The organism is Streptomyces sp. NPDC049879, from assembly GCF_044461265.1.
In the GTDB taxonomy this organism is placed as follows: domain Bacteria; phylum Actinomycetota; class Actinomycetes; order Streptomycetales; family Streptomycetaceae; genus Streptomyces.
Genome location: NZ_JBITKT010000001.1, coordinates 901,563 through 1,012,846 on the forward strand (window position 1 = coordinate 901,563; position 111,284 = coordinate 1,012,846).

Genomic DNA, 111,284 nt, shown 5'->3' on the forward strand with positions numbered 1-111,284 from the left:
CGCACCGTGTGCCGTCCGTGCCGGATCCCGGGCCGGGCCGGTCGTCGACCGGCAGTTCCCCGCGCTCGCGGCCGTGGCGTCCAGGAGGCCGGGGCCCCGTCCCGGGACAGCCTGGATCCCGCGTGGGGCGGACAGAGGCCCGTCCTGCCCCGGCGAGGACGCGGGGCCGGACGGGGCGGGCTCAGTCCCGGGCGTCCGCCTTCGCGGCCGGCTCGGGCTCGCCCTCCGCAGCCTCCGCCGCCTCCGCCTTCCTCGACGCCGCCAGGCTGGTGAGCGTCGTGACGACCAGCACACCGCAGATGACGCCCAGCGAGACCGGGATGGATATCTCCGGGACGTGCAGGTCCGTCGTCTCGTGGAGGCCGTGCAGGACCAGCTTCACGCCGATGAAGCCGAGGATGACCGACAGGCCGTACGACAGGTGGACCAGCTTCTTCAGCAGCCCGGCGATGAGGAAGTACAGCTGCCGCAGGCCCATCAGCGCGAAGGCGTTCGCCGTGAAGACGATGTACGGGTCCTGGGTCAGGCCGAAGATTGCCGGGATCGAGTCCACCGCGAAGAGGACGTCCGTGAGGCCGATCGCCAGCATGACGATCAGCATCGGCGTCGCCAGCCGCCTGCCGTTCTCGCGGATGAACAGCCTGGTGCCGTGCCAGGTGTCGGTGGAGGGCAGCCGTCGCTGGACGGCCTTCATCATGCGGCCCTCCTCCCAGTCCTCGTCGTCCTCGTCGGCCCGCGCCTCCTGGATGAGCTTCCAGGCGGTCCAGATGAGGAAGGCGCCGAAGAGGAAGAAGACCCAGGCGAAGGCGCTGATCGCGGCGGCGCCGACGGCGATGAAGCCGGCGCGCAGCACGAGCGCGATCAGCACGCCGATCATCAGCACGCGCTGCTGGTAGATCGTCGGGACCGCGAACTTCGCCATGATCAGCACGAAGACGAAGAGGTTGTCGACGCTGAGGGACTTCTCGGTGACATAGCCCGCGAAGAACTCCCCGGAGGCCTGCCCGTTCCCCCAGAGCGCCAGACCCGTGCCGAAGAGCACGGCGAGGACGACCCAGACGACCGTCCAGGTGCCCGCCTCCTTGAGCGAGACTTCATGCGGCTTGCGCCCGCCTATGAAGAAGTCGGCCGCGATGAGCGCGCACAGCCCGACGACCGTGAGCGTCCATACGGTGAGGGAGACGTCCAACCCGGATTCCTCTCTGTGATTCTGTGAGGTGCGACAGCAACGGTATGAGGATGACCAAAGGCAGGTAAAGGCGCGGTAAAAGCGGCTCGCGTCGGCGGTGCGGCGGGTGGAGAACCGCAGGTCACGGCCCGGGAAACGGCCCCAGGGCAGGCGTGGCCGCGCGTGTCAGCGGGGCGCGCCCGTGGTCAGCCAGGCGCAGAGGTCGCCGGTCAGCAGGGTGCCGTCCTCCGCGATGCCGGGGCCGAGCGCGCCCAGGCCGAGCAGGTACACCGACGAACGGTCGCGGCCGTGGTACCGCATCAGCAGCCCGGCGCCGCCGCTGTCGTCGCCCACCAGGGTCCAGCCGGGGGCGTACGCGGCGACCTCGTACGTCGCGTTGCGCTCGGCGATGTCGTGCGGCCCGTAGACCGTCACGCCGTCCGGCAGCGCCAGCCCCGGCGTCGTGCGCCACAGGCGGGCCACCGCCGGGTTCGGGCCGTCGCGCAGTCCGGCCGCCAGGGCGGCGCGCACCGCGACGAAGCCCGCGAACGACTCCGCGTACGGGTACAGGCCGCCGTCGAACGGGTCCCGCCGCAGCACGGCGCGCTCACCCCCGGGCGAAGCGCCGCCGAAGAGGAACGCGTCCCCGCCGTCCGGCTCGGCCGCGAAGCGCAGCAGCCCGCCCTCCTCCCGCCGCCACGGGACGGTGACGGACTCGGCCGTGTCCGCGTGCGGCGGCGGCGCGACGACCGCCACCTCCGCGCCCAGGACCGTCCCCCGGCCCGAGCCGTACGTCCGCAGCCACCAGCGGTACGAGCGCGGCAGCGCGCCCACCACGGCCTCGGCAGCGCGTACGTCCTCCTCCGGCGCCCCGCGCGCGGGGCGTCCGGCGGGCGTGAGCGCGTCGAGCAGTTCGCGGAGCCGGCCGAGGTCCGGGATCACGCGCGGCCCCGCACGAGGCGCCGCGCCACGGCGTGGGACCCCGCCACCGCCCCCGCCGCCAGCGCGAGGCCCGCCACCGCGTCCCGCGCCCGTACGGGCGGCGCCCCCGCCGCCCGCAGCCGCGCCCGCGCCCACAGCGACCAGGGCACCACCAGCGCGGCCGACGTCGCCGCCCCAGGCGTCCACGCACGCACCGCCGCCGCCTGCGCGAGGTGCACCACCCCGTGCAGGCCGAAGCCGTCGACCGCCGCCCGGTACACCGCCGAACGGCCGCCCGTCCGCCGCCCCTCCCGGGCCACCGCGGCGACCAGCAGGCCCATCAGCCCCACGGCGGCCGCGAACTCCCGCTCGTCGACGGACGACAGCGCCCGCCAGACCCGTTCCGGCACCCAGGGGAGATCGTCGCGCAGCGCGGGCAGCCGCTCGGCCGTCCACCGCCCCACGCGGGCCAGCTCCTCCGCGTCGTGCAGCGCCCAGACGGCCAGGAGGCCCCAGCCGGGCGGGCGTGTCACGACTCGTCGACGACGAGCAGGACGCCGCCGTCCGCGGCGGGTTCGACGCGGACCCGTTCCAGCGTGGCCGCGCAGGCGGTGGGCCGGTGCTCCACCGCGCGGGGCCCGATGCCCAGCACGCGCATCCCCGCCGCACGGCCCGCCGCGATGCCCGCGCCCGAGTCCTCCAGGACGACGCAGTCGGCCGCGTCCACGCCCAGTTCGGCGGCGCCCTTGAGGAAGCCCTCCGGGTCCGGCTTGCTCGCGCTGACCGACTCGGCGGTGATCCGCACGGGCGGCAGCGGCAGTCCGGCGGCGTTCATGCGCGCGGTGGCCAGGGGCAGGTCGGCCGAGGTGACGAGGGCCTGCGGTACGCCCGCGGCGCGGACCGCCGCGAGGAACGCCGCCGCGCCCGGCACGGGCACGACGCCGTCGAGGTCCGCCGTCTCGCGGGCGAGGAGGGCGCGGCTGTCGGCGAGGTTCAGCTCCATGGGGCGGTCGGGCAGGAGCGCGGCCATGGTCGCCCACGCCTGCCGCCCGTGGACGACGGGGAGCAGGTCGGCCGGGTCCACGCCGTGCTCGGCGGCCCAGGCGGTCCACACGCGGTGCACGACGGCGTCGGAGTCCACCAGGGTGCCGTCCATGTCCAGCAGGAGCGCGCGGGCGTGCAGGCGGGCGGTGCGCATGGCGGGCCGGCTCCAGACGGGGGCGGGGTACGGGGGTGGGGGAGGAGAGCCAGTGGCCCCGCCCGTATCTGGTCGGGGAAGCGGGCGGAACCACTTTGTTTTTGTACGGTACAAAACGCGGGGCCGGTTTGGCCAGCCCCCGGGACCGTCTTCCGGGAGCGTTCACCGCGCGTTCAGGCCCGGCGGGGCGTCAGTCCCCCTGGCGGACGACCCGTTCGACGGCCTCTCGCAGCGGGGCGTGGTCGATCTCGTCGCGCTCCGCCCTCTCCCGGTCGCCGTGCTCGATGTACTCGGGGTGCTCCTCGGCGATGCGGCGGATGTTGGCCTCGGCCCGCTCCCGCAGGTGGGGGAGGACGTTCTCGTCGGTGGCGGCGTCCACCAGGGCCGCGGCGCCCTCGCTGCGGTACCACTGCTGCCGGAAGAACCGTTCGGCGTTCTCCTCGTCGGCCAGGTATCCGGCGGCGCCGTCCTTGTTGCGCGCCGCCACGGTGAGGAGCGTGTCGGACCCGGGGGAGTGCCGGCCCATGGCCGGCTCGTACTCCGTGAGGACGTTGTTCTGGTTGACCGCCGCTTTCGCGAGGATCTGCGAAGTGCGGTCGCCCGGCGGGACGGTGGCCTCGTCGAGCAGCAGGGCTATCCGCTCCATGACCGGGAACCGCTCCGCCGTCCGCGAGTTGACACCGATGCCCCACCGGGCGGCGTCCAGGCTCTGCATGTACCGCTGCACCCACTGGTCCGGATCGCTGTCGTCCCGGCGGCCTCCGGAGGGCAGCTCGCCGAGACCGCTCAGCCGCGGGTCCATGAGCACCATGAACGCGTCCGCCAGCAGCTTCACCGGCTTCTCGCGTTCGGTCTGCTCCTCGTCCCCGGCGTCCCCGGCCTCCTTGGCGTCCTTGGCGTCCTTGGCGGCCTCGGCGAAGGCGAGCATGGTCTCCTGCCCGAGGCCCGAGACGAACCAGTGGAGGTAGTCCACATCCTGCGGGGTGAGGCGCTCGCCCCCCTGCACTTTCGCCATGAGCCCGGCGACACCGTGCAGGTACGTCATCATCAGCTCCGTGTCGTCGCTCTCGGCGCGGAGTGCTTCAGCGGCGGCGAAACGCGCCATGTCGGGGGTGTTCCAGAGGCCGAGCGGGCCGTCCATGACCGGGAAGCCCAGCGAGACCAGCTCCGCGCCGTAGTCGATGAGAGTCGCGCGGTAGTTCCCCTCGACCTCCGCCATCCTGCCGAGGGTGCTGAGCGCCTCGTGCTTCGCCTGCGTGAGCCATACCTTGAGGACGAAGTCGGTGTACGCCTGGGGCGGTTCCGTGGCGCTCGCCGGCACCACCCACGAACGGTGCCGGTAACTGATCCTGCGGACCGCGCCGTTCGGGCTCGCGCCCGCCCCCTGGTCGAGGAAGTCCGCGTCACTGGCGCTGTACGTCTCGCCGCTCTCCGTCCACTTCCACCAGTCGGCCTGCGCGGTGGCGGAGAACTCCGCGATCGTCACGTCGAGGGAGTCGCACGCCTTCTTCAGCTTGTGCTCGGTGTCCTTGGCCGCTGTGAGGGAGTGCTGGATCAGGCGTGCCACGGTCGCCAGCTCCTCGCCGTCGCCCTGGGTGCCCCGCGACGTCTCCTCGCCCCGCTGCTCCCCGTCCACGAGCGGCGCGCCGTCGGCCAGGCCCGCCTCGACCGCCAGCCTGTCGGCACGCCCGGCGAGATCGCCCGCCGACCTGGCCTCCTCGGCGGCCCACCGGTAGACCGTGGTCAGCATCTCCAGGTGCTCGTAGTCGACTTCACGGCGGAAGCGGCTGTGGACCAGCCACGGGGACGCCCGTGCGTCCGGGTCGAGATCCGGGTCCGGCCGGCGGTACTGCTCCCTGATCGCCGTCTCCAGATCCTCACGGAGTGCCTGCTCCACCTTCTCCTGTGTGATCTCGACATCGAACACGCCCATGGTCCAGCCCTTCGCGCCCGGGAACGGAAGACCCGCCGCAGCGCTGTCGGGCCCGCCCGGATCGTAGGCCGGAAAACGGCTCGTCAACAGAAGACTTGAGCGAGTTTTGGAGCGGCTGCCCCGCCGTGGCGAGTTCCCCGCAGCGAAGCGGCGCGGTCGGCGCGGCGGGGTGTCAGCTCTCGCGTTCCCGCTCCCAGCGGGCCTCGTGGCCGCGTTCGGCGCTCAGCTGCACGACGAGGTCGCGCAGGTCGCGCGGGCGGTCGGGGCCCCACCAGTCGCCGAGCAGCGCGGCCAGTTCGTCCTCGCGCGCGCGGGCGAGCCGCGCCGCCACCGCGCGGCCGCGTTCCGTCGTGATCAGGAACACCCCGTCGCGCCACGTGAGATGGCGCTCCTCCAGCTGCCTGGCCGCCTCCGACACCGCGTGCAGCGACAGCGACGCGCGCTGCGCCAGGTACTCGGGGTGCACCCAGCCGTGCTCGTCCACGCGCAGCAGCAGCCAGGCCGCGGCGGGCAGCAGGTCCTCGCCCGCGCGCGCCGCGACGCGCCCGTACAGGTCGCGCCGTCCCGCCCTGCTGCCCAGCAGCGACAGGGCGCGCGCGCACTCGTCCCGCGACGAGCGCGCCACCGGGTTCGGCGGCAGCGTCTCGCCCGCGTCGGGCGCCTGCACGCTGCCGCGCAGCGGCTCCTCCCGCAGCATCCAGGCCAGTACGTGCGCGACGAGCAGCACCGGCACCGCGTACAGGAACACGTCGGTGATCGCGTCGGAGTAGGACGTCAGCACGCGCGACCGCACGCCGCCGGGCAGCCGGGCCACGCCCTGCTGGTCGTGCGCGAGCGACTCGGGCGTCACCCCGTCCGGCAGGCGCACGCCGCGCAGCGAGTCCGCCAGGTTGCTGGTGAGGTGGTTGGTGAAGATCGTGCCGAAGATGGCGACGCCGAACGCCGAGCCGATCGAGCGGAAGAACGTGACGCCCGACGTGGCGACGCCCAACTGCCGGTAGGGCACCGCGTTCTGCACCGCCAGCACGATGACCTGGAGCACCAGCCCGATGCCCATGCCGAAGACGGCGAAGTAGACGCTCATCTCCAGGTCCCCGCTGTGCCGGTCGAGGGTGTGCATCAGCAGCATGCCGACGGCGGTGACGGCCGTGCCGACCACCGGGTAGATCTTCCAGCGGCCGAAGTGGCTGATCAGCTGCCCGGAGACCGTCGAGGTCAGCAGCAGCCCGAAGACGAGCGGCAGCAGGTGGACGCCGGAGAGCGTCGGCGACACACCTCGCACGACCTGGAGGAAGGTCGGCAGGTAGGTGAACGCCCCGAACATCGCCCAGCCGATGACGAACCCGATCAGGCAGCACAGGACGAACGTCCGCACCGCCGCCAGCTCCGGCGGCAGCACCGGCTCCTCCGCCCGCCGCTCCACCGCCGTGAACGCGACCAGGCACACCGCCCCGAGGATCGACACGGCCGCGACCTGCCACGACCCCCAGTCCCACGTCGAGCCGCCCAGCGACGTCACCACCACCAGGCAGGACGCGACGGCGGCGATCAGGAACGTGCCCGCGTAGTCGATGACATGGCGGCGCGGCGGCACCGGGATGTGCAGGAACGCGGCGATGACGCCGAGCGCCACCACCCCCACCGGCAGGTTGACGTAGAACACCCAGCGCCAGCTCAGGTTGTCCACGAACAGGCCGCCGAGCAGCGGCCCCAGCACGCTCGTCGCCCCGAACGCCGCCCCGAACAGGCCCTGGTACCTGCCCCGGTCGCGCGGCGGCACGAGGTCGCCGACGATCGCCATCGACAGCACGATCAGCCCGCCGCCGCCGAGGCCCTGGAGGAAGCGGAAGCCGATCAGCTCCGCCATGTTCTGCGCCTGCCCGCACAGCGCGGAGCCGGCGAGGAAGATGACGATCGCCGTCTGGAACAGCCTCTTGCGCCCGTACTGGTCGCCCAGCTTGCCCCACAGCGGCGTCCCGGCCGTCGCGGCGAGCAGGTAGGCCGTGACGACCCAGGAGAGGTGGTCGAGGCCGCCGAGGTCGCTGACGATCGTCGGCAGCGCGGTGGCCACGATCGTCTGGTCCAGCGCGGCCAGGAACAGGCCGAGGAGCAGCGCGCCGAGCGACAGGTAGAGGGACCCGCGCGAGGGCGTCCCCGCGCCGGGCGCTGCGTCCGCGCGGGCGTCGCCGCGCGCCCGTTCCGCGCCGGGGGAGGGGTCCGTACGGGCGGCGGGGTCCGCGCCGGGGGACGGCTCCATGGTCCCGCCTCCTCGTGTTCGACACGCCGGTCGTTCGTTCGCTTGCCTTGCTGCAAGTCTGTCCGCATTTGCCCGCTTCGGCTTCTCGGGCGACACCATCCCCTCACCCGATGGGGTGGTGCATAATCGCTGCCATCACAAGGGGACGGGGACGGGAGGCGCCGGTGACCGACCAGCCCGACTGCCTGATCTGCGGGCGACCGGCGTCAGCCTCAGGGGACCCGTCCTGCGACTGCCTCACGCACTCGCTGTCGCGCCGCGTGGACCCTCCGCTGCACGGCCCCGACCCGGCGGACGTCGCCCGCTTCCCCCTCGAACCGCCGCCCAGGTCACACGCGATGGGCGTGCCGCAGCCGCCCGTGCCGCGCCCCACCGTGCGGCCCGCGCCCGACTTCGAACAGGTCGCCCACCTCGCCCCCGCCCGCACCCCCGGGACCCACCGCAAGCCGCGCCAGCGCACGCGCATGGCCACCGCGGCGGGCGGCGCCGTCGCGGCCGTCGTCGGCACGACGGCGCTCGCCGCGTCGTTCCTCGGCGGACAGGGCCGTTCGGACGAGGCGCTGCGCCGGGACGCCGACGGCCCGGCGCTGGAGATGCCGGACATCGACGTGTCCGAGACGCCCGTGATCCCCGCCCCCCGCGACCCCACGCGTACGCCGGGGCACGACGACGCGACCCGCGACGGCGACGGCTCGGCCGAGCACACCGTCCCCCCGCCGCGCGACGGCCACGGCGGGCGGCACCCGTACGTCCCCGAGCCGCACCACCCCGCGCAGCCCCCGCCACCGGCCGCCTCCGAGGACCCGCCGACGCCCGGCACGCCGGGGGACTCCGACTCGCCCGAGCCACCCGAGGGGCCGACGCAGCCGGAGAGCCCGAAGCCCACCGACCCGACCGATCCCGGCGACCCCACCGACCCCGGGGAGCCGACCGACCCGACCGACCCCACCGATCCGGGAGAGCCCACCGACCCCGGGGACCCCACCGACCCGACCGATCCCACCGACCCGGAGACCCCGCCGGTCCTCCAGCTCGGCGACGAGGGCTCCGAGGTCGTCGAACTCCAGCTCCGGCTGCTCCAGCTCGGCTGGGTCTACAACGGCGCGACGGACGGGGTCTTCGACGAGGCGACCCGCGCCGCCGTCGCCCGCTTCCAGAGCGCGTACGGCGTCGCGGACGACCCGCAGGGCGTCTACGGCACCGCCACCCGGGCCGTCCTGGAGGCGAACACCACGGTCTGACCCCGGCCGCCCCCGTCAGCCTTCCGACGCCTCGAAGCGCGCCGGTACGTCGAACGCCGCCCGCCGCGTCGCCCTGCGCACCGCCCGCAGCACCGTCCCGCCGCACACCGCGACCAGCCCCGCCGTCAGCAGCGCGCGCGGCACGTCCCAGCCGAGCGACGTCGTCAGCACGTACGCCACGTAGCGCCGCAGGTTCTCGTGCGCCGGATCACCCGGCACGAACGAGACACCCGTGGACAGGCCCGCCAGGTACGGCCAGCCCTGCAGGTTGATCACCAGCCCGTAGCCGAGCGACGAGACCGCCCCGTACGCCGCGAGCAGCGCCACCTCGGCGCGCCCCCGCAGCCGTTCCCCGCCGGGCAGCAGCCCCGCGCCCATGGCCACCCAGCCCATCGCGAGCATCTGGAACGGCAGCCACGGCCCCACGCCGCCCGTCAGCAGCGCCGAGGCGAACATCGCCACCGACCCCACCACGAAGCCGAACCCCGGGCCCAGCGCCCGCCCCGCCACCACCATCAGGAAGAACATCGGCTGCAGCCCCGCCGCCCCCGCCCCCAGCGGGCGCAGCGCCGCCCCACCGGCCGCCAGGACGCCCAGCATCGCCACCGCCTTGGCGCCGAGCCCCGTGTCCGCGATCGTCGCCGCGACCACCCCGAGCAGGAGCGGCAGCAGCAGGGCGAACAGCCAGGGCGCGTCCGCCGAGTGCGCGAGCCCCGAGCCGGGGTCCGCCAGCAGCGGCCAGCCGAACGCCACCACCCCGACCGCCGACACCAGCGCGAGCGCCGCCGCCGAACGCGGCCCGAGCCCGACGACGGCGACCCGCCGCGTCACGGCGCGCCCTCCCGCCCCAGCGCCCCCGCGACCTGCCCCACCGTCAGCCAGGGTCCTGGCGCCAGCACCTTCGCCACCTGCGGCGCGAAGGACGGCGACCCCACCACGACCTCGGGCGTCGGCCCGTCCGCGACGACCTCGCCCTCCGCGAGCACCACCACGCGGTGCGCGACGTCCGCCGCAAGCTCCACGTCGTGCGTCGCGAGGACCACGCAGTGCCCCTGGGCCGCCAGCTCCCGCAGGACGGCCGCCAGACGCTCCTTCGCCGCGTAGTCGAGGCCCCGCGTGGGCTCGTCGAGCAGCAGCACGGGCGGCGCGGCGGTCAGCACGACGGCGAGCGCCAGCACCAGCCGCTGCCCTTCCGACAGGTCCCGTGGGTGCGCGTCCTCCCGTACGTCCGGCAGCAGGCGCGTCACCAGTGCGCGGCACGTACCCGGCGCCGCTCCCGCGTCCGCGTCGGCCGCCGCGCACTCGCCGCCGACTGTCTCCGCGAACAGCAGGTCGCGCGGGTCCTGCGGGACCAGCCCCGCGTGCCGCAGCAGTTCCGCGGGCTTCGCGCGGTGCGGCACGACGCCCCCCGCGAGCGTCACGGACCCGGCGGCCGGCGCGTGCATCCCGACCAGCGTGCGCAGCAGAGTCGATTTCCCCGCCCCGTTGCGCCCCATCAGCGCGACTGTCTCGCCAGGCCCCACCGCGAGCCGTACGCCCCGCAGCACCTCCGCCCGCCCGCGCCGCACCGCCAGGCCGCGCACGTCGAGCAACGGCGCCTGCCCGGCGCCGGGTTCCCGTACGGGCGCGGGCCGCAGCCCGTCCAGCCGCTCCCGCAGCGCCCCGGCGCGCCGCCGCGCGTCCCGCACGGACAGCGGCGGCGGCTCCCACCCCGCGAGCCTGCCCAGCGCGACCACCGGCGGCCGGACGGGTGAACGCGCCAGCACCGCCGCCGGGTCGCCCAGCACGGGCGCCCCGCCCGGTGCGGGCAGCAGCAGCACCCGGTCCGCGTACTGCACGACGCGCTCCAGCCGGTGCTCCGCCATCAGCACGGTCGTCCCCAGGTCGTGCACGAGCCGCTGGAGCACGGCCAGCACCTCCTCGGCCGCCGCCGGGTCGAGCGCCGACGTCGGCTCGTCCAGTACGAGCACGCGCGGATGCGGCGTCAGCACCGAGCCGATCGCCACCCGCTGCTGCTGCCCGCCCGACAGGGTCGCCAGCGGCCGGTCGCGCAGGTCGGCGAGGCCCAGCAGGTCGAGCGTCTCCTCCACGCGCCGCCGCATGACGTCGGGCGCCATGCCGAGCGACTCCATGCCGTACGCCAGCTCGTCCTCGACCGTGTCCGTCACGAAGTGCGCCAGCGGGTCCTGCCCGACCGTGCCCACCACGTCCGCCAGGTCCCGTGGCGGATGCGTACGCGTGTCACGCCCGGCGACGGTCACCCGGCCGCGCAGTGTGCCGCCCGTGAAGTGCGGCACCAGGCCGCAGACCGCGTTCAGCAGGGTCGATTTCCCCACCCCGGAAGGCCCTACCAGCAGGCACAGTTCGCCCTCCTCCACCGTCAGGTCCACGCCCGCCAGCGCAGGGGCCGTCCCCTCCGCGTACGTCACCGACACGTCCTCGAAGCGGATCACCGGCCCGTCACCCCCACCGCCGGGCGCGGCGCCACCAGCGCGGGCAGCAGCCCCACCAGCACGCCCACGGCGGGCAGCACGGGCAGGCGCGGCGCCGTCAGCGGCACCGCCGGGGGGTTCAGCGCCGCCGCGTCCGCACCCGCCGCGTACGCCATCACCGCCGCGACCACCGCGCCGGAGCCCGCCACCAGCCACGCCCGCACGCCCCACCGGTCCGGCCGGTAGCGCGTACGGACCGTCCGTCGCCCGCCCAGCAGCAGCCCGCCCAGCGCCGCCGCCACGCCCGCGACCAGCAGCGGCAGCCCGTACACCGCGCCCTCCGCCGCCAGCAGCCCGTAACTGCCCGCGCAGACCCCGACGAGCCCGCCCAGCGTCAGCGCCCCCGTCGCACGCCGCACAGCGGGCGGCACATCGGCGGTCCGCCCGTAACCCCGCGCGTCCATCGCGGCGGCCAGCGCCACCGACCGCTCCAGCGCACCCTCCAGCACAGGACGCGCCACCTCCAGGAACGAACGCGCCCCCCGGTCCCGCCGCCCCCGCAGCCGCCGCGCCGCCCGCATCCGCAGCACATCCGTCACCAGCTGCGGCGCGAACGTCATCGCCACCACCACGGCCACCCCGATCTCGTACAGCGCCCCCGGCAGGGACTTCAGCAGCCGCGCCGGGTTCGCCAGCGCGTTGGCCGCGCCCAGGCAGACCAGCAGCGTCGCCAGACGCAGCCCGTCCAGCGCCGCGAACACCACGCCCTCCGCCATCACCCGCCCGCCGATCCGCACCCCGGCCGCCCAGTCGGGCAGCGGCACCTCGGGCAGCGTCACCAGCAGCGTCGTCCCGCCGATCGGCGAGCCGAGCGCGACCGCGAAGACGACCCGCAGCACGACGACGAACGCGCCGAGCGCCAGGTAGAAGCCGAACGCGCGGGCCCACGGCGCGTCCGTCCTGCGCGCCGCCACCACGTACCCCGCCACCGCCACGAGCAGGGCCAGCAGCAGCGGGTTCGTCGTCCGCGACGCGGCCGTGGCCAGGCCGAGGGCCCACAGCCACCAGGCGCCCGCGTGCAGCGCGTTGGCGCGGGTCGCCAGCGGCGCGCGGAGGACGGCGGACACCGCCGTCAGTCCCCCCGGCGGCGGCCGTGCACCAGCGCGGCGGCCACCAGGACGGCGACGGCGGCGATGCCCGCGACGACACCGACGGCGGTGGACGTGCCCTCGCCGCCGTCCCCGCTGTCCCCGCCGTCACCGGCGCCGTCCCGCGCCTCCCCGCCGGACGACCCCTCTCCCTCGGACGACACCGCCTCGCCGCAGCCGTGCTCCGGATAGCCCGCGATGCCGCACAGCAGCGCCCCCGCGTCGTACCGCAGCGGCTCGGCCACCGACGCCAGCGCCTCCGCGGCGGTGGCGCCCTCCGGCAGGTCCGCGCACGCCGTCAGCGGCTCCGGCGGCTCCTCGCCCGCCGGGGCGTCCTCCGGCGTGCCGTAGTCCACGACGACCGCGACGTGCCCGGCCGGGTCCTCCGTGCCGCAGACGGCCGCGAAGTCCGCGTCGGCGCGCGGCGTGGCCTGCCCCCCGGCCTCGGTGCTCACGGCGAAGCGGAAGCCGATCACCCCGCCCGCCCCGGGCCGCGCCGTGCCCGGCCCCTCGTCCGCGTACGTCCAGTCGCCGCCGTCCCCGGCCTCCCAGAACGACCAGTAGCGGTACGCCGTGTCGTCGGCCGACGCCGCCCCCACCACCGGCCACAGCACGGTCGCGGCGGCGGCGAGCGCGACACCCAGCGCCCGTATGCCCGTACCGCGCACCTACTCGGCCTTCCGCGCCCGGCGGCGGGTCAGCAGCACGCCGATCACGATCCCGATCACCAGGCCCACCCCGACGACCACCCACACCACGGCCCCAGGCGAGCCGCCGTCGTCCCCGTCGCCCGCCGCGTCCGCCGCGCCCTCGTCGGGGGCGGGGCCGAGGCGGTCGAGCGCGGCCACCAGGTCGGTGCCGCCGAAGTCGGTCGCCGAGGTGTCCGTCGCGTGCGCCGCGAGGATCAGCATGCCGAGCGCCGCCGGGCTCGCCGTCACGTCGGGCCAGGCGCCCGCGTTCTCCCGCAGCCAGCCGAGCGGGGCCTGCGCGGCGTCGCGGTGGCCGCCCGCCGCGAGGGCCAGGACGGTCTTGGCGGTGCTGCCGTAGTCGGGCTGCTCGTCGTCGGCGGAGCCGGGGAGCGTGGTGACGAGGTGCTGCTCGTTCGCCCCCAGCAGGGCCTGGAGCTGCGCGCCGCCCGCCGACGCGGCCGTCACGTGCGCGGGCACGGGCGGTGCGTCCTCCGACGCGCCGTCCGAGGGCATGCCCGGGTCGGTACGGTCGCCCGGCGCCTCGCCCGGCGTGTCACCGCCCGGCTCCTCCGTACCGTCGCCGTCCTCGCCCCCGTCGCCCTCCTCGGGCGTGTCGCCGTCCGATGGCTCCCCGGACGGCGAGCCCGCCGTGCCGCACTCGGTCGCCTCCAGCGGCGCCGCCTCCTCCGTGCCCGGATCGACGAGCAGCCCGCTGCCGTACAGCGCCAGCACCGCGTCGGCGGTCGCCGGGCCGTTGCCCGTCAGATCGCCTGTCTCCTCGTCCGGCTGCCAGGCGAACGCGCCGCGCTGGTCCTCCGCCGCGCCGCAGCCGAGCTGGAGCGCCGTCAGCGCGTCCCAGGGCGAACGGTCGTCGCGCGTCACCTCGGCCGGGTCGCGCCCTGCGGCGGTGAACGCGCCGACGATCACCGCCGTCGAGTTCGCGTCGGTCGCGCCGCCCGGCGCGTAGCCCCAGCCGCCGTCCTCGTTCTGCACACCGGCGAGCCACGTCAGCGCCGCGTCCACCGCCTCGCCGTGGCCGCCGAGCGCGGCGAGGGCCTGCGCGGCGAGCGCCGTCGCGTTCGAGTCGGCGCCCGTCACGTCCTCGCACGGCTCCGCCGGATTCGCCCGGTACGCGAGGAACGAGCCGTCCCCGCACTGCTGTCCCGCCAGCCACGTCACGGCCTCCTCGGCCGGGGTGTACCCGACGGAGTGCTGCGCCAGCAGCGCCACCGACTGCCGCCACACGCCGTCCATCTGCGGGTCGCCGCTGCCGAAGAGCCCCTCGGGCAGCCGGTCGGCGGCCGCCGCCGTCCCCGGCGTCAGCGCGGAGGCGGCCAGCAGCGCCGCGCTCCCTGCCAGGGCGGCGGCTGCGCGGCGCAGCCTGTGCGACCGGGACGCCGGGCGCTGGTTCGCGGGTGTGGACACGCGGAAGCCTTTCACTGTGCCGGCGACCGGCACGGCTCACCTCCGGGGCGCGGACCGTGCCGCGCGGCGGGGCACCGGGCACAGCGCCGTACTCCTCGACGGGCCGGCCACCGTTCCCGGCGGCCTGGGGTGCCAGTGCTGCCCGCGCCGGGCGTCCCGGCTCGCGGACGGCGCCGCCCTCGCGGAGCCGTCACGCACACGGTTGCGGGTCAGCGCCGGATTCCCACCGGCTTCTCCCATTCGCGGGCGACTGCGCCCCTCACTCTATCGGCCGCTTCCCCCGCCCCCGCCCGCGGCTGCTGCTGCCCGTCCACTCACCCGCCGTCCGGGTCCCGCATGACGCTGTCCGGCAGCCCGTGCAGCCGGAAGACGGCGACGCGCTGTTCCTCGACCGTCACCACCTGGTCGGCCCGCGCCGGAGCGAAGATGTCCACGGTCTCCTCGTCCACCCGTCCCGCACCCGGCACGAACGTGTACACGCGCCGTCCCCCCGACATCCCGTTCAGCAGCCCGGACGGAGTGACGTCCGGGCTGCCGCCGCAGTGGTGTGGCGCGTGGTGGGAATCACCTTGATCGGGCGGGGGCATCGTGGGGGTGTGCAGGCTATGTTGATACCCGCGAGTAGCCGCGTCCGCGCGGTTCAGGAGGAGAGAGCGATCCCTGGGAGTGGCCGGGCGTGACCCATCAGTCTGGTGAGGACCGCCCCCTCCGGGTCGCACTGCTCAGCTACAAGGGGAACCCGTTCTCCGGCGGACAGGGTGTCTACGTCCGTCACCTCTCCCGTGAACTGGCCGCGCTGGGCCACCGTGTCGAGGTCATCGGCGCCCAGCCGTACCCCGTGCTCGACCCCGGGGTGACGCTGCGCGCGCTGCCGAGTCTCGACCTCTACCGGGAGCCCGACCCGTTCCGCACGCCGAAGCGCGACGAGTACCGCGACTGGATCGACGTCCTCGAAGTCGCGACGATGTGGACCGGCGGCTTCCCCGAGCCCCGCACGTTCGCCCTCCGTGCCCGGCGCGAACTCCTCGCGCGGCGCGCCGAGTTCGACGTCGTCCACGACAACCAGACGCTCGCGTACGGCCTGTTGGGCGGCGCCCGCAGGGCCGGGCTGCCGCTGGTCACCACCATCCACCACCCCATCACGGTGGACCGCCGCCTCGAACTCGCCGCCGCCGACACGTTCAAACGCCGCTACTCCCTGCGCCGCTGGTACGGCTTCACGCACATGCAGAAGCGCGTCGCCCGCCGCCTGCCGTCCGTCCTCACCGTCTCCGGCGCGTCCAGGCGCGAGATCATCGAGGACTTCGCCGTCCCCCCGGAACGGCTGCACGTCGTCCCCATCGGCGCCGACACCCGCGTCTTCCACCCCGACCCCGCCGTCCCCCGCGTCCCCGGCAGGATCGTCACCACGTCCAGCGCCGACGTGCCGCTCAAGGGCCTCGTGCACCTGGTCGAGGCCCTCGCCAAGCTCCGCACCGAGCACCCGGACGCGCACCTCGTCGTCGTCGGCAGGCGCCCCGCGTCCGGCGCCGTCGCGGACGCGCTGGACCGCTTCGGCCTCGGTAACGCCGTCGAGTTCGTCACCGGCATCGGCGACGGCGAACTGGCCGATCTCGTACGCGGCGCGCAGGTCGCCTGCGTCCCGTCCCTCTACGAGGGCTTCTGCCTCCCCGCCGCCGAGGCGATGGCAGCCGGCACGCCCCTGGTCGCCACGACCGGCGGCGCCATCCCCGAGGTCGCCGGCCCCGACGGCGAGACCTGCCTCGCCGTCCCGCCAGGCGACGCCGGGGCACTCGCCGCCGCCCTGGCGCGGATGCTGGACGACGCGGACCTGCGCGCCCGCCTCGCCGCCGCGGGCCGCGCACGCGTCCTGCGCCGCTTCACCTGGCGGCAGGCCGCGATCGGCACCGCGGAGCACTACCGGGCGGCACTGGCACAGCAGCGCCGCCGCCCCTGACGATCCGGCCACGACGATCCGGCCGCACGGCCGGTGAAGGGACGCCCGACACATGCTGACGGTGGACTTCTCCCGCTTCCCGATCGCCCCAGGCGACCGGGTGCTCGACCTCGGCTGCGGCCAGGGACGGCACGCGTTCGAGTGCTACCGGCGCGGCGCCCGCGTCGTCGCGCTCGACCGCAACGGCGACGACGTCCGCCACACCGCGGGCTGGCTCGCCGCCATGCGCGACGCGGGGGAGGCCCCGGCCGGAGCCACCGCCGCCGCGGTCGAGGGCGACGCGCTCGCGCTGCCGTTCCCCGACGACAGCTTCGACGCGCTGGTGGTCTCCGAGATCATGGAGCACGTCCCGGACGACAAGGGCCTGCTCGCCGAGGCCGTCCGCGTCCTGCGCCCCGGCGGCCGGATCGCCGTCACCGTGCCGCGCTACGGGCCGGAACGCGTCTGCTGGGCCCTGTCCGACGCGTACCACCAGGTCGAGGGCGGCCACATCCGCATCTACCGCGCCGGTGAACTCCTCGCGCGCATCCGCGAGTCGGGCCTGCGCCCGTACGGCAGCCACCACGCGCACGCGCTGCACTCGCCGTACTGGTGGCTCAAGTGCGCGCTCGGCGTGGACAACGACAAGGCGCTGCCGGTGCGCGCTTACCACAAGCTGCTGGTCTGGGACATCATGAAACGGCCGCTCGCCACCCGCGTCGCCGAGCGCGCCCTCGACCCGCTGCTCGGCAAGAGTTTCGTCGTCTACGCCACCAAACCCCACACGCCCCGCGCCCCGCACGCCCCGCACACCGTGACCGCGCAGGAGCGGCACGGGTGACCGCCCCCGGCCACCGCGAACGCCCCGCGCTCCCCGGCGTCCTCACCGCCGACGAGGCCGCCACCACCGCCGCCGCCATAGCCGCCGAGCAGCGCACCGACGGCGCCATACCGTGGTTCCGCGGCCACCACCTCGACCCGTGGGACCACGTCGAGGCCGCCATGGCCCTCGACACCGCGGGCGAACACGACCGCGCCGAGGCCGCGTACGACTGGCTCGCCCGCCACCAGAACGCCGACGGCTCCTGGTACGCCGCCTACTTCGACGGCGACCACACCCGCCCCACCGACCTGGGCGCCGAGAGCAACTTCTGCGCCTACCCGGCCGTCGGCGTCCTCCACCACTACCTCACCACGGGCGACGAGGCGTTCCGCCGCCGCATGTGGCCCATGGTCGTGGCGGCCGTCGAGTTCGTCCTCGGCCTCCAGCAGCCGGGCGGACAGCTGGGCTGGCGGCGCGAGGCGGACGGCACGCCCGTCGCGGACGCGCTCGTCACCGGCTCCGCGTCCTGCTACCACGCCCTGCGCTGCGCCCTCGCGCTCGCCGACCGCGAGAGGAGCCCGCAGCCCGACTGGGAGCTGGCGGCGGGCCGCCTCGGGCACGCGCTGCGCGGCCACCCCGAGCGTTTCCTCGACAAGTCCCGCTACTCCATGGACTGGTACTACCCGATCCTCAGCGGGGCCGTACGCGGCAGCGCCGCCCGCGCGCGGCTCGCCGCCGACTGGGACGCGTTCGTCGTGCCGGGCCTCGGCGTACGCTGCGTCCGGCCCAACCCGTGGATCACCGGCGGCGAGAGCGCCGAACTGGCCCTCACCCTCTGGACGATGGGCCTGACCCCGCGCGCCGTCGACATCCTGCGCGGCCTCGCGCGCCTCCGCGCGGACAACGGGCTCTACTGGACGGGGTACGTCTTCGAGGACGACGCTATCTGGCCCGCCGAACTCACCACCTGGACCGCCGGATCGATCCTGCTGGCCGCCGCCGCCCTCACCGGCGACTCCGCCACCCGCGCCGTCTTCACCCCCGACCAGCTCCCGCCGGGGCTCGACACCGGCTGCTGCTCCCTGTGACGGCCGCGCCGCGAGAGGCGTGCCACACTGCGCCGATGAGCACTTCCGCATCCGTCTACGACCCGAAGGCCGATCTGCAGCGCTACCTGGACATCGCCCGCGACGTCCTGCTGTGGAAGCTCGACGGCCTGTCCGAGTACGACATCCGCCGCCCGCTGACCCCGACCGGCACGAACCTGCTCGGCCTGGTCAAGCACGTCGCGGGCGTCGAGATCGGCTACTTCGGCGACGTCTTCTCCCGGCCGTTCGGCGAGTCGTTCCCCTGGCTCGCCGAGGACGCCGAGCCGAACGCCGACCTGTGGGCGACCCCGGACGAGTCGCGCGCCGACATCACCGGCCTCTACGCGCGGGTGCGGGCGCACTCGGACGCGACGATCGCCGCCCTCCCGCTGGACGCCGCGGGCCGCGTCCCGTGGTGGCCTGAGGACCGCGCCGTGCTCACGCTGCACCGCGTCCTCGTCCACGTCACGACCGAGATCCACCGGCACGCGGGCCACGCCGACATCGTCCGCGAACTGATCGACGGCGCCGCCGGACTGCGGCCCGACGTCGACAACCTGCCGGACGGCGGCGCCGACTGGTGGACCGCGCACCACGACCGCGTGGAACGGGCCGCCCGCCAGGCGCCGGACGGCCGCTGACACGCCGGAGCGGCGGCGGCCAGAAGGCCGCCGCCGCTCCGATTCCGCTGTGCGCGCCGTCAGCCGCGCTGGATGCCGGACGTGTCCTGCAGGACGCCACGGCGGCCGTCCTGCGTCTGCGCGACGAGGGACTGCCCCCGCTGCTCGACGGCCAGGTACCAGGTGCCGGGCGCCAGTTCGGCGATCGGCGTCGGCGACCCGTCCTCGCCGTACAGCGGCCTGGCGGCCGGGACGGCGAACCAGAACGGCTGGAAGTCCGAGGGACCGCCGGTCGCGGGCGCGACCTGCGTGGCCTGGTACGGGGCCGGCTGGCCGCCCGCCGCCGGGTAGCCGTAGCCGCTCTGCTGGCCGCCGAACGGCGGCTGCTGGCCGTAACCGGCGGGCTTGGGCGCACCGGCCAGCGGCGCCTGGAGACCCGGCACGACCGGCGTCATGACGGCGACCGCCGCCAGCGCCAGCGAGGCCAGCAGGCCGATGATCAGGCCGACACCGACATCGAAGCCGAAACCGCCGCCCAGCGACCACACGGCCGCCCACGCGGAGGTCACCGTCAGCGCGATGCCCCACTGGTCGAGCCGCAGCCCGCCGAGCTGGCGCTCACGGTTCGGCAGGAAACGCGAGCCGACGATCGCGGCCGCGCCCAGGATGCCCGCCAGGAAGACCGAGGGGAGGACGGGGAAGATGTCCGCCTCCCACGCGTTCGTACCTTCCGAGCCGTACTCGCTGTCAAACGAGTAGGTGTCGAGAAAAGAGGCGATGAAGAGCAGGACCGCTGCTCCGATCACTACTGCGTCGCCTCGGGAGAGCGAGCGGTTGTTCACGTCTGATCCTTTGCCGTTCTCGTCGTCATGGTCAGGTCGAAAAGGTGCGCCCATCGTACGGACGCCGCCCGCGCGGGGACCGGCGGACGGAGGCGACTGTTTCCGACACGACACGCTTGTGATGAGGTCGTGACCCGCCCCGGCACGGCTCGCCGCACAGGTCAGACCCCCTGCCCCGTACGCCGCAGCACACGCAGTGAACGGCGGCCGCGCAGCGCCGTGAAGGCACCGCTGCGCGCCGCGCGCCGCCACACACGGTACGGCGGCTGCCCGCCGTCCGCCGGGTCGGGGAACACGTCGTGGATCACCAGCAGCCCGCCCTCGGCGAGCTTCGGCACCCACCCCTCGTAGTCCGCGGTGGCGTGCTCGTCCGTGTGCCCGCCGTCGATGAACACCAGGCCGAACCGCCCGCCCAGCGCCGCCGCGGCAGCGCCGGAACGCCCCACGACCGCGATCACGTACGGTTCGAGACCCGCCTCGGCGACCGTGCGGCGGAACAGCGGCAGGGTGTCGAGCCGCCCCGGGTCCGCCGCGTCGAGCAGCGACGGATCGTGGTACGCCTCGCCCGGCTGCTGCTCCTCGCTGCCCCGGTGGTGATCCACGGTGACGGCCACCGTCCCCGCACGCCGCGCCGCGTCCGCGAGCAGCAGCGTGGACCGGCCGCAGTAACTGCCGATCTCCAGCAGGGGCAGACCCAGCCGCGCGGCGTCGCGGGCCGCCGCGTACAGCGCCCGGCCCTCGTCGGGCGGCATGAAGCCCTTCGCCGCCCCGAAGGCCGCGAACACGCCCGCGTCCTCAGCCACACATCCCCCTGCGGTCCCCGTCGTACTCCCACATGCTGCCCTACGCGGGGCCGGCGGGGGGCACGGGGGTCGTGTACCGGTCAGGCGGCTCACGCCCGGGGCGTCAGGGCGTGGCGAGCGGGGCCTGCTGGAGGGGCACGGGCTTGGTGATCTGCGGCGAGGCCTCCTCGTACGGGGCGTACGCGAGGGGCCGGTACTCCGGGGGCGCCTGTTCTTGGGGCGCGGGTTCCTGCAACGCGTAATCCTGGCCCACGTACTCCTGGGACGCGTGTTCCTGGGACACGTTGTGCTGCGGTGCCGCATCCTGCGGTCCTGGCTCCTGCAGTCCTGGCTCCTGCAGCGCTGGCTCCTGCGGCGCGAACTCCCGCCCGCCGTCCTGCCCCACCTGCTGCTGCGGGACGTCCTTTGCGCCCGCCTCCGCCCCCCGCGGTTCCCCGGCTGGCGCCGCCACCACCGCGTCCTCCGCGCCCCACCCGTACACGTCCCCCACCCCGTGTTCCCGCCGCGTGCCCGGCACCGAAAGCCGCGCCAGCCCACACGGCGTCTGCCCCGTACTGAACGGCAGCAGCAGCTCGCCCTCCACTGTCCACCGCCCCGTGCCCGTCAACCACCCCTCGGGCGCCGCCAGGTGCCGCAACTCCCGCTCACCCGGCCGCCACACCGCCACCCAATCCCCCTCCGCCGCCGCCACCCGCAGCGCCACCCCGCAGTCCTCCGGCACCAGCACCTGCCCCGGCTGCGCGGCGAACGGCGTCATCCGCACCCCGTCCTCCCGCAGCGCCTCGGGGAAACGCACCGGCCGGTGACTCCCCAGCACCGCCCACCCGATCCGGTCCCCGCCCGGCGCGTCCGACCGCACCAGCAGCAGCCCGCTGTCCGGATCGGCCAGCAGCAGCCGGTCGTTGCTCTCCTCGGCGATCCGCAGCAGTTCGGAGGGCCCGCCCCCGCGCTCCACGTCCACGGTCACCGCCCGCGTACGCCCGCGCCCGTCCGTATGGTCGAGCGCCAGCAGCCGCCCCTGCCGGTCGAGCCACGCGCCGCCCGAGCACGGCCCCGGCAGCACCGTCACCAGCTCAGGGCCGAACGCCCCGCCGCACACCAGCCACAGCGCCGTCCCCGACAGGCCGGTCGCCGCGTCCCTGGCGCGCGGCGCCAGCGCGTACACCCGCGTCCCGTCCGGCGCGGGCGGCAGCAGCGTCAGCCGCTCGCACTCCACCGCGCCCAGCGGCAGTTCACCCGTCTCCGGGCCCGACGGGTAGAGCAGCGAGAAGTGGCACTTCCCGTCCGCGCGCCGCCCGATCAGCACCCGCCCGTCCGCCAGCGGCACGAGCGCGCTGTCCGGGTCCTCCGGCTGCGTGCCCGGCAGCCTGACGGCGTACGGCTCGGGCCCGTCGAGCGTCCAGCGCTCCGGGCACCACCCGCCGTCCCCGCCCGTGAGCCTCGCGGCGTACGAGCCGTCTGCCGCGATCACCAGAGGCGCGGGCCGCCACCCCGGCGGGGCCGTGACCGTCATCGGACTCTCCTGCTTCCTGTGCTTCCCCGCCGGTTCGTGGAGGTTCCTGGAGGTTCCGGCGGGACAAGTGGGACCAGAGGGGGGTACCTCCACCGAGGACGCTAGATTTCGGGCCACCGGCCGAACAACTCTGCCGGTCCTCCTTCACACGGAAGGGTGACAGTTGGTCGAACAGCATGATCAACTGGACACTCTGTGCTTCTCGTCCCCTCCCGCAGATACCCCGGCGTTCCGTCCACCCGCCACCATCCCGCCCACACCGGGACGACCCGGTACGGAACGCCCTCCCCCGCCCCGCACGTTCCCCCCGATCAGGTTCCCCGGCCGGGCGTGTCCCCGGGACGGGTAGCCTGGGCCCGTGCCCGTACTCTCCGACGTGACCGCCGCGCTCGACGGCCTGTGGCCCCGCGAACTGGCCGAGGGCTGGGACGCCGTCGGACCCGTCTGCGGCGACCCGGACGCCGAGGTGACGCGCGTCCTGTTCGCCCTCGACCCGGTGCAGGAGATCGCCGACGAGGCCATCGCGCTCGGCGCCGACCTCCTCGTCACCCACCACCCGCTCTACCTGCGCGGCACCACCACCGTCGCCGCCGACACCGCCAAGGGCCGCGTCGTCCACACCCTGATCCGCAACGGCGTCGCCCTCCACACCGCCCACACCAACGCCGACCGCGCCGACCCCGGCGTCTCCGACGCCCTCGCCGCCGCCCTCGGCCTCCGCGTCACAGGACCCCTCGTCCCCGACCCCGCCGACCCCACCGGGCGACGCGGCCTCGGACGCCTCTGCGAGCCCGACCGCCCCCTCGACCTGGCGTCGTTCAGCGCACTCGCCGCCGAACGCCTCCCCGCCACCGTCCAGGGCGTCCGCGCCACCGGACCCGCCGACCTGCCCCTGCGCACCATCGCCGTCTGCGGCGGCTCGGGCGACAGCCTCTTCGACGCCGTACGCGCCGCAGGCGCCGACGCCTACCTCACCGCCGACCTGCGCCACCACCCGGCGTCCGAGGCCCGCGAACACTCCCCGCTCGTCCTCGTGGACGCCGCCCACTGGGCCACCGAATCCCCCTGGTGCGTCCAGGCCGCCGCCCAACTGGACGCCGTGTCCGAACGGGCCGGCTGGGGCCTGCGCACCCACGTGTCCCAGCGCGTCACCGACCCCTGGGCCCTCCACCGGCCGTCACCCACCACAGCCGTCCCGTGACGCACCGCCCCATATCCCCACCGCCACCCGCCGCCGGCACAGACCGAGCAGTCCCCAGCAGAGGAGCCCCCAACTGAACGCCGCGCCCGCCGATCAGATCCGGCTGCTGGACGTCCAGGACCTGGACGTCCGGCTGACCCAGCTCGCCCACCGCCGCGCCCACCTGCCCGAGCACGCCGAGATCAAGGCCGTCGAGACCGACCTCGCCCAGCTCCGCGCGCTGCTCGTCGCCGCGAAGACGGAGGAGAGCGACACCCTCCGCGAGCAGACCAAGGCCGAGCAGGACGTCGACCAGGTACGCCAGCGCTCCGCCCGCGACCAGCAGCGGCTCGACTCCGGCCTCGTCACCAACCCGAAGGACCTCTCCGGCCTCCAGAGCGAGATCGCGTCGCTCGCCCGCCGCCAGGACGACCTGGAGAACGTCGTCCTGGAGATCATGGAGCGCCTGGAGACCCTCCAGGCCCGCGTCGTCGAGTTCACCGCCCGCGTCGAGGACCGGGAGCGTACGGCCGCCGAGGCCGTCGAGCGCCGCGACAAGGCCACGGCCGAGATCGACGCGGAGGCCGACACCGTGCGCGCCGACCGCGAACGCCTCGCCGCCTCCGTCCCCGCCGACCTCCTCAAGCTCTACGACAGGCTCCGCGAGCAGCAGGGCGGCGTCGGCGCCGCACGCCTCTTCCAGCGCCGCTGCGAGGGCTGCCGCCTCGAACTCAACATCACCGAGGTGAACGAGGTGCGCGCCGCCCCCGCCGACACCGTCGTCCGCTGCGAGAACTGCGGCCGCATCCTGGTGCGCACCTCCGAGTCCGGCCTGTGAGCGGCGCGGCGCCCGGCGGGCGCAGGCTCGTCGTCGAGGCGGACGGCGGCTCCCGGGGCAACCCGGGCCCGGCCGGCTACGGCGCGGTCGTCCTCGACGGCGTCACCGGCGAAGTCCTCGCCGAGACCGCCGAGTACCTCGGCACGTGCACCAACAACGTGGCCGAGTACCGGGGCCTCATCGCCGGGCTCCGCGCCGCCCACGCCCTCGCGCCCGACGCGGCGGTGCACGTCCGCATGGACTCCAAGCTTGTCGTCGAGCAGATGTCGGGCCGCTGGAAGATCAAGCACCCCGACATGCGGCCCCTCGCCATGGAGGCGCGCGGCGTCTTCCCGGCCGGGGCGGTCACGTACGAGTGGATGCCGCGCGAGCGCAACAAGCACGCCGACCGGCTCGCCAACGAGGCGATGGACGCGGGCGCGCGCGGCGAGACGTGGCGCCCGCCGGCCGACGCGCCCGCCCGTACGCCCGACCTGGCCGACCCGGAACCGCTCCCCGAGACGCCCACCGTCGGCTGGGGCGGCAGCGACGCCCCCGCCACCACGCTCCTGCTGCTGCGGCACGGCGAGACGGCGCTGACGCCGGAGAAGCGGTTCTCCGGCAGCGGCGGCGCCGACCCCGAACTCTCGGAGACGGGCCTGCGGCAGGCCGAGGCGGCAGCGGCGGCGATCGCGGCCGCCGGGGGAGTGGCGGGCATCGTCAGCTCACCCCTGGCCCGCTGCCGCCGCACGGCCGAGGCCGTCGCGGTACGGCTGGGCCTGGAGGTCCGCTTCGACGAGGGCCTGCGCGAGACGGACTTCGGCGCCTGGGAGGGCCTGACGTTCGCCGAGGCGGGGGAGCGGTACCCCGACGACCAGCAGGCATGGCTCCGCGACCCCGGCGGCGACACGGGCCCGACAGGCGGCGAGACATTCACCGCCGTCGCACGCCGGGCGGCGGTGTCCCGCGACAAGGCCATCGCACGCCACGCAGGCCGGACGGTGCTGGTCGTCAGCCACGTGACACCGATCAAGTCACTCCTCTGCATGGCACTCGGCGCACCTCCCTCGGCAATGTTCCGCCTGGAACTGTCCCCCGCAGGCTTGTCCGAAATTGCCTACTGGCCAGACGGCGGCACAAGCATCCGCCGAGTCAACGACACATCACACCTAAACACCTGACCCCCACCAAACACGCCACAAAACGCCCCAACTGCCCACCTCGCCAGGCGTTGGTATCTCCCTCGTAGGGGCGATGAGGACCCGCGCGCATCGGCACCTGGGACCGCTCGACGTTCGAGGTTGGTACCCCTCGTAGGGGCGATGAGGACACCGCCTCACGCATCTCCTTGCGCTCCGGGACGACCGGTTGGTACCCCTCGTAGGGGCGATGAGGACGACCACGGTCCTGACGGCCTCCGGTTCACGCGCGATGTTGGTACCCCTCGTAGGGGCGATGAGGACATGATCTGGTAGCGCGCCAGCAGCTTCCGGGACACCGCGTTGGTACCCCTCGTAGGGGCGATGAGGACCCGCGCCGAACGGCTCGCCGAACTGCTCGCCGCGCAGTTGGTACCCCTCGTAGGGGCGATGAGGACCCCATCGTGAAGATGCAGGTCGGCGTCGGTGGTGTCGTGCCGTGGTGAGGGTGTTTTGCAGTGGACCGGCGGTTGTGTTGGTGAGGCCGGGGTGTCGCTGAAATCTCGGCCTGCGTGCCGGGCAACGCTGCTGGCTCCCCTCGTTCGGCGTCGTGACCCCGCTGCAAGACCCTACGCGCCCGGACGGCGCGGGGCGCCTCGATCTCCCTGTGTGCGTCCTGCTGCGGCGCTCCGCCGCCCCCCAGGGCCGCGCGTTCCCCCTCCGGACGCGCGGCCCCGGCGGCGCGGGCGCGGGTGAGTCCCCCGTCCCCGCCGCCCCCGGTCACCCCGACCCGGGGAGCAACGCCGCTCACTACCCCCGACGGGACAGCGCGCCGGAATGTCAGGCCGCGCACCGCCTGACATTCCCCCACCCCACCTCGTCGGACCGGTGACATACACCGACGACGCTGGGAGAGCCCCCGATGAACGTGTTCCTGTGGACCGTGCAGGCGGTGCTGGCCGCCGTGTTCGCCCTGTCCGGGCTGCTGAAGCTGGTCCTCCCCATCGACCGGCTGGCCGCGCAGCTCCCCGTCGTCCGCGACTACACGCCGCGCACCATGCGGCTCATCGGCCTCGCCGAACTGCTCGGCGCCATCGGCCTGATCGTCCCCGCCGCCACCGGCATCGCCCCTGCCCTCACCCCCGCCGCCGCGACCGGGCTGGCCGTCCTGATGCTCCTGGCTGCCCGCGCGCACCTGCGCCGCAGTGAGTCGCAGGCACTGCCCGGGAACGCCGTGCTGTTCCTGCTCGCCGCGCTCGTCGCCTGGGCCCGCTTCGGCCCGTACGCCTGGTGACGGGCGGCCGGGGACCGTTAACGCGTTGCGGCGGTCCGTGCCCCGCCGCCAGACTCCCGGCATGCTGAAGCCCATGTCCGAGACCTCACGCGACGTGTCCGCCCTCTTCGCCAGCGGGCGGCTCGTCGCGATCCCCCGCCGTACCGCCCGCCGCGAACAACTGCTGAACCACCTCGCCGAGACCCTCTTCGAGCCCGGCCGCGACTACTCCGAGCGCGAGGTCAACGACACGATCGCCACCGTCCACGACGACACCGCCGCCCTGCGCCGCTACCTGGTCGACGCGGGCCTGCTCGCCCGCAGCCCGGACGGCACGGTCTACCGCCGCGTCACAGCTCCGTGACCACCACGTCCAGCTTCCCGGGCCCCGGCGCCTCCACCACGTAACCGAGGTCCCGCAGCGCGCCCGTCAGCGCGGCCGCCGACCTCGGCAGGGCGCCGGCCGTGAGCAGGTCGCGCAGCAGGCGGCCCTTCGTCGCCTTGTTGAAGTGGCTGACGACCGACCGCTTCTCCACGCCGTCCACCACGCGCGACTGGAGGACCCGCACGGTCACCGTCCGCCGCGCCACCTCACCGGCGGGCCGCCACATCGCCGCGTACGCGGACGACCGCAGGTCGAGCACGACCTGCCCGTCCGCCGCCTCCGCCATCGCCTCGTCCATCGGCGCCCGCCAGTACGCCGACAGCACGCCGAGCCCCGGCAGCCGTACACCCGCCGCGCAGCGGTACGACGGCACGCGGTCGGTGATCCGCAGCGCGCCCCACAGCCCGGAGAACACCACCACCGACGCCCGCGCCCGCCGCCGCGCCGCCGCGTCGAGCGACGCCAGGCCCAGCGCGTCGTACAGGACGCCCGTGTACAGCGCTCCGGCGGGGCGTGCCGGGGCAGACCGCAGGCGGGCGTTCTTCGCCACCTCGCCGCGCAGCCCCTCGCTGAGGCCGAGCACCTCGCGCGCCTTCTCCTCGTCGGCCGCGCACAGGGCGGTCAGCTCGTCGAGCACCGCCTCACGCGCCGCGCCCAGCGCGGGGAACGACAGCCCGCCGAGATCAACGGGCGCACCGGCGCCGTCCCCGGCCTTACCCTCCGATGGTGGCAGCAGCACAAGCACCGGCACAGCGTACGAGACGCGCACCCGCGAAACCCAACCGGGACCGCCCCGACCAGGCCATATGGACCCGCGTCGCCCCGGCGCCCGGCACCCCGGCGCTCGACCTGCTCACCGCCTCCTTCGACCAGCTGCGCTACGCGCCGCACGCCCACGCCGAGTTCGCCGTGGGCGTCACCACGGGCGGCCTGGAGACCATCCGCTACCGGGGCGCCGACCACGTCTCCGCGCCCGGCACCCTCGTCGTCCTCGAACCGGGCGAGACCCACACCGGCGGGCCCGCCACCCCCACCGACGGCTTCGCCTACCGCGCGTTCTACCCGCCGCCCGTGCTGCTGGGCGAAGGCGTCACCGGCCGCCCGTACTTCCGCAGTCCCGTCATCGAAGACCCCGCGCTCGCCACTGCCCTCGACCGCGCACACCGCGCCGCCACGAACCCCACGCCCGACCCGCTGCGCACCGAGACCGACCTGCTGCACCTCCTCACCGCCCTCGCCCTCCGCCACGCCGCCCCCGGCACCGCCCGCCCCCTGTGCCCGCTCCCCGGCCCGGACCGTATAGCCGACGCCATGCGCGAACGCCTCGCCGACCAGCTCGCCGCGCCCCCCAGCCTCGCCGCCCTCGCCACCGAACTGGGGCTCTCCCGCTACCAGGCGCTGCGCGCGTTCCGCACCTCCACCGGCATGACGCCCTACGCCTGGCTCGCCCAGCACCGCGTCAACCGCGCCCGCGCCCTGCTCGAACGCGGCTGCCGCCCCGCCGACGCGGCGGCGCGCGTGGGTTTCGCCGACCAGGCGCACCTGACCCGCTGGTTCCGCAGGGTGCTCGGCGTCACTCCCGCCGCGTACCGCAACAGCGTTCAAGACGCCGCGCGCCGTCCCCGCTGACGCTGGGGGCATGTCACCACGAGGCTGGTTCCTGTTCGCCCTGATGTGCGTCATATGGGGCATCCCCTATCTGCTGATCAAGGTCGCCGTCGAGTCGGTCTCCGTGCCCGTCGTCGTCTTCTCGCGCACCGCCGTCGGCGCGCTGCTGCTCCTGCCGTTCGCCGTCCGGCACCTGCGCGCCCTGCGCCCGTACGCCCTGCCCATCGCGGCCTTCGCGGCCTGCGAGGTCATCGGGCCGTGGGCGCTGCTGTCCGACGCGGAACGTCAGCTGTCCAGCTCCACGACCGGCCTGCTGATCGCCTGCGTGCCGGTCGTCTCCGTCCTCATCACCAGGGAACGGCCGGACGCCCGCCGCTGGACCGGACTGATCGCGGGGCTCGTCGGCGTCGCCGTCCTCGCCGCGCCCGAACTGACCGGCGGCAGCGCGTGGTCCGTCACCGAGGTCCTGCTGACCGCCCTCGGCTACGCCGTCGCGCCCCTGATCGCCACCGGGCCGCTGAAGGACGTCCCCACCCTGCCGCTGACCGCCGCCTGCCTGGCCCTGGCCGCCCTGCTGTACGCCACCCCGGCCGCCCTCACGCTGCCCGACACCATGCCTTCCGGCCGGGTCCTGGGCGCGCTCGCCGCGCTGGGCGTCGTCTGCACGGCGCTGGCGTTCGTCGTCTTTCTCGAACTGATCCGGGAGGTCGGCATCTCGCGCGCCGTCGTCTTCACGTACGTCAACCCGGCGGTCGCCGTCGCGGCGGGCGTCACGTTCCTCGACGAGCCGCTGACGGGCGCGATGATCGCCGCGTTCGCCCTGATCCTGGCCGGGTCGGTGCTGGCCACGGGTAGGATGGCACGCACGGCGGACGAGCCGGCCGGGCGGTCGCGTCGGGATGCACCGCATCCCGCCGAGGAACGTCCGGGCTCCACAGGGCAGGGTGGTAGGTAACGCCTACCTGGGGTGACCCACGGGAAAGTGCCACAGAAAACAGACCGCCGGGGCTTCGGCACCCGGTAAGGGTGAAACGGTGGTGTAAGAGACCACCAGCGCCCAGGGTGACCTGGGCGGCTCGGTAAACCCCACCCGGAGCAAGGTCAAAAGGGGCCGCCTCGCGGCGGCCCTGCGCGGACGACCGAGGGCTGCCCGCCCGAGTCCGCGGGTGGACCGCACGAGGCCGGTGGCGACACCGGCCCTAGATGGATGGCCGCCTCCCCCGGGCGCCGCAAGGCCCCGGGGAGACAGAACCCGGCGTACAGGCCGCCTCGTCCGCCGCCCTCCCCGGCAGGTCGCCCGGTCAGGCGATGCCCGTTGCCCCGGACTTGACGCTTGTCACGAACGAGGCGAACGCGGTGGTGGGGAAAGCCAGTTGCGGGCCAGTGAGGTTCTTGGAGTCGCGGACGGGGACGATGCCGTGCGTCGCGGCGAAGTTGTCGGCGGCCTCCAGGCAGGCGCCGCCGTTGTTGCTGTAGGAGGACTTGTACCAACGCGGGGTTCTGGACATCACGGAGTGCCCCTTCGTAGCTGCTCGATCGCGGCGACGGACGCCGACGTGCTTCAGCAGCGTTCTGCCCACGATGCCCGTGGTGAACGCGGACGAACCGCTGAGCGGGGAGATCGGCATCGCATCCGCTCATCCAGCGCGGCGTCCCAGACGTGCTGGAACGCCGCGTTCGGCTTGCCCGCCCCCTGCATGCGGAGGGCCTGGCCGTCAGGCGATGCCCGTTGCCCCGGACTTGACGCTCGTCACGAACGAGGCGAACGCGGCCGTGGGGAAGGCCAGCTCCGGGCCGGTGGGGTTCTTGGAGTCGCGGACGGGGACGATGCCGTGCGTCGCGGCGAAGTTGTCGGCGGCTTCCACGCAGGCGCCACCGTTGTCGCTGTAGGAGGACTTGTACCAACGCGGAGTTTCGGACGTCACGGGGTGCCCTTTCGTAGCTGCTGGATCGCGGCGACGGACGCCGACTGGGACAGCGCTTCTGCCTGCAGTTGATGGTAGGCCGCCAGCATGGGCAGCACGAACTTTCCGTCGCGCTCGACGTTTCCTCGCTGCGACGATTCCGCGTAGGACATCAGCGAGCGGTCCGCCATCGTCAGTATGTGGATCGGCAGGCTGAGAGTACGGCGCACGCCCATCTCGAACGGGGCGACCTGCAGCACGGTGTTGGGCAGCTGGGCGAACTCGACCAGAGACGCGAGCTGCGCGTCCATCACCGCTGCTCCCCCGATGGGGCGAACGATGCAACTTTCGTCCAGCACGACGGAGATCAGCGGCGGGGGCGTCCGGTCCAGCGCCGCACGCCTTTCGGTGACGAGCGCCACGCGCTCGTCCGCCTGTTCGGGGCTGATGGCGCCCCGCTGGACTGCGGCGTTGGCCAGCACCGTTGCGTACTCCGCCGTCTGGAGAAGCCCGGGGATAACGCCGATCTCGAACAGCTTGATCTCCGCAGCACGGCCCTCGTACCCGACGTACTCCGGAAAACCCTCCAGCAGGCTGCCGTGGCGGAGCTCTCGCCACTCGCGCTCGAACGAACTTTCCGTGTTCTCGGTGCCAAAGGCTTGGTCGCTACTACGCGAAAAGCGCAAGGTAGGCATCTTCCGCCCAGTTTCCACGGAAGAGATGTGCGTGCTGGAGTACTTGATCCGTTCCCCCAGGTCCTCCTGCGTCCACTTCCGGCTCTCGCGCAACCTGCGCAAACGCGCGCCGAACGCGGCCTGTGGGGAACTCTCGGGGACCAAGTCCTTGCGGTTCATAGGGCGTGCACCAACCTTCCGTCCAAAACCGACACGTTGAATGGGCGTCCGACGTGGGGCAGCCTATCCATCCATGGTAGTTGTTCCACTACGGAGCGAAGTCGCTCAGTGCGGCGCGGACCCCCGCGCCGCGCGCCCCCACCTCGCTCCGGGCCGCGACGAACGCACAGCGGCCGGGACCGACTTGCCAAGGACGACCAGCGTCCGCCTCCCTCCGCAACGGGGGCGGACACGGCTCCGGCCGCCCCTGGAGGTGTCATGCCGATCCCCGTCCCCGACCAAGCAGCCCTCGTCTACGCCTGGGACTTACTCGCTCGCGCCCAGGGGATCGAGACGTGGCGCAGAACCGTCACGCTGGTGCTGCGCTCGTGGGGGGCGTCGGACGCGGCGGTCGAGGTGGCCCGCCTGGGCATCAGCGAGCTGCTGGCCAACGTCGTCCGGCACGTGGAGGACCCGCTGTGCCGGTTGTCGGTGGTGCTCGACGCCCGGCAGGTGCGGGTGCAGGTGGCGGACCGTTCGCCGTGCGTGCCGAGGTTCGCCGAGCCCGCGTGGAACGCGGAGTCGGGGCGCGGCCTCTGGATGCTCAGGGCGATGTGTCCGGGCTTCGGCTGCGAGCCCGGCGCCGCCGGGAAGACGATGTGGTTCGCGGTGGACCTGGACCCGGTGGATCGGGCGGTGGCCTGATGCCGTTCCGGCGGAAGGCGCTGCCGTGACCGGGGAGTTGACCGGGACGCCGTACGCGGTACCCGGCGACGGGAACGAGTGGCTGGTCGGCGCGTGCTGGCTGTGGTGCGGACACCGGGTCGGCCTCGTCGTGCGGCTCGGGTCCGTGACCGTCACCGACCCGCCGGGCGAGGCCCCGCTGTACGGCTGCGGGTCGTGCGTGCAGCGGTTGCACGACGCGGCACTCGACTACGCGGAGGTCGCGGCGGACGGCCCGGACGGGGACAGGCTTTACGTGGCGCCGGGCTCTCCGCCGGGAACCGAGCGGACCCGTCCGCGCAGGCTGCCCCGGCGTCCGCGTACGGTGCTCGGCCGCCGCTGGCTGCGGCTGGCCGAGGAGGCGTCCGGGTCGGCCGAGGAGCCCGCCTTACCGGCGGCCGATCTGACAAGTGGGGGGAATGTGCAGCATCGAGTGATCCTGCAAGCGGTGGCGGCAGGCCTGTCAGGGGCCGCGATCGGGGCGGTGGCCGCGCTGGGCTGCTCCGAGGCGGCGCGCCGGGCGTTGTTCGCGGTGGACCGGCGCTGGTGGCGGGCGTACCGGCTGGCGCTGACGGCGCTGGGCGAGGACCCGGACGACCTCGACCACGACCCCCCGGCCCCGGCCGACGTCCACCGCGCGCTGAACACCATCGTGCTGCTTCACGCGCTCGAAGAGGCGCACGGCCTGACCGGCGCCGACTGAATCCCGGCCCCGGAGAAAGAGGAGACATGCACCGCGAGAACGACTTCACGGACCCGCCGCCGCGCAGGATCGGCGCCCTGGCGCTGATCACGGACGAGTTCGGCGACGTGCTGCTGGTGGAGAAGGCGTACCGCACGGGCCCGGACCGCTTCGGCCTCCCCGGCGGCTGCGCTCGCCCGGGGGAGGAGGTGCCGGCCGCCTGCCGCCGGGAGGTGCGGGAGGAGACGGGGCTCGACATCGCGCCGCGACGCGTCCTGGCCGTACACCAGATGGCCGCCGCCGGGACCGCCGCGGAGGGCGTCAACATCGTCTTCGACGGCGGCCTCGTCCCCAGGGCGACAAGGCTGACGCTGCCACCCGACGAACTGTCCGGTTACCACTGGATGCCGGTCTCCGACCTCCCCGACCTGGTGGCGCCGTACACGCGTTGGCGGATCACCACGGCCCTCACCGCACTGCACGGCGAAGCGGTACTCCACATCTACGACCACCCCGACAACCTCACCGCCACGGGCGACGCGACATCCTGGCCCCCCGCGTAGGGGCCCGAACGTGCTGCGGCCGGGGCCGAGTTGCCAAGCCCGTTGCCGTCGCCGACGCGGACCGGGTCGGTCTCGAAGAGGCACAGGCCCTGTTTGCCGGCCACGGCCAGACTCCGGCCGTCCGGCAGCCAGCGGCAGTCCATCGGGTTCCTGCTGTCGTCCGGGTCCGCGTAGAGCCGGACGGTCGTCTCGTTCTCGCCGGTGTCGGCGGCCCAGACGCGTACCGTGTGGTCGCCGACGGAGGCCAGGCGGGTGCCGTCGGGTGACCACTCGCAGGTCTTCACGGGGTGGGTGTGGCCGCGCAGGACGTGCAGCGTCTCGCCGGTGGCCGCCGCCCAGACACGGATGTCGGGCCCGTGCGCGCTGGCGAGCAGGGACCCGCAGGGAGAGATGCAGAGCAGGCGGCTGGAACTGTCGACTTTCCGGCTCGTGCCGCTGGGCAGATCGTGGACGACCGTGCCGCCCAGGCCGCTGTAGACGAGTCGGCTCGCGTCCGGGGCGACGACGCAGCGCAGCATCCGGCCGGTGACGGCGGGGTGTTCGAGGAGGTCCCGTTCCTGCCCGGTGGCCACGTCCAGCAGGCGTACGGTCCCGTCCTCGCACGCGGCGGCCAGCCAGGCGCCGTCGGGGGCGGCGGCGAGGTCGAAGACATGGTTCGTGGCCGCGCTGAGCAGCGACTCGCCGGGGCGGACCGGGCATTCGATGCGGTGCAGCAGCCGGCCGGTGGTCACCTCCCAGATCACGACGGCGTCGCGGTCGGCGGCCGCCAGCCAGGCGCCGTCCGGGGCCACGACGCACGAGCTGTAGCGGCCGGAACCGAACGCGTGGCGCCGATCACCGGTGACGGCGTCCCAGATCGTGATCCAGCCGTCAGGCCCGTTGTCGTCGGTGGTCGCGAGCCACGAGCCGTCCGGTGCCGCCGCGCAGGACGACAGGGGAACCCGGCGCGGATCGGCCCGTTCGGCGGCGCCCGGGGCGTCCAGGTCCCAGAGCCAGAGGGTGCCGTCCTGGCAGCCGACGGCCAGCCGCGCGCTGTCCGGCGAGAACGCGTACGACGTCACCGGCGAGTTGTGCTCGCCGAGCGGGACCGGAGTGGAACGGCCGCCGGTCGTGTCCAGGAGCGTCGTCCGCGTCTCCTCCGGCGTGGCGGCGACCCACGAGCCGTCGGGAGAGACCGCGTGCACCGGCCCCAGGGGGCATGCGAAGGCCGCACGCACCTCACCGGTGGCGGTGTCCCAGACGCGGGTACGGCTCTGACGCGGGCCGATCTCGGCGGCCAGCCAGGACGCGTCCGGCGCCGACACGAACCGTTCGTTGCCGTCCACGTCGAACGCGTCGTCCGCGGTGACCGTCCGGGCGGCGGGCGCCGTCGTGTCGAGGAGCCGGCCGTCCGGCATCCCGTACAGCGCGAGCGGCTGGGCGGGGTGGCCGAGGGCGAGCCACGTCCCGTCCGGCGCTGTCGCCACCGGCTTGTCATCGGGCCCCACGTCCAGTTCGCCGGACAATCGGCCGTCCGGCATGCGGTAGAGCCTGATGCGGCGTCGCCCCGCCGTCGTGCGCGGCTCACCGATCGCCAGCCAGGCGCCGTCCGGGGCCGCGGCCACCAGCCCCCCGTCGAACATCCCGCGCAGGTCCCCGGACTCCACGTCCCAGACCCACACCGCACCGGCCGCGTGGGTGGCCAGCCACTCTCCTGACGAGGGCAGGACGCAGCCGTGTATCCGGTTCGGCACGCCGGCACCGTGATCGAGGGTCGGTCCGGGCCGCCACGTACGAACGTCCCAGAGCCGGACCGCGTTCCGCCGGTCGGGGCTGAACCCGCCGGTGATCGAGACCAGCCGGCGACCATCCGCCGACCAGGCGCACCAACGGGCGTCGCCTTCCCGGCCATCGAGGACCCGGGCCAGGTGGGGGGCGGGTCGATCCGGCATCGGCCACCTGCTCCGCAGGCCGGGTCCGGACGCCTCCACCATCGACGCCAACTCCGGTACGCCGCTCAAGCGGAGCAGCAGGGCATCGCGCAACTCCCTCTCGGACTCGGTACGGGCCAGCAGATGCCCGGCACGAGCCAGCTCACGCCGCAACACATCAGCCACGGGCCCGCCGACACGCGTCAACTCTTCCTCAACGCCCGGCAGCCCACTCGCCCAGAGCTTCGCCGCGACCTCGGCGAGGGCAGACGGATCGGAGATCGACACACGTGACCCTTACTCATCGCCCCACTACCACCGACACCCGACACAGAGGCACTGACGACCCGGGGGGTGCCCTGCCCCCACCGTACCGACCCCGGCGTTGGTGCCCCTCCGAGGGGCGATGAGGACCCGATCTCGGGGCGCTCGGCTACTGCTTGCCGGGAGTTGGCGTTGACGACTTTCCTGTATCACCCGATCAAGTGCAGCAGTCCGCCCACTGCCCTGAGCCGGACATCGTTGGCGCAGCGCACGTACCCCTTCAGCTTGACCAGAACGCCAACAGCCGCTCGCGCCCGTCGAGATAGCTCTCGCCATCGGAGTACCACCGCACGAAGCGGGTCACAGCGGCACGCTCGTCCAAGGACAACGGACGGACCAGCTCGTCGAAGGAGGAGAGTCGGTCCTCCGGAGGCGGGGTGAGCACCCAGACCACCCAGAAGCCCGGACCGCCTGCCTCCTCGGTGTCGAAGAGGCAGTGACGTACGAAGGCCGGGAAGAAGTACCAGAACGCCTCCGGCAGCAGACACCGCAGGTCCATCCGTATCTGCAGCAGGTCGACGGCGGCCAGTTCGTCCCAGTTCTTTCCCGACACCGCACGGGCTACATCCTCGGTGTACACGCACGAGTGCGCCAAGAGTTCGCCGGGGCGTTGACGGGCCGCAAAGGCGGCACGGAGCTGCTCCCAGATCTGGGTGCGCTCGTAGAGTTCGGCCAGCTCGTCTTCATCGAGTTCGTACTCCACGGGTTTCCCTTCCTTCTTCGCGGCACTCTGCTCTCGACCCAACGGTGGTGAGAGATCACCGCACTCCAGCAGAACTCATCAACCTCAGCCACGCCGAGCGATCTTGCCGGATCATTCTCCGCACGGGTTTGCGCCGCAGTGCAGACGCCGCCGGTACGGCCTCACCTGGACCAAAAGCGCGGCTTCCACTCGCGAGATCTCCCCGCGGGCCACAGCCCTCGACGCGGACACCACCCGATACTCACCTTCACCTGAGGGATGCGGCTCCTAGGTGTGTTGAGCTCGTGTTGGTACGCCTCCGAGGGGCAATGAGGACGACCCTCAGCTCACCAGCCAGGCCGTCGCGCATGTCGTTGGTACCCCTCCGAGGGGCGATGAGGACCCGCCGCATCGCCCACCACGGCATGACACCCACCGGGTTGGTACCCCTCCGAGGGGCGATGAGGACGGCCGCGACGGGCAACGGCGTCGAGTCCGTCACCCCGGAGTTGGTACCCCTCCGAGGGGCGATGAGGACTGGCCCGACAACCCGAGCGCGCACCCTCGTTCCTCGCGTTGGTACCCCTCCGAGGGGCGATGAGGACCTGCCCGTGGACCCGGACGCCTCCGCCCGCGCCCTGCGGTTGGTACCCCTCCGAGGGGCGATGAGGACACATGGGTCGCCGGACTCGCCCGCACGCTGCTCGAGTTGGTACCCCTCCGAGGGGCGATGAGGACCACCGCCGGGGCGGTGATGGCCATCGGCTACGGCGCGTTGGTACCCCTCCGAGGGGCGATGAGGACCGCCAGGAGCCGCCGGTCCGCCCCGGCCGCCGCCGTCTGTTGGTACCCCTCCGAGGGGCGATGAGGACCCCCCGCCCCCCTCCCGTTGCGTACCGTCGTGCGCACCGTTGGTACCCCTCCGAGGGGCGATGAGGACCCCATCGTGAAGATGCAGGTCGGGGTGGGGTGTGTGGTGGTGTGGCGGGGGTGGTTTGCAGTGGACCGGCGGTTGTGTTGGTGGGGGTGGGGTGTCGCTGAAATCGGGTGTCACAGGATGTCGGTCGGTGCCGGTTCGGTGGCGCCCCATTCGTGGCGGATCGGTGTGGTGCCGGGTGGGAACGCGTAGACCAGTACGTTGTCGTAGCCGAGGTCCAGGACCTCGGCGACCGCCGACTTGAAGCGGCGGAGCTGTGCCTCGGTGAGCTGGCCTTCGAAGACGCTGCGCTGGACCCGGTGCAGGTACTTGCGGCAGGTGCGCAGGATCTTCGGGTTCCGCTTGGCCGCCGTGTCGTAGACGACGATGACGTGCACCCGCACTCACCACCAGATCCGGAACGGCTTGTACCGCGTGCCCTCAAGGCAGCGGCGGGTGAGGGCGAGGGCGTCGAGGTAGATCAGTTCGTCGTAGGCCACCGGGCGGCCGAGGGAGCGGTGCGCGACGGTCGTGCCGAGTTCGTCGCGGACCGTCTGCACGACGAGTTTTCGACCTGTCTCGCTCAGCATGGCCTGGTTCACGCCCGTCTCGAAGTGGTGCTCCTTGAGCTGCTTGCGGGCCGCCATGCGCAGCAGAAGCCGTTCGGCGAAGAGCGGCTTGAACATCTCGGCCAGGTCGAGGACGAGCGAGTGGCGCTGGCGTTCGAGGCTGCTGTGCAGGAAGGCGATGCCGCTGTGCAGCGGCGTGAGGCGGACCGCGGTGAGCGCGCGTGCGTAGACGATGCCGTTGACGTAGCTGATGAACGCGTTGCCCGCGTTGCGCGGCGGTCGGCGGCTGCGGCCGTGGAGCTGGAGCCAGTCGGGAAGCTTCGTGTCGAGCACCTCCCACGCCGAACGGCGGAAGGTGCCCTCGGCTCCCATCAAATGGGTCGGCGTGACGGCTTCGCGGATGGACGACTGGAGCGTGGCGTAGGGCGCGGTGAGCAGCTTGCGGTCGATGACGCGGCGGACGTTGAACGCGCAGGCGTCGACGATGGACCGTGCGATCTCCATTGCGGCGTCCGGCTGTTGGGCGATGCCCGCCTGGGCCAAAACGGTCTGGCCCGACGTGCTGGTGTCGGACGTGACGAGCGATCCCGCGTAGTCGCCGTAGTAGCTGAGCAGGTGGACGCTGATCCGGTGCCGGTTGAGCAGGGAGACCACGGACGTGTTGAGGTCGGTCTCCGCGCAGGCGATGATGTCGCGGACGTCCGTGACGGGGATGTGGACGTGGGGCGCGGCCTCCCGTTCGATGACGAGGGACTCGTCCTTGCGGCGGATACGGCACGGGCTGGTGAGCCAGTAGGTGCGGGCGGCGGTGGGCATGTCATTCCGTCCAGCAGTAGTCGGTGTAGCTGCATCCACGGCACCGGTCCCGGGGCAGGCGATCCGGGGACGCGGGGGACAGGGCGACGGACAGGACCTCGCCGATGTCGGTCTCGGCCTGGGCGGCGGCCTCGGGGGTCCAGGGGAGGCGGACGGTTCGCCTGGTCGCCGGGTAGTGGAGGATCGCGCCCTGAACGTCGACGCCGAAGCGCGTCAACTGGTGGCAGTAATGCAGTGCTTGGGCACGGTCGGCGTCGGAGGGGCGGGCGGAGGACTTGACCTCGTGGACCCACTGCTGCCCGTCGAAGAAGTCCAGTCGTGCCGCGCCGAGATCGACCGGGCTGTGCCGCGCGTAGGACGAGTCGTGCACCGCCTCGCCGAGCTGGACGGTCGGGTTGAGGCGTTCGGGGCGGATGCCACGTAAGTAGAGCCAGAGCTGGCGGCGGCAGTGGTGCAGGTACTTGATGTGGACGCCGCCGACGTCGTCGCGCGTGATCACAGGACTTCTCCGGGCTGGTAGTCGTTCCCCGGCTCGTCACGGACGCCGCGCAGGCCGAGGTCCGACGTGTAGTCGCCGTCGATGAGCCGGACTTTCAGTTCCCTGTCCCACCGGGCCAGGCGGGTGGCCCAGTGCGGCAGGGGGATCAGGTAGTCGTCCGCGAGCAGCCGTCCGGCCTCGCCCTTCGCCTCGGCGAGCGCGTCGGCGTACTTTTTGCGGTCTTCGAGGAGAACGGCCTCCGTGCCGTCGAAGAGCGCGTCGAACGCCTCCGTGAGGTCCGAGCGGTCGGCGAAGGGGAAGTCGAAGCGCAGGAACGCGCTGGCGAACGAGTCGCGCGCGGCCAGGACGTCCGCGTACCACTGCTCGCCCCACGGGCTGTCGTAGACGGTGTCGAGCCACGCCGTCGCGTCGGCCTCGTCGATCAGCGTCCCGTCATGGGCGGTGAGGAGATCCCACGCGGCCTCGACGGGAGGCCGTTCGTAGATGCCGTCGGCGAACTCGTCGGCGCCCTGGCCGCGCCGCGTGGTCCATGCCGGCTGGTGCACGATCACGTCGGCCGGGAGGCGCGCCGCGACACGGTTGACGCGCCCGAAGCGCTGGAGGAGGGCCTCCAGCGGGGCGGCGGCCGTGAACAGGACATCGAAGTCCACGTCCAGTGATACCTCGACGACCTGGGTGGCGACCAGCAGCCCGGGGCAGCGGGGCTTGCGCGTGCCGGAACGGTCGGTGATCCGCTCCTCAATGCCCATGCGGTCACCGCGCTTGAAACGCGAATGGAGCAGGATGGCGGCGTCCGGGCCGTGCTTCTCCCTGGCCGACGGGGCGAGTTGCTCGAAGAGGGCGAGGGCGTGGGCGACGTTGTTCGCCACGACGAGGACGGACTCGTCACGTGCGAGGCGAGCGCTGATCTCGGCGACGGCGGCCGGGTCGGTGAGGTGGTGGTCCCGGACGGACAGCCGGTGGCGCGGCGGGAGGCCAAGGCCGGGCGCGTCTACAGAGTGGATCGGCCCGGCGAGGGTCTCCCGGAACAACTCGGCCAGCTTCGCGGGCAGCGTGGCGGACAGGACGGCGACGCGCCCGCCGAGCCGTTCCCACAGCGCGGCGTTGGCCAGGATGAAGCCGAGGCGTTCGCGCTCGTAGGCGTGCAACTCGTCCATGATGAAAGCGGAGTTGGCGGTGTCCAGCAGGACGCTGGAGTGGGACGCGCCCACCAGGGCGCCGCGCAGGAGCTGGTACGGGGTGCCGACCCGGACGGTCTCGTGGAACAGGCGGGTCGCGGCGCCGCGTGCGACGGCCTTGGCGGCGGCGTCGGCGCGGGACGGCGTACCTTCCGAACGGTCCGCGCCGCCGTCGTCGTCGGGCCCGTCCTGCGGGGCGGTGGCCACGGCGAAGTGGTGGGCGGCGGCGCGGGAATGGGCCACCCCGACGGCCTCCGGGACGCCGAGCAGCTCGCCGAGCCGCTTGGTCATGGCGTTGATGGACGCCAGGTACGGCAGCGTGTAGAAGACGCGCGGGACACCACCCGACTCGCCGGCAAGATCGGCGACTTGGCGTGACGCCCACAGCAGGGCCGCCTCCGTCTTGCCGCTGCCGGTCGGGGCGCGCAGCAGCAGGTGCCCCGAAAGGTTGGCAGCTTGCGCCTGATGGGGACGGAGCCGCTGGTCCTTCCCGGCCATCCACTCCGCCAGGAGAGGCGGGAAGCGCGCGCCGAGGGGCTGGTCGGCGGCCAGGTCGCGGTGTGCCGAGGAGAGGTGGTCGGCCATGGTGACCGCGCCCTGGAGCAGGACCGCCGTCAGGCCGTCGTCGGCGGCGGCCTGCTCCTCCCAGCGGTCCAGCAGGTCGCCCAGCAGCCGGTGGGCGTCGTCGAGGAGGGCGGCGGCCGGGTCGGGGCGTTCGGGCTCGGGTGGCGTGGGGTGGCCGGGAAGGCCGTGTGCGGCGGCGGTCTCGTGCAGCCAGGTGGTGAGGGCGGACACGGAACGGGCCGGGACGCGGTCGAAGCGTTCGGCGAACTCGGCGCGGTCGCTGCTGCCGTACAGCGCCCGCAGGTCCCGGCCCTCCCCACCCGTCAGCGCGCGGTGGTGGCTGGCAACGCCGACCGACACCCACGGAAGAAGGGCGGGATCGCCGATGACCCACGGGAGGAAGCCGAGGGACAGGACCTCGTGCCGCTCGCCCCAGAACGGCCGGAGCTTGTGCACCATCTCCTGGAAGCCCTCTTCGACCTTCCCGCCGTCATGCGTCAGGCAGGCCCACTCCACCGCCGCCCAGAACGCCGCGCTGTCGAGGACGGGTGCGACGGCCGCCAGCCGGCCGGTGCGGTGGCGCACTGCCCGGGCCGCCAGCAGGGTGGCGCGCAGGTGTGAGGTGAGGGATTCACCCCGGGACTGGCCGTCGGCGGGGCTTTTGGCCCAGACTGCGTCGAGGATCTGGCCGGGCGGTGGGGGGCCGTTCACCCGGGTGGACCCGGCACCGTGGCGGGGTGGGGGGACGGCAGCCGGGAGAGGGCCTGGCCGTCGCCCGTTGACCAGCTGCCGTTGACGAGCTGTCGCCCCAGGCCCGTTCGGTCGAAGCGGTAGGAGTCCCACTTCGTCCTCGCCCGGTCGGCGGAGACGGCGGTGGGCAGCCGCAGCCGGGTCGAGGCCGCCGCGTCGACCGACGACTCGGGCACGAGCGCGCCGCCCAGTTGACCCGGCTTCTCGTTCACCGGAACGTCCTCCAGCGCGATGTGCACGAGGTCCTGGCTGCGGCCGAGCCGGAGCGGCCAGCGCGGCCTGCGCAGGCGGAGACGCCACAGGGCGAGGTCGTCGAACAGCCACAGGCGCAGGGTCACATCGGCCAGGAAGTCACGGTTACGCGGCGCGGGCGGCGCCTTCTTCCCGGACACGTCGAGCGGGTGGTACGTCTCCAGATCCGTGCCGCGCCCCCGTGCGTGGAACGTCATCGCGAACGACAGCGCCGGGTCCACCGCGTCCCAGCCACCGGCCGCCGCCGCCAGCATCCCGCCCACCGTCGCCGGTGACGGGCACGGCAGCGTGACCTGGACGCCCGCGTACAGCGGATTGCGGAACGACACGACCGGCGCGGTGACGGTGACCTCCAGCGCCTTGCGGAGGTCCGGACCGCTCATGCGGCGTCCTCGAACCAGTCGTCGTGGTCACCCGCCTCGATCCGCCGCGCGAGGCCCGTCAGCACCGTGCGCGGATGCTCGACGACGACCTTCTTGTGGTCGATGAGATCCTTCAAGTCGGCTGCCACCCGATCCCGTTGATCGCCCAGAAAGCCCGGCGCCCACCCGATCAGCACCGTCCCGTCCAACTGGTCCTGCCACGCCTCGAACTCCTGCCGGAACACGTCCGCGTCGAAGACCGGCCGCCCGTCCCGCGCCGCGAGGACGCGCGTGAACGGATTCACCCCGCCCAGAACCGGCGCGAGGAGGACGAGGGCCGGGGTGCGGTCGCCGTAGTGCAGCGCCTTTTTCGCCCCGCCCCGCAGCGACGCCAGCGCGCGCAGCAGCACCGCGACCCGCCGCCGGCGTTCCTCCAGCGGCAGTCGTACGGCCGCGACGCCCCGGAACGTGAGCGGCTCGGCGCCGTTGCTCCGCGCCTCCTCCGCCACGGCCGGGGCGACCGCGACCCGCAGGCCGCTGCCGTCGGTCTCGAACACGCCGACGCGCGGCAGGTCGAGGAGGAGATCCCCGGCCAGGACGCCGCTGTACAGCTGGTGCTGGTGAATGACGGGGTGTTCACCGGCGGGGAAGTCCCGGCTCATGGTCCCGAAGTCGAGCGTCGGCCGCTGCGGCGTCACCGACACGAGCGTCCCGGTGGCGAGCACGGTGTCCCGCTGGAAGTTTTCCTTCTTCACCGCGACCATGTAGCCGAACAGGTCGTCGTCCAGGTAGAGATCGGGGCGACCGGCCGTGTACGCCTGCTGGTTCTTCCCGCCGCTCTTCCCGTCGCGGGTGACCTTCGAACGCGGCTCGTCGGCGGGCAGCGAGTCCCGCAGCCACCGGCGGAACGCTTGCGCCGAGACGTACGGGTACGTGTCGCGCCCGACCCGCATGCTCTTGACGACGCCGATGTTGTCGGAGCCCTCCCCGTTGTTGGGCGCCCCGGCCACGACGTCCTGCACAGCCTTGCCGACCAGAAAACTCACGGCAGGTCCCCCTCTTCCCCTTCTTTCATGAACTTCTCGTCGTCCTCGTGCATTTGGACCGCGACCTCGTCGTCCTTCTCCTCGTCGTCGTCCTTCGCCCGCCAGCCGAGCCGCGCCAGTTCCTCCAGCACCCCCACGAAGAGGAGGTCGCGGTGGAGCCAGGTGGGGTTGTCGGGCGAGGGATCGAAGAGCAGCACGGCGAGCCGGGTGCTCATCAGCGGCTCGTCCCCGAACTCCTCGTGCGGCGCGCCCGCCCACAGCACCGCGTGCCGCGTCATCCAGCTCCGGAGCTGGGTGGAGTTCCGCAGGTGGGCGCGCAGCTCGCGCAGCGGCCCCCGGCCGGTCGCGGAGTTCAGGAGCCCGCCGAGCTTGCGCGCGGTCGCACGGATCTCGGTGAGATCTTTCTCGTTCATCTGCATCACCTCTGTCACGAACGACTTCAACAGGTCCGCCAGCGCGCGCGTCCCGGCGTAGTCCTTGGACCGCCTCATCAGGCAGTCGGCGAGATGGTTCACGCCGGTGGTGACCACGCGCGTCGGCGTGTAGAAGGCGTTCCGGGCCAGGACGACGATCCCGGCGAGCTGCTTGGTGGCGTGGGCCATGACGAGCGCCTGGAAGCCGCGCCTGCGGCCACTGAGCCGGGTCGTCTTCCGCAGCCACTCGGCGAGCGGCTGCTGCAGCTCGTGGGATTCGAGGAGCTGGCCACGGTTGTTGTTGTTGAAGACAAGGAGTTCCACGCCGTCGGTGATGCGCTCGCTGTAGTGCTTCAGCGCGTACAGGGCCACCACTTCACGGACCTCGGAATGCCGGTCCGACTCCTTGCCCGTCAGGGCAAGTCGCTGGTTCCGCCGGACTTGGTCTCGTACCGTCCGGCGGACGAAACCCTCGTCCAAGCTGTGCAGCGCCACGGACGAACCGCCGGTCAGCTGGCATCCGTACGGCAGCGCGTAGAAGCAGCACAGGCACGGCCAGCACAACGCCACGCCCTCGTGACCGCGCGGTGTGCTGTTCCGATACGACTCGCTCTCCGCCAGCACGACATCGCGCTTGCCGAAGAAGCCGACCGCCTCTCGCCCGCACAGCACGCACCCGACAGCCGGCCAGCGGGACGGGGCGGGGATGGTCAGCCAGGACCGTACGGCCTCCCGCACATCCGCGTCCGTCTTCGCGCGTCCGTCAGCCGTCTTCCCCTTGCGCCGACCGGGGTGGTTCATCGGGGAGTTGGGGAAGAAGGACAGGCTCGCCTTCTGCCAGAAGCCGTCAGGGGCCTTGCTCTCCCGCACGGACGCACGTTCCGCGTCCAGGATCACCTGGCGCATCGCCGACTGGAAACCCGCCGCGTCCACCTCTTCGGGGCCGTCCTTCGTCTCGGCGAGGGCCGCGAGCGCGTGGGCGCCGAGGCGTTGCAGCGGGTGCGACGTCAGGACGAGACGGGACTGCTCTTCCCCGCTCACGACTGCACCCACCCGAACCCGGCCGCGTTCGCCTGCCCCAGGCCCCAACTCCACAGGGCTCGCAGTGTCTCGGGCGGCCCCGACAGCTCGGCCTCGACCGGCGCGCCCGGCTTGGCGCCGCCACCGACGCGGAACGACCGCTTGGCGCCGATCCAGGTGACCGACTCCAGCTCGACGCCCGGGTCGAGTCCGAGGGTCTCGGCCTTGCGCACCAGGTTGTTCTGGAAGTACTCGGCCCACTCGGGCTCCGACGGCAGCAGCCACGCCTGCCGGGTGACGCGGTCGCCGTTCTCGTCCTGGCCCGAGCCCTTCATCACGACGGGGGTCGCGGTCCGCAACCGCACCCGCCCGGACGCGCAGGACGGCGGAGAGACGACCTCGACTCCGGTCACGCGGAGGGCGACACCACCCCAGTCGAGCAGTTCGCGGCGCGCCAGTCCTTCGCCGAGCGCATGTACCACCTCGGGAACAGGACTGCCGAACTCCACGACACCCGCCCCACCGGCCGCGTACTTCCCGCGCGCACGACGTGCCTTGGGGAAGACGGGCGCTCCGTGCCCGACGGGCACCATGCCATGGGACCCCATACCGTGCTCATGAAGCTGCCGCCCGAGATCGGGCGCCACACGACCCAGCACGTCGTACACCAGACCGCGCCCCGGCGCCAGCACACTGCCCCAGGGCAACTCGGCGGCCGAGGTCACCACGGACACCCGCACCTTCATCCACCACCCCCCCCCCGATCAGCGCCGCGAGCGGCCAATCAGATCTTCACCCCCCGATGCGCGCTGAGTGTACGGACGCTCACTGACAATCACCCATCGCCCACACGACACCACCCCGGTCTGATAAGGTCCGCCGCCGCAGAAGCGAACGCGTCTGTTCGACGCCGCGCCAACCCGGTACCAGCGGACGGGCGCAGGTGCGTTTTCCCTGGTAGGGCGATGAGAACTCCCGCAGCCCCTCGGCAAGCTCGCGCACCAGCTCGGGGTTGGTACCCCTCAGATGGGCGATGAGGACCGTGCGGTGCGGGTCGCCGCGGCGATCGGCGCCAGGGGTTGGTACCCCTCAGAGGGGCGATGAGGACCCCACCCGACATGGGGGCGGCCACCCCAGACCGTACCGTTGGTACCCCTCAGAGGGGCGATGAGGACCCCACCCGACATGGGGGCGGCCACCCCAGACCGTACCGTTGGTACCCCTCAGAGGGGCGATGAGGACCGTCAACCACGCAGCGCAACGTCAGGTGGCGCAGGCGTTGGTACCCCTCAGAGGGGCGATGAGGACGCGGCGGCGCGGGCGCGGCGGCGGGGAGGTTCCCGGCGCGTTGGTACCCCTCAGAGGGGCGATGAGGACCCGACCGAGCGACCCGGCACCGGTCACCTACCGCGAGTTGGTACCCCTCAGAGGGGCGATGAGGACCAGATCCCGCCCGGACGGTACGGTCTGGCCCGGTTGTTGGTACCCCTCAGAGGGGCGATGAGGACGACAGCACACAGGTCAGCGTCGGTGATGGGGGGAAGTTGGTACCCCTCAGAGGGGCGATGAGGACGAGATCACCGTCCGGAAGGCACTGGGAGTCCTCCGAAGGTTGGTACCCCTCAGAGGGGCGATGAGGACGTGCCACGGCCCCGACCTGCGCTGATCCTCCACCAGTTGGTACCCCTCAGAGGGGCGATGAGGACCCCAGAGTAAAGGTGCAGGTAGTAGGGGGTGCCGGATGGTGTGGGGGAGTGTGGTTTGCAGTGAGCCTCCGGTTGTGTTGGTGAGGCCGGGGTGTTGCTGAAAGTGGTGTGTGGTGTTGAGGGCTCGATGGTCTCACCTTTGGGTTGTTCAGCGGGGGAGTTGGAGCGTCGGTGTCGAGGCGTTGAGCAGGGTGGTTCCTGCTGGGGTGAGGGTGTGCAGGATGCGGTTGCGGTCGCGGTGTGCGTCTGTGAGTGCGCAGGCGCGTAGTGCTGTGGCGTGTTCGCTCGCGCTCGCGGGGGAGATGCCCAGGTGCCGTGCCACCTCCGATGTGGTGCTGCCGGGGTGTTCGGCGATTGTGTACAGGACTCTTGCGCGCGTGCGGCCCAGCAGTGTGATCAGTGATTGCGGTACTTCGGCGAGGAGTTGAGCCGTGGTGATGTCGTTCGCCGTCGGGCGGGAGAGCGCGTCGGCTCCGCCGATGGGGTAGGACAGCCACGGTTGGGCCGAGTCCGAGTGGCCCAGAGTCGGGGCCAGCGTCTGGAAGACCGTGGGGATCAGCAGCAGGCCTCTGCCGTTCAGGTGGACGTCGCCGCTGTGGCCGGAGACGAGGCGGACCTCAAGGACGGGCGGGCGCCAGCGGATCCACCGGGGGTTGAGCCCGTTCAGCACCTTCTCCAGGCCGTCCTCGGCGAAGTGGCGGCTGCGGGTGGCGCGGTCGGCGGCGGCCAGGTGGGCGATCCTCGGCCAGTACGGTGCCACGACGCGTTCGTACGTCTGCTCCATCACGTCGACCAGCAGGTGCAGGCGCCGTGGGTCGTCGCCGACCCGGTGGGCTTCGGCCGGTACGCGGGGGACAAGTTCCGCCCAGCGTTCCATGTCGGTCCGCAGGCGCCGGGCGGGGGTGCGCCGTACGGACTCCAGCATGTCCGAAACGCTGCCCGGTTCCGCCGTGGTGAGGAAGTCGGCCGAACTCGCGCGTCCCGGCAGGACGTCGAACAGCAGCCGTGTCCGCCGGTCGAGCCCGGACAGGGCGCGGCGCCCCCAGGCCGCGAAGCCGAGTGGCCGGTCGGGGACCTGCAACATCCGCACCGCCGCCGCCAGTTCCCGGAGGGGGTGCGGCCCGTCGGCCAGCCGCACGCGGGCGACGTCGGCCGGCGTGAAATGTATTCGCAGAGTCATACGGGCGATGTTCCGTGTGCTCCGTCTTTCGGTCCAGACCGAATCTCCTCGATTTCGTGTACGGCGCACGGAAGTCTTGTGCCGCGCGACACCGCCACCGTCTCGGCGCGGGGGCGGCGTCGGCCTCAGGGTGCGGTGACCGGCGGGGATGCCGTCGGCTGGACCGGACAGGCGCCACCGGCGAAGGCCGGATGGGCGTGGCAAGCGGACGGCGAGGAGGACAGCCCGCCGGTCACGCCCCTGGGACAGGCGAAGCAGCGGTCAACGGGAGGAAACGTATGCGATCGAACAGCCTGGCAAGGTCAGTCGCGGGTGTCGCCCTCGTCATCGGGATCAGCGCCGGAGGGCTGGCGGGCGCGGGCTTCGCGGCGCCCCAGCCGACCGCCGGAGCGGGGGCGGCGGAGGCCGGGGACGTCGGCGTGCGCGCGGTGAACAACCTCGGCCTGAGCACGCAGCAGGCCAAGTACGTGCAGTGCTTCCTGCGCGTCGAGTCGACGTACACCGGCGCCATCGACGGAGCGCTGGGCAACGGCAGTTGGGCCGCCATGCAGCGTCACCTCGCCGCGTACTGGGGCTACCCCGCCAACCAGATCGACGGGGCCGTCGGCCCCAACACGCTGAAGGCGCTCCAGAGGATGCTGGCCTACGGCTACGGGTACAGCGGCAGCATCGACGGGCTCGACGGGCCGAAGACCCGTGCCGCCTTCGCGAGGTTCGCCAACGACCAGCGCGGCTACTGCTGAGACCCGATGACCGCGGCCCGTCCTTCGGGGAGGGAAGGGCGGGCCGCGTCGCGGCGCCCCGGCGGGCGGGGGAGTGCGTTCGCGCCCGGGATCGTTGCCGTTGTGGAGGCGGTGCGGGCGGCCGGGGGCCGGACCACGGTCGTACGCCGTCCCCGTGCGCGCGCAACCAGCGCCGGGTGTGCAGTCGCACCCGCCCGTGACACCCTTGTCCCGGGCGGCTCCGTGGTGCGGGGCGCCCTGTGACGCATCGGGAGGTGTCAGTGGCCACATCCACAGCGGTGGTGTGGGTGACGGGGTTCGGAGCCGTAGCGGTGAGCATCGGCGTAACGGCGTGCGTACGGGCGTGGGCACAGGTGCAGATAGCCAGGATCGAGACCAAGCGGGGCACCGCACCGGGCCGCCCGCGCTAAGCCGGGGGATTCACTCGAAAGGGTGATAAACGATCAGGATGACGCTGGATGCGCTCGCTTGTGGCGTACTTGATGCATGTGATGAGCGGGTTTTGTGGCTTCTCGATCGAGTGGGTGGATGGGGCGTCGGCTGGGCGACTTGGCCAGGGCGGCAATTGTCAGTGGCCGTGGCTAGCTTCCTCGTGTCGATGTCTGTCGGAGGAGGAAACCATGTCACCAGAACCGTCATTCGTCCCTCGGGGAAGCCGCGGCGTTCAACGCCTCTGGGTCTGGACGATGGCGCTCACGGCGAATGGTGGCAAGTGTGTGTACTGCGACCAGTCCGAAGCCGAGACCCTGGAACACGAGCAGCCGGTGGCGGGCAACGGGCACGACGTCTGGTGGAATCTGCTACCGGCCTGTGACCGGTGCAATGGTTGGAAACTGCGCCACACCGCTGCCGAGTGGGTGGTCGATATGAAAATGCAACTCCATCGGCCAAACGCGCACTTCACGAAGAACACGCTGCCGCTGACCACGGTCGAAGGGATACTCGGCCGTGTCGAGCACACACGTAGGGAGATCCGGGACCGTGACCGGTCGCGGTGGTTCGAGCACCACTACGGCAACTCGGCCAGGCCCGCCCGGCGCGCTGAGATCCACGAGATAGCCCGGGAATGCGGTAGGTCGCTGGCCCGCTATCCGCACAGGCCATGGACGACCCCGGAAAGCCCGGGGACCAATGGGCAGTTCTGCACGCGCCGGATGTGCTGCCCCGACAGCCACCCGGACGCGCAGATGGAGACGCTGATGCTCGGCCGCCTCGACTACCACAGGTTTCACGTCGCCGCGTTCGAGGAGCGTCTCCACCCAGGTGACCTGCTCGGCAATCTCGTCCGGCGCTATCTCACAGAGCGGGGCGGGCGGTGACAGCGCGGTTGCTGTGCGGGTGCTCGCGGGGCAGCGGGTCAGGGATGGAGAGGTCAGGAGCTTGTACGCAGACCGCCTGAGGGGAGGGGAAGAGTCAGCGGGGTCCGGCCGGATGTGTCCCGCAGCGCTGAGGTCACGTCCGGGGGGAGTGCGGTCAGGCCCAGCAGGCCCGTCGCCAGTGTCGCCGTGGTCCGGTGCCAGTCGCGGGCGCGGCGCAGCATCGCGTGGTCGCCGCCGTTCACCACCAGGCGGCAGACCGCCGCCCCCGCGGCGCGGGCGTGGGTGGCGAGGGCCAGTGAGCCGTGCGGGTCGGTGATGCGGTCCGCGTCGCCGTGCAGCAGGACCGTACGCGTCCCGGTGAGCTGGTCCACCGGCTCGTCCGGCGGGCACCACGGCGCCAGCGCCACCACGCCGCGTACGCCCGTACGGCCCGCCGCCCGCAGCGCCGCGCGGCCGCCCATCGAGTGACCCACCAGCACCACCGGCACGGGACCGAACCGGCGCGCCACCTCCGTCAGCGCGTCCTCCGCGTCCCGCAGCGCGTCGGCGCGCCCGCCGTTCCAGCCGCGGTGCCGGTAGCGGACGACGCCGGTGACGACGCCCTGCCCGCCCGCCGCCGCCCGCACGGCGCGCGCGAACGGCAGCATGCGCAGCGCCGGCAGGTTCCACCTGCGCGGGCGGCCCAGGCCGTCCGACCGGCCGCCGTGCAGGAAGAGCACCACGCCCTCCGCACCCTCCGGTCCGGCGCCGCCGCCGGTGCGCATGACCAGGGCCCGGTGCCGTTCCATGTGCCGCCTCCTCACTCCCGAACTCCCGAGCGAGTCCGGTCCCTGCTCCTTCTTCGGCGCCGGGACCGTCCCCGGATGGGTCCGTCCGGCTGATTCCCCGCATTTTCTTCCCGCGCCGACCAATCCGCGCCCGCCCCGGCGACGAAGCACCTGTGAACCTGACAGGCAGTGGTGGCGGAAGGGGCGGACACATGGCACAGGACCGGCGGCGGGTGGCAGTCGTGGGGTCGGGCGTCGCGGGGCTGACCGCCGCGTACGTCCTGCGCCGCGCCGACGACGTGACGCTGTTCGAGGCCGACACGCGGCTCGGCGGCCACGCCCACACGCACGAACTGCCCGGCCCCGACAACACCCTGATCGCCGTGGACAGCGGCTTCATCGTCCACAACGAACGCACGTACCCCACCCTGCTGCGGCTCTTCCGCGAACTCGGCGTGCAGACGCAGGACTCCGAGATGAGCATGTCCGTACGCTGCGAGGGCTGCGGCCTGGAGTACGCGGGCGCGCGCGGCCCGCGCGGCCTGTTCGCCCAGCCGCGTAACGCGTTCCGCCCCCGCTACCTGGAGATGCTGGCGCAGGTCCCCGTCTTCCACCGCGCCGCCCGCAGGCTGCTCGACTCCTCGCCGCACGCGGGGGAGCCGACGTTCGGCGAATTCCTCGCCGCCGGGGGCTACTCCGACTACTTCGTCACGCACTTCGCCACACCGCTCGTCTCCGCCGTCTGGTCCTGCTCGGCGTCGACCGCGCTGCGCTACCCCGCCCGCTACCTGTTCCGCTTCCTCGCCCACCACGGGCTGCTGAGCATCTCCGGATCACCCACCTGGAAGACGGTGACGGGCGGCTCCCGCTCGTACGTGGACCGCGTCGCGAAGGAGCTGACGTCCGTACGGACCGCCACGCCGGTGCGCGCGCTGCGGCGGTTCCAGCGCGGTGTGGGCGTGACGACGGGCGACGGCGCCACCGCGCTGTTCGACGCCGTCGTCGTCGCTGTCCACCCCGACCAGGCGCTGCGGATGCTGGCCGACCCGACCGAGGACGAACGCCGCGTCCTCGGCGCGTTCCGCTACTCCCGCAATCCCACGCTCCTCCACACCGACACGTCCCTGCTGCCCCGCGCGTCCGGCGCCCGCGCCTCCTGGAACTACCTCATGCCGTCCTGCACGGCCGCCGCCGACCGGGTGCGCGTCAGCTACGACCTGACGCGCCTCCAGCGGCTCCCCGGCCCGGCGACGCACGTCGTCACGCTCGGCGGCGAGGACCGCGTGGACCCGGACCGGCTGCTGGCCCGCATGGACTACGAACACCCCATCTACACCCCTGAGTCGGTCGCCGCCCAGGCCCGGCTGCCCCGGCTCAATACCCCCGTCACCGCGTACGCCGGGGCTTACCACGGCTGGGGCTTCCACGAGGACGGCTGCCGCTCCGGCGTGGAAGCCGCCCGCGCGCTGGGGGTCGCCTGGTGACGGTCCGCCCGGTGACGCCCGCCCTGTACGCGTCGCAGGTGACGCACGTCCGCACCAGCCCGCTGCGCCACCTCGTACGCCACCGCACGTACCTGTGGCTGCTGGACCCCGATCACCCGCCCCGCATCCCCCTGCCGCTGCGCCCCCTCGCCCGCTTCGGCGCACGCGACCACTTCGACGGCACCCACCGCACCATCCGCGCCGGCCTCGACGCGTACCTCGCCACCCAGGGCGTCGAACTGCACGGCGGACCCGTGCTGATGCTCACCCACGCGCGCGTCCTGGGCTACGTCTTCAACCCCCTGACGCTCTACTGGTGCCACGACCCCGACGGCACGCAGGTCTGCGTCGTCGCCGAGGTGCACAACACGTACGGGCAGCGGCACTGCTACCTGCTGCGCACCGACGCCGACCACCGCGCGCGCGTGCCCAAGGAGTTCTACGTGTCGCCGTTCTTCCCCGTTGACGGCGCCTACCGCATGCGGCTCCCCGCACCCAGCGCACGCCTCGACGTCACCATCCACCTCGACCGCGACGGCGGCACCCCGTTCACCGCCACCCTGCGCGGCACCCGCCGCCCCGCCACCCCCGCCGCGCTGCTGCGGGCCGCGCTGCGCCATCCGTGGTCCACCGCCGCCGTGTCGGCGGCCATCCGCGCGCACGGCATACGACTGTTCCTGCGCGGCCTGCCCGTCCAGCCGCGCCCACCCCACACCCCTACACCGCACAAGACCCAGGAGGGCACGCGATGAACGCCCCCGTCGCACGGAAGCCGAGCCCGACCGTCCCGGCCGTGGACCCGGCCCGCTGGCCCGACGTGGCCGCCATACCGCCCGCCTCCCGCGCGCGTACCGCCATCACCCGCGCCGTCGTACGCCGCGCCCTCGCCCGCCTGCCCCTGACCGCCCGGTTCCCCGACGGCACCACCCTCGGCACGGGCGGCCCGCGCCTGGAGATCCACGACACCGACGCGTTCCTCCGCCGCCTCGGCACGGAGGGCCTGATCGGCTTCGGCGAGTCGTACATGGCGGGGGAGTGGGACGCGCCCGAACTCGCCGCCGTCCTCACCGTGCTGGCCCGGCACGTCGGCACCCTCGTGCCCGCCCCCCTCCAGCGCCTCCGCCGCCTCTGGGCCCGCCGCACACCCCACGCCCACCGCAACACCCCGGAAGGCGCCCGGCGCAACATCCAGCAGCACTACGACCTGTCCAACGACCTGTTCGCCCTCTTCCTCGACGACACGCTGACGTACTCCGCCGCCCTCTTCGACCGCATCCCCGCCCGCCAGGCCGACCTCGCCGACGCCCAGCGCCGCAAGATCGACCGGCTCCTCGACCTCGCCGGCGTCCGCGACGGCACACGCCTGCTGGAGATCGGCACCGGCTGGGGCGAACTCGCCATCCGCGCCGCCGCACGCGGCGCGCACGTCGTGTCCGTCACCCTCTCCCACGAGCAACGCGCCCTCGCCCTCGACCGCATCCGCCGCGCGGGCCACGCCGACCGCGCCCAGGTCCTGCTGCGCGACTACCGCGAGATCGACGGCACGTACGACGCCATCGTCAGCGTCGAGATGATCGAAGCGGTGGGCGCCGAATTCTGGCCCGCCTACTTCACCGCGCTCGACCGGCTCCTCGCACCCGGCGGCAAGGTCGCCCTCCAGGCCATCACCATGCCCGACGACCGCATGCGCGCCACCCGAACGGGCTACACGTGGATCCACAAGTACGTGTTCCCCGGCGGCAAGATCCCGTCCACCGAAGCCATCGACCGCACCGTCACCCGCCACACCCGCCTGCGCATCGCCGCGCACGACGGCTTCGGCCCCCACTACGCCGAAACCCTCCGCCTGTGGCGCGAACGCTTCACCGCCCGCACCGACGACGCCGCCGCCCTCGGCTTCGACCCCGTCTTCCACCGCCTGTGGACCTTCTACCTCGCCTACTGCGAAGCCGGATTCACCGCCCGCTACCTCGACGTCCGCCAGCTGCTGCTCACCCGCAAGGAGACCGCGTGAAGAACGTCGCCCCCGCGCTGACCGACCTCCTCGCCCACGCCCTCGGCGGACGCCCGCCCATCCGCCTGCGCGCCTGGGACGGCAGCCAGGCCGGACCACCCGGCGCACCCCTCGTCGTCCTGCGCACCCCCCGCGCCCTGCGCCGCCTCCTCTGGCAGCCCGACGAACTCGGCCTCGCCCAGGCGTACGTCACGGGCGACCTCGATGTCGAAGGCGACCTCTCCGACGCCCTGCGCACCCTGTGGGGCGCCGCCAGGGAACGCGGCCTGCACCCGCCCGCCCCCACCCCGGCCGCCCGCGCCCGCGCCGCACTCCTCGCCCTGCGCACCGGCGCCATCGGACCCCGCCCACCCGCCCCCGCCTCCCAGGCCCGGCTGTCCGGCACGCTCCACAGCAAGGCCCGCGACAAGGCGGCGATCAGCCACCACTACGACCTGTCCAACGAGTTCTACGCCCTGCTCCTCGACCCCACCATGGCCTACTCCTGCGGCTACTGGACCGACAGCGGCGACCCCACCTACGGCCTCGCCGACGCCCAGCGCGACAAACTGGACCTGATCTGCCGCAAGCTCCGCCTCACCCCCGACGCCCGCCTCCTCGACATCGGCTGCGGCTGGGGCTCCCTCACCCTCCACGCCGCCGAACACCACAAGGCCCGCGTCGACGCCGTCACCCTCTCCGCCGAGCAGCGCGACCACGTACGCGCCCTCGTCACCGAACGCGGCCTCGACGACCGCGTCCGCGTCGAACTGCGCGACTACCGCGACCTCGACAGCGGCGGCTACGACGCCGTCGCCACCGTCGAGATGGGCGAACACGTCGGCGACCCGCAGTACCCCGCGTTCGCCGCCGTCCTCCACCGCGCGCTGCGCCCGCACGGCCGCCTCCTCGTCCAGCAGATGTCCCGCGGCGCGAACGCCCCCGGCGGCGGCCCGTTCATCGAGGCCTACATCGCCCCCGACATGCACATGCGCCCCCTCGGCCGCACCATCGGCATGCTGGAGGACGCCGGCCTCGAAGTGCGCCACGCCGAATCGCTGCGCGAGCACTACACGCGGACCATCGACGCGTGGCGCGACCGCCTCGAAACGCTGTGGCCGCAGGCCGTGGACCTGGTCGGCGAGGAGACCGCCCGCGTGTGGCGGCTCTACCTGGCGGGCTCCTCCCTCGCGTTCGCCGAACACCGCATGGGCGTCGACCAGATCCTCGCCGCACGGCCCGGCGCGGACGGGAGCGCGCGGTGAGCGGCTTCGCCTGGGGCGCCTTCGGGCTGAACGCGGCGGTGGCGGCGGGCGCCGCCCTCGCCGTCATGCTCATCACCTTCGCCGTGGCCGTCGCCAGAGGGCTGCACCGGATCGTCGACGTCGCCTGGGGCCTCGGCTTCGCGGCCGTCGCCGCCGCCTCGTACGCCGTCTCCGCCGCCACCGGCACCGGCGACCCCGTACGCCGCGCCCTGGCGCTCGCCCTCACCGCCGCCTGGGGCCTGCGGCTCGCCGTCCACATCGCCCGGCGCGGCGGCGGCCACGGCGAGGACCCGCGCTACGAACGCATGCTCGCGCGGGCGCCCGGCAACCGGAACGCCTACGCCCTCCGCAAGATCTACCTGCTCCAGGGCGCGCTGGTGTGGCTCGTGTCGCTGCCGGTGCAGGCCGCCTGCCACGTGGACGCGGGCGCCGGACCCGTGACGTACGCGGGCGCCGTCGTGTGGCTCGCCGGACTGGTCTTCGAGGCGGTCGGCGACCACCAGCTCGCCCGTTTCAAGTCCGACCCGGCGCACCACGGCGTGATCATGGACCGCGGCCTGTGGAGCTGGACGCGGCACCCCAACTACTTCGGCGACTTCCTCGTCTGGTGGGGCCTGTTCATGATGGTCTGCGACAGCTGGCAGGCGGCGGCGCTCACCGTCGTGTCGCCGGTCGTGATGAGCCTGCTGCTGACCCGCGGCAGCGGCGTGGCCCTGCTGGAACGCCACATGGCCGACCGCCCCGGCTGGAAGGAATACACCGCCCGCACCCCCGCCTTCTTCCCCCGCCCGCCACGCCGCTGAACCCGTTCACCCGAAGAGGGCGAGGAGGCGTTCGGCGCGGGCGGTGGGACGGACGCGGACGGTCCGCCCCTCCCGGTCCCGTACGACCAGCCCGGCCGCCTCCAGCTGGCGGCAGTGGTACGTCGTGGTGGCGGGCGTGCAGGCGAGGAGGGCGGAGAGTTCGCCCATGGTGGGGTGGGCGTGCAGCGCGCGCAGGAGGGCGGCGCGGGCCGTGCCGACGAGCGCGGTCAGGCCGTCCGGGGCGGGGGCCGGGGGAGCGGCGGGCGAGTCCCACAGCCGCGCGAGGCCCGGGACGGGGTAGCCGACCCACACGAGGTCGTGCCGGTGGACGGCGGACAGCGCGGCCCCCGGGCCCGTCACCAGCGGCACGAGCACCAGGCTCCGGTCACCGAGCCGGAAGTCGGTCTCGCGGGGGTCGGGCAGGTGCAGCGTGCCGTCGCGGTAGGGGAACCGGGGGCTGAGCCCGGCCAGCAGAGGCCCGAGCGCATCGTGGACGGCGGCGACGCCGACGCGTTCCGTCTCGCGTGCCAGCAGCCCGTCCGCCGCCCGCCAGACCGGCGCGAACGCGCCGCCCAGGCCGCGCATCACCCGCGCGTGCGCGGCGATCCACGCGCGCGGCCGGTCCACCACGGGCCGCCACTGCGGCGGCACACCGCCGGGGAAGTCCCGTTCCAGCTCGGCGAGCAGGACGTCGGGCGACAGGTCCGCGAGCCGTTCGAGGTGGGTGGCTGCGTCGCCCCGCCCCACCGACGCGGTGGGCGCGAGGCAGTCGGGGATGAGCGACGCCTTCGGCGCGAACAACGGCCGCAGCACACGCCCCGCGTCCGGCGCCGCCGCATCCCGGACGAGCCGCTGCCAGCCACGCGGCACCTGATGCGGACGCCCACCGAACACGGCGGCGGCGAGCGACAACAACGTCGCCCCCTCGTGCACCACGACCCGAACCCGCACACGCTCCAACGGCCCGAGATGCAACGCAGAAGTACTCATCGGCCCCCCAACCGGTCGCCCTCGCCGTCAGTTTGACGCCTCCTCAACAATCCGGCACCGCACCGCACCGAAGAGCACCCTCATCACCACGGCAGCCGCGGGGGCCTCGGACTGGCGAACAGGGCGACCGCACTCCCACCTTCGTATAATCTGCCGCCTCAGCCGACTTCAGGGTCGCCGCGATACCTCGCCAGCTGAACAACGCGCCCTGCCCAATGGCAAATTTTCTGATGCATGACGAATCGGCTACCGTTTCGAAGTGGCCGCCTTTCAGACGGCCGAGACCAATGGCAGCTGTTTCAGGAACGGCTGAGGATCGCAACTTGGAAGCCTGCGGGGTCCTGTTCCATCTGCACTGAACAGAAGACGGACCGAAAGGATTATCTTTCGGTCCGTCTTCCTTGTTGTTTTGTGTGGATGCCGGCCATCGTCCGCGAATTCCGCGTGTTGCGCCCACTGTCTGACGAGAGGGCTCTAGCGTGGTCTACCAGTGCCCACAGGCTTCCAAGAAAGAGGTGCCATGACGTTCTATGCGATGCCGCCTACGTGGTGGGTGTGGTGGTGGATCACCTTGAGCGCGGTGCTGCTGGCGCTGATGCGCCGCAGCCGTCTGGGTATGTCGCTCGACGCGCGGCTCGCCTGGTCGAGACAAGAGGGATTGCGTACTTCCGCCGCACTGTCGGTGCTGTGCCGGAAGCCATTGACCTGGTAGGCCTCGGTCCGAGGCAATCACCTGTAAGGGGTGGCCGTGAGGATAGCGGCGGCACGGTCTCGCTTGGGACTGTGCCGACCGAAAGCCGGCCAGGTGGACGACACATCTCGGGCGAACCTCAGACGCCGGTCCGCAGCTTTCGCGCCCGCTTCGTCGGTCAAAGCCCGATCACCACAGCGGCCGTCGTCAATCACCTCAACGACCTGCCCGGGCATGCGGGATCGGGTTCTTCCGACGTGCGACGACGGCGCGAGACAGGACTTCTGCTGTACGCCCAGAGTTCGCCGGATTCAGCGGCTACCCTCACCACGACGCCGACCGCAGCGCCCGCCTTCTCCACCCCGCCGGACATCGCTCCGGAACCACAGGTATGGCTGGGATGCCCGGACCGCGCCGAAGGGGAATGCCTGATTACTGCCGACTCGTCCCGCCCGGTAGCCTCACGAGCCAACTGCGCTGGGCGATACGGGCTGGTGAAAGCCGAGTGGCAGCCACCCTCCGAGGCGGCTGAGGATCGCAACGACCGTGCCATCCGATCGATGTCTGACATGCACGATTTCGGGGGCCCCTGGGCTCGGGGCGAGGGGTGCGGTTACCGTCGGGGGGTGATGTTCGATCCTGCCGATCCCGCGTTCCTCGACGACCCCTACCCCGCGTTCGCCGCCCTCCGCGAGCGCGGGCCGGTGCACCCGCACGAGGGGCTCGGGCTGCCCGTGGCCGTCTCGCACGCCGCGTGCGCCGCGATCCTCCGGGACCGGTCGGCCGGCCGCATCTGGCGCGACAAGGAGCCCGCCGCCGCGTTCCCCGCTTTCAACATGCTCCACCGCAACTCCCTCCTCGAAGCCGAGCCGCCCCGCCACACCCGGCTGCGCCGCCTGATCTCCGCCGCCTTCGGCCGCGGCCACACCGAGCGCCTCAAGCCCCGCGTCCAGGCCATCGCCGACGCCATGACCGGGCGCCTCGCCGACGCGATCGCCGCGGACGGTTCCGCCGACCTGCTCGTCCACCTGGCCGCCCCGATGCCCGTGGAGGTGATCGCCGAGCTGCTCGGCGTGCCCACCGCCGACCGCCCCCGCCTCCAGCCGTGGTCCAACGCGATCGTGAAGATGTACGAGTACGGCCTCCCCCCGGAGGGCGCGGCGGCGGCCGAGGCGGCGTCCGCCGAGTTCGTCGCGTACCTGACCGCGCTCGCCGAGGACCGCGCGCGCCACCCCGGCGACGACCTGGTCAGCGACCTCGTCTCGGTGCGCGACGGCGGCGACCGCCTCTCGGCCGACGAACTCGTCGGCACCGCCGTCCTGTTGCTGATGGCCGGGCACGAGGCGACCGTCAACGTCATCGGCAACGGCGTCCTCGCCCTCCTCCGCCACCGCGACCAGTGGGACCGCCTCGTCGCCTCACCCGCGCTCCTGCCCACCGCCGTCGAGGAACTGATCCGCTACGACGCGCCCCTCCAGCTCTTCGAACGCACCGCGACCGCCCCCACCACCGTCGCCGGCCACGAGCTGGCCCCCGGCGACCGCATCGCCGCCCTCCTCGGCGCCGCGGCCCGCGACCCCGCCGTCTTCACCGACCCCGACACCCTCGACATCGGCCGCACCCCCAACCCCCATCTCGGCTTCGGCGCGGGCATCCACTACTGCGTCGGCGCGCCCCTCGCCCGCGCCGAGGTCGCCGCCGCCCTCGCCGCCCTCACCACGCGCCTGCCGGACTTGCGCCTGGCCGACGAGCCCGCCCGCCGCCCGGAGTTCGTCATCCGCGGCCTGCGCGAGCTGCGCGTCACCACGTCCGGGTGAACGCGGCCGGTGCGGCGCCGCGCTGTCCCTAGACTCGGGGCCGAGCAGCCGACCGGGAGGAACAGAGCATGCGCCCCGAGCGCTTCCAGCAGTTCGTCATCGACACCTACCGCGCCGAGGGCCTGGAGGCCGAGCCGTGGGCGGACGGTACGCGGCGCCCCTTCGGCGTCGCGGTGACCCTGCCAGGCGGCGCGCGGACGCGCCACGCCATCACCGTCCAGTCGCGCGACGGCGACCGGTACGCCGACCCGGAGGAGACGGTGGAGGGCGAGGCGCCCGCCCCCGCGGACGTCCCCGCGCCGGGCGGCGGACGTCCGGCCCCGGCCGCCGTGGAGAGCTACCTCACGGCGGTCCTCACCAACGCGGGCAGCCGCGAGATCATCCGCGTCTACGCCTACTCGGACCGCGAACAGCCCGCCACCCGCCCCGGCTTCGGCGTCCTCTTCCACAGCGGCGCCCGCGCGTTCTGCCTGCTGGACGGCGACGCGTCCTGACGCCCGCCCGCCCGTACGGTTCGGGTACGAACCCGCGTCCAGGTCGTTACCCACCCCCGTACAACGCACGCCCGCCGATGGCTGTCATACGAGGCACCGACATCTTCCGTGAGTCACTGTGAGGCCCGTATGAAGCTCAGCCGTTCCATCGCCGTCGCCGCGGCGTCCGCGTCCGCCGTCCTGCTGCCGTTCGCGGGCTCGGCGCAGGCGGCGCAGGTTCCCGCCGCGCCGGTGACCCCGGCGGACGGCGTCGAGTGCGGTGAGGAGGCGGGCGAGGTGCCGGTGACCGTCGAGGTGACGGACGCGCCCGACGCCCTGGTGGCGGGCGAGTGGGACGAACTGACCGTCCGCTGGACCAACACCGGCGACGAGCCCCTCGCGAACCTCTACCTGTACGCCGACCTGTGGGCCTACACCGACGAGGAGGAGGCCGACTCCTGGCCGGTGGACATCGAGTGGCAGGCGCCGGACGGCTGGCAGGACGTGCCGTTCGAGTCCGACCTGGCGTGGGGCCACTTCGCCGTCGCGCGGGACGTCCAGCCGGGCGACCACGTCGAGTTGCTGCTGCGCGTCCAGGTGACCGAGAGCCCTGACGGCTTCGCGGATACCAGCTTCGGCAGCATGAACGTGCTGGAGGGCGACGCCTGCCGCTGGGGCGAGGACGCCTATGCCACCTTCGACGTCGAGGGCAACCTGGACGCGGTCGAGCCCGTGCCGACGGACGAGCCGACCGATGAGCCCACCGCCGCGCCGACCGACGCGCCCACGGACGAGCCCACCGCCGAGCCGACCCAGTCCGCGACCCCGGCCCCGGCCCCGACAGGCCCCGAACTGGCCGACACCGGCGCCGACTCGTCGCTCCCGCTGATCGGCGGCGCCGCCGCGCTCGCGCTGGCCGCCGGTGCGGGCGTCGTCCTCGCCGCGCGCCGCAAGGGTGCCCGTACGGACGCCTGACGCTGTCGGTCAGGGCGCGGTCCAGCCGGTGGCTGCCGCCCAGCGCTCGGCCGCGCCCATCAGCACGTCGGTCGCCGGTGCCTTGATCTGCCCGTACGCGGGCAGGTCGGGCACGCTGGCGGCGAGCCGCCGTTTGAACTCGCCCCAAGCGTCCCGTGCTTGGCTGTCCGCCCGCAGGTAGTCGCGGAATAGCAGCGCGTACCGCGCGCCGGGCCCGCCGTGCTCCCGCAGGTGCACGTTGCATGCCCGCTCGCCCGGCGGCGGCGCGAAGACGAGCTTGGGGCGGCGCTGCCCCGACGACACCTCGGAACGGTTCCACGGCTCGGGGCGACAGCGGAAGCCGATGGCGGCCAGGGGCGGGATGCCGGTGGCCGGATCGACGGTCTCCACGCGGACCTGGACGTCCACGCAGTCTTTCGCCGCGAGGCCGGGCACCGACGTGGACCCCACATGGTCGATCCCGAGAACCACCCCACCGAGCGCCACCCGCAACCGCACGGCGAGCCGCTGAAACTCCCCTGGCCACTCGGCCCGATAGGGGACGACGGCGACCGGCTTCACTTCATCGGGAAACGGCACGCCGCCGCACGCTACCGTGAAAGGCGCGGACGGGAACCCCGGTCCGCCCTAGCCATCGGTGCGCGGCTCTCCGACACCACTTCGGAACCACAAGCATGGCAGGAATCCCCGGATCGCACCGAAGGAAAATGTCCGGTTGCACCCAACTCGTGCGGCCCATCGGTCAGATGAAGTGACTACGCTGGGCGATACGAGCTGCAGAACAGCCGTGGCAGCCACCCTCCGGGACGGCTGAGGATCGCAACCCTCTGTGTCCCAGCGGCGGCGGCGGCGATCGAACGCGTGGCAGCCACCCTCCGGGACGGCTGAGGATCGCAACACCGTGACGCCGCCCGCGACGGCGTACCGGCCGCACGGTGGCAGCCACCCTCCGGGACGGCTGAGGATCGCAACCCGTCGCCGACGAGGGTGATCTGCTGGCCTGGGGCGTGGCAGCCACCCTCCGGGACGGCTGAGGATCGCAACGGCCTCAATTTGCCTGTAAACCCTGGCTACGAAGGTGGTGGCAGCCACCCTCCGGGACGGCTGAGGATCGCAACATCATGCCTCTGCTGGGATGGTGCCCGGCCGGAGCCGGGGTGGCAGCCGCCCTTCGGGACGGCTGTGGATCGCAACCTCTTCTGGGGTGGCGGCTGCGCAGCCGCGTGGCAGCCACCTTCCGGGAAGGCTGAGAATCGCAATGCTTAGCACCAGGGGCAGCGTGGGCGGCAGAAGTTCAGGGTGGCAGTCGTCTTCCGGGGGTGGCTGGGGATCGCAATGCGATGGTCTGGGTGTGTGGTGATCCCGATGATGTGGTGGGTGGCTGCGGTCTTACCAAGAGCGGCCGTTTGGCAAGTTGGGCAGGTCTGGGGATGACAGGTGCAGCACCTTGTAGTGCTCGGTCGCGTCCTCGTCCCGTGTCGAGTTGTCCCGCCACAGGATGAAGCGCATCAACTGCCAGTGGTGTGGGTCGAATGCCAGTGCGGCCGTGTGGATGTCCTCGTGCTGTGCCAGCTCCCGCAGTTTCGCTGTCTCCCGTTCGATCCGTTCCGCGAGGCCCAGGCCGGAGCCGTCCGGGTCGGTGGTGAGGGGGGTGAGGCGGCGTGATGCCGCCTGCGGTGGTGTGGAACGTGCGGGGCCGGTGAAGGTCGCGATGCCGGTCCAGTGCCGTACGACCGGGCGGCCGAAGTCCCGGATGATGTTGTGGAATCCGCCGCCCCCGACGAGGAACTGCGCCATCGCGCCGGTGTCGTTCCACAGGTAGAAGGGCGCGTACTGGTTCACCGGCGACCCGTCGATGCCCCGTTCGCGGATCACGTAGGCCTTCAGGCCCAGGCCCGCGCGGTCGTCGAGGACGTGGCCGCCCCTGGCCACCCGCTCGCGGATGATGCCCATGTCGTAGTCGGCGGGCAGCGTGATCTCGTACTGCTTGGCGTACATGGTGGTCGTGCCTTTCGCGGTCAGGCGAGGTACGCGGAGTCGGTGACGTGCGCGCCGAGTTCGGCCTCGGTGCCGTCGTCGGCGACCTCCTGGACGGCCAGGTGGGTCATGAACGTGTCCGGGGCGGCGCCGTGCCAGTGCCACTCGCCGGGCGCCACGCGCACGGTGTCGCCCGGCCGCAGCGTCCGCACCGCCCCGCCGCGCGACTGGACGCGTCCGGTGCCCTCGGTGACGTGCAGGACCTGGCCGAACGGGTGCCGGTGCCACGCGGTGCGGGCGCCGGGTGCGAAGTGGACGCTGTCCACCCGGACGCGTGAAAGCCCCTCCGGCGCGGCGAGTTCGTCCACCCAGGCCGCGCCCGTGACCCACTCGGGCGGCGCGGCGGTGGTGGGGCGGGGGGTGGTGAAGAGGTGCATGCGCGGGGACGTCCGTTCTTTCTGCCGGCGGCGGTCCCGCCATGCTCACGCGAGCAGCATACATACTAGTAGGTACAGTCGAGCCGCGCGTCCCGCAGTACGCGGTCCACCGTCTCCGCCAGCGTGCTCGCCGCCGCCACGACCGTCTCCACCCCGCCGGGCAGCAGGTCCAGCGGTCGGTACCACGACCGCATCTCCCGCTCGCCGTACTCCGCCGCCTGCGGCTTCGTCGCGTGCCGCCGCAGCGTCTCGGCGAACGGGACGTCGAGGTAGAAGTGGCGCGTCAGCCCCCGGTGGTCGCGCCGCAGCGCCGCCAGCATGTCGCCGTAGTGCGCCGCGTACAGGATGCCTTCGAGCACGACGTGGTACCCGTGGTCGAGCGCGTAGCGGACGACGGTCTCGATGAGGCCGATGTTCGCGCCGCCCGGGACGTCCTTCTCGCGCAGCACGGTCCGCCGCAGGTTGTCCTGGCCGACGAGGGCGAGGCCGCGCCCGTACCGTGCGCGCACCCCGGCGGCGACCGAGGACTTGCCCGAGGCCGAGTTGCCGCGCAGCACGATGAGCCGGGTCGTGGCCGACCCCGTTCCGCCGCGCGCGGGGCCCGTGTGCCGGGCGGGGTGGGTGGGGTCTGGGTGATCGGAACTGATCGGGATCATCGGCACCTTCCGTCCCACAGGCACCAACAGCCCCACCCGTTACGCCCTTTGTCCTTCTCCGAGAGGAAGTACACGCTTTCTGTGTCAAAAGGGTTTCCCGTGCGAGGGAAAGTGGCTACCTTCACTGTCCGTACCGGCTTACTCGCGGGTCACCAGAGCTCCGGCGCGGCGGCGCGCGCCAGCGGTTCCGGTGCACCGACGGTTCATCCTCTCGTGCGCATCCGGAGGGCGCACGCGCGTGAACGATCCCGATCACGTCCCGATCCGCCCGTTCCCGTCACCGCATCCGCACCCGTCACCGTATCCGTACCCCTCTGACACCCCTCCCGTCGCCGCCCGTCCCCGCCAGGTCCCCGACCGAGGCCGGTGACCGGCGGCTGCCCGCGCGATCCCTGGCACCACCAGCGGTACCGGCCCACCGGAAGAAGGAGTCCCCCCATGACCCCCGACGCCCCAGAACGCACCGGCTTGTGGCTCATCGGCGCCCGAGGCTCCGTCGCCACGACCACGATCACCGGCCGGGCCGCCCTGGCGGCCGGACTCTTCCCGTCCACCGGCCTGGTCACCGCCCTGCCCCCGTTCGCCGACTGCGCGCTGCCCGCCCTGGACAGCCTCGTGATCGGCGGCCACGACACCGCCACCACCCCGTTGCCCAAACGCGCCGAGCAGCTCGTGGAGAACGGCGTCCTGCCGCACGGCCTGCCCACCGCGGTCTCCGCCGAACTCGCCGCCGCCGACGCGGAGATCAAGGTCCCCGGCGACCGGCTCGCCGACGACATCGCCGACTTCGCCCGCCGCCACGGCCTCGCCCGCACCGTCGTCGTCAACGTGGCGAGCACCGAGACCGACCCGTCGATCAGCACCGCCTACGCGACCGCCGCGATCGAGGCGGGCTGCCCCTACGTCAACTTCACGCCCGCCACCGGGATGCGCGCCCCCGGGCTCGCCGAACGGGCGCGCGCCGCCGGGCTGCCGTTCGCCGGCCGCGACGGCAAGACCGGCCAGACGCTCCTGCGCACCGCGCTCGCGCCGATGTTCGCGCAACGCGCCCTCCAGGTGCGGTCCTGGTCCGGCGCGAACCTCCTCGGCGGCGGCGACGGCGCCACCCTCGCCGACCCGGCCGCCGCCGCGGCCAAGAACGCGGGCAAGGCCCGGGTCCTCACCGACATCCTCGGCGAGACGCCCGAGGGCACCACGCACATCGACAACGTCCCCGCGCTCGGCGACTGGAAGACCGCCTGGGACCACGTCGCGTTCGACGGCTTCCTCGGCACGCGCATGGTCCTCCAGACGATCTGGCAGGGCTGCGACTCCGCGCTCGCCGCACCGCTCATCCTCGACCTGACCCGCATCACCGCCCGCGCGCACGCCGCCGGGATGGCCGGTGAACTGCCGGGCTGCTCCTGGTTCTTCAAGGACCCGGACGCGGGCCCCGCCGACCTCGCCGGCCAGCACGCCGAACTGCTCGCGCTCGCGGAGTCCTTCCGGACCCGCCCGTGACCCGATCGCGCACCGCCGCCGCCTGGATACAGCTCCTGCGCGGCCCCGCCGCCCTCACCGTCCCCGGCGACGTCCTCGCGGGCGCCGCCGCGGCGGGCGGCGCCCCCGTACGCCGCCTCCTGCCCGCCGCCGGAGCCTCCCTGTGCCTGTACTGGGCGGGGATGGCGCTCAACGACTGGGCGGACCGCGAGATCGACGCCGAGGAGCGCCCCGGCCGCCCCATCCCGTCGGGACGCGTGAAACCCGCCGCCGCCCTCGCCGCCGCGGGGGGCCTCACCGCCGCCGGGATCGCCCTGGCCGCCACGAGGTCACGCGCCGCCGCCGTCACCGCGACCGCCGTGGCCGCGACGGCGTGGGCGTACGACCTCGGCCTCAAGCACACCCCGGCCGGACCGGCGACGATGGCCGCCGCCCGTTCGCTCGACGTCCTCCTCGGCGCCGCCGCCACCGGCCGGTCCGTCCTGCCCGCCGCCGCCCCGGCCGCGCTCGTCGGCGCGCACACCTACTCCGTCACCTCCCTGTCCCGGCACGAGGCGTACGGCGGCCCCCGGTCCGCCCCGCTCGCCTCCCTCGGCGCCACCACCGCCATCACCGCCGCGCTCACCGCCACCGGCCGCGACGCCGCCCCGCACGCGACCCGCACGGCCGCCGCCGCGTACGCCTGGACCGCGGGCCGCCCCCTCGTGGACGCCGCACGCGTCCCCAGCGCCGACCGGGTGCGCGGCGGGGTCGTCGGCGGGCTCCAGGCGATGCTGCCGCTCCAGGCCGCGCTCGCCGCACGCCACGGCAGGCCCCTCGCCGTCCCAGGACTGCTCGCCACCCTGGCCGCCGCCCGGCGGCTCTCCCGGAAGGTGACCCCGACATGACCGGCCGCACCGCCACGCCGCCGCCCCGGTTCGCGTACGGCACCAACGGCCTGACGGACCTGCGGCTCGACGACGCCCTCGGCCTCCTCGCCGACCTCGGCTACGCGGGCGTCGCCCTCACCCTCGACCACATGCACCTCGACCCGTGCGCCCCCGACCTCCCCGACCGCGTCGCCCATGTCGCCCGCCGCCTCGACGCGCTGGGCCTTGCCGTCGCCGTCGAGACCGGCGCCCGGTACGTGCTCGACCCGGCGCGCAAGCACGGCCCGGGGCTGCTCGACCCCGACCCGGACGACCGCGCCCGCCGCGTCGCCATGCTGCGCACGGCCGTACGGGTCGGCGCGGACCTCGGCGCGACGGCCGTCCACTGCTTCAGCGGCCTCCTGCCGCCCGGCACCGGCGCGGACGAGGGCTGGGCGCGGCTGGCCGACGCGCTGACGCCGGTGCTCGCCGACGCGCAGGCCGCCGGGGTGCCGCTCGCCGTGGAGCCCGAACCGGGCCATCTCCTCGACACCATCGGCGCGTTCCACGTGCTGCGGCACCTGCTCGGCGACCCGCCCGGCCTCGCCCTGACCCTCGACATCGGGCACTGCCGCTGCCTCGAACCCGAGCCGGTGCCCGCCTGCGTCACGGCCGCCGCGCCGTGGCTGGCGCACGTCCAGATCGACGACATGCGGCGCGGCGTGCACGAGCACCTGCCGTTCGGCGACGGCGAGATCGACTTCCCGCCCGTCCTCGCCGCGCTCCAGGCGGCGGGCTACGGCGGCCTCGTCTCCGTCGAACTGCCGCGCCACTCCCACGCCGGGCCCGAACTGGCCCGGCGCTCCCTCGACTTCCTCCGAGCCGCCCACCGGGAGACCGCCCCGTGCTGACCGAGACCGACCTGCCGCCGCAGGCACGCACCCTGCTCCGGGACGCCCTCGAAGGCGACGCGTGGGAGCGGGAGTTCACCGCCGCGCGCCGCCGCGTCGGCCGGGACGCCGCCGAGGCGTTCCGCGTCCTGCTGCTGCGCGGCGCCCGCGCCGACACCGCCACCGTCACGCGCCTGTACGAGCGGGGCGACGCGGGGGAGCGCCGCGCCGTCCTCCTCGCCCTGCCAGGACTGCCCGTCGGCGACACCGCGCTGCCGCTGGTCGAGGACGCCCTGCGGGCCAACGACACGCGGCTCATCGAGGCCGCCGTCGGCCCCTACGCGGGCCGCCACCTGGACCAGCACCTGTGGCGGCACGCCGTGCTGAAGTGCGTGTTCACGGGCGTTCCGGTCGCCGCCGTCGACCGGCTCGCCGACCGCGCCGACGCCGAACTTGCCCGCATGCTCACCGACTTCGCCGCCGAACGGACCGCCGCGGGCCGTCCCGTCCCGCCCGACGTGCCCACCGTCCTCGCCCTCACCCCGCCCGCCGAAACCACCCCGCCAGCCGAGACCACCCCGCCCGCCGCGACCGGCCAGGAGGCATGATGCGCATCTTCGACCCCCACATCCACATGTCGTCCCGCACCACCGACGACTACGAGGCGATGCGGGCGGCGGGCGTCGAGGCCCTGGTGGAGCCCGCGTTCTGGCTCGGCCAGCCGCGGACCTCGGTCGGCAGCTTCCTCGACTACTTCGACTCGCTCCTCGGCTGGGAGCCGTACCGCGCCGCGCAGTACGGCATCGCGCACCACTGCACCATCGCGCTCAACCCCAAGGAGGCCAACGACCCGCGCTGCGTGCCCGTCCTGGAGGAGCTGCCGCGCTACCTCGACAAGGACAACGTCGTCGCGGTCGGCGAGATCGGCTACGACTCGATGACCCCCGCCGAGGACCACGCCCTCGCCGCCCAGCTCCAACTTGCCGTCGAGCACGAACTGCCCGCCCTCGTCCACACCCCGCACCGCGACAAGCCGGCAGGTCTCGACCGCACCCTCGCCGTCGTCGCCGAGTCGGGCATCGCCCCCGGCCGCGTCGCCGTGGACCACCTGAACGAGGTGACGGTCGCCCGCGCCGCCGACTCCGGCTGCTGGATGGGCTTCTCCGTCTACCCCGACACGAAGATGGACGAGGACCGCATGGTCCGCATCCTGAAGGAGTACGGTCTGGAGCGCGTCCTGGTCAACTCGGCCGCCGACTGGGGCAAGAGCGACCCGCTGAAGACGCTCAAGGTCGGCAACGCCATGCTCGCCGCGGGCTTCACCGACGACGACGTGGACCGCGTGCTGTGGCGCAACCCCGTCGAGTTCTACGGCCAGAGCGGACGGCTCGAACTCGGCGACCGCGCCAACCCCGCCACGTTCGAGGGCAACTCCATCCTGCGCGGCGCCCCCGCCACCCCGGCAGGGCGGTGACCGCCCATGCGCTTCCGCCACCCCGACGGCTCGCTGGTGCACCTCGCCTACTGCACCAACGTCCACCCCGCCGAGACCCTGGACGGCGTCCTCGCCCAACTCCGCGACCACTGCCTGCCCGTACGGGAACGCCTCGGCCGTGACCGCCTCGGCATCGGCCTGTGGCTCGCCCACGAGGCCGCCCACACCCTCGACACCGACCCCGCCGCCCTCGCCCTCCTGCGCGAGACCCTGCGCCGCAACGGCCTCGAAGTCGTCACCCTGAACGGCTTCCCCTACCGCGGCTTCGGCTCCGACCGCGTCAAGTACCGCGTCTACCAGCCCGACTGGACCACCGCCGAACGCCTCGACCACACCGCCGCCCTCGCCCGCATCCTCGCCGCCCTCCTGCCCGACGACGAACCCGAGGGCGCCATCTCCACCCTCCCGCTCGCCTGGCGCACCCCCTTCCCGCCCGAGGCCCGCGCCCGCTCCCTCGACCGCCTCACCGCCCTGGCCGGCACCCTCGACCAGCTCCACGAGGCCACCGGCCGCTCCATCCGCGTCGCCCTCGAACCCGAGCCCGGCTGCATCATCGAGACGACCACCCAGGCCACCGACATCCTCACCGGACCCGGCGCGCCCCCGCCCCACCGGGTCGGCGTCTGCGTGGACACCTGCCACCTCGCCACGGCCTTCGAGGACCCCGACGAGGCCGTCCCCGCCCTCACCGCCGCCGGGGTGCCCGTCGTCAAGGCCCAGCTGTCCGCCGCCCTCCACGCCGACGAGCCGGACGATCCGGGCGTACGGGCGGCCCTCGCCGCGTTCGCCGAGCCGCGCTTCCTCCACCAGACACGCGAACGGGCCGCCGCGGGCCCCGAGGGCGTCCTCGCCCGCGACGACCTGGACGAGGCCCTGACAGGACCCGAGCCGCTCCCCGCCCGCGGCCCCTGGCGCGTCCACCACCACATCCCCCTGAACGCCCGCCCCGCGCCGCCGCTCTCCTCCACGCTGCCCGTCCTCGAACGCGTCCTCACCCACCTCACCGGCGGCCCCGCGCCGCTCACCCGCCACCTGGAGGTCGAGACGTACACCTGGGAGGTCCTCCCGCCCGCGCTGCGCCCCACCACCCGCGGCGGGCTGGCGGACGGCATCGCCGCCGAACTTGCCGTCGCCCGTGACATGTTGCTCACCCTCGGACTGAAGGAGGAGGCATGACCCGCCGCCTGGTCGTGATCGATGTCGTCGGTCTCACCCCCGACCTCCTGGACCACATCCCCAGCCTCGCCCGCCTGGCCGGCAACGGCTCCCGCGCGCCCCTGGGCACGGTCCTGCCCGCCGTGACCTGCTCGGCCCAGGCCACGTTCCTCACCGGCGAACCCCCGTCCGCACACGGCATCGTCGGCAACGGCTGGTACTTCCGCGGCCTCGGCGACGTCCTCCTGTGGCGCCAGCACAACGCGCTCGTCGGCGGCGACAAGATCTGGGACGCCGCCCGCCGCGCCGACCCGGGCTACACGGTGGCCAACGTCTGCTGGTGGTACGCCATGGGCGCCGACACCGACTTCACCGTCACCCCCCGCCCGATCTACCACGCGGACGGCCGCAAGGACCCCGACTGCTACACCAGGCCCCCGTCACTGCACGACGAACTGACGTCGCGCCTCGGCCCGTTCCCCCTCTTCCAGTACTGGGGGCCGACCGCCTCCATCGCGTCGTCCCGCTGGATCGCCGACGCCGCCGTGCACCTGCTGCGCCGCAACCGGCCGGACCTCACCCTCGTCTACCTGCCCCATCTCGACTACGACCTCCAGCGCTTCGGCCCCGACGGCCCCGAGGCGCGCGCGGCGGCGGCCGAACTCGACGGCGTGCTGCGGCCCCTGCTCGCCGAGGCGGAAGCGGCGGACGCGACGGTCGTCGTCCTGTCGGAGTACGGCATCACGCAGGTCAGCCGGCCCGTCCACATCAACCGGGCGCTGCGGCTCGCCGGTCTGCTGGAGACGTACGAGCAGGCGGGCATGGAGTACCTGGACCCGTGGGTGTCCCGCGCGTTCGCCGTCGCCGACCACCAGATCGCGCACGTCTACGTCCGCAGGCCCGAGGACATGGAACGCACCCGCGAGGTGCTTGCCGAACTGCCGGGCGTCGCCGAAGTGCTGGACGCCAAGGGCCAGGCCGCCTACGGGCTCGACCACGCCAGGTCGGGCGAACTCGTCGCGGTGGCCGACCCGGACGCATGGTTCACGTACTACCACTGGCTCGACGACGCGCGCGCCCCCGACTACGCGCCGATCGTCGAGATCCACCGCAAGCCCGGCTACGACCCGGCCGAGCTGTTCTTCGACCCCGCCGACCGGATGGCCAAGCCGCGCGCGGCGCTCGCCCTCGCCCGCAAGAAGCTGGGCCTGCGCTACCGGATGAACGTCGTGCCGCTGGACGCCTCGTGGGTCCGCGGCAGCCACGGGCGGCTGCCCGACGACGAGCGGAACGGGCCCGTCCTGCTCTGCTCGGACCCGGACGCGCTCACCGGCGAGCCCGTGCCCGCCACCGGTGTGAAGGACTTCCTGCTGCGGCTGCACGGCCTGGCGCAGGACGCCTGACCCTGCCCGCGCCCCACGGCCCCACGCCCGCCCGTCCCCGTCCCGCGCAGGACGTGGAACGGGCGGGCGCCGTCACACCGGGGTCCTGGTCCGCGTGGACTCCCGCATCAGCTCGTCGAGGCGCGAGATGGCCCGCAGCAGGACGTCGCGGCCCGTACGCGCCTGCTCCAGCTGCCGTTCGAGCCGCTGATCGATCTCGGCCAGTTCGGTGGGCGGCAGCCCGGCCGCCGCCGCCCCCGGCAGGACCGGCGGGGCGGCCGCCCAGCAGTCGTCGGCGGCGACGCGCGCCTGGCTCACGAGCGCGTTCAGCTCGTCGTCGGCGAGCAGGCCCGAGTAGGACGCGAGGAGCTGGCTGGTGCGGCGCTGCTCCGGGGCGAGGAACCAGTCGGTCGGCATCCCCCCGTTGGAGATCAGCTCGCCGAGCATCTCTTCCAGTTCGTGAAGGAGTCGGCGGAGCTCGAAGGGCGGGAGGCGGGTGGCCGTCCTGCGCCGCCTGAGGGTGATCACGAGAGCGGCGAAACCGGCGGCTCCGCCCAGTGCGCTGATGACGGAGGCGATCGCGGCGATCCACTGGGGAGTCGTCGCCTCCGCCGCGAGTATCTCGTACATGGGCGGCAGGATGGCAGTGAAACAGGTCACGCGGGGGTTTCTTGAGGGCCATTTGAGGTTCGTGACTCTCGTCGGAGCACCGGTCACCGACAGGCTGTCAGTTGACGCGCGGAGACCGGGTTTCCGGGGTGTCGCGCACGCTCAGGCGCGGCGTCGAAAGTTTAGTTGATTCGCGAACGGAATCGGTTGCCGGGGGTTCCGGCGGGGGAGGCGGGGCGGTGTTCCGGCGCCCTCGCCGACGCCTTTCCGCACGGCCCCTGCCGCAGGGGTGCGGCCCGTGCGGCGGCTTGTTCCGGGAATCCGCGCGCGCCTTGACGGTCCATTGGTCCAGTCCTAGCGTCAGCATCAGCCGGTGTTCATATGGGAGTTCGTCGTTCATGTATCTGACTCCCGGCGGGTGACCGGCACCGCCGTCCTCGTAGCCTCCCGGAAGGCGTCCCCCACATGTCCACAAGCCCCTACAGGTCCAGACGAGCGGCGGCGCTCCTCGCGATCTTCGCCGCGCTGCTCGTCGCGCTCCTCCCCAGCGGCGCGGGCGCCGCCCCCGCCGATCCGGACGGCACCGCGCCCGACGGCCCGCCCGCCGCGTACGCCGCGCCCGCCACGTTCACCCACCCCGGCGTCCACGTCAGCCGGCCCCAGCTCGACTTCGTGCGCGGGCGCGTCCAGGCGGGCGCCCAGCCGTGGGCGAGCGCGTACAGCCAGATGATGTCCTCGCGGTACGCGTCGCTCTCCCGCGTCCCGCGCCCGCGCGCGGTCGTCGAGTGCGGCTCGTACTCCAACCCCAACAACGGCTGCACCGACGAGCGCGAGGACGCGATCGCCGCGTACACCACCGCCCTCGCCTGGTACATCACCCAGGACGCCCGGTACGCGCAGAAGTCGATCGAGCTGATGGACGCCTGGTCGGCCACCATCCGCGACCACACCAACAGCAACGCGCCGCTCCAGACCGGCTGGGCCGGCTCCGTGTGGCCGCGCGCCGCCGAGATCATCCGCTACACCTACGGCAACTGGCCCAACCAGGCGCGCTTCGGCACCATGCTGCGCGACGTCTACCTGCCCGAGGTCATCAACGGCTCGAACAGCAACGGCAACTGGGAACTCACCATGATGGAGGCCGCCATCGGCATCTCCGTCTACCTGGAGGACCGCGCCGCGTACGACCGGTCCGTCACGCGCTTCCTCAACCGCGTCCAGGCGTTCATCTACCTGGAGTCGGACGGCGCCCTGCCCCGCACCGTGCCCGGCAGCGGCCTCGACACGCGCCAGGAGATCATCAACTACTGGCAGGGCCAGTCGACCTTCGTCACCGGCCTGACCCAGGAGACCTGCCGCGACTTCACCCACACCGGCTACGGCCTGTCGTCCATCTCGCACGTCGCGGAGACCAGCCGCATCCAGGGCCAGGACCTGTACCCGCAGGTCTCCGAACGCCTCCGGCACGCCCTCGGCTTCCAGTCGCGGTACGAGCTGGGCGAGGCCCCGCCGTCCTGGCTGTGCGGCGGCACGCTCCACCGCGGCCTCGGGCCGGTCACCGAGGTGGGCTTCAACGGCCTGCACACCCGGATGGGCATCGCCATGAGCAACACCCAGACGTACACCGAGCGCAGCCGCCCGCAGGGCACCAACAACCTGTTCGTCGCGTGGGAGACCCTGACCCACGCGAACCAGCCCAACTGAGCGGCCTCCCCGCCCGCTCCCGCCCGTTCGACCCTGCCCGCTCAACCCTCCCTGTCAGGCCCGGTCCCCGCGACCGGGCCTGACCCGCTCCCGGCTCCCCGCCCCGCGCGGCCCTGCCGCCGGAGCAGCGCAAGCTCCGCGTTGAACTGCGCGCCCGTCAGCAGGCTGAGGTTGCACACCCACAGCCACACCAGGAAGACGATGATCCCCGCCAGCGACCCGTAGAGCCGGTTGTACGTGCCCACGTGCGACGCGTACACCGCGAACGCCGCCGACGCCACCAGCCACAGCACCGCCGCCACCGCGCCGCCCGGCACCCCCCGCAGTGGCACCCCGTGGTCCACGGGCCCGGTGCGGAACAGCACGAGCACCAGCGCCGTCACCAGCAGCACGAGCAGCGGCCACTTCATCACCGCCCAGACCGCCGCGCCCCCCTCGCCGAAGCCCAGCAGCCGCCCGACCGTCCGCACCACCCCGGCCGTCATGATGAGGACGGTCGCGCTGCCGACGAGCAGGCCGAGCAGCCCCAGCGCCGACAGCGTCGTGCGCGGGATGGCGCGCCACGGCGGCCGGCGGTCCACCACGCCGTGCATCCCGTGCTGGACCCGCCGGAAGATGCTCAGGTAGTTGTACGCGGACACCAGCGCGCTCAGTCCGCCGAAGATCGTCAGCAGCCAGGCGGCGGAGCGCTGCTGCGCCAGATCGTTGAGCGCCGACCACACCTCGCCGCGCGAGTCGGCGGGCACGAGCGCCGTGACCTGTCCGACCAACTCCTGCGCCGCGCCCGGGTCGGCCAGGCCGATGATCGACAGGGCCACGAACAGCGTCGGGAAGACGGCGAGCACCGAGTAGTACGTCAGCGCGGCGGCCCAGTGGTCGATGTCGTCGCGCCACAGGGACACGGGCGTACGGCGCAGCGCCGTCGCCCACTGCGTCGCCTGCACGTGGGGCGGCCCGGCGGCGGGGGTTCCCGCCGGGGGATGGGCCGGTGGCGGCGGGATGGGGGAGGGAGTGGCGGTCACGGTCCGTTCCTGCGGTCGTACGGGATGGTCCGGGCTGTTGCGGGCGGTGCGTGGCGGAGCGGGCGGGGCGTGGCGGGCGTCGGCACCACAGTGCCAGCACCGCGCGCGGTGTGTGTCACCCGCCCGGCCGGGTGGTGCCGGCGGGGGACGCTCCGCACACCCCTGCCCCCAGGGAGGCCCTTCATGGCGGTCGGGAGGACGCGGGCGGAAGCACGGACGCGCGGCCGGGCCCGGCACCGGCCCGGCCGATGGACAAAGCCGACACCGCGCTGGTCGGGGCTGGCGCGGCCCCTGCCGGCCCCCTCGCCGAGAACGTACCGGACATCGGCCCCGGCCCGCCGCGCCCCGTGCCCTCGCCGGGCCAGCGGAGCGGCTTCTCTTCACCGCAGCCCGGGACATCGCGGGGCACACGCACCAACGGGTGAATCACCTGCGCAGGTGAACCGCCCGTGCGGGGGCCGCGCGCCGCGCGCCGGGGGCGTGCGCCCCTCCGCGCACTACCGCGACCCCGGCGCGCCCCCGCCGGTGACGAAGACGCCCGCCCGCGCGGCCGCGACGGCGGCCTCGGCGGCCCGGTCGGCGGCCCCCTCGTCCAGCGGGTCGCCGCTGGCCAGCAACCGGTAGTAGAGCGGCGCCGACACGGCGCGCACGACCTCGGACGCGTCGGTGCCCGCCGGGAGTTCGCCCCGCGCCACCGCCTGCTCGACACAGGGCGCCCACTCGGCGATCCGCACGGCGTAGAAGCGGTGCAGCGCCGCCGCCGTCCGCTCGTCACCGGTGGCGGCGGCGATCACCGAGCGGAACAGCGCGCTCTGCCGCGTGTCCGTCAGCGTCCGCAGCACGAGCCGCGCGTTCGCCCGCAGATCGGTGAGCAGGTCGCCCGACTCGGTGCGCGGCAGCGACTGTTCGGCCATGTCCGCGAGCAGATCGGCCACCAGGCCCGTGGTCGTGCCCCAGCGGCGGTAGAGCGTCGTCTTGCCGACGCCCGCGCGCCGCGCGACCTCGCCGAGGTCGAACCGCTCGAAGCCCTGCTCCGCCAGGGCGTCCCCGGCCGCGCGCAGGACCGCCTCGCGCACGCGCGCCGTCCGCCCGCCCGGCCGTACCGTGCCCGGCTCGGGCCCGGCGGCCCCACTGTCCCCGCTGCCTTCGCTGCCTTCGCCGTCCCGCGGCTCCATCGCACCTCACCCGCTCCCGATCCGTAACGGGCCCATGGTCCCATCTGCCGGAACGGGCGCCGGGCCGGGGCGGATGTGGTGCGCGCCATGTCCAGGGACGCGTTAATCCTCTGGGGTGACCGGTCAGGTCATGGGATGATCGGTTCGTTCGTCACGAATCCCGGAGAGGTGCATGACCCAGCCCGGCCAACCCCCAACGGCCGCCCCTGCCCCCGACGCCATCCCGACCGCCCAGGTCACCCAGGAACCACCCCGGCCCGCCACCGCCGGCGCACACGGAGCACCGCAGCTCTCGCGCCGCAAGCGGGCCGGACTGCTGTTCACCCTCATCCTCGGCAGCCTCTCCGCGCTGCCGCCCCTCTCCCTCGACACCTACCTCCCCGCGCTCCCCGAGGTCGGCGACGCCCTGCACACCAGCGCGTCCACCGCCCAGCTGACGCTCACCGCCTGCCTGCTCGGACTCGGCCTCGGCCAGCTGGTCGTCGGCCCGATGAGCGACCAGCTCGGCCGCCGCTGGCCGCTGCTGTGCGGCATGAGCGGCTACGTCGTCGCCTCCGCCGCCTGCGCGTTCGCGCCGAACGTCGAGACGCTGACGGCCTTCCGCTTCGCGCAGGGGCTCGCCGGCTCGGCGGGCGTCGTCATCGCGCGCGCCGTGGTCCGCGACATGTTCGACGGCGTGGCCATGGCGCGGTTCTTCTCCTCGCTGATGCTCGTCTCCGGGCTCGCGCCGATCCTCGCGCCGGTCTTCGGCGGCCAGTTGATGCGCTTCACCGACTGGCGCGGCATCTTCCTCATCCTCGCGCTGCTGGGCGTGGTGCTCATCGCCGTCGTCGCCCGCTGGCTGCCCGAGACGCTGCCCGCGGAACGGCGGACCTCCGGCGGCGTCAGGCCCGCGCTGCGCGACATGGGCGGGCTGTTCCGCGACCGCGTGTTCGCCGGTCATCTGCTGGTCGGCGGGCTGACGTTCGCGGCGCTGTTCGCCTACGTCTCCGCGTCGCCCTTCGTGGTGCAGGAGATCTACGGCGCCTCGCCGCAGACGTTCAGCATGCTGTTCATGGCCAACTCCATCGGCATGGTCGTGATGAGCCAGGTCAACGGCAAGGTGTTCGTCGGCCGCGTCCCCGCGCAGCGGGTGATGGCGGTCGGCCTGGCGCTGATCGTGGCCGACAGCACGGCGCTGCTGCTCATGACGAGCGGCGTGTTCGGCGACGTCGGGCTGCTGCCGGTCTCGGCTGGGCTGTTCGTCCTCATGGCGTCCATGCCGCTGGTCCTGCCCAACGCCAACTCGGAGGGCCTCGACCGCGCGGGACACGCGGCCGGGTCCGCGTCCGCGCTGCTCGGCGCCTCGTCGTTCTTCGTCGGCGCCGTCGCCTCCCCGCTGGTGGGTGTGGCGGGGGAGGGGACGGCCGTGCCCATGGCCGTCGTCCAGCTCGTCTCGGCGCTGCTCGCGTGCCTGTGCTTCGCCGTCCTGTGCCGTCCGCGGCGCGGGGCGCGCCGGTTCCGGCGGGGCGGCGGGCGCCTGGAGCCGGTCGCGGCGGGTGCCGGAATGTGACGAGCGTCTCGGTCCCGGCCCCGCCGGACGGCCGGCCGGCCCGCCTGTGATCGGCCGCCGACCGTTGTGTGAACGGTCCGTTGCGCAAGGTCACGCGCATCGGAACGGGAAGTGATCGATCTGTGACGGAGGTGCGTGTCGCGCGCGTGCGGCACGCACCTCCCGATTACCCATCGGGGCCGGGAGCGGTGCAGGATTGGCCGGCACGGCGGAATAAAAGACCCCGGCCCTGACGCTCCAAGGCTCGACGGGCCGGACACCAGTGAGGTGGTAGGGGGACCATGGGACGCGAGGGCCGCGAGAGCAGACTCCCCAGGTGGTTGCGCCGGGGCGCCCGGGACGCGGAGGCGGGAGCCGCCGCCGCGCGCGCACGGGAGGAACTGCTGCTCGCGGCAGCCACCGCCGGATTCCCGGTGGCGCCCGCGGCCCACCCGCAGGGCTACGGCTGTTCCTGCGACCGCATCGGCTGTCCCACGCCCGGCCGCCACCCCGTCTCGCTGGCCTGGCAGACCCAGGCCACCACCGACCCCGCCCAGATCCTCCGCTGGCTGCGCGCCGATCCCCTCGCCAACTTCGTCACGGCCACCGGCGCCGCGCATGACGTCCTGGACGTCCCCGCCCCCGCCGGTTACGCGGCCCTCGCCCGGCTGGCCGCCGAGGGCGTCGCGACCGGTCCCGTCGCCGTCGCCGACCCGGACCGCGTCCTGTTCTTCACCGCCACCCGCGGCACCCCGGACGACGAGGACGAGTGGTGGCCGTGCGAACTCGACTGCCACCCCGAGACGATGGACGAGCACCCGGGGCTGCGCTGGCACTGCCGGGGCAGCTACGTCCTGCTGCCGCCGTCCCGCGTACCGCCGGGCGGGACCGGCGGCGTCCGCTGGCTGCACGGACCCGAGCATCCGCTGCCCGAGCCGCTGACGCTCCTCGAAGCCCTCACCGACGCGTGCGCCGGACACCTGGCCGCCCAGCAGGAGCAGGCCCCGGCCTGGTGACGCCCGCCCGCGAGGGCGCGCCCGACTTCCCTGCCGGTCGGTGCGGATGTGCTGGCTTCCTTTCCGGTACCGAGTGGTGCCGGAATCCGGGGAGGCCACGCGCAGGGGAGAGTGCGAAGGCAGGACCGCCGTCGTCACCGGCGGCGGCTCCGGGATCGGCTGGCCCCGACCGGCTCTACGACGCGGTCCGCGCCCGCTGCCGCGGGGGCAGGGGCGTCCGCGACGCTGGAGAAGACCACCGAGGAGCACCTCGACCTGACGTTCGGCGTCAACGTCAGGGGCACCCGTGCTCAACGACGGCGCGTCGGTGATCCTCAACTGCTCGCTGCGCGGCGCGTACGCGGCATCCGGGTCGACGCCGTGTCGCCCGGCACCGTCGACACCCCCGCGCTCGACGCCGTCACGGTGCGCCGCGGGCGTCCCCCCTCGGCACGGCCGGGCGCCCCGAGGAGGCCGCGGACGCGGTGGCCTTCCTCGCGTCCGCGCGCAGCAGCTTCGTCCTGGGTGGGCGCCGACCTTTACGCCGACGGCGGCGAGAACCAGGTCCGACGCCCCCCGCCGCTCACTCGCCGGTGATCGCGACGGCGTCCTTCATCTGCGAGATCACCTGGATCTGCCCCTGCCCCGCCGGGACGAGCGCGGCCTGTATGCCGACCATCTCCAGCGTCAGCGACGTCCGCGCCTCGCCCTCCATCAGCGCGGCCGTCAGCTCGTTGACCGGGATCTCCTGGCCCTCGGCGACCGTCTGCCGCTGGTCGTGCAGCGACGTGAACATCACGAACGCGTCGCCGTCCGCCGTCCGCATGGCCAGCGGCCCGTACTCCGCCTCCTCGGCGGGCTCGTCGCGGTACTCGGTGAAGGACGCCGGGTCGCTGTTCGCCTGGTCGCGGGCGGTGCGCGTGTCACTGGTGTACGGGCCGTCCGCGAACGGGCCCTCGCCGCTCTGGAGGTAGACGCTGTAGGCCGCGCTGAGGTCGCGGGGCGCCAGGGCGTAGCCCTCCGACGCCCCGCCCTCGCCGGCCGGTATGTCGTCCAGGAAGCCGTCCTCGTCCTCGGCGAACTCCGGCATCTCGGCCGCCGGCATCGAGGCCAGGTAGTTGAGGCGCCACTCCTCGTCGATCCCCGCCCGCGTGAAGAACATCAGCCAGCGGTTGCGGCCCTGGTTCGTCGCCGTGTCCGCGACGAAGAACTTGGGCCACCCCATCTGCTGCGGGATGTGGAAGCGCGTGTCGGAGACGGCGAGCGGCTCGAAGTCCTCGGCGCCGTCCGGGTACACCTCGGCGCGCGCCGTGATGCCCGCGAAGTCGATGTCGCCGAGGCCGCCGCTCTCGATGGTCCGGTTCTGCTCGGCGTCGTAGTCGCGCTTGGCGACGTTGCTGATCTCGACGTACCGGTCGAGCGCCGCCCTCGCCTCCCCCTCGGTGGCGGCGGGCACCACGGCCTCCTCGCCGTGCACGGTGATGCAGCCCGACAGCCCGGCCGCCAGCGTGAGGGACGCCAGCAGTCCCGCCGTGGTCTTCGCCAGCCGCGCTCGCAGCCGCATGGTGGGCCCCTCCCCGTCGTTTCGCTCCGGCGCACGCATCGTATCGACTTCCGCCGACAACGGCCGCACCGCCGGGGCCCCATGGCATGATGCGGCCATGGCAGGGGCGGGGGCCGGCACCGGCACGGAGGACACGTTCCGCGGCGCGCTCGCGCGGCTGCGCGCGGCGCAGAAGACCAGCAGGGGCGTCTCCCTCTACTCGCGGTACGTCAACCGGCCGGTGGGCCGCGTGTTCGCCGCCGCCGCGCACCGCGCCGGACGCACGCCGAACCAGGTGACGGCCCTCAGCGCCGCCGTCAGCTTCGCCGGGATCGCGGCCCTCGCCCTCCTCCCGCCGTCCTGGCCGCTCGCGCTGGGCGTCTGGGCCGCGCTCGTCCTCGGCTTCGCGCTCGACGCGGCGGACGGCCAGCTCGCGCGGCTGCGCGGGGAGTCGAGCGCGGCGGGGGAGTGGCTCGACCACGCCGTGGACTGCGCGAAGATCACCGCGCTGCACACGGCCGTCCTCATCACCTTCCACCAGCACTTCGCGCTGCCGGGCGAGGGCTGGCTGCTCGTGCCGCCGGTCTTCCAGCTGGCCGCCGTCATGATCTTCTTCGGCGGGCTGCTCACCGACAAGCTCAAGCCGCGCCCCCCGGCGCCCCCCACCGCGCCCGCCCCCGCCGCCCCGCCCTCGCGGCTGCGCGCCGTCGCGCTGCTGCCCGTGGACTACGGGACGATGTGCGCGCTGTTCCTCCTCCTCGGCGACGAACGGGCGTTCCGTCTCGGGTACGCGCTGCTGGCCGGGGTCTACGTGGTGTTCTGCGCCGCGTTCTCCGTGAAGTGGTTCCGCGAGCTGTCGGCGGCGGGCGCGGCGAGGGCGTCGAGCGCGGCGCGCAGCTGAGTGCTCGACGTGTGCACCGTGTAGGGGAAGTAGACGACTTCGACGCCCACGGTGGCGAAGTCCCGTTCCAGACGCTCCCCCTTGGGGGTGCCGCGCCAGTCGTCGCCCTTGAACAGCACGTCGAAGCGCACCTGCTGCCACGTCTCCAGCTTGTCCGGCACGGTCTCGACGAACGCCGCGTCCACGTACCGCACGCTGCGGATGATCTCCAGCCGTTCCACCAGCGGGATCACCGGGCGCCGCCCCTTGGCGAGCGCGGCCATCTCGTCGGATACCACCCCCGCCACGAGGTAGTCGCAGCGGCTCCTGGCATGGCGCAGAATGTTCAGGTGCCCAACGTGGAAGAGGTCGTAGACCCCCGGCGCATAGCCGACGGTGTGTAACGGGGCTCCTGCCCCACGGGACTGCTGCATGACGCCCGAACCCCCCACTGGCCGGTCGTGACGGCTGGCGATCCACCATAGCCGGGACTGCTCGCCCCGCGCGGTCGAATGCTGACATGGCGTACAACTCTGCGGATAGGCTTGATACTTGACGTGGTCAGGGGGACCCACCAGGGGGAGGCTACTCACCGTGCGCGACACCACCGAGCCCGAACCGGGACGACCCGCCGCCGCCACCGCCCGCCGCGAAGGCGAACGGCTGCTGCTCGTCTCCACCAACTACGCGCCCGAGCAGGCCGGCATCGGCCCGTACGCCACCCAGCTCGCCGAACACCTCGCCGCCGCACGGCACTCCGAGGTCCACGTCCTCGCCGGGATGCCGCACTACCCCGCCTGGCGCGTCGATCCCGCCTGGGCCGGCCGCTGGCGCGCCGTCGAGGAGCGCGCCGGGGTGCTCGTGCACCGCAGGCGCCACACCGTCCCGTTACGCCAGACCGCCGCCCGGCGCGCGCTGTACGAGGCGACGATCCTCGCCCACGGCCTGCTCGCCCCGCCCCGCATGGCGCGCCCCGACGCGGTGCTCGCCCAGATGCCCAGCCTCGCCGGGGGCGTCCTGGCCGCGCGCCTCGCGCGGCGGCACGGCGTCCCGTTCCTCCCCGTCGTCCAGGACCTGATGGGCGCCGCGGCGGCCCAGAGCGGCATCAGCGGCGGCGGCCGCGCCGCGGGCGGCGCGGCGGCGGCCGAACGCCGCGTCCTGCGCGCCGCCACCCTCGTCGGCATCATCCACGAGAGCTTCCGCGCCCGCGTCGAGGCGCTCGGCGTGCCGCCGGAGCGCGTCCGCCTCGTCCCCAACTGGGCGCACGTGCCCGTCCCCTCGCCCGACCCCGCCGCCCGGCGCGCCACCCGCGCCCGCCTCGGCTGGGACACCGGCCGCCCCGTGCTCCTCCACTCCGGCAACATGGGCCTCAAACAGGGCCTCGACGTCCTCGTGGAGACGGCCCGCGTCGCGCCCGACCTGCGCGTCGTCCTCATGGGCGACGGCAGCCGCCGCGACCACCTCGCCGCGCTCGCCGCCGCCGTCCCGAACGCCGAACTCCTGCCGCCCGCCGCCGAGTCGGACTTCCCCGCGGTGCTGGCCGCCGCCGACATCCTGGTCGTCACGCAGCGCGCCGCCGTCCTCGACATGAGCGTCCCGTCCAAGCTGACCTCGTACTTCACCGCCGGACGCCCCGTCATCGCCTCCGTCGCGCCCACGGGCGGCACCGCCGACGAGGTGCGCCGTTCCGGCGGCGGGCTGCTCGTCGCGCCGGAGGACCCCGTCCGACTTGCCGCCGCGGCGCGCGAACTTGCCGCCGACCCGGACCGCGCCGACACCCTCGGCGCGCGCGGCGCCGCGTACGCCCGCACCCACCTGTCGCGCGCCGCCGGGCTGCGCCGCATCACCGACGCCCTCGACGAGGCACTGGCACTCGCGGCCCCCGTGCGCGAAGCTCTGGGTCCCGCCACACGAAGGGGAGCCCCCGCATGAGCGCAGCGCGCGAGGACGTACGCGGGCACACCACCCCGTACGACGAACCCGACCTGCTGCGCGACCAGTTCAGGCAGCTGCTGCGCTACCGGCTGCTGATCGTCTGCGGCATCCTGCTCGGCCTCGCCGGCGGCGGCTGGCTCGGGCTGAGCGCCAACGAGACGTACATCGCCACCGCCGAGATCACCGTGCGCGTGCCGACCACCGACCCGTTCGCCGCCACCGTGTCCGTCGACCGCGTCGCCATGGGCTCAGAACGCCGCACCGCCGCCAGCGACATCGTCGCCCACCGCGCCGCCGAGGCCCTGGGCCGCCCCGACAGCGCCCAGCAGCTCAAGTCCGGCCTCCAGGTGACCAATCCGCCCAACACCGAGGTCCTCCGCTTCGCCTACTCGGCCGACGACCCCGCCGCCGCCGCCGAGCGCGCCAACGCGTTCGTGCAGGCCTACCTCGACAACCGGCAGGCCGACGCCGACCGCACCGTCGCGCACTCCATCGAGTCCCTCGAAGGCCGCCGCGCCCCCCTCCTCACCCGCCGCGACGAACTCCAGGCCGAGCTGGACGACCTCCTCGAAGGCAGCACCACGTACGACAGCGCCATCGCCGACCTGTCCACCGTCACCGGGCAGATCTCCGAGATCAACGCGTCCGTCGCCGGACTCCAGGCCCTCGACACGACCGGCGGCCGCGTCATCACCGAGGCCACGCCGCCCACCAGCCCCTCCGGGCCCGGGCTGCCCCTGCTCCTCGGCCTCGGCTACGTCGTCGGCATCGGCCTCGGGCTGCTCGCCGCGTGGGTGCGCCTGGTGTTCGACCCGACGGTGCGCTCGCCCGGCGACGTCACGCGGGCCCTGCGCGCCCCGGTCCTCGGCGTCCTGCCGCGCACCGGCCGCGGCCACCCCGACCAGCTGCTCGCCGAGGGCAAACTGGCCGAGGAGTACCGGTCGGTGGCGTTCCGGCTGGCGTACGACGAGACGTTCGCGCAGCGCCGCAGGCTGCTGGTCGTCGCGCCGCGCGGCAGCATCGAGACGCCGCTCGCCGCGTCCGTCAACCTCACCGCCGCGTTCGCCGAGATGGGCCTGGACGCGCTCCTCGTCGAGGCCGACCTGCGCACCCCGAGCCTCGGCGCGCAGCTGCGCGAGGCGGACGGCGTACGGCCCGGCTGGGCGGGCGCGGGCGACCGCGACGCGGCGCGCGGCGGCGGGCACGCCGGGTGGCCGGGGGAGCGGGTGCCCATCGACGCGGGGGAGTCGGGGATCTTCGACCTCGTGCCCGGCAGCCGCGTGCGGAACGTGCCGCGCGCCCTCACCTCGCCCGCCGCCACGCGCCTGATCGGCCACGCCGACACGAAGGGCCGCGTCGTCGTCGTCCTCGCCCCTGCCGTCCTGTCGTACGCCGACGCCATCGCCCTGACCGACCGGGTGGACGGCGTGCTGGTCGTCTGCGACCCGAGCGAGGTCCGTCGCGACGATCTCGCACGGGTGCGCGAACTCGTCGTCGGCGCGGGCGGTATCCTCCTCGGCGCGGTGCTGCACTCCTGGGGCAGCGGCGGCATCGACTTCGGTCCCGAGGACACGGAGGACGGCGAGGGCCTTCCCGGCGGCTACGGCCGCGCCGGGGCGGCCGACGCCGGTCAGCAGCCGCCCGCCCAGCGAGCACGTCCCCGTACCGCGCAGCGCCCGCCCGTGCCCGACTACCGTGACGTCGGCTCGGAAACGCTCGGCCTGCGCGTCCTCGATCCCGCAGAACTGGAAGACGGCAACCCCAGGCAGTGAGCAGACATCAGGACCCACTCCCGCCCTCCGAGCCCGACCCCGCCCCCGACCCGGGCACCGAGCCCGACCCCGGCGTCCCGCCCGTCCCGGAGACATGGGGCGGGGACGCCGTGCCCCCGCCCAGGCCGCCGGAGGACGGGGGCAGGGGCCGGGGCCGGGCCGCGCGCGGCGCCGCCGCGTCCGTCGCCGACCAGGGCGTCGCGGCCCTCACGAACATCGCCGTCGTCGTCTGCGCCGCCCGGCAGTCCACGGCCGGGGACTTCGCGTCGTTCGCCGTCGTCTACACGGTCTTCACGCTGCTGCTCGGCGCGGCCACCGCGTATGTCGGCCAGGCGCTCGTGCTGCGGCGCGGCACCGACCGCCAACTCCACCGGCACGCCCGCGCGTCGGCCGTCTTCACGCTCGGCGCGTCCGCCGCGCTGGGCGCCGTCCTGGCGCTGGCGGCGCTCCCCTTCGGCCGCGACGGCATCCCCGCCGGGCTGACGGCGCTCGGCCTCGTCCTGCCGATCGTGCTGACGCAGGACTCGCTGCGGTACGCGTTCTCGCTCCTGCGCAAGCCCCATCTCGCCCTAATCGGCGACCTGTTGCGGCTCGCCGTCGCCATACCCGTCCTCGCGTCGCAGCCGTACGGGACCGGCGCCGACCGCATGGTGACCGCCTGGGGCCTGTCCGCCCTGCCCGCGCTGCTGCTGTCCGCCGCCATCCTCGCCCACCTCACCCGCGGCGCGGTCGGCGCCCGGCCCGCGGCGCTGCTCGACCGGCGCCACCTCGGCCGCCGCTTCGCCGTCGAGTTCGGCGTCGGCAACGCGGCGTCGCAGGTCGCGATCATCCTCCTCGGCGTCGTCGCCAGCCCCCTCGCCGTGGGCGCCCTGCGCGGCACGAGCACGCTCTTCGGGCCGATGAACGTCCTGTTCAACTCCGCCACCGGCTTCGGCCCGCCCCTCCTGCACCGCGCCCCCGGCCCGCACCGGCAGGCGCGCGCCGCCGCCCTCGCGGGAGCCGCCCTCGCCGCGTCCGCCGCCGTCTGGGCCGCCGTGCTCCTGCTGCTCCCCGCCTCGGCCGGCCGCGCGCTGCTGGGCGACACCTGGTCGGCGGCCGAGGACCTGCTGCCCGCGACCGGCAGCCAGTACGCGTTCATGGCCTTCGGGACGTGCGGGCTGCTGCTCCTGCGCGTCCTCAGCCCGCGCGCGACGCTGCCGGTGCAGATCGTCTTCTCGGCGCTGTCCGTCGTGTGCCTGCTCACCGGGTACGCGCTCGGCGGCGTCGCGGGCGCGGCGTGGGGACTGTGCCTCGGCTCGGCGGCGAAGGCGGGCGCGGTGTGGCTGCGCGCGAGCCTCGAACTCCGCGTCGCCCACCGGCCGTGACGGCGTCCCGGGAGGCGTTCCGCCACCTCGGCCACAGCTTCGAGGAGGTCGACGTCCAGGCCACGGCGGGCAGCGTCAGGCCGGGGGCCGCCGCGCTGCTCGGGCGGCTGTTCCGACGCCCGCGCGGTCACCGCAACTGGGCCCGGCCGTCGCCGCGCAGCGTCGTCACGAGCAGCAGGCACAGCACGGCGATCCCGATGCGGCCCGACGCCTGGAGCAGTGAACCGCGCAGCAGGATGAAGCTGTACCCGGCCAGCACGGGGACGACCACCGCCAGCACGTTGCCGGGCGACGGGTCGTCCACCGTGCGCCGCACGTACGCCCGGTCCACGCGCGCCGCGAGGTAGCCGATGCCGAGGAACGCGGCCGTCATACCCAACGGGCCGAAGTCCAGCCACAGTTCGGCCCACAGCGGCGATGACAGGTTGGCGCTGTTGGTGCCCATCCAGCCGCCGACGAGGAAGCCGGTGTCCTGCGGCTTCGCCTCCCACATCCCGCGCGGCACGAAGAACAGCGCCGCGCCCGTGACCTGGCGGCCGTACGCGTGCCCGTTGCCGTCACCGGCGAACGTGATCGTGTTCGCGAACATGCCGACCTGGTCGTAGTCCTTGATGACCAGCGGCTCCAGCAGCGCGTCCGACTCGACCGGCCGCCGCCCCTCCTCGTCGTACCGGAACCGGTCGGTGAACGGGAACACCAGCAGCGCGATCACCACCCCCAGCGCCAGCGCCGCCCGGTACATCACCGGACTGCGCGGGAACACCGTGAACAGCAGCGCGAACAGCACCGTCAGGAACCAGTAACGCGGGTTCGACACCGGGTTGTTGACGATCCCGTTGACCACCAGCAGGCCCGCCCACGGCAGCACCACGGACGGCCGCCGCCTGGCCGCCCGCGAGGTCACCAGCCAGCGTGTCATCAGCAGCAGCGCCAGGAGCGCCGGGACCGTCCCGAAGCCGCGCAGCAGCGCGTTCCCCGCTTCGCCCGCCCCGTCCCCGGCCGCCGTCGCCTGGTCGAGCCCGGCGCTGATCTCCTGCCTGCTGGTGAAGAAGATGGCCGGGCCGCCCAGCCGCACGATCAGCAGCGCGCTCGCGACGTACGCCAGCGCCACCAGCACGTAGAGACGCGTCCGGTGCACCGTCGCCGCGGGACGCCGCCCCCGTCGGAACGACGGCCGGTGCCGCGCCAGCACCGCCCCCACGTCGAACGCCACCATCCCGCACAGCACCAGCGCCGTCGCCAGCTCCACGTCACCACGCGGCCCGAGCACGGGCGTCGGCTCACGCCCCAGCACACTCTGCGCCAGCGGCGCGATGCCCATCGCCAGGTAGCAGAACAGCCAGAACGCACCCTGCACCAGCCGCCGCCTGCCCGACAGCACCATCGCGGACAGCCGCACCCCGGCATAGCAGGCCACCACGAGCTGCAGCCAGAACGCGGTGTCCCGCACCCCTTCCCCCGGCTGCGCCGCGACCGCGAGCGGCAGCACGCCCACAAGGCCGCAGATCAACGGTAAGGACAGCGCACGCGAAAGCCCCGCACGGGGCACCCGCCCCCCGACCTCGACAACCACACGACCACCCCTCCCGACCCCTCCACGGCAGCCTAGGGGAACCACCCCCGCGTTCTCACCGACACGCCACCCCCACACTTCCCGACACGCCGACTACCGGCGGGTGACGGGCAGTTGAAGCTCAGGTGACCAGCTGACCGGCCGGGCGCTCTGTCCCACTTGATCCTCTGGACTACTCGCGAGGCGATCTCTACCGTGACGGGGAATTTGCGCGCGACCTGTGAAGCTCGTGTGCCCGGCGAGGAGTTGAGATGAGGGCACGTCGACTGCGAAGCCGATCGAAGACGTCCGGATCGGCGACGAAGTCCTGGCCGCGGACCAATGGTTAATGTTTTCCTCCCGGAGGAGCCCGGATGGCATCTGCCCTGAATGGTGGAGATAGTTCCGCCCGCGATGAGACAATGGTCGTGGTGGAAGTCGCCCCCTACGAGCCAGCTGCAGGTGTGTCGACATGGTGGGATGACGGGGCCATTCTGCGCGCGGAAGTATGGGACGATCCGGAGAAGGTGGTCGTCATCTCGGGTAATCCAGCAGGGCTTCGCTCTCTGGCCCGGCATCTGTTGACTCTCGCCCAGCAGGCCATGCCGGGCGGCAGGCACCTGGACTTTGACTCGTACAGCGGATCGTTGGCCGAAGAGTCCCTGGCGATCCGGCTGGAAGTGGAGAAGCAGTAGAGCGGTGGGATTGCCGAGAGCCCGGTTGGAGGCCGGTCGATCTTGAAAGGACGACTTCGAGCAGCCGGGAGTCAAGGAGGCTCCTTGGCCTCAGGACAGGGAGGCCCGCGCTCAACGCGCTGACGAAGCTGCCCAACTGCGGCGCCGTCGTCACCCGCAACCAGGTCGAGCGCGCATGGACCGCACCTTGGAGGGCCAGGAAGTCACCGGCGTCTGTTCCGACGCGGCCATCACGATCCTGACCGGTGGAGAAAGCGAACTGCGCGTCGAGACGAAGGCCGTCCTCAAGACCCCGGACGGGGATCACGTGTCTTCCGATCCGGAATCTCCAGGCGATGCGGCTGCCCCTCTCGTCTTGTTGTCGCGTTCAAGAGCGGGGTGAAGCTGACTTTCCCGCCGTATGACAGGTACGAGGGCTAAGGGCTGGTCGGACCTGGAGATGGGCGAGTCATCTGCATGCCTGGAGGGGATATCGCGGTGTGGGATAAGGCTTCGGGAGAGTGATGAGATGGATCTGAGTGAGGCATGCTTTCACTTGCGGCATAGACGGCGCATGTATCTGCTCGGCGATCAGTTCTTGGGTGCCGTGTCATTTCTTGAAGGGTTCAACGCCGCGTTCGATGGCCGTCCCTTGCGAGGCTTTCGTGACTGGGTGAGTCTTCGGGTTCTCGGGCGACGCTCCAATCTCCATTGGGCCTATGTCATCGCGTCGGTTCGCTTCCCGGAAGTTGCTGAAGAGGGCGGCATCGGTGAAATCCCGAAAGAAGGCGATGTCAAGCTCGTAGAGGACCTGATCGACTTGCTGGAAGGCTTTATCGAGGAGCATTCGGATGTGAGGCGCGACTGACGGCTTTTTAGCCGTGGCACGTGAAATGGAGGGCTATGCTGTCTGGCCTGTCGTCTGCTGACGCCCCCGCGTCGACGTTCCGCGGCCTCGCCGGACGAAGATGTCCACGAGCCTGCCGGGGCGGCGTGACGTGCGCTGCTCAAGGCCAGGTCAATTCCCAGTTGTTGATGTCGATGAGCTGCTGCGCGTAGGCGGGGAGGTCGGGGGCCGCTTCCTGGATGGTGGTGGGGGCGACGGCGAAGTGTTCGGCGGCTGTGGTGAGGGCTTCTGCCTCGGTGGTGGGGGGTGCGGCGACGCTCAGGAAGAGCGTCGTGTCGCTCAGGGCCACCACGCGTGCTTCGAAGCGGTCCTCCCAACTGCGCAGGACCGCTGAGTACTTGGCCGTGTCGCTCTCGTGGGGGTACGGGCCCTGCCAGCCGAGGGCGGTGAGGGTGTCGGCGCTGCGGGGGGCTTCCACCAGGCCGAGGCGCGCCTGGGGGTACTCCTCGGTGAAGATCTCCGCGTACTCGGCGGCCATCACGTCCGCGTCGGAGCGTTCGGCGGGCGCCGGTGTGAGGCCAGGCCAGGCCGGGGCGGCGTCCTCCGCGTCGGAGGCGTGCCGGCGCCACCAGGCGGCCAGCAGCGCGGGTGCGTCGTGGTCGTCCGGCCAGGACATGTCCTCGGGACGCAGCTCGCCCGTCGCCCAGGGGCGGAAGTCGTCCTCGGCCGAGAGGAGGAGCAGCGGCCACAGCCCGGAGGCGGCGTGTGCGCCGCATATCCGGCCCCACAGGTCGCCGGCGACCGGGCCGTCGCTCAGCCACAGGGGACGGCGGCTCCCGTGGCCCCCGTCCGAGGTGATCATCCGGCCGGGCGGGAGGGAGATGCCGGCCGACCGCAGTGAGGTGAGATGCACGCATGGATGCTAGTGGCCGCGTGCGGGATGTGCCGGAGGACGTCTCGGTCGTCGGTCGTCGGTCGTGCGTCAGGCCTGGTCTCGGGCTGTGGACGGATGCCCTGGCGGCGCTGGTCCGCCATGATGAACATTCCTTCTCTTTCCGGCGAAACGGGTGTCCCTGTGCCTCCGCTGCTCCTCGGCGACGACGATGTCCGCGCCCGCCTCGACGCCGGGACGGCCGTCCGGACCGTACGGGCGGTGCTCCTGGCCCGGTACGCAGGCACCGCGCAGGCTCCGCCGCGTGTGCGCGCCGATCTCGGTGACGGGCAGCTGGTGTTCACCGCCGGGCGGCTGCGCGAGCAGGAGTTGTTCGGCTTCCGGGCGTACGACACCCTTGTCGGCGCGGAGCAGCTGGTGGCCGTGTGGAACGCCCGGGACGGCCGGTTGTCGGCAGTGGTGCACGGTGCGGAACTCGGCGCGCGGCGGACCGGCGCCATCGGCGCCGTCGCCGTCGATGCCGCCGCCAGGCCCGGCCCCGTCCGGGTGGGCATCGTGGGCGCGGGCACCCAGGCGTGGACGCAGCTGTGGGCCATGCGCGCGGTACGGGAGGTCGAGGACGTCGTGGTCGCGGCCCGCCGTCCCGAGCGTGCCGCCGCCTTCGCCCGCAAGGCCGCCGACGAGCTGGGGGTACGGGCGCGCTCGGTGGGAACGGCCGAGGACGCCGTACGCGCTCGGGACGTGGTCGTCGTGGCCACGAACAGCGCGGTGCCGGTCCTGGAAGCCGACTGGATCGCCCCGGGAACGCACGTGACGACTCTCGGCCCCAAGACCGTCTCCCGGCACGAGGTGCCCGCCGCCCTGGCCCGCCGCGCCTCGGTGGTGCTCACCGACTCCCGCGCCCAGGCGGCCGGTTACCCGGAACGGCACCTCTTCGACGTCGACTCCATGGTCGATCTCGGCGCGGTCCTCGCCGGGGCGGCGCGCGCCCGCACCGGCCCCGGCCAGATCACCGTCTTCTGCTCCGTCGGCCTGGCCGGTACCGAGGTCGCCCTCGCCGCCGTGCTGGGGAGGCGGTCAGCCGGCCGGCCGGGCCACGCGGGTTCCCCGGACGCCTGAGACCGACCCGCGGATCACTCGCGGGGGCGGTTGCGCAGGGCGAAGTCGACGGTGTCCAGCAGCCAGGTCCAGGATGCGTCGGTTTCGCGGGGGCTGCGGCTGAAGCCGCCCGCGGTCTCCAGGGTCACGAAGCCCGCGAGGGCCGCCGTCATGAAGCGGAGGGCGTCCGTCTCGTCCGGTTCCGGGAGGGCGTACGCGCGCAGGACCGCGCGGGCCATGCGGGACTGGCGGAACGCCGCCTCCTCGGCCTCCGCCTCCGCCGCGCCCAGGTCGAAGCGTGCGGCGGCGAACCGGCCGGGGTGCCGTCGCGCGTAGTCGCGGTAGGCGTCGGCGAAGGCGGCGAGCGCGTCCCTCCCCGCCCGCCCGGCCAGCGCCTCGGCCGCCGCGTCGGCCATCTCCCCGAGCGCCAGCGCCGCCACGCGCGCCTTGAGCTGCCGCGCGTTGCGGATGTACGCGTACAGGCTCGGGTCCTTCACCCCCAGGCGGCGGGCGACGGCCGAGACGGTGAGGCTGTCGAAGCCCTCCTCGTCGGCCAGCTCGGCGGCGGTCCTGGTCAGCTGCTCGGCGGTGATGGCGGGGCGTGTCACGCGTCCTCCGGCTAAAAGAATAAGTCGTTGGACTAAATATATTAGGCGCGTTAGCCTCGGAAACATGAGACCCCTGACCGAGACGGACATCCGCACGTCGTTCGTCAACTGTTCCAAGGGCGAGGCCAAGCGCCTCGACCTGCCGGCCGACCTCGACGCGACGGCCTGGGACGACCTGGACTTCCTGGGCTGGCGCGACCCCGGCGCCCCCGGGCGCGCGTACCTCGTCACCGAGCACGCGAACGGCCTCCTCGGCCTCTCCCTGCGCACCGTCACCGGGGCTGCCCGCGGCTTCACGTCCCGCAGCATGTGCGCGCTGTGCCTGACCACGCACAGCGGCGGCGGTGTCGTGCTGATGTCCGCCCGCCGCACCGGCGGGGCGGGACGGCAGGGCAACACGGTCGGCCAGTACTTCTGCTCCGACCTGGCCTGCTCGCTGTACATCCGCGGCATCCGCGACACGACGGTCGGCCGGACCCTGGAGGAGACGCTGCCCACCGAGGAGAAGATCGCGCGCACGCTGCGCAACCTGGACGCGTTCATCGGCCGCGTGACCGCGTGAGCCGTCCCCGCTGATCAGCCCTGCGCGGACAGGCGATCATGCCCGGGCCGCCCGGCGTTAGCATGCTCCCGCCTCAAGGGAGCACACCATGACCACATCCCCCGCCATACCGGCGACCGCCCCCGGGAACGGGACGGAGGCCCGGGAGCGCGCGACCTGGGCCGAGCTGTTCTACGACCTGATGCTGGTGTTCGCGCTCACCCAGATCGCCCACCTGGTCGCGGGACACCCGTCCTGGTCCGCCCTGGGCAAGATGCTGCTGCTCCTCGCCCCCCTGTGGTGGGGCTGGGTCGGCAACACCCTGCTGGCGAACACCACGCGCGAGACGAACGCCCACCGCATGCTGCTGTTCGGCGGCGGCCTGCTGACGTTCGTCATGGCGGTCGCCGCGCCGCACGCCCTCTACGACGCGCGGGGCGAGGCCGTGGCGTACGCCGGTGCCTACCTGGCGCTCCGGCTGCTGCTGGCCGTCGCCGTGCACCGGCAGGGTGCGTTCCCCGCCGTGAACCCGTACTCCGTGGCCGTGGTCACCGCGGCCGCGATGCTGGGGGCCGCCGCCCTGCCGACCGGACCCCGGGCCGCGGTCTGGGCCGTCGCCGTTCTCGTGGAACTCGCTACCCCCGTCCTGCTGGGCCGCCGCCTGCACGGCCTCGCGTTCGGCCCCTCCCACCTGCCGGAACGCTTCGGCCTGTGCGTCATCATCGCGCTCGGCGAATCCGTCCTCAGCGTGGGCGCCCGCGCCACCGAGCAGCACCTCACCGCGACCCTGGTCGCCGTGCTGGGGCTGACGTTCGCTGTCGGGGCGTCCCTGTGGTGGCTCTACTTCACGTTCGCCGCATCCGCCGTCGAGCACGCCCTGCGGACGCACCCCGTCCCGGCACTGGTCGTCCGCGACGTCCTCGGCTACGGGCACTTCGCCCTCGTGACGGGCGCCGCCGTGACCGCCGCCGGACTGTCCTCCACGGTCGCCGACCCCACCCACGTACCGCACACGGCGCTCGCCGCATCGCTGCTGCCCGGCGGAGCGGCCCTGTTCACGCTGACGTTCTGCTACACGCGCTGGCGTATGTACGGAGCGGCCAGCGTGCAGCGTCTGACCGGCGGTGTCCTGCTGCTGGTCCTCGCCGTCCTCGCCTCGCACCTGACGGTGCTGGCCACGCTCGCCGCCACGGCCGCGCTGCTGGTCGCGCTCAACGTCTTCGAGAACCGCTGGATCGCCTCCGGCCGCCCCCTCCTCCTCGTCCCGCGCCCCCGCCCCGCCGCGCACTGAACGCGGCGCGGCGGGGAGGGGAGGGGACGGGTCAGCAGAGCTTGGTGGAGCCGCCGTCGTCCAGGTACTCGTCCCAGATCCAGCCGTTGTAGCTTGTGCCACCCACCACGATGCGCACGTGGGACCACGTGTTGCCCGCGGAGTTGAGCACGTAGCAGTGGTAGTAGGCAGCGTTGCCGGCCCAGAGCGTCTCCACCGCCGGGCAGCCCGCGTTGGGGCCGGTCCGCAGGGGCCCGGATACGTACTTGGTGTTGTTGATGAATCCGATGCCGGAGTCCTTGTTGCTCCAGTCCACATTCTTCTGGCAGGCGTCGGCACCCGCTTCGCCCGCTGTGGCGGCGGGGGCGGTGACGAGGCTGGTGGCGGTGAACGCCAGCGGCAGGACGGCGGCGGCGAGTTTCGCGCGGCGGGAGATCTTCACTGGTTCCTCTTCGGTGTGGTGCGACGGTGTCTCTCGGCGGGGCGGGGCTCAGCAGTGCTTGGTCGAGCCGCCGTTGGCGAGGTTTCCGTCATAGATCCAGCCGTAGTAGTCCGCGCCCTGGGACCTGACGCGGACGTGCGTCCATGTGTTGCCGGCCGAGTTCACCGCGTAGCAGTGGTAGTAGATGGTGTCGCCGCCGACGACGGTGCGCAGGTTCGAGCACTCCGCGTTGACGCCTTCCCGCAGCGGCGCGGTCGATCCGCTGATCCGCCCTGTGGCGGAGTCCTTGTTGCTCCAGCCCGGGTGCTGGCATGCCAGTGCGCCTGTCTCGCCCGCCGTGGCCGCGGGTGCGGCGACGAGGCTGGTGGCGGCGAACGCCACGGGCAGGACGGCGGCGGCGAGTTTGGCTCGTGAGGTCTTCACGTGGTTCCCCCTGGGGGTCGGTCCGACGGCGTCTTCGCCGTCCGGGCGACGTCACTTTAAAGGGGGGGTAAACAAGTAACAAAAGCGAAAGTGTTGCTTTTTGTTGCCTGATTCGGGAAACGGGGTGTGAGCTGTCTGTTTCCTGGAATGGGCAACAGGGATGCCGGGTGAGGGATGTGCTCCGGCACCCATGGGCTACGGCGCGTGGACGATCTGGATCAGGTTCCCGCAGGCGCCGTCGGACTTCGCCGTGGTGACCGGGCCCGCCTCCAGCGGCTCCCGCGTGAACCGTGCGCCGAGACCGGGCAGCCGTTGGTGCTCGGCCCGCACGTCGGCCACGGCGAACGAGGCGGCCGGGATGCTGTCCTCAAGTGGCTGCTCGCCTGACAAGCCGCGCATGCCGACGGCTCGCCGCCCGCCACTGGAGACGGTGACGGATCGGGGGAGCCGAGGCCGATGAGGTGTGGGTCCCGGCCCCGGCTCGCGCCCGGGTGCTCCGGGCTCTCAGTACTTCCTGGGCGCGCCGACGTGGACACGTACGCGGGTCCAGGCGTCGCCCGCCGATCCGGCCGACGCCACCGCGGGGCGCGGCGTCAGCAGTGGAAGTCGGAGCCGTTGTCGTTCAAGTAGTCGTCCCAGACCCAGCCGTTGTAGTCGGAGCCACCGACATGCACGCGTACGTGGGTCCAGGTGTTGCCCGCGGAGTTGACCGCGTAGCAGTGGTAGTAGATGACATCGCTCTGGATGATGTCCTGGGTGACCGGACAACCGGCGTTGGGGCCGGTGTGGATCGGCGCCGACCACTCGGACGACTTGAGGCGTCCGGTGTCGGAGTCCTTGTTGCTCCATGCCGGGTGGGTGCAGGCTTCGGCGCCGGACTCGCCGGCCGTGGCGGCGGGGGCGGCCACGAGGGTGGCGGCCGTGAAGGCCAGGGGGAGGACGGCGGCGGCGAGCTTCGTTCGGACGGACTTCATCGGGCTCCTCGGGGTGACTGCGGCGAGGTGACCCGGTGACCGGCCACGTCACCTGGGCACACCTGGGCTGCGCGGCGGGCGTCCGGCCGCTGCCTGGCGTCGGCCGGGCGACGCCGCCTGGTGGCGGGGGTCAGCAGCGGTGGGTGGCGCCGTTGTCGTCCAGGTACTCGTCCCAGACCCAGCCGTTGAAGTCGTAGACGTCGATACGGACACGCACGTGGGTCCAGGAGTTGCCGGACGAGTTGTTGACGAAGCAGTGGTAGTAGACGACGTCGCCGTGGAGGATGTCCGCGGTGATCGGGCAGCCCGCGTTGGGGCCGGTGTGGATCGGCGCGAGGAGTTCGGACGACTTGAGGCGTCCGGTGTCCGAGTCCTTGTTGCTCCACTTCGGGTGGGTGCAGGCTTCGGCGCCGGACTCGCCCGCTATGGCGGCGGGCGCCGCCACGAGGCTGGTGGCGGCGAAGGCGAGGGGGAGGACGGCGGCGGCGAGTTTCGTACGCGCTGACTTCATGGGGTTCCTGACGAACGATCGGATGACGGATGCCCATTCGGGCGGTGTCACCTTAGGGGCGGGTGAGCCGCCCGACGGGCGCCGTCCTGTTGCCCGTTTGTTGCCTCTCAGGGGCAACGGCCGTCCGCACCTTCGTCGCCGTTGTCCAGGGTGAAGATGCGGCGGACCAGTTCCTCCTCGGACACCCGCCTGATCCCGGGCGGCGGGCGGCGGGTGTCTCGCCGATGCTCGTTGTTGCACGATCCGGCCGACGACCACCGCATGCCCCTTCCGGTCGGCGCCGTCCCGTGGTGAGTCAGCAGGGGATGAGGGAGCCGTTGTCGTTGAAGTAGTCGTCCCACACCCAGCCGTAGAAGTCGGAGCCGTCGATACGCACGCGCATATGGGTCCAGGTGTTGCCCGCGGAGTTGACGACGTAGCAGTGGTAGTAGATGACGTCGCCCTGGAGGAGGACCGTGATGGCCGGGCAGCCCGCGTTGGGGCCGGTGTGGATCGGTGCCTCCCGCTTGGACGACTTGAGGCGTCCGGTGTCGGAGTCCTTGTTGCTCCACGACGGGTGGGTGCAGGCTTCGGCGCCGGTCTCGCCCGCTGTGGCGGTGGGGGCGGCGACGAGGGTGGCGGCCGTGAAGGCCAGGGGGAGGACGGCGGCGGCGAGTTTCGTACGCGCTGACTTCATGGGGTTCCTGACGAACGATCGGATGACGGATGCCCATTCGGGCGGTGTCACCTTAGGGGCGGGCGAGCCGCCCGACGGGCGCCGTCCGTTGCCTGTTGTTGCCGGTTAGGGGCAACGGCCGCCCGTGCCGTCGTCGCCGTTGTCCGGGGCGAAGATGCGGCGCGCGAGTTCCTCCTCGGACACCCGCCTGATCCCGGGCGGCGGGCGGTGTTCGACCTCCCTGGGCCTGGCGGGGTCCTCGTCCAGCCAGGCGAGCAGCCCGCGCTGGAACCAGTACCAGCTCTCGTCCGCCAGCCCCACCAGCCGCCGGATGCCCTGCCGCGTACGGGTGCGCGGCACGTACAGCGCCGCCAGGGCGAGGGCGGCGCCCACGGCGGCGACGGCCGGGCCGTTCGTGGCGCCCCGGCGCGGGGACGGGGGATTCGTGCGGTCGCGGTACGGCATCGGCCGTAGTCCTCTCTGTCCGCCGGGCTTCCGGCCCGGACTGCCAACTCGGTCGATCACTGCGGTCGTTGCCGGTATGGACGGGTCCGGGTCGTCCCCGTCCACCACCCGTTGCCAGCGGCGGCCGATGACGGTGCGGGGCGTACGGTGCGGCCGGTCCCGGCGCGCCCGGACACCCCGGGGCTCCGGGGCCCCGGGGGTGACGTACAGCGGTACGGCGCGCCCGTCGCCGTCGATGGGGAGGTGCGCGGTGGCGTCGGTGTGGTCGGCGACCGCCGCGTGCAGCCGTTCCGTGCACGGCCCGCACGCGTACAGCGGGGCCTCGTCGGGCGGGACGTCGGTGGAGACGGTCCCCAGCCGGACGACGAGCGTGACGCGGTGCCCGCACCACAGCCAGCACGCGCCGACGACCCAGCCGGAACCGTCTCCCGGCACGGGGTACGGGCCGCTTCCGGGGTGAACGGTCATGCGCCGTCCCCCGGTTCACCGATCGCCCGTGTGATCCACAGGACCAGCAGTACGCCGCCGACGACCGGCACGAGCCCGAGTCGCCGGTACCCCCGCCTCACGCCGCGTCCTCCGCCGGGTTGACGGGAACGCTGAACCACATCGTCTTGCCGCCGGTCTCCGGCTCGCAGCCGAAGTCCTGGCACATGGCGCTCAGCATCCAGAGGCCACGGCCGGACTCGGCGTCCCAGGCCGGTTCCGCGAACTTCGGCACGCACGGCGAACGGTCCTCCACCAGCACCCTGACCCGCGCGCCGTCGAGCACCGCCGACAGCCGGCAACGGGGGTCGTCCACGTGCCGCACGACGTTCGCGAGGAGTTCGCTGAGCCCCATCCGCGCGACCTCGACGGCGGCCTCGGACGCCCCCCACGACCGCAACACGAGGGCCAGCGTCCACCGCCACGTCTCGATCCCACGGGCACTGGCGAGTAAGTCCCAGGCATACGCGTAGTGCTGCTCCTCGGCGAACCGAACCGGAACCGTCAAGACCCACCTCCTGAGCGTGGACCGTGCTCCTGACCGGAGCCCGTGGAGTGACGACGCGAAAGCGCAGCGTCGCGCTGCTTATGATGGGCACTCGGTTCGCGCACCGTCAAGAATCTGCGTGGCAATCTGCCAAATCACTGCCAAAGTCAACTCTTCGGGGTGATGGCCGGGTTGCTGCTATGACGGCAAGCGCTGGAATACAGGGAAGTGATCGGAGGATGCGCATGGCTGTGGTCTCGAACGTCAGCCCTCTCACCGCCCGTAGGAGGCTCGGGGCCGAGCTGAGGAAGCTACGGGACCGGTCAGGTATGACGGCTGAAGAGGTGGGAGCGCACCTGAACTGCCACAACTCCAAGATCAGCAGGATCGAGCTGGGTAAACGCGCTTGCACCCCGCGAGACTTCGAGGGCCTCATGGTGCTCTACGAGGTGGCCGGCGAACAGCGCGAGGTTTTGACCGACCTCATGAAGCGCGGTCGGCAGCGGGTTCCGCCGTGGTGGGGCGCCTACAGCGACGTGATCAGCGCGAACTATGCCGAGTTCATCGCGTACGAAGCCGAGGCGGTGCGCGGCGCGGAGTTCCAGTCGCTCCTGATCCCGGGGCTGCTCCAGACCGAGCGGTACGCGGAGGCCGTGACAGCGGGTGGCTACGCCGTGCTGGGACCCGAGCAGGTCGAGAGCTTGGTCGAGGTCCGGATGCGCCGCCAAGACCGGTTGCGAGAAGACGACCCTCTTGTCCTCGAAGCCACCGTCACGGAGGCGGCCTTGCGTCTCCAGATCGGAGGCCCGGCCGTCATGCAGGAACAGTTGCAGCGGCTGCGGGAAGTGATGACGCTGCCCAACGTGACGTTCCGGGTCATCCCCTTTGATGCTGGCCACCGTGGGGTGAGTGGGGGAGCCTTCTCGCTGTTCGCCACCGAGGCGAAGGGAGAGCCGGACGTGGCCTTCACCGAATCGGCCGAAGCCATGACGACTCTCCGGGACGACCCGATGGTCCTGCGACGGCTGAGCCGCGTCTTCAGGAGACTTTCGGATGCTGCGCTGTCACCCGACGCTACCCTTGACTTGCTTCAACGTATCGAGAGTGAGCTGATCTGAGATGGCGAAGTTCGGTGAAACGGCAGCGGCCCTGGCCCAGCTGGAGTGGCGCACGAGCAGCTTCACGGTGAGCAATGGCAACTGTGTGGAAGTAGCCCTTGCGGCGGTGCCCGACGTCGCGGTGCGTGACACGAAGGACCGTCTTGCCGGGACGGCTCGCATGTCTCCCGCCGCGTGGACCGCTTTCATCGCGGCGGCGCGCACGGGACTCTTCGACCACACCTCCTGACGTTTGACACCGGCCCTCGCGCCTTCCTGTGCGGGGGCCGTGTGCAACGGCTCACTGGCGGCGCGGCGTTGAGGCGGAGGATGATGACGCCATGGACAAGCAGCGTCTCTACGCGATTGCTCCCGCGTCGCTGACCTGGCAGAAGAGCAGCCTCACGGCGAACAACGGCGAGTGCTTCGAACTCGCTCCCCTTCCTGACGGCGGTGTGGCTGTCCGCGACTCGAAGAACCCTGACCACCCGCATCTGTGCTTCACGGCCGGCGAGTGGGCGGCGTTCAAGGGCGGTATGGCCCTCGGCGACTTCGACAACCTCTGACCGGCGTCCTCCTCGGCGGACCCGAAGTGCCGAGAGGGAGAAGCGAACAGGCAGGTCGCGGCTGACCACCGACTCGGGCATGGTCCACGACATCGGCGAGGTCACCCCCAACTTCGCCTGGAGAGTGAGTAGTCTGGCCGGATCATCCGCCGTCAACGCGACAGAGCTGATCGAATGCCTCCCTGGTCCAGGCGGAGAACCGGCATCGTCGGCGGTGCCGTGGCCGCCGGGCTACTGATTGCGGGCCTCTCTCTCGTCTTCGTGCCAGGGGAGTACTCGGTGAATTCGGCGCCCGACGGTGGAAGTCGGCAGTGCGCTTCTGTGGTGGCCGAACTGCCTGAGAGCGTCGTGGGTGAGGGGAAGCGTGAGACCACGGGTCCCGGCACCGCCGCGTGGGGTGACGGCCGCATCGTGCTGCGATGTGGGGTGCCGCCGTTGAGCCCGACGGCCAACCTGTGTGTGGATGTCGACGGTGTCGACTGGGTGTTGGACGAGGCGCGGGCCCGGGGGAGCGACGCGCGAGTCCTGACGACCTACGGCCGTGAGCCTGCGATCGAAGTCACTGTCAGGGACTCCAGCGTGTCGCCCGGAGATGTTCTGGTGGACCTCGGCCGCGCCGTCGGGAAGATCTCTCAGGGCGATCACCGCTGCGTTTCTCTTGACGACATGCCGTGAGCCGGGCGGCGCACACCGCGCGGCTTCCTGAGCGTGCCCTCGCCTCAGCCCGCAGTGGGCATCGCGGGGCACTCGCGACCCGCGCCTCCTCGCGCATTCCGCCAACTCGCCGACGGGGAGCGTTCAAGCAGTGGTGCCCGGCGGGGCGACTCATTCGGTGGGCCGGGCCGGTGTGCAGGACAGTCTTCCGCTCGGCTTCGGTCCTGGCGGCGATCAACAGGTCCGGCAGGGACAGAGCCCGGTGGAAACCGGCGTCGAGGGCGGCGCGCTGCCGGTAGGCAGGTAGTCGAAGGCGCGTGAAGCCCGGGGCTGATACGGGTGGCCTCGGCGTTGTCGCGTGCCGAGCGGACCGTCTCGTACTCGGTCGGTCGGCACACTCGCAGCAGGTGGCGAGCGCGCAGCGGCCTGAGAACGTCCCTCGCGCCGGGTTTCGTCCAGCGCGCCAGGGCCGATTCGTCGCCCAGGTACCGATCCCGCATCAGGCGGCGCGGCCCTCACCCTGACCGCTGTCACGTTTGAGCGACCTGTCCGCGTCGCGTGGTCCGGTCGACTCGGTGACGGGTTGGCAATCCACAATGCCAAAGATAGCTTTGGCTTATGCGTATCCGTGATCCCCAGGCGCTGCGTGCGCTCGCCCATCCGTTGCGGTTCGATCTTGTCGAGCTGCTCGGGATGATCGGTCCCGCCACGGCGGCCGAGTGCGGGCGGCGGCTCGGGCAGAGCCAGGCGTCGTGCTCGTTCCACCTCCGCCAGCTCGCCAAGTACGGCTTCGTCGCCGAGGCGCGGACCGACGACACGGACCAGCGCAAGCGCTTCTGGCGCCTCGTGGAGACCGACCAGACATGGGACGGCGAGGAACACCCGGCCGCCGCCGCCGAGTTGGGCCGCGCGGTGGTGGAACGGGAGGCCGCCCGCGTCCTCGGCCACCTGACCGCCGACGGGGAACGCCCGCGACTGTCCGGCCTCACCGTCCCCCTGACCCCCGCGGAACTCGACGCCCTGTGGCACGCCGTCCACGGCCTGCTGGAGCCGTTCGCCGACCGCGCCCGCGGCACGGCGGACGTACCCGCCGACGCGGCCTGGACCCGTCTCTTCCTGACGGCGACCCCGCTGGCGGACGGGCAGGCATGAGCGTCTTACGCGAGCCGCGGTTCCGGCGGCTGCTGATCGGGGAGACGGTGTCGGGCTTCGGCGACAGCGCGCTGTTCTTGGCGCTGGCGGTGTGGGCGAGGGACCTGACGGGATCCGACGCCGCGGCGGGGCTCGTCTTCCTCTTCCTCACCGTCCCCGGCCTCGCGTCGCCGCTGCTCGGCCACCTCGTGGACCGCGCACGGCGCAAGCCCCTGCTGATCTCCCTCTACGCGGGGATGGCCCTCTTCGTCCTGTCGCTGCTGGCCGTGCGGTCGGCCGACGACCTGTGGCTGATCTATCTCGCCGCCGCGGCCTACGGGTTCATGGCCGTGATCCCGGCGCGGAACGCTTTGCTGAAAGACCTGCTGCCGTCTGCTGCGGCGGCGGAGGCACGTTCGTGGCTGATCGCGACCCGGGAGGGCGCGCGGGTGGTGTCCCCGGCGGCCGGTACGTGGATCTACGTGACGTACGGGCCTGAGGTGCTCGTGCTGCTGGACTCGGCCACGTTCGTCGTGGCCGTCGTCGCGCTCGCCGGGGTGCGGGTCACGGAGTCGCCGCCGGAGGCGCGCGGTGGCGAACCACTGGGGCGGCGGCTGATGGCGGGGTTCGCGCATGTGCGGTCGGTGCGGCTGCTGCGTCGGCTGGCCGGCACGCTCGTGGCGTTCATGGCGGTTGTCGGGGTGATGGAGACGGCCGTGTTCTCCGCGATCGACGAGGGCCTCGGCCGTCCGGCGGAGTTCTTCGGCGTGGTGGCGTCCGTGCAGGGCGCGGGGTCGGCCGTCGCCGGGCTGGGCGCGATCGTGCTGATCAGGCGGCTGGGGGAGCTGGGCACGGCGGCGGTCGCGTACGGGCTGCTGGCCGCCGGGATGCTGCTGTGCGCGTTCCCGTCGCTGCCCGTGTTCCTGGGCGGGGTCGTCCTGATCGGGATGGGTGTGCCGCTGATCGCCGTCTCGCTCGGCACGGCCGAGCACCTCTACACACCGTCACGGCTCCAGGGGCGCGTCGGCGCGGCGGTGGGGATGGTGACCGACGGGGCGCAGAGCATGTCGATCGCCGCCGGGGCGGCGCTGATCGGGGTCGTGGACCACCGGGTGATGTACGCGGCGATCGCGGCGGTCTCGCTCTCGTGCGCCCTGGCCGTGACGGTACGCCGCCCGCCCGCGCCCGCAGTGGTGCCGTCCCTGGCGGACACACCAGCCGAGGAGCGGTCGGCACCAACTGCCTGAGGCGATTCGCGAGCAGGGCTTACTGCTGACAGCCGTACTCGTCGCTGTTGAGCTGGATGAGATCCTCGGTGAACGCCTCGACGTTGCGTTCGTCCTCCTCGGCGTCGTCGCCGCCTCCGGCGTAGTAACGCACATTGACCTCAAGGGACGCGTCGTCACCGCGCCCGGGGCAGGGGACCTGGACCAGGGAGCCGTTCCGTCCGAGGACGGCCGGTTCGCCGCCGAGGGTTGTCTCGGAACCTGTGAAGCCGTAGGTCGGCTGGAATTCCCGGTACCTCTCGGCCACGGTCGTGTCCGTCGTACGCTGCGTCACGACCGCCGTCAGCACGTTCTCGCGATCGACGCGGAACTGGCATGACCACACGACACCGGCCGCATTGGACGCGGCGGCATCCCGCTGCTCCAGCTCGTCGCCGCCGGGCAACAGGGGGTCGAGCGACGAAGGCGCCGTCAGCCCGCACATCTCCGTGGGAACGTCGTAGGAGCGTAACTGCTCCAGCAGGCCGAGCCCGAAGAGGATGGCGAATCCGAGACCGAAGGCTCCCAGAACGAAACCGAAAAGCTTCTTCACGATGGTCTCACTCCCCCGCGAGCGCGTGTCAACAGCGTTCGTCAACATAAGAGTTGAGGAACTGTGCGGTGAACATCGCAAGCGCTCGCCGCTGTTCGTCCACGTCCCCTTCTCGTTCCCGGTAGGTTCTGACGTTCACCAACAGGGCACTGTCCCCACCAGCGGCCGGGCAGGACGTGAGTACGAGAGCGCCTGCCGGTCCCAGGACGGCGGAAGCGTCTCCTATCTGTCCCTCGCTCGGGGAAAGTTCGAGTCCGTAAGCGCCGGGGGCGGCCTCATACGTGTGCTGAAGATCGGTCTCCGGCGAGACAGAACGGACTTCGATATCGACTCCCGGATCACCGTCGATATCCACGTAACATACGGAGACGACGTTCTCGAAAAGCTCTCCCGCTTCCTGCGTCACCGCACCACCATCCGGGAGTAATGGGTCAAGACTCGATGACGGCACTGCCGTGCCGCAAACATCATCCGGCGGCGCGGAACTGTCGTCAAACCACAGCAGAAGAACTCCCGTTGCAATCGTGCAAACGGCGAGCGCTAGGGAAATCGGCACCCACGTCGTCGCCTGTCGGAAGACGTGGTGGGAGCCGCTCATCCGCAGCCGTACTCGTTGCTGTACAGCGGAATGAGTTCCTTGGTAAACGTCTCGACGTTGCGCCTGTCCTCGTCCTGGCCATGCGTACCCGCTGCGTGGTAGAGCACGTTGATCTGGATGGTGACGTTCTCCCCGCGTCCCGGACAAGCCACCTGTACGAGGGAGCCATCACTCCCGACCACCGCGAGTTCGTTGGCGAGAGTCGTCTCGGAGCCTACGAACCCATAGGCTGCCGGAGTCTCGTTGTACCTCTCCACAACGCTCTCGTCGCCGTTCCACTCCATGACCACGGTGGTCAGCGCGCCGTCATGGTCGACGATGAATTGGCACTCCTGAAGAACATTGGCGGCACTGGAGACGTCTGCGTTCCGCATCTCGATCTCATCACCGTCAGGGAGGAGTGGTTCGAGAGACGCCGGTGCGATGACCCCGCACATGTCTTCCGGGAGAGCATAAGAATCCGCGTCCCTAAACCAATTGACCGCCAGCAACACGGCCAATCCCAGGATGACGGCTCCCAGGGCGCAGATCGCAGCCTTCTTCAAGTCCATCTCAATCTTCCGTGATGAGGCCTGCGGCGATCAACAACCGCCGGGCCTCGTCGTCCGAACGCCGGGCACCATCACGCACCACCTGCTGGGTCTCTGTCTGCCACACGTCATCCTCGGCGCCCAGCGGGTCAGGATTCAGACGCATCCACTGGTCCGCCAACCCGTTGAGATATTGGTTGCTCGTGCCGTAGTAATCACTCCGAGAATCTTGCAGCCCATTGCCGATGGTCTGTTCCTGGTGTTGTGTCCAAGCGCCGAGGAGTTGGTCCAGGCCGGATTGGAGGCTGGATCCGATCCAGGGGATGTCGCCGATCAGGTAGCCGCCGATGTCGTAGGCCTGCTGGCCTGCCCAGGAGGAGTTGGCCTTGTCGATCTCCGGGGCTGCGAAGCGGCCCTGGTCGAGGAAGCCCGCTGCCCAGCCGATGTCGTCGAGGACGCGGCTGGGGTCGCCTGAGGTGTCGGCGTGGATGCGTTCCATGAATTCGACCGCCATCGCCCCCTGGAGTGTCTCGTACGCCTCGGGGGTCCGGGAGATCTGGGCTGTCACCACGGCGAGGTGTTCGGCGTCCAAGGGGAGGCCGCTGCCCGCCGGGTTGCGGGCCGTCTCGAAGACCTCCGTGCGGTAGTCGCCGAGGAGGCGGGCGGTGGGTTCGCGGAGTTCTGGGGGGAGGTCGTTCTTCGCGCCGGATTCGACCTCCAGTACGTGGTGGAGGACCGCCTCCTGGCCGGGGGTGTGGTCGCCGCGTTCCGCCGTGGGGTCGTTCGGGTCCATGCCGGTCGCTCCGGCGTACAGCGCGTCGCCGAGGGCGCCGAGGGCGATGCGTTCGCGGTTGTCGGTGACCTCGCCGGCCGTGTCGGGGTAGTGGCGCTCCCTGATCAGGTAGGTGGCGTGGTCGTTCTCCTCCTCGGCCGTGAAGAACGCCGTCGCCGCGTCGGGGCTGGCGCTGAGGCCGGTCAGGAAGCCGGTCATGGGGTCGGACCTGAAGTCGTCGCCCACGAAGTGCGTACGGGCGTCCGGTACCCAGAAGTCGGTGCCGTCGGCGAGGTTGCGGTCGGTTTCGAGGAGCGCGTCGCCGTACGTGGTGAGGAAGCCGTCGTCGTAGTCGCCGTGGTGCATCAGGTCGCTCATGGCCTGGAAGCCGTAGAGGGGATGGGCCTGGTCGGCCGGCGCCATGTCGTGGAGGCCCAGGGCGACGATCCGCTCCTCCCACTCCGCCATCCGGGGGTCGTCGGCGCGGGTGGCGGTTCCCAAAGTGATGCCGAGGTTCTCCCGCATCTCGCGGATGGTGCGCGTGTACGCGTCGCTCGGCGGTGTGCCGTCGGTGTGGTCGGTGATCCGGGCGTCCGCCCAGAAGGACAGCGTGCCCTCGGCGCCGAGGCCGGTGGCGAGGTCGACGGCGAAGTGCTCGTTGTCGCGGTGGGTTTCGAGGAGGTCGTTCAGACGGGCGGCGCCCTCCGGCGTCTCGTAGTCGCCGGACTCGATGAGGCGCAGCGCCTCGCGCGCGTCGGCCTCGCCCTGGCGTTGCTCCGCGTTCTCCATGCCCACGGGCCCGGCGGGCTGGAACGTGTCGCGGTCCTCGCCGACGATCTCGCGCAGCGCGCGGGCCGCCGTGGTGTCGGCGTCCTCCGACCTGCCCAGGACCTCCGCGATACGGGCGGTCATCGCCTCGACGGCGGCCGCCGTCGGCCCGTCCGCGCCGAGCAGGGTCTGCCGCCCGCCGGCCCCCTCCAGGTGCTCGGTGCTGTACGGGCCGTCCTGGCGCGGGATCACCGTGCCGTTGCCCTGGATGTACACGCCCTCCGCCGCCGCGCCCGCCTCCAGTTCGTGCAACTACCTCTGGCAGGTGAGCTGTTCGTCGCGGAGGTCGCGCAGGATGGCGTGGATCGCGCGGGCCTGGCCGTGGGCGTACGCGAACTGTGTCACCGTCGTGTAGACGAACTGGCGTGAGACGTCCGCGTTCAGCCCGGCCCAGTCCGCCTCCGCCGTCTTGGCGCGCAGCCCGTCGCGGGCCTCCTCGGCGAGGGTGTCCAGGTCCTCGGTCGTGCGCTGCCAGTCGGTGACGGCCGCGTCCAGGTTCCCGAACGCCATGCTGTAGAGCTGCTCGTAGGTCGCCATGCCGTCCCTCACAGCGCCGTGATGGCGGAGTTGAGGCCGGTGACGACGTCCCCTTCGAGGCCGGCGTGCGACGCGACGGTGGTCGTCAGGTGTCCGGCGATGCGGTCGCAGTCGCGCGAGAGGGCGAGCGACTGCTGCGTGAAGCGCCACATGGCGTGGTGCAGCGCGTCGCCGCTGGCGAGTCCGGCGGCGCGCAGGTCGGCGACGGCGTCGTACGTGCTGCCCGCCGCCCGGCCGCCCTCGGTGGCGATCCGGCCGAGCCGGTCCGCGTCCTCCCTGATGGGCGCCAGCTCCGCCTCCTGGACGGACAGGTCGGGCTCCCGCGGTGATGGCATGGCGATCCCCCCATGGCTCGCGCGCGTGCTCTCCGGTGATGCGTCGGGACCTACCGTAGCCGAGGGACAGGGGTACGTCCTTTGTCCGGTCCGGGGACAATGTGCGACCAGTTTCGTCCGGACGGGTGTCCAGTCCGGTCGAACGCCGCTACCTTCCTGCTGTATCCGCTCGACGTCCGGCGCACGGCCTCCCCCTCACGCTCCTCGGCCCGCGTCCGGTCTTCCCCCCACCCGGTGCGGCGGCGCGCGCCTGTGCAAGCCACGGAGGACGCACGTGCACAGACGATCCAGGAAGTTGTCCGCCGCCCTGCTCGGGGCGGCGCTGGCCCTCGGCGGCACGCTCACCGCCACGGCCGCCCCCGCGCCCGCCCCGGCGCCGGAGGCCGAAGCCGAGCCGACCGATGTCCTGGTGTTCTCCAGGACCACCGGTTTCCGGCACTCGTCCATCGAGGCCGGGGTCGCCGCCATCGAACAGCTGGGTGACGAGAACGGGTTCGCCGTCACCGCCACCGAGGACCCCGCCGCCTTCACCACCGCCAACCTCGCCCGCTACCAGGCCGTCGTGTGGCTCTCCACCACGGGCGACGTCCTGGACAGCGCCCAACAGGCCGCGTTCGAGGCGTACATCGCGGACGGCGGCGGCTACGTCGGCGTCCACGCCGCCGCCGACACCGAGTACGACTGGCCCTGGTACGGCGGCCTCGTCGGCGCGTACTTCGCCTCCCACCCGGCGACGCAGGAGGCGACCGTCCACGTCGAGGACCGCGCCAACGCCTCGACACAGCACCTGCCGGAGCGCTGGACCCGCACCGACGAGTGGTACGACTACCGCACCAACCCCCGCGCGGACGTGAAGGTCCTGGCCAGCCTGGACGAGTCCACGTACGACGGCGGCGCCATGGGCGAGGACCACCCCATCACCTGGTGCCACGACTACGCGGGCGGCCGCGCCTGGTACACCGGCCTCGGCCACACCGAGGAGTCGTACGCCGACCCGGCGTTCACCGCCATGCTGCTCGGCGGCATCCGCATCGCGTCCGGCGCCAGCCCCGCCGACTGCCGCCCGGAGAACGGCTACACGGCCCTCTTCGACGGCACGCAGGCCAGCCTCGACGCCTGGGAGCAGGCGGGCCCCGGCGGGTTCACGCTGGCGGACGGCACGCTGACGTCGTTCGGCGGCATGGGGCTGCTGTGGTACCCGGTGACGCCGTTCTCCGACTACTCGCTGAAGGTCGACTGGATGATGCCGGGCGACGACAACGGCGGCGTCTTCATCGGCTTCCCCGACCCGCAGGGCGACCCCTGGGGGCCGGTGGACCAGGGCCACGAGATCCAGATCGACGCCACCGACGCCGACCCGTCCCGCACCACCGGCAGCGTCTACAGCTTCTCCGCGCCCGACCCGGCCGTCCGCGACGCCGCGCTCAACCCGCCGGGCAGCTGGAACAGTTACGAGATCACGGTCCGCGGCCGCGACGTCGAGGTCTACCTCAACGGCGTCCAGGTGAACGCGTACACCAGCACCCGCGACATCGCGCTCGGCCACATCGGCGTCCAGAACGACGGCGACGGCATGGACATCAACTACCGCAACATCCGCATCCGCCAGGACGGCGACACCCCGGTCACCGACCTGGCCAGGAACCGCCCCGTCACCGTCTCCAGCGTCGAACCGGGCAGCGGCCACACAGGCGCCAACGCCGTGGACGGCGACCCGGCCACCCGCTGGGGCAGCGCGTACGCCGACCCGCAGTCCATCGCCGTGGACCTCGGCTCGGTGCGCACGCTGGAACGCGTACGGCTCAACTGGGAGACGGCGCACGCCCGTTCGTACAGCGTCGAGACCTCGGTGGACGGCGTCACCTGGGACGAGGCGTACGCCACCACCTCGGGCGACGGCGGCCTCGACGACATCGCCGTGACGGCCGAGGCCCGCCACGTGCGCGTCACCGGCACCCAGCGGGCCACCCAGTGGGGCTACTCCCTCTGGGACCTCAACGTGTTCGGCCACTGAGACACCGGCACGACCCCGACCCCCCACCCGCGACCGGCCCTTGGAGGTGCCGTGCTCTCGCGCGCCCTGGCACTGCTCACCGCACTGCTGACCCTGTCCGCCCTGCTCCTCGCGCCCAGCGCCTCGGGCGCCGCCCCGCAGGCGGACCCCGCCCCCGCCGCGCCGCCCCCGGCCAGCGCCTTCGAGAAGGTACGCCTCGACGGCGGCCTCGGCATGGGCGAGCCCATCGAACTCGCCGTCACACCCGACCAGAAGGTCCTCTACATCAACCGCGGCACCAGCGCCGCCGGCGGCCAGGTCCGGGTGTACGACCCGGCCACGCGCTCGACCACCGTCGCGCTCACCCTGCCGCTCGACGCGCGCTTCGAGGACGGCCTGATCGGCATCACGCTGCACCCGGACTTCGAGGCGAACGGCTGGGTGTTCCTCTTCTACTCGCCCGCCTCGACGCCGCTGGTGAACCGCATCTCCCGCTTCACGTTCGACGACGCCACCAACACGATCGCCCGCTCCAGCGAGGACATGATCATCGAGTGGCCGACCGAGCGCGACCTGTGCTGCCACTCCGCCGGGTCGATGGACTGGGACAGCGACGGCAACCTCTACTTCGCGGTCGGCGACAACACCAACTCCGGCGGTGACGCGCAGGGCATGGCGCCCATCGACGAACGCCCCGGCCGCCACCCGCAGTACGACGCCCAGCGCACGTCCGGCAACACCAACGACCTGCGCGGCAAGATCAACCGCATCCACCCCGAGGACAACGGCACCTACACCATCCCGTCCGGCAACCTCTTCGCGCCGGGCACAGCGAACACCCGCCCCGAGATCTACGTGATGGGCCTGCGCAACCCGTACCGCATCTTCGTGGACGAGCAGGCCGACGACACCCTGTACTGGGGCGAGGTCGGCCCCGACGCGGGCGCCACCATCCCGGCGCGCGGCCCGGCCGCGTACGACGAGTTCAACCGCGCCACCGGCCCCGGCAACTTCGGCTGGCCCTACTGCGGCGGCCCCAACACCGCGTACAACGACTGGGACTTCGCCGCCAACCAGCCGCGCGGCTGGTTCCCCTGCGGCGGCTCCACGGGCCCGGTCAACAACTCGCCGAACAACACCGGCCTCCAGCAACTCCCGCCCACCCAGGGCGCGCTGGTGTGGGAGCAGCACGGCGGCAGCGTCGAGTGGCCCGAACTCGACAGCCCCGGCGGCTGCGGCTCCCCGAACCACGCCGAGGTCTACCACTACGACCCCGACCTCGCCTCCGACGTCAAGTGGCCCGCGTACTACGACAACACGCTGCTGATCTCCGAGTACTGCCGCAACTGGATCAAGGAGGTGCAGTTCGAGGGCGGCGACCCGGTGAACGGCGCCCCGACCGCCATCGAGTCCGTCCTCGCCGGGATGAACCTCGTCCACCCCATCGACATGGAGTTCGGCCCCGACGGTTCGCTCTACCTGTTGGAGTACGGCAGCGGCTACTTCTCCGGCGCCGAGGACGCCGGCCTCTACAAGATCAACTACGTGCAGGGCGGCCGCACCCCCACCGCGCTCGCCTCGGTGGACCGCGACAACGGCCTCGCGCCCCTGACCGTCCGCTTCTCCAGCGCGGGCAGCAGCGACCCGGACGGCGATCCCCTCAGCTACGCCTGGGACTTCACCGACGACGGCACCACCGACTCGACGGCGGCGAACCCCTCGTTCACCTACACGGGCAACGGCAGCTTCCAGGCCCGCCTGACGGTCAGCGACGGCACGGGCCGCACCGGCACCGCCACCGTCCCGGTCGTCGTCGGCAACGACCGACCCGCCCTCACTCTCTCCGCCCCACCGGCGGGCGGCGTCTACGAGTGGGAGGAGAACGTCACCGTCACCGCGTCGGCCACCGACCCGCAGGACGGGCCCATCGACTGCTCCGACGTCGTCGTCCGCGTCGCGCTCGGCCACCAGGAGCACGCGCACGAGGTCGCCCAGGGCGACGGCTGCTCCACCACGTTCGACACCGGCCCGATCCACTCGGGGCTCGACGCGACGCAGTTCTACGTGATCCGCGCCTCCTACGCCGACGAGGGCGCGCCGGGCAGCGCGCCCCTGACCGGCGAGACCGAGCTGACCCTGTGGCCCAAGCGCTGGCAGGCCGAGCACTTCGAGCAGCTGTCGGGCCCGCAGATCATCACCGCGTCCGGCGCGGAGGGCGGCCGGCGGCTCGGCGACGTGCAGAACGGCGAGTGGGTCCGCTACCACCAGGTGAGCCTCCAGGGCGTCACGGGCCTGTCCGCCCGCGTCTCGTCCGACAAGGCGGGGAACGTCGCCACGTTCCGCTACGACTCGACGACAGGCCCGGTCGTCGCCCGCGTGACCGTCCCCAACACCGGCGGCTGGGAGAGCTACGCCCAGATCGACGTCCCGGTGACGAACGCCGACGACGCGCCGCGCGACCTGTACGTCGTCTTCACCGGCGGCTCGGGCGCGATCCTCGACCTGGACAGCTACACCTTCACCGGACCGGGCGTCAGCACGCCGTAGACCCGGACGCCGGAACGAGGCGGCGCCCCACCCAGGGGCGCCGCCTCCCGCGCGTCCGTACGGGCGCCTTTCGGGCGATTCGCGGCACCGGGCCCGTTTCGGATCGGGTGGATGTGGAACCGGGAGGCATGGCCTTTTCGGACAAGATCCCAGATGTCGCGGCGACGTTCCGCTCCCTGCTGCCCGAGCCCGACCGCCCCGGGCGCGTCCTGGCGGCCGTGGACCGCATCGAGGCGTCCACCGCCGCCGACCCGCTGCTCGGCCCGCTGCGGCGCGCCGTCCACACCATGCCCGCCGACCTGCGGGACATCCTCCACGGCAAGCCGCTGGGGCACCCCGCGCACCCCGTGCTCGTGCAGCTGCCCATGGGGACGTGGACCTCCGCCGCCGTCCTCGACATGCTGCCGGGCAAGGGCACGCGGCGCGGCGCGTGGCTGCTGATCGCGCTCGGCA

112 protein-coding genes, 1 other RNA gene, 1 pseudogene, 4 CRISPR repeat arrays and 1 riboswitch (1 of these 119 only partly in view) are annotated in these 111,284 nt (G+C 72.9%); of the genes and pseudogenes, 56 read left to right on the forward strand and 58 right to left on the reverse strand.

Annotated features, from left to right (window positions below; genetic code table 11):
* Positions 1-181: 181 nt before the first annotated feature.
* The 6 genes from ACIBPC_RS04225 to ACIBPC_RS04250 all read right to left on the reverse strand — a co-directional run bounded on the left by ACIBPC_RS04225 (position 182) and on the right by ACIBPC_RS04250 (position 7,477).
* Positions 182-1,189, reverse strand: a complete 1,008-nt coding sequence (locus ACIBPC_RS04225) for a TerC family protein (protein ID WP_398841139.1) — start codon at positions 1,187-1,189, stop codon at positions 182-184.
* Positions 1,190-1,354: 165 nt separating this feature from the next.
* Positions 1,355-2,110, reverse strand: a complete 756-nt coding sequence (locus tag ACIBPC_RS04230; RefSeq protein ID WP_398841141.1) for an SMI1/KNR4 family protein — start codon at positions 2,108-2,110, stop codon at positions 1,355-1,357.
* Positions 2,107-2,622, reverse strand: coding sequence for an HXXEE domain-containing protein (locus tag ACIBPC_RS04235; protein ID WP_398841143.1), 516 nt, complete (start codon positions 2,620-2,622; stop codon positions 2,107-2,109). Before ACIBPC_RS04235 ends, ACIBPC_RS04230 begins: the two co-directional genes overlap by 4 nt.
* Positions 2,619-3,287: an HAD-IA family hydrolase gene (locus ACIBPC_RS04240; protein ID WP_398841145.1), complete on the reverse strand. Its 669-nt coding sequence runs from the start codon at positions 3,285-3,287 to the stop codon at positions 2,619-2,621. Before ACIBPC_RS04240 ends, ACIBPC_RS04235 begins: the two co-directional genes overlap by 4 nt.
* A gap of 190 nt (positions 3,288-3,477) precedes the next feature.
* Complete coding sequence (locus tag ACIBPC_RS04245) at positions 3,478-5,220, reverse strand: hypothetical protein (RefSeq protein ID WP_398841147.1); 1,743 nt, start codon at positions 5,218-5,220, stop codon at positions 3,478-3,480.
* Positions 5,221-5,392: 172 nt separating this feature from the next.
* Complete coding sequence (locus ACIBPC_RS04250; protein WP_398841149.1) at positions 5,393-7,477, reverse strand: MDR family MFS transporter; 2,085 nt, start codon at positions 7,475-7,477, stop codon at positions 5,393-5,395.
* A gap of 164 nt (positions 7,478-7,641) precedes the next feature.
* Here ACIBPC_RS04250 and ACIBPC_RS04255 point away from each other — a divergent pair, with 164 nt between their 5' ends.
* On the forward strand, positions 7,642-8,718 hold the full coding sequence (locus tag ACIBPC_RS04255; protein ID WP_398841152.1) for a peptidoglycan-binding protein: 1,077 nt from the start codon (positions 7,642-7,644) through the stop codon (positions 8,716-8,718).
* Between the two features lie 15 nt (positions 8,719-8,733).
* Here the strand turns inward: ACIBPC_RS04255 and ACIBPC_RS04260 are convergent, their stop codons facing one another.
* From ACIBPC_RS04260 to ACIBPC_RS04285, 6 genes are all read right to left on the reverse strand, one after another.
* Positions 8,734-9,549: an ECF transporter S component gene (locus ACIBPC_RS04260; protein ID WP_398841154.1), complete on the reverse strand. Its 816-nt coding sequence runs from the start codon at positions 9,547-9,549 to the stop codon at positions 8,734-8,736.
* Positions 9,546-11,171, reverse strand: a complete 1,626-nt coding sequence (locus ACIBPC_RS04265; protein WP_398841155.1) for an ABC transporter ATP-binding protein — start codon at positions 11,169-11,171, stop codon at positions 9,546-9,548. Before ACIBPC_RS04265 ends, ACIBPC_RS04260 begins: the two co-directional genes overlap by 4 nt.
* Complete coding sequence (locus tag ACIBPC_RS04270; RefSeq protein ID WP_398841765.1) at positions 11,168-12,286, reverse strand: CbiQ family ECF transporter T component; 1,119 nt, start codon at positions 12,284-12,286, stop codon at positions 11,168-11,170. Before ACIBPC_RS04270 ends, ACIBPC_RS04265 begins: the two co-directional genes overlap by 4 nt.
* Complete coding sequence (locus tag ACIBPC_RS04275; RefSeq protein WP_398841157.1) at positions 12,283-12,966, reverse strand: SCO2322 family protein; 684 nt, start codon at positions 12,964-12,966, stop codon at positions 12,283-12,285. Before ACIBPC_RS04275 ends, ACIBPC_RS04270 begins: the two co-directional genes overlap by 4 nt.
* Complete coding sequence (locus ACIBPC_RS04280) at positions 12,967-14,412, reverse strand: hypothetical protein (protein ID WP_398841158.1); 1,446 nt, start codon at positions 14,410-14,412, stop codon at positions 12,967-12,969.
* A 149-nt stretch (positions 14,413-14,561) separates the two neighbouring features.
* Positions 14,562-14,653: riboswitch (cobalamin riboswitch) on the reverse strand.
* A gap of 73 nt (positions 14,654-14,726) precedes the next feature.
* Positions 14,727-14,891, reverse strand: coding sequence for a hypothetical protein (locus ACIBPC_RS04285; protein WP_362962613.1), 165 nt, complete (start codon positions 14,889-14,891; stop codon positions 14,727-14,729).
* Positions 14,892-15,088: 197 nt separating this feature from the next.
* On the opposite strand from ACIBPC_RS04285, the gene ACIBPC_RS04290 reads away from it, so the two are divergent.
* The 4 genes from ACIBPC_RS04290 to ACIBPC_RS04305 are packed head-to-tail and all read left to right on the forward strand — an operon-like array spanning position 15,089 to position 18,900.
* Positions 15,089-16,369: a glycosyltransferase family 4 protein gene (locus tag ACIBPC_RS04290; RefSeq protein WP_398841160.1), complete on the forward strand. Its 1,281-nt coding sequence runs from the start codon at positions 15,089-15,091 to the stop codon at positions 16,367-16,369.
* Positions 16,370-16,421: 52 nt separating this feature from the next.
* Positions 16,422-17,189, forward strand: coding sequence for a class I SAM-dependent methyltransferase (locus ACIBPC_RS04295; protein WP_398841162.1), 768 nt, complete (start codon positions 16,422-16,424; stop codon positions 17,187-17,189).
* A complete protein-coding gene (locus tag ACIBPC_RS04300; protein WP_398841164.1) occupies positions 17,186-18,259 on the forward strand; it encodes a prenyltransferase in 1,074 nt (357 codons plus the stop codon). Before ACIBPC_RS04295 ends, ACIBPC_RS04300 begins: the two co-directional genes overlap by 4 nt.
* Before the next feature lie 35 nt (positions 18,260-18,294).
* Positions 18,295-18,900: a DinB family protein gene (locus ACIBPC_RS04305; protein WP_362962620.1), complete on the forward strand. Its 606-nt coding sequence runs from the start codon at positions 18,295-18,297 to the stop codon at positions 18,898-18,900.
* Positions 18,901-18,959: 59 nt separating this feature from the next.
* On the opposite strand, the gene ACIBPC_RS04310 is transcribed toward ACIBPC_RS04305, so the two are convergent.
* The 3 genes from ACIBPC_RS04310 to ACIBPC_RS04320 all read right to left on the reverse strand — a co-directional run bounded on the left by ACIBPC_RS04310 (position 18,960) and on the right by ACIBPC_RS04320 (position 22,037).
* Positions 18,960-19,721, reverse strand: coding sequence for a DUF5336 domain-containing protein (locus tag ACIBPC_RS04310; protein WP_398841167.1), 762 nt, complete (start codon positions 19,719-19,721; stop codon positions 18,960-18,962).
* Between the two features lie 161 nt (positions 19,722-19,882).
* Positions 19,883-20,473, reverse strand: coding sequence for a class I SAM-dependent methyltransferase (locus ACIBPC_RS04315; protein WP_398841767.1), 591 nt, complete (start codon positions 20,471-20,473; stop codon positions 19,883-19,885).
* A 154-nt stretch (positions 20,474-20,627) separates the two neighbouring features.
* Positions 20,628-22,037, reverse strand: coding sequence for a hypothetical protein (locus tag ACIBPC_RS04320; protein ID WP_398841168.1), 1,410 nt, complete (start codon positions 22,035-22,037; stop codon positions 20,628-20,630).
* Between the two features lie 358 nt (positions 22,038-22,395).
* Here ACIBPC_RS04320 and ACIBPC_RS04325 point away from each other — a divergent pair, with 358 nt between their 5' ends.
* The 5 genes from ACIBPC_RS04325 to ACIBPC_RS04345 all read left to right on the forward strand — a co-directional run bounded on the left by ACIBPC_RS04325 (position 22,396) and on the right by ACIBPC_RS04345 (position 26,810).
* Entirely contained in the window at positions 22,396-23,238 is an 843-nt protein-coding gene (locus ACIBPC_RS04325; RefSeq protein ID WP_362962626.1) for a Nif3-like dinuclear metal center hexameric protein, read from the forward strand.
* A 73-nt stretch (positions 23,239-23,311) separates the two neighbouring features.
* Positions 23,312-24,055 carry a C4-type zinc ribbon domain-containing protein gene (locus tag ACIBPC_RS04330; protein ID WP_362962809.1) on the forward strand — a complete coding sequence of 248 codons (744 nt, stop codon included), beginning with the start codon at positions 23,312-23,314 and terminating at the stop codon, positions 24,053-24,055.
* Positions 24,052-25,215 (forward strand): bifunctional RNase H/acid phosphatase, encoded by a 1,164-nt coding sequence (locus tag ACIBPC_RS04335; protein WP_398841169.1) that lies wholly within the window; start codon positions 24,052-24,054, stop codon positions 25,213-25,215. The genes ACIBPC_RS04330 and ACIBPC_RS04335 overlap by 4 nt, the downstream gene beginning before the upstream one ends.
* A 51-nt stretch (positions 25,216-25,266) precedes the next feature.
* Positions 25,267-25,631: direct repeats of the CRISPR family, unit length 30 nt; unit sequence GTTGGTACCCCTCGTAGGGGCGATGAGGAC.
* A gap of 464 nt (positions 25,632-26,095) precedes the next feature.
* Complete coding sequence (locus ACIBPC_RS04340) at positions 26,096-26,467, forward strand: DoxX family protein (protein WP_398841170.1); 372 nt, start codon at positions 26,096-26,098, stop codon at positions 26,465-26,467.
* 73 nt (positions 26,468-26,540) lie between these two features.
* Positions 26,541-26,810 carry a DUF2087 domain-containing protein gene (locus ACIBPC_RS04345; protein ID WP_362962632.1) on the forward strand — a complete coding sequence of 90 codons (270 nt, stop codon included), beginning with the start codon at positions 26,541-26,543 and terminating at the stop codon, positions 26,808-26,810.
* On the opposite strand, the gene yaaA is transcribed toward ACIBPC_RS04345, so the two are convergent.
* Entirely contained in the window at positions 26,797-27,576 is a 780-nt protein-coding gene (yaaA, locus tag ACIBPC_RS04350; protein WP_398841171.1) for a peroxide stress protein YaaA, read from the reverse strand. The two genes, ACIBPC_RS04345 and yaaA, sit on opposite strands and share 14 nt — an antisense overlap.
* Positions 27,577-27,635: 59 nt before the next feature.
* On the opposite strand from yaaA, the gene ACIBPC_RS04355 reads away from it, so the two are divergent.
* The 3 genes and pseudogenes from ACIBPC_RS04355 (at position 27,636) to rnpB (ending at position 29,715) form a co-directional block, all read left to right on the forward strand.
* Positions 27,636-28,460, forward strand: coding sequence for an AraC family transcriptional regulator (locus ACIBPC_RS04355; RefSeq protein ID WP_362962811.1), 825 nt, complete (start codon positions 27,636-27,638; stop codon positions 28,458-28,460).
* Positions 28,461-28,503: 43 nt separating this feature from the next.
* Positions 28,504-29,226 (forward strand): annotated as a pseudogene (locus ACIBPC_RS04360) (DMT family transporter); the annotation flags it as partial.
* 86 nt (positions 29,227-29,312) lie between these two features.
* Positions 29,313-29,715: RNase P RNA component class A (gene rnpB, locus ACIBPC_RS04365), an RNA gene on the forward strand.
* Positions 29,716-29,740: 25 nt separating this feature from the next.
* On the opposite strand, the gene ACIBPC_RS04370 is transcribed toward rnpB, so the two are convergent.
* The 3 genes from ACIBPC_RS04370 to ACIBPC_RS04380 form a co-directional block, all read right to left on the reverse strand.
* Complete coding sequence (locus tag ACIBPC_RS04370; protein ID WP_398841172.1) at positions 29,741-29,947, reverse strand: DUF397 domain-containing protein; 207 nt, start codon at positions 29,945-29,947, stop codon at positions 29,741-29,743.
* Between the two features lie 207 nt (positions 29,948-30,154).
* Entirely contained in the window at positions 30,155-30,364 is a 210-nt protein-coding gene (locus ACIBPC_RS04375; RefSeq protein ID WP_398841174.1) for a DUF397 domain-containing protein, read from the reverse strand.
* A complete protein-coding gene (locus ACIBPC_RS04380) occupies positions 30,361-31,197 on the reverse strand; it encodes a helix-turn-helix domain-containing protein (protein WP_398841175.1) in 837 nt (278 codons plus the stop codon). Before ACIBPC_RS04380 ends, ACIBPC_RS04375 begins: the two co-directional genes overlap by 4 nt.
* 258 nt (positions 31,198-31,455) lie before the next feature.
* Between ACIBPC_RS04380 and ACIBPC_RS04385 the strand changes: the two genes are divergently transcribed.
* From ACIBPC_RS04385 to ACIBPC_RS04395, 3 genes are read left to right on the forward strand one after another with little or no spacing between them, the layout of a single operon-like run.
* Positions 31,456-31,881, forward strand: coding sequence for an ATP-binding protein (locus ACIBPC_RS04385; RefSeq protein ID WP_398841178.1), 426 nt, complete (start codon positions 31,456-31,458; stop codon positions 31,879-31,881).
* A gap of 25 nt (positions 31,882-31,906) precedes the next feature.
* Positions 31,907-32,602: a hypothetical protein gene (locus tag ACIBPC_RS04390; protein WP_398841180.1), complete on the forward strand. Its 696-nt coding sequence runs from the start codon at positions 31,907-31,909 to the stop codon at positions 32,600-32,602.
* A 26-nt stretch (positions 32,603-32,628) separates the two neighbouring features.
* Complete coding sequence (locus ACIBPC_RS04395) at positions 32,629-33,144, forward strand: NUDIX domain-containing protein (RefSeq protein ID WP_398841182.1); 516 nt, start codon at positions 32,629-32,631, stop codon at positions 33,142-33,144.
* Here the strand turns inward: ACIBPC_RS04395 and ACIBPC_RS04400 are convergent.
* The 11 genes from ACIBPC_RS04400 to ACIBPC_RS04450 all read right to left on the reverse strand — a co-directional run bounded on the left by ACIBPC_RS04400 (position 33,084) and on the right by ACIBPC_RS04450 (position 47,331).
* Positions 33,084-34,877: a WD40 repeat domain-containing protein gene (locus ACIBPC_RS04400; RefSeq protein ID WP_398841184.1), complete on the reverse strand. Its 1,794-nt coding sequence runs from the start codon at positions 34,875-34,877 to the stop codon at positions 33,084-33,086. The genes ACIBPC_RS04395 and ACIBPC_RS04400 overlap by 61 nt on opposite strands.
* Before the next feature lie 721 nt (positions 34,878-35,598).
* Positions 35,599-36,081, reverse strand: coding sequence for a hypothetical protein (locus ACIBPC_RS04405; protein WP_398841185.1), 483 nt, complete (start codon positions 36,079-36,081; stop codon positions 35,599-35,601).
* Between the two features lie 286 nt (positions 36,082-36,367).
* Positions 36,368-37,000: direct repeats of the CRISPR family, unit length 30 nt; unit sequence GTTGGTACCCCTCCGAGGGGCGATGAGGAC.
* Positions 37,001-37,110: 110 nt separating this feature from the next.
* On the reverse strand, positions 37,111-37,374 hold the full coding sequence (gene cas2 / locus ACIBPC_RS04410; protein ID WP_398841186.1) for a CRISPR-associated endonuclease Cas2: 264 nt from the start codon (positions 37,372-37,374) through the stop codon (positions 37,111-37,113).
* 6 nt (positions 37,375-37,380) lie between these two features.
* On the reverse strand, positions 37,381-38,361 hold the full coding sequence (cas1, locus tag ACIBPC_RS04415) for a CRISPR-associated endonuclease Cas1 (RefSeq protein ID WP_398841187.1): 981 nt from the start codon (positions 38,359-38,361) through the stop codon (positions 37,381-37,383).
* Position 38,362: 1 nt separating this feature from the next.
* Positions 38,363-38,860 (reverse strand): CRISPR-associated protein Cas4, encoded by a 498-nt coding sequence (locus ACIBPC_RS04420; RefSeq protein WP_398841188.1) that lies wholly within the window; start codon positions 38,858-38,860, stop codon positions 38,363-38,365.
* Positions 38,857-41,313: a CRISPR-associated helicase Cas3' gene (gene cas3, locus ACIBPC_RS04425; RefSeq protein ID WP_398841190.1), complete on the reverse strand. Its 2,457-nt coding sequence runs from the start codon at positions 41,311-41,313 to the stop codon at positions 38,857-38,859. Before cas3 ends, ACIBPC_RS04420 begins: the two co-directional genes overlap by 4 nt.
* The gene (cas5, locus tag ACIBPC_RS04430) at positions 41,310-41,987 is read right to left on the reverse strand and encodes a CRISPR-associated protein Cas5 (RefSeq protein WP_398841191.1); all 678 of its coding nucleotides are present in this window, start codon (positions 41,985-41,987) and stop codon (positions 41,310-41,312) included. The genes cas3 and cas5 overlap by 4 nt, the downstream gene beginning before the upstream one ends.
* Complete coding sequence (gene cas7i / locus ACIBPC_RS04435; RefSeq protein WP_398841192.1) at positions 41,984-43,012, reverse strand: type I-B CRISPR-associated protein Cas7/Cst2/DevR; 1,029 nt, start codon at positions 43,010-43,012, stop codon at positions 41,984-41,986. Before cas7i ends, cas5 begins: the two co-directional genes overlap by 4 nt.
* Positions 43,009-44,466, reverse strand: coding sequence for a hypothetical protein (locus ACIBPC_RS04440; RefSeq protein ID WP_398841193.1), 1,458 nt, complete (start codon positions 44,464-44,466; stop codon positions 43,009-43,011). The genes cas7i and ACIBPC_RS04440 overlap by 4 nt, the downstream gene beginning before the upstream one ends.
* Positions 44,463-45,173, reverse strand: coding sequence for a CRISPR-associated endoribonuclease Cas6 (gene cas6 / locus ACIBPC_RS04445; protein ID WP_398841194.1), 711 nt, complete (start codon positions 45,171-45,173; stop codon positions 44,463-44,465). Before cas6 ends, ACIBPC_RS04440 begins: the two co-directional genes overlap by 4 nt.
* 283 nt (positions 45,174-45,456) lie before the next feature.
* Positions 45,457-46,151: a CRISPR direct-repeat array (repeat unit 30 nt; unit sequence GTTGGTACCCCTCAGAGGGGCGATGAGGAC).
* A 148-nt stretch (positions 46,152-46,299) separates the two neighbouring features.
* Complete coding sequence (locus ACIBPC_RS04450; RefSeq protein WP_398841195.1) at positions 46,300-47,331, reverse strand: ArsR family transcriptional regulator; 1,032 nt, start codon at positions 47,329-47,331, stop codon at positions 46,300-46,302.
* 278 nt (positions 47,332-47,609) lie between these two features.
* Here ACIBPC_RS04450 and ACIBPC_RS04455 point away from each other — a divergent pair, with 278 nt between their 5' ends.
* On the forward strand, positions 47,610-48,074 hold the full coding sequence (locus tag ACIBPC_RS04455; protein WP_398841197.1) for a peptidoglycan-binding protein: 465 nt from the start codon (positions 47,610-47,612) through the stop codon (positions 48,072-48,074).
* A 620-nt stretch (positions 48,075-48,694) separates the two neighbouring features.
* Entirely contained in the window at positions 48,695-49,393 is a 699-nt protein-coding gene (locus ACIBPC_RS04460) for an HNH endonuclease (protein ID WP_398841199.1), read from the forward strand.
* Positions 49,394-49,446: 53 nt separating this feature from the next.
* Here the strand turns inward: ACIBPC_RS04460 and ACIBPC_RS04465 are convergent, their stop codons facing one another.
* On the reverse strand, positions 49,447-50,181 hold the full coding sequence (locus tag ACIBPC_RS04465; protein ID WP_398841201.1) for an alpha/beta hydrolase: 735 nt from the start codon (positions 50,179-50,181) through the stop codon (positions 49,447-49,449).
* Between the two features lie 191 nt (positions 50,182-50,372).
* On the opposite strand from ACIBPC_RS04465, the gene ACIBPC_RS04470 reads away from it, so the two are divergent.
* From ACIBPC_RS04470 to ACIBPC_RS04490, 5 genes are read left to right on the forward strand one after another with little or no spacing between them, the layout of a single operon-like run.
* Positions 50,373-51,644 carry an NAD(P)/FAD-dependent oxidoreductase gene (locus ACIBPC_RS04470; RefSeq protein WP_398841203.1) on the forward strand — a complete coding sequence of 424 codons (1,272 nt, stop codon included), beginning with the start codon at positions 50,373-50,375 and terminating at the stop codon, positions 51,642-51,644.
* Positions 51,645-51,655: 11 nt separating this feature from the next.
* Entirely contained in the window at positions 51,656-52,396 is a 741-nt protein-coding gene (locus ACIBPC_RS04475; RefSeq protein WP_398841205.1) for a DUF1365 domain-containing protein, read from the forward strand.
* Positions 52,393-53,658, forward strand: a complete 1,266-nt coding sequence (locus tag ACIBPC_RS04480) for a cyclopropane-fatty-acyl-phospholipid synthase family protein (protein WP_362962680.1) — start codon at positions 52,393-52,395, stop codon at positions 53,656-53,658. Before ACIBPC_RS04475 ends, ACIBPC_RS04480 begins: the two co-directional genes overlap by 4 nt.
* The gene (locus ACIBPC_RS04485) at positions 53,655-54,902 is read left to right on the forward strand and encodes a class I SAM-dependent methyltransferase (RefSeq protein ID WP_398841206.1); all 1,248 of its coding nucleotides are present in this window, start codon (positions 53,655-53,657) and stop codon (positions 54,900-54,902) included. The genes ACIBPC_RS04480 and ACIBPC_RS04485 overlap by 4 nt, the downstream gene beginning before the upstream one ends.
* Positions 54,899-55,705, forward strand: a complete 807-nt coding sequence (locus ACIBPC_RS04490; protein WP_398841208.1) for a DUF1295 domain-containing protein — start codon at positions 54,899-54,901, stop codon at positions 55,703-55,705. Before ACIBPC_RS04485 ends, ACIBPC_RS04490 begins: the two co-directional genes overlap by 4 nt.
* Positions 55,706-55,711: 6 nt before the next feature.
* On the opposite strand, the gene ACIBPC_RS04495 is transcribed toward ACIBPC_RS04490, so the two are convergent.
* Entirely contained in the window at positions 55,712-56,641 is a 930-nt protein-coding gene (locus ACIBPC_RS04495) for a hypothetical protein (RefSeq protein WP_398841209.1), read from the reverse strand.
* Positions 56,642-57,215: 574 nt separating this feature from the next.
* On the opposite strand from ACIBPC_RS04495, the gene ACIBPC_RS04500 reads away from it, so the two are divergent.
* The 4 genes from ACIBPC_RS04500 to ACIBPC_RS04515 all read left to right on the forward strand — a co-directional run bounded on the left by ACIBPC_RS04500 (position 57,216) and on the right by ACIBPC_RS04515 (position 60,651).
* Positions 57,216-57,407, forward strand: coding sequence for a hypothetical protein (locus ACIBPC_RS04500; RefSeq protein ID WP_398841211.1), 192 nt, complete (start codon positions 57,216-57,218; stop codon positions 57,405-57,407).
* A 608-nt stretch (positions 57,408-58,015) separates the two neighbouring features.
* Positions 58,016-59,203, forward strand: coding sequence for a cytochrome P450 (locus tag ACIBPC_RS04505; RefSeq protein WP_398841769.1), 1,188 nt, complete (start codon positions 58,016-58,018; stop codon positions 59,201-59,203).
* Between the two features lie 68 nt (positions 59,204-59,271).
* Positions 59,272-59,697, forward strand: a complete 426-nt coding sequence (locus ACIBPC_RS04510; protein WP_398841214.1) for a hypothetical protein — start codon at positions 59,272-59,274, stop codon at positions 59,695-59,697.
* 129 nt (positions 59,698-59,826) lie between these two features.
* The gene (locus tag ACIBPC_RS04515) at positions 59,827-60,651 is read left to right on the forward strand and encodes a PT domain-containing protein (RefSeq protein WP_398841215.1); all 825 of its coding nucleotides are present in this window, start codon (positions 59,827-59,829) and stop codon (positions 60,649-60,651) included.
* 9 nt (positions 60,652-60,660) lie between these two features.
* Here the strand turns inward: ACIBPC_RS04515 and ACIBPC_RS04520 are convergent, their stop codons facing one another.
* The 4 genes from ACIBPC_RS04520 to ACIBPC_RS04535 all read right to left on the reverse strand — a co-directional run bounded on the left by ACIBPC_RS04520 (position 60,661) and on the right by ACIBPC_RS04535 (position 63,721).
* Positions 60,661-61,230 (reverse strand): GrpB family protein, encoded by a 570-nt coding sequence (locus ACIBPC_RS04520; RefSeq protein WP_398841217.1) that lies wholly within the window; start codon positions 61,228-61,230, stop codon positions 60,661-60,663.
* Between the two features lie 208 nt (positions 61,231-61,438).
* Positions 61,439-61,988: direct repeats of the CRISPR family, unit length 37 nt; unit sequence GTGGCAGCCACCCTCCGGGACGGCTGAGGATCGCAAC.
* Between the two features lie 52 nt (positions 61,989-62,040).
* Positions 62,041-62,649, reverse strand: a complete 609-nt coding sequence (locus tag ACIBPC_RS04525) for a DUF4865 family protein (protein WP_398841218.1) — start codon at positions 62,647-62,649, stop codon at positions 62,041-62,043.
* A gap of 20 nt (positions 62,650-62,669) precedes the next feature.
* Positions 62,670-63,065, reverse strand: a complete 396-nt coding sequence (locus ACIBPC_RS04530; protein ID WP_398841220.1) for a cupin domain-containing protein — start codon at positions 63,063-63,065, stop codon at positions 62,670-62,672.
* Between the two features lie 65 nt (positions 63,066-63,130).
* Positions 63,131-63,721 carry a kinase gene (locus tag ACIBPC_RS04535; protein ID WP_398841222.1) on the reverse strand — a complete coding sequence of 197 codons (591 nt, stop codon included), beginning with the start codon at positions 63,719-63,721 and terminating at the stop codon, positions 63,131-63,133.
* Positions 63,722-64,159: 438 nt separating this feature from the next.
* On the opposite strand from ACIBPC_RS04535, the gene ACIBPC_RS04540 reads away from it, so the two are divergent.
* The 7 genes from ACIBPC_RS04540 to ACIBPC_RS04570 are packed head-to-tail and all read left to right on the forward strand — an operon-like array spanning position 64,160 to position 70,991.
* Positions 64,160-65,221, forward strand: coding sequence for an inositol-3-phosphate synthase (locus ACIBPC_RS04540; protein ID WP_398841224.1), 1,062 nt, complete (start codon positions 64,160-64,162; stop codon positions 65,219-65,221).
* Complete coding sequence (locus ACIBPC_RS04545; protein WP_362962701.1) at positions 65,218-66,087, forward strand: SCO3242 family prenyltransferase; 870 nt, start codon at positions 65,218-65,220, stop codon at positions 66,085-66,087. Before ACIBPC_RS04540 ends, ACIBPC_RS04545 begins: the two co-directional genes overlap by 4 nt.
* Positions 66,084-66,959: a sugar phosphate isomerase/epimerase family protein gene (locus tag ACIBPC_RS04550; protein WP_398841226.1), complete on the forward strand. Its 876-nt coding sequence runs from the start codon at positions 66,084-66,086 to the stop codon at positions 66,957-66,959. Before ACIBPC_RS04545 ends, ACIBPC_RS04550 begins: the two co-directional genes overlap by 4 nt.
* Positions 66,953-67,546 carry an EboA domain-containing protein gene (locus ACIBPC_RS04555; RefSeq protein WP_398841228.1) on the forward strand — a complete coding sequence of 198 codons (594 nt, stop codon included), beginning with the start codon at positions 66,953-66,955 and terminating at the stop codon, positions 67,544-67,546. The genes ACIBPC_RS04550 and ACIBPC_RS04555 overlap by 7 nt, the downstream gene beginning before the upstream one ends.
* The gene (locus ACIBPC_RS04560; RefSeq protein ID WP_362962819.1) at positions 67,546-68,412 is read left to right on the forward strand and encodes a TatD family hydrolase; all 867 of its coding nucleotides are present in this window, start codon (positions 67,546-67,548) and stop codon (positions 68,410-68,412) included. Before ACIBPC_RS04555 ends, ACIBPC_RS04560 begins: the two co-directional genes overlap by 1 nt.
* Before the next feature lie 6 nt (positions 68,413-68,418).
* Positions 68,419-69,609, forward strand: coding sequence for a metabolite traffic protein EboE (eboE, locus tag ACIBPC_RS04565; protein WP_398841231.1), 1,191 nt, complete (start codon positions 68,419-68,421; stop codon positions 69,607-69,609).
* The gene (locus ACIBPC_RS04570) at positions 69,606-70,991 is read left to right on the forward strand and encodes an alkaline phosphatase family protein (RefSeq protein WP_398841233.1); all 1,386 of its coding nucleotides are present in this window, start codon (positions 69,606-69,608) and stop codon (positions 70,989-70,991) included. Before eboE ends, ACIBPC_RS04570 begins: the two co-directional genes overlap by 4 nt.
* A 72-nt stretch (positions 70,992-71,063) precedes the next feature.
* Here ACIBPC_RS04570 and ACIBPC_RS04575 read toward each other — a convergent pair whose 3' ends face one another.
* A complete protein-coding gene (locus ACIBPC_RS04575) occupies positions 71,064-71,630 on the reverse strand; it encodes a hypothetical protein (protein WP_362962709.1) in 567 nt (188 codons plus the stop codon).
* Between the two features lie 414 nt (positions 71,631-72,044).
* Here ACIBPC_RS04575 and ACIBPC_RS04580 point away from each other — a divergent pair, with 414 nt between their 5' ends.
* Positions 72,045-73,283 carry an alginate lyase family protein gene (locus ACIBPC_RS04580; RefSeq protein ID WP_398841236.1) on the forward strand — a complete coding sequence of 413 codons (1,239 nt, stop codon included), beginning with the start codon at positions 72,045-72,047 and terminating at the stop codon, positions 73,281-73,283.
* A 41-nt stretch (positions 73,284-73,324) separates the two neighbouring features.
* Here the strand turns inward: ACIBPC_RS04580 and ACIBPC_RS04585 are convergent, their stop codons facing one another.
* Both ACIBPC_RS04585 and ACIBPC_RS04590 read right to left on the reverse strand, forming a co-directional pair.
* Positions 73,325-74,305 (reverse strand): YihY/virulence factor BrkB family protein, encoded by a 981-nt coding sequence (locus ACIBPC_RS04585; protein ID WP_398841238.1) that lies wholly within the window; start codon positions 74,303-74,305, stop codon positions 73,325-73,327.
* Between the two features lie 497 nt (positions 74,306-74,802).
* Positions 74,803-75,480, reverse strand: coding sequence for a TetR/AcrR family transcriptional regulator (locus ACIBPC_RS04590; RefSeq protein WP_398841239.1), 678 nt, complete (start codon positions 75,478-75,480; stop codon positions 74,803-74,805).
* Positions 75,481-75,652: 172 nt separating this feature from the next.
* Here ACIBPC_RS04590 and ACIBPC_RS04595 point away from each other — a divergent pair, with 172 nt between their 5' ends.
* Both ACIBPC_RS04595 and ACIBPC_RS04600 read left to right on the forward strand, forming a co-directional pair.
* Positions 75,653-77,032 carry a multidrug effflux MFS transporter gene (locus ACIBPC_RS04595; protein ID WP_398841242.1) on the forward strand — a complete coding sequence of 460 codons (1,380 nt, stop codon included), beginning with the start codon at positions 75,653-75,655 and terminating at the stop codon, positions 77,030-77,032.
* A gap of 281 nt (positions 77,033-77,313) precedes the next feature.
* The gene (locus tag ACIBPC_RS04600; RefSeq protein ID WP_398841244.1) at positions 77,314-78,027 is read left to right on the forward strand and encodes a bifunctional DNA primase/polymerase; all 714 of its coding nucleotides are present in this window, start codon (positions 77,314-77,316) and stop codon (positions 78,025-78,027) included.
* A gap of 562 nt (positions 78,028-78,589) precedes the next feature.
* On the opposite strand, the gene ACIBPC_RS04605 is transcribed toward ACIBPC_RS04600, so the two are convergent.
* Positions 78,590-79,570: a hypothetical protein gene (locus tag ACIBPC_RS04605; RefSeq protein WP_398841246.1), complete on the reverse strand. Its 981-nt coding sequence runs from the start codon at positions 79,568-79,570 to the stop codon at positions 78,590-78,592.
* Positions 79,571-79,667: 97 nt separating this feature from the next.
* Here ACIBPC_RS04605 and ACIBPC_RS04610 point away from each other — a divergent pair, with 97 nt between their 5' ends.
* Positions 79,668-80,450 carry a CDP-alcohol phosphatidyltransferase family protein gene (locus ACIBPC_RS04610; protein WP_398841248.1) on the forward strand — a complete coding sequence of 261 codons (783 nt, stop codon included), beginning with the start codon at positions 79,668-79,670 and terminating at the stop codon, positions 80,448-80,450.
* Here ACIBPC_RS04610 and ACIBPC_RS04615 read toward each other — a convergent pair.
* On the reverse strand, positions 80,357-80,863 hold the full coding sequence (locus ACIBPC_RS04615) for an adenylyltransferase/cytidyltransferase family protein (protein WP_398841249.1): 507 nt from the start codon (positions 80,861-80,863) through the stop codon (positions 80,357-80,359). The genes ACIBPC_RS04610 and ACIBPC_RS04615 overlap by 94 nt on opposite strands.
* Before the next feature lie 232 nt (positions 80,864-81,095).
* Between ACIBPC_RS04615 and ACIBPC_RS04620 the strand changes: the two genes are divergently transcribed.
* Genes ACIBPC_RS04620 through ACIBPC_RS04630 form a run of 3 tightly spaced genes read left to right on the forward strand, consistent with a single transcriptional unit; the run spans position 81,096 to position 85,500 of the window.
* Entirely contained in the window at positions 81,096-82,361 is a 1,266-nt protein-coding gene (locus ACIBPC_RS04620) for a glycosyltransferase (protein ID WP_398841770.1), read from the forward strand.
* A complete protein-coding gene (locus ACIBPC_RS04625; RefSeq protein WP_398841251.1) occupies positions 82,358-84,136 on the forward strand; it encodes a lipopolysaccharide biosynthesis protein in 1,779 nt (592 codons plus the stop codon). The genes ACIBPC_RS04620 and ACIBPC_RS04625 overlap by 4 nt, the downstream gene beginning before the upstream one ends.
* On the forward strand, positions 84,133-85,500 hold the full coding sequence (locus ACIBPC_RS04630) for a hypothetical protein (protein ID WP_398841254.1): 1,368 nt from the start codon (positions 84,133-84,135) through the stop codon (positions 85,498-85,500). Before ACIBPC_RS04625 ends, ACIBPC_RS04630 begins: the two co-directional genes overlap by 4 nt.
* 127 nt (positions 85,501-85,627) lie before the next feature.
* Here ACIBPC_RS04630 and ACIBPC_RS04635 read toward each other — a convergent pair whose 3' ends face one another.
* A complete protein-coding gene (locus tag ACIBPC_RS04635; protein ID WP_362962733.1) occupies positions 85,628-86,995 on the reverse strand; it encodes a hypothetical protein in 1,368 nt (455 codons plus the stop codon).
* Between the two features lie 431 nt (positions 86,996-87,426).
* Here ACIBPC_RS04635 and ACIBPC_RS04640 point away from each other — a divergent pair, with 431 nt between their 5' ends.
* The 3 genes from ACIBPC_RS04640 (at position 87,427) to ACIBPC_RS04650 (ending at position 88,594) form a co-directional block, all read left to right on the forward strand.
* Positions 87,427-87,747, forward strand: a complete 321-nt coding sequence (locus ACIBPC_RS04640; RefSeq protein ID WP_398841255.1) for a hypothetical protein — start codon at positions 87,427-87,429, stop codon at positions 87,745-87,747.
* Between the two features lie 175 nt (positions 87,748-87,922).
* Positions 87,923-88,129: a DUF6188 family protein gene (locus ACIBPC_RS04645; protein WP_398841256.1), complete on the forward strand. Its 207-nt coding sequence runs from the start codon at positions 87,923-87,925 to the stop codon at positions 88,127-88,129.
* Positions 88,130-88,300: 171 nt separating this feature from the next.
* The gene (locus tag ACIBPC_RS04650; RefSeq protein WP_398841257.1) at positions 88,301-88,594 is read left to right on the forward strand and encodes a hypothetical protein; all 294 of its coding nucleotides are present in this window, start codon (positions 88,301-88,303) and stop codon (positions 88,592-88,594) included.
* 139 nt (positions 88,595-88,733) lie between these two features.
* On the opposite strand, the gene ACIBPC_RS04655 is transcribed toward ACIBPC_RS04650, so the two are convergent.
* Entirely contained in the window at positions 88,734-89,486 is a 753-nt protein-coding gene (locus ACIBPC_RS04655) for a DUF4253 domain-containing protein (RefSeq protein WP_398841259.1), read from the reverse strand.
* A gap of 162 nt (positions 89,487-89,648) precedes the next feature.
* Here ACIBPC_RS04655 and ACIBPC_RS04660 point away from each other — a divergent pair, with 162 nt between their 5' ends.
* Positions 89,649-90,584 (forward strand): NAD(P)-binding domain-containing protein, encoded by a 936-nt coding sequence (locus tag ACIBPC_RS04660; protein WP_398841260.1) that lies wholly within the window; start codon positions 89,649-89,651, stop codon positions 90,582-90,584.
* A 14-nt stretch (positions 90,585-90,598) separates the two neighbouring features.
* Here ACIBPC_RS04660 and ACIBPC_RS04665 read toward each other — a convergent pair whose 3' ends face one another.
* Positions 90,599-91,171, reverse strand: a complete 573-nt coding sequence (locus ACIBPC_RS04665) for a TetR/AcrR family transcriptional regulator (protein WP_398841262.1) — start codon at positions 91,169-91,171, stop codon at positions 90,599-90,601.
* Positions 91,172-91,235: 64 nt separating this feature from the next.
* On the opposite strand from ACIBPC_RS04665, the gene ACIBPC_RS04670 reads away from it, so the two are divergent.
* Both ACIBPC_RS04670 and ACIBPC_RS04675 read left to right on the forward strand, forming a co-directional pair.
* Positions 91,236-91,733, forward strand: a complete 498-nt coding sequence (locus ACIBPC_RS04670) for an FBP domain-containing protein (protein WP_398841264.1) — start codon at positions 91,236-91,238, stop codon at positions 91,731-91,733.
* An 88-nt stretch (positions 91,734-91,821) separates the two neighbouring features.
* The gene (locus ACIBPC_RS04675) at positions 91,822-93,003 is read left to right on the forward strand and encodes a low temperature requirement protein A (RefSeq protein WP_398841266.1); all 1,182 of its coding nucleotides are present in this window, start codon (positions 91,822-91,824) and stop codon (positions 93,001-93,003) included.
* Positions 93,004-93,034: 31 nt separating this feature from the next.
* Here ACIBPC_RS04675 and ACIBPC_RS04680 read toward each other — a convergent pair whose 3' ends face one another.
* The 8 genes from ACIBPC_RS04680 to ACIBPC_RS04715 form a co-directional block, all read right to left on the reverse strand.
* Positions 93,035-93,424 carry an SH3 domain-containing protein gene (locus ACIBPC_RS04680; protein WP_398841267.1) on the reverse strand — a complete coding sequence of 130 codons (390 nt, stop codon included), beginning with the start codon at positions 93,422-93,424 and terminating at the stop codon, positions 93,035-93,037.
* Positions 93,425-93,472: 48 nt separating this feature from the next.
* Entirely contained in the window at positions 93,473-93,847 is a 375-nt protein-coding gene (locus tag ACIBPC_RS04685) for an SH3 domain-containing protein (protein WP_398841269.1), read from the reverse strand.
* Between the two features lie 195 nt (positions 93,848-94,042).
* Positions 94,043-94,246 carry a hypothetical protein gene (locus tag ACIBPC_RS04690; RefSeq protein ID WP_398841270.1) on the reverse strand — a complete coding sequence of 68 codons (204 nt, stop codon included), beginning with the start codon at positions 94,244-94,246 and terminating at the stop codon, positions 94,043-94,045.
* Between the two features lie 194 nt (positions 94,247-94,440).
* Positions 94,441-94,821 carry an SH3 domain-containing protein gene (locus tag ACIBPC_RS04695; protein ID WP_398841271.1) on the reverse strand — a complete coding sequence of 127 codons (381 nt, stop codon included), beginning with the start codon at positions 94,819-94,821 and terminating at the stop codon, positions 94,441-94,443.
* Between the two features lie 130 nt (positions 94,822-94,951).
* Positions 94,952-95,332 (reverse strand): SH3 domain-containing protein, encoded by a 381-nt coding sequence (locus tag ACIBPC_RS04700; protein WP_398841272.1) that lies wholly within the window; start codon positions 95,330-95,332, stop codon positions 94,952-94,954.
* Positions 95,333-95,627: 295 nt separating this feature from the next.
* Entirely contained in the window at positions 95,628-96,008 is a 381-nt protein-coding gene (locus ACIBPC_RS04705) for an SH3 domain-containing protein (protein WP_398841274.1), read from the reverse strand.
* Between the two features lie 105 nt (positions 96,009-96,113).
* Entirely contained in the window at positions 96,114-96,920 is an 807-nt protein-coding gene (locus ACIBPC_RS04710; RefSeq protein ID WP_398841275.1) for a hypothetical protein, read from the reverse strand.
* 97 nt (positions 96,921-97,017) lie between these two features.
* Entirely contained in the window at positions 97,018-97,446 is a 429-nt protein-coding gene (locus ACIBPC_RS04715) for an ATP-binding protein (protein WP_398841278.1), read from the reverse strand.
* A gap of 224 nt (positions 97,447-97,670) precedes the next feature.
* Here ACIBPC_RS04715 and ACIBPC_RS04720 point away from each other — a divergent pair, with 224 nt between their 5' ends.
* The 6 genes from ACIBPC_RS04720 (at position 97,671) to ACIBPC_RS04745 (ending at position 102,120) form a co-directional block, all read left to right on the forward strand.
* A complete protein-coding gene (locus ACIBPC_RS04720) occupies positions 97,671-98,543 on the forward strand; it encodes a helix-turn-helix domain-containing protein (protein WP_398841280.1) in 873 nt (290 codons plus the stop codon).
* A 1-nt stretch (position 98,544) separates the two neighbouring features.
* Entirely contained in the window at positions 98,545-98,772 is a 228-nt protein-coding gene (locus ACIBPC_RS04725; RefSeq protein ID WP_398841282.1) for a DUF397 domain-containing protein, read from the forward strand.
* Positions 98,773-98,863: 91 nt separating this feature from the next.
* Positions 98,864-99,088: a DUF397 domain-containing protein gene (locus ACIBPC_RS04730; protein WP_398841284.1), complete on the forward strand. Its 225-nt coding sequence runs from the start codon at positions 98,864-98,866 to the stop codon at positions 99,086-99,088.
* 174 nt (positions 99,089-99,262) lie between these two features.
* Positions 99,263-99,763 carry a DUF3515 domain-containing protein gene (locus ACIBPC_RS04735; protein WP_398841287.1) on the forward strand — a complete coding sequence of 167 codons (501 nt, stop codon included), beginning with the start codon at positions 99,263-99,265 and terminating at the stop codon, positions 99,761-99,763.
* Between the two features lie 597 nt (positions 99,764-100,360).
* On the forward strand, positions 100,361-100,894 hold the full coding sequence (locus ACIBPC_RS04740; protein ID WP_362962777.1) for a helix-turn-helix domain-containing protein: 534 nt from the start codon (positions 100,361-100,363) through the stop codon (positions 100,892-100,894).
* A complete protein-coding gene (locus tag ACIBPC_RS04745) occupies positions 100,891-102,120 on the forward strand; it encodes an MFS transporter (protein WP_398841289.1) in 1,230 nt (409 codons plus the stop codon). The genes ACIBPC_RS04740 and ACIBPC_RS04745 overlap by 4 nt, the downstream gene beginning before the upstream one ends.
* 19 nt (positions 102,121-102,139) lie before the next feature.
* Here ACIBPC_RS04745 and ACIBPC_RS04750 read toward each other — a convergent pair whose 3' ends face one another.
* From ACIBPC_RS04750 to ACIBPC_RS04775, 6 genes are read right to left on the reverse strand one after another with little or no spacing between them, the layout of a single operon-like run.
* A complete protein-coding gene (locus ACIBPC_RS04750) occupies positions 102,140-102,691 on the reverse strand; it encodes a hypothetical protein (RefSeq protein WP_398841291.1) in 552 nt (183 codons plus the stop codon).
* Positions 102,692-102,719: 28 nt separating this feature from the next.
* Entirely contained in the window at positions 102,720-103,289 is a 570-nt protein-coding gene (locus tag ACIBPC_RS04755) for a hypothetical protein (RefSeq protein WP_398841292.1), read from the reverse strand.
* Positions 103,286-103,840 carry a hypothetical protein gene (locus ACIBPC_RS04760; RefSeq protein WP_398841294.1) on the reverse strand — a complete coding sequence of 185 codons (555 nt, stop codon included), beginning with the start codon at positions 103,838-103,840 and terminating at the stop codon, positions 103,286-103,288. The genes ACIBPC_RS04755 and ACIBPC_RS04760 overlap by 4 nt, the downstream gene beginning before the upstream one ends.
* A 1-nt stretch (position 103,841) precedes the next feature.
* Entirely contained in the window at positions 103,842-105,671 is a 1,830-nt protein-coding gene (locus ACIBPC_RS04765; RefSeq protein WP_398841295.1) for a hypothetical protein, read from the reverse strand.
* Positions 105,672-105,956, reverse strand: coding sequence for a hypothetical protein (locus ACIBPC_RS04770; RefSeq protein WP_398841297.1), 285 nt, complete (start codon positions 105,954-105,956; stop codon positions 105,672-105,674).
* 8 nt (positions 105,957-105,964) lie between these two features.
* A complete protein-coding gene (locus tag ACIBPC_RS04775) occupies positions 105,965-106,291 on the reverse strand; it encodes a hypothetical protein (RefSeq protein ID WP_362962789.1) in 327 nt (108 codons plus the stop codon).
* Between the two features lie 274 nt (positions 106,292-106,565).
* On the opposite strand from ACIBPC_RS04775, the gene ACIBPC_RS04780 reads away from it, so the two are divergent.
* The 3 genes from ACIBPC_RS04780 to ACIBPC_RS04790 form a co-directional block, all read left to right on the forward strand.
* A complete protein-coding gene (locus ACIBPC_RS04780) occupies positions 106,566-108,305 on the forward strand; it encodes a ThuA domain-containing protein (protein WP_398841298.1) in 1,740 nt (579 codons plus the stop codon).
* 51 nt (positions 108,306-108,356) lie between these two features.
* Positions 108,357-110,831, forward strand: a complete 2,475-nt coding sequence (locus ACIBPC_RS04785) for a PQQ-dependent sugar dehydrogenase (RefSeq protein WP_362962791.1) — start codon at positions 108,357-108,359, stop codon at positions 110,829-110,831.
* Positions 110,832-110,959: 128 nt separating this feature from the next.
* A protein-coding gene (locus ACIBPC_RS04790) for a Rieske (2Fe-2S) protein (protein ID WP_362962793.1) crosses the window boundary here: on the forward strand, positions 110,960-111,284 show its beginning. Its footprint extends 617 nt past the window's final position; the window shows 325 of its 942 coding nt (coding positions 1-325); its start codon is at positions 110,960-110,962; the stop codon falls past the right edge of the window.

What these genes read in the sequence shown, in the direction of transcription:
- ACIBPC_RS04730 (WP_398841284.1), top strand. Translation starts at nt 98,864, where the DNA reads ATGGACAAGCAGCGTCTCTACGCGATTGCTCCCGCGTCGCTGACCTGG.
- ACIBPC_RS04550 (WP_398841226.1), top strand. Translation starts at nt 66,084, where the DNA reads ATGACCGGCCGCACCGCCACGCCGCCGCCCCGGTTCGCGTACGGCACC.
- ACIBPC_RS04590 (WP_398841239.1), bottom strand. Translation starts at nt 75,480, where the DNA reads ATGGAGCCGCGGGACGGCGAAGGCAGCGAAGGCAGCGGGGACAGTGGG.
- ACIBPC_RS04455 (WP_398841197.1), top strand. Translation starts at nt 47,610, where the DNA reads ATGCGATCGAACAGCCTGGCAAGGTCAGTCGCGGGTGTCGCCCTCGTC.
- ACIBPC_RS04470 (WP_398841203.1), top strand. Translation starts at nt 50,373, where the DNA reads ATGGCACAGGACCGGCGGCGGGTGGCAGTCGTGGGGTCGGGCGTCGCG.
- ACIBPC_RS04530 (WP_398841220.1), bottom strand. Translation starts at nt 63,065, where the DNA reads ATGCACCTCTTCACCACCCCCCGCCCCACCACCGCCGCGCCGCCCGAG.
- ACIBPC_RS04385 (WP_398841178.1), top strand. Translation starts at nt 31,456, where the DNA reads ATGCCGATCCCCGTCCCCGACCAAGCAGCCCTCGTCTACGCCTGGGAC.
- ACIBPC_RS04725 (WP_398841282.1), top strand. Translation starts at nt 98,545, where the DNA reads ATGGCGAAGTTCGGTGAAACGGCAGCGGCCCTGGCCCAGCTGGAGTGG.
- ACIBPC_RS04240 (WP_398841145.1), bottom strand. Translation starts at nt 3,287, where the DNA reads ATGCGCACCGCCCGCCTGCACGCCCGCGCGCTCCTGCTGGACATGGAC.
- ACIBPC_RS04605 (WP_398841246.1), bottom strand. Translation starts at nt 79,570, where the DNA reads ATGCGGCTGCGAGCGCGGCTGGCGAAGACCACGGCGGGACTGCTGGCG.
- ACIBPC_RS04250 (WP_398841149.1), bottom strand. Translation starts at nt 7,477, where the DNA reads ATGGAGCCGTCCCCCGGCGCGGACCCCGCCGCCCGTACGGACCCCTCC.
- ACIBPC_RS04740 (WP_362962777.1), top strand. Translation starts at nt 100,361, where the DNA reads ATGCGTATCCGTGATCCCCAGGCGCTGCGTGCGCTCGCCCATCCGTTG.
- ACIBPC_RS04755 (WP_398841292.1), bottom strand. Translation starts at nt 103,289, where the DNA reads ATGAGCGGCTCCCACCACGTCTTCCGACAGGCGACGACGTGGGTGCCG.
- eboE (WP_398841231.1), top strand. Translation starts at nt 68,419, where the DNA reads ATGCGCTTCCGCCACCCCGACGGCTCGCTGGTGCACCTCGCCTACTGC.
- ACIBPC_RS04690 (WP_398841270.1), bottom strand. Translation starts at nt 94,246, where the DNA reads ATGCGCGGCTTGTCAGGCGAGCAGCCACTTGAGGACAGCATCCCGGCC.
- ACIBPC_RS04370 (WP_398841172.1), bottom strand. Translation starts at nt 29,947, where the DNA reads ATGTCCAGAACCCCGCGTTGGTACAAGTCCTCCTACAGCAACAACGGC.
- ACIBPC_RS04525 (WP_398841218.1), bottom strand. Translation starts at nt 62,649, where the DNA reads ATGTACGCCAAGCAGTACGAGATCACGCTGCCCGCCGACTACGACATG.
- ACIBPC_RS04560 (WP_362962819.1), top strand. Translation starts at nt 67,546, where the DNA reads ATGCGCATCTTCGACCCCCACATCCACATGTCGTCCCGCACCACCGAC.
- ACIBPC_RS04700 (WP_398841272.1), bottom strand. Translation starts at nt 95,332, where the DNA reads ATGAAGTCAGCGCGTACGAAACTCGCCGCCGCCGTCCTCCCCCTCGCC.
- ACIBPC_RS04395 (WP_398841182.1), top strand. Translation starts at nt 32,629, where the DNA reads ATGCACCGCGAGAACGACTTCACGGACCCGCCGCCGCGCAGGATCGGC.
- ACIBPC_RS04515 (WP_398841215.1), top strand. Translation starts at nt 59,827, where the DNA reads ATGAAGCTCAGCCGTTCCATCGCCGTCGCCGCGGCGTCCGCGTCCGCC.
- ACIBPC_RS04705 (WP_398841274.1), bottom strand. Translation starts at nt 96,008, where the DNA reads ATGAAGTCAGCGCGTACGAAACTCGCCGCCGCCGTCCTCCCCCTGGCC.
- cas5 (WP_398841191.1), bottom strand. Translation starts at nt 41,987, where the DNA reads ATGAGCGGTCCGGACCTCCGCAAGGCGCTGGAGGTCACCGTCACCGCG.
- ACIBPC_RS04535 (WP_398841222.1), bottom strand. Translation starts at nt 63,721, where the DNA reads ATGATCCCGATCAGTTCCGATCACCCAGACCCCACCCACCCCGCCCGG.
- ACIBPC_RS04295 (WP_398841162.1), top strand. Translation starts at nt 16,422, where the DNA reads ATGCTGACGGTGGACTTCTCCCGCTTCCCGATCGCCCCAGGCGACCGG.
- ACIBPC_RS04615 (WP_398841249.1), bottom strand. Translation starts at nt 80,863, where the DNA reads ATGCAGCAGTCCCGTGGGGCAGGAGCCCCGTTACACACCGTCGGCTAT.
- ACIBPC_RS04735 (WP_398841287.1), top strand. Translation starts at nt 99,263, where the DNA reads ATGCCTCCCTGGTCCAGGCGGAGAACCGGCATCGTCGGCGGTGCCGTG.
- ACIBPC_RS04745 (WP_398841289.1), top strand. Translation starts at nt 100,891, where the DNA reads ATGAGCGTCTTACGCGAGCCGCGGTTCCGGCGGCTGCTGATCGGGGAG.
- ACIBPC_RS04345 (WP_362962632.1), top strand. Translation starts at nt 26,541, where the DNA reads ATGTCCGAGACCTCACGCGACGTGTCCGCCCTCTTCGCCAGCGGGCGG.
- ACIBPC_RS04580 (WP_398841236.1), top strand. Translation starts at nt 72,045, where the DNA reads ATGTCCACAAGCCCCTACAGGTCCAGACGAGCGGCGGCGCTCCTCGCG.
- ACIBPC_RS04380 (WP_398841175.1), bottom strand. Translation starts at nt 31,197, where the DNA reads ATGAACCGCAAGGACTTGGTCCCCGAGAGTTCCCCACAGGCCGCGTTC.
- ACIBPC_RS04540 (WP_398841224.1), top strand. Translation starts at nt 64,160, where the DNA reads ATGACCCCCGACGCCCCAGAACGCACCGGCTTGTGGCTCATCGGCGCC.
- ACIBPC_RS04305 (WP_362962620.1), top strand. Translation starts at nt 18,295, where the DNA reads ATGAGCACTTCCGCATCCGTCTACGACCCGAAGGCCGATCTGCAGCGC.
- ACIBPC_RS04625 (WP_398841251.1), top strand. Translation starts at nt 82,358, where the DNA reads ATGAGCGCAGCGCGCGAGGACGTACGCGGGCACACCACCCCGTACGAC.
- ACIBPC_RS04340 (WP_398841170.1), top strand. Translation starts at nt 26,096, where the DNA reads ATGAACGTGTTCCTGTGGACCGTGCAGGCGGTGCTGGCCGCCGTGTTC.
- ACIBPC_RS04315 (WP_398841767.1), bottom strand. Translation starts at nt 20,473, where the DNA reads ATGCCGCCCGACGAGGGCCGGGCGCTGTACGCGGCGGCCCGCGACGCC.
- ACIBPC_RS04595 (WP_398841242.1), top strand. Translation starts at nt 75,653, where the DNA reads ATGACCCAGCCCGGCCAACCCCCAACGGCCGCCCCTGCCCCCGACGCC.
- ACIBPC_RS04245 (WP_398841147.1), bottom strand. Translation starts at nt 5,220, where the DNA reads ATGGGCGTGTTCGATGTCGAGATCACACAGGAGAAGGTGGAGCAGGCA.
- ACIBPC_RS04570 (WP_398841233.1), top strand. Translation starts at nt 69,606, where the DNA reads ATGACCCGCCGCCTGGTCGTGATCGATGTCGTCGGTCTCACCCCCGAC.
- ACIBPC_RS04675 (WP_398841266.1), top strand. Translation starts at nt 91,822, where the DNA reads ATGACCACATCCCCCGCCATACCGGCGACCGCCCCCGGGAACGGGACG.
- ACIBPC_RS04320 (WP_398841168.1), bottom strand. Translation starts at nt 22,037, where the DNA reads ATGACGGTCACGGCCCCGCCGGGGTGGCGGCCCGCGCCTCTGGTGATC.
- ACIBPC_RS04645 (WP_398841256.1), top strand. Translation starts at nt 87,923, where the DNA reads ATGGACCGCACCTTGGAGGGCCAGGAAGTCACCGGCGTCTGTTCCGAC.
- ACIBPC_RS04465 (WP_398841201.1), bottom strand. Translation starts at nt 50,181, where the DNA reads ATGGAACGGCACCGGGCCCTGGTCATGCGCACCGGCGGCGGCGCCGGA.
- cas1 (WP_398841187.1), bottom strand. Translation starts at nt 38,361, where the DNA reads ATGCCCACCGCCGCCCGCACCTACTGGCTCACCAGCCCGTGCCGTATC.
- ACIBPC_RS04670 (WP_398841264.1), top strand. Translation starts at nt 91,236, where the DNA reads ATGAGACCCCTGACCGAGACGGACATCCGCACGTCGTTCGTCAACTGT.
- ACIBPC_RS04460 (WP_398841199.1), top strand. Translation starts at nt 48,695, where the DNA reads ATGTCACCAGAACCGTCATTCGTCCCTCGGGGAAGCCGCGGCGTTCAA.
- ACIBPC_RS04710 (WP_398841275.1), bottom strand. Translation starts at nt 96,920, where the DNA reads ATGACCGTTCACCCCGGAAGCGGCCCGTACCCCGTGCCGGGAGACGGT.
- ACIBPC_RS04480 (WP_362962680.1), top strand. Translation starts at nt 52,393, where the DNA reads ATGAACGCCCCCGTCGCACGGAAGCCGAGCCCGACCGTCCCGGCCGTG.
- ACIBPC_RS04775 (WP_362962789.1), bottom strand. Translation starts at nt 106,291, where the DNA reads ATGCCATCACCGCGGGAGCCCGACCTGTCCGTCCAGGAGGCGGAGCTG.
- ACIBPC_RS04720 (WP_398841280.1), top strand. Translation starts at nt 97,671, where the DNA reads ATGGCTGTGGTCTCGAACGTCAGCCCTCTCACCGCCCGTAGGAGGCTC.
- ACIBPC_RS04505 (WP_398841769.1), top strand. Translation starts at nt 58,016, where the DNA reads ATGTTCGATCCTGCCGATCCCGCGTTCCTCGACGACCCCTACCCCGCG.
- ACIBPC_RS04760 (WP_398841294.1), bottom strand. Translation starts at nt 103,840, where the DNA reads ATGGACTTGAAGAAGGCTGCGATCTGCGCCCTGGGAGCCGTCATCCTG.
- ACIBPC_RS04510 (WP_398841214.1), top strand. Translation starts at nt 59,272, where the DNA reads ATGCGCCCCGAGCGCTTCCAGCAGTTCGTCATCGACACCTACCGCGCC.
- ACIBPC_RS04770 (WP_398841297.1), bottom strand. Translation starts at nt 105,956, where the DNA reads ATGGCGACCTACGAGCAGCTCTACAGCATGGCGTTCGGGAACCTGGAC.
- ACIBPC_RS04610 (WP_398841248.1), top strand. Translation starts at nt 79,668, where the DNA reads ATGGCAGGGGCGGGGGCCGGCACCGGCACGGAGGACACGTTCCGCGGC.
- ACIBPC_RS04695 (WP_398841271.1), bottom strand. Translation starts at nt 94,821, where the DNA reads ATGAAGTCCGTCCGAACGAAGCTCGCCGCCGCCGTCCTCCCCCTGGCC.
- ACIBPC_RS04450 (WP_398841195.1), bottom strand. Translation starts at nt 47,331, where the DNA reads ATGACTCTGCGAATACATTTCACGCCGGCCGACGTCGCCCGCGTGCGG.
- ACIBPC_RS04640 (WP_398841255.1), top strand. Translation starts at nt 87,427, where the DNA reads ATGGCATCTGCCCTGAATGGTGGAGATAGTTCCGCCCGCGATGAGACA.
- ACIBPC_RS04650 (WP_398841257.1), top strand. Translation starts at nt 88,301, where the DNA reads ATGTATCTGCTCGGCGATCAGTTCTTGGGTGCCGTGTCATTTCTTGAA.
- ACIBPC_RS04500 (WP_398841211.1), top strand. Translation starts at nt 57,216, where the DNA reads ATGACGTTCTATGCGATGCCGCCTACGTGGTGGGTGTGGTGGTGGATC.
- ACIBPC_RS04600 (WP_398841244.1), top strand. Translation starts at nt 77,314, where the DNA reads ATGGGACGCGAGGGCCGCGAGAGCAGACTCCCCAGGTGGTTGCGCCGG.